Origin of the sequence: Paratractidigestivibacter faecalis (assembly GCF_003416765.1) — a bacterium.
Classification (GTDB): Bacteria; Actinomycetota; Coriobacteriia; order Coriobacteriales; family Atopobiaceae; genus Paratractidigestivibacter; species Paratractidigestivibacter faecalis.
Map to the genome: position 1 here is coordinate 1,489,598 of NZ_QSNG01000001.1, position 114,092 is coordinate 1,603,689.

The following is a 114,092-nucleotide window of genomic DNA, read 5'->3' on the forward strand; positions in this document are numbered from 1 at the left end:
TCGTCTATTTGTTTTTGTTTGTCTTCCAGTTGCTTATTGGCTGAAGAGATTTTCTCTTGAGTTCTTTGGAGCTTATCTAGAAGATCATCGATATTCTTCTGAGCTTCGACAGAATCGGAACCCAGGGTAAATACACCTGGGAAGTTCTGTTGATCTCGAAAGTTTTCCTCTCGCCACTCCTTGTTGTAGACAATGATTTCTGAAGAATCCCCATCCCATTCAATTGAGGATGGCTCTGAGTCAAGATCATCTTGATTTCTTAGAAGATTGCTGATGGTTGATTTGCCGCTTCCATTTGGGCCGTAAATAAAGTTTGCAATAGCGCAGCCCTCAAAAGAGGAGTGTTGCTCCTGAAAAACACCGTGTCCACTCATGTGGATTGCTTTTATAGCGCCCATTCAAAACCTACTTTCCAGTCCAAGGGCTCTTGCCATCGGGGGGTGTTCATCCAGTAGCCGGGGTCGTAGGTCTTCTTCCAGTCCTCGTACTCCTTGCGGGTGATCTCCTTGGCATCGAGCCTCTGCTTCATCTCTTTCCAATCCCTGAGGAAGCCGTCGAAGGTCAAGCCAACGGTATAGAGGCCACCGGTGGTGACGGGCCGACCATCAAGCTCGGTGATGGTGTAAACCATGAGTTCGTCGTTCTCCAGGAGGGCGTAGAAGAACTCCATCTTAGGGCCAAACTCCGGTGCGGAAAAGATGTGTTCTTGCGTCCCTTGGCTGTATTCCGATTGCTGACGATATGGAGGAAGTCGAGCCGCTCCAAATTCAAGGTTAGCTTAACCTGAGTATTGTATGAGTAGCAGAGGCTGTTGTTCTAGAACGACAATCTCTGCTTGAGTATATTATTTTGAATGGTTGCTGTTGGAGCTTGCCATAAGCACAAAATCGTAACGTTGTGGGTGTTTCCAATCGAATAATTAGTAATCATGAAGGTGAATATGCAGCTCAGATGCATGAAAATGGTCCTCTGGGTTAATCACAGAGGACCACTTAGCTTTCATGGTGCCGAGTGGTTACCTGATGATTTCAGTGCATATCGAGCAACTGAATTGCACTCGAAACTACTCGAATCAAACATTACAATAATGTGCGGATTTACTCCCACTCGGTGGCACCGTTTCTGCTGTCCCGTCATTCCAGTTGCGCCCAGTTTTTGGTGTCGCCTCGAGCCGAGTGCCGTCAGGTAACGCTATGTCGTGTTTCATCGGCTTCGGGGACAAAAGTTGGGACAACTTCAAAAACTATTTTCAAACTCAGGGCCTTGAGTTTTTGTCCCAAGGGGCACGGCGAACAGCCTTAGAGGCTCGATATCGACGAAAACGCCCGCTTTGAAACTCAAGTGCCTTTTCGCGTGCAAGCCGCCAGCTGCAATGGGAAGTGAATCAACGCAGGTGGCTTTCAAGCAGTTTGCAAAACTGCAGGTCGCAGGCCTTCATTGCTAGTAGGGGAAATGAGTAGTCTCAGGTGGCTTGCCCATGAGCTGGCGAGCAGGTCGGAGCTTCGTTGTTGGCGCGATCGCTTCGTGCGCGCTCGATAGGCCTGTTTAACAAAAGGCCTATCGGATGCGACTGGTCGCCCATACGGCGACGGCGTTTCCCGTGCGGGCGCGAACGGCCCCGTGTGCCCTATCGAGCGATATCCCCGTATGACGCTCAGAACTCCTGCTCGCCGAGCAGCCACCTCGCAAGATCCAGCACGAACACGCCCTCTCGGGTATAGGGCTCATGCCTCGTGCGGGCGATGAGGACCTTCGGGAACGCATCCCTGACGGACAGGAGCGGCGCGAGCTCCCTCTCGAGCGTCGATTCGGAGCTGATGTCGTCACTTACCTGAATGTAGACGAGCTCCGACCCCCTCTTCGCGACGAAGTCGACCTCCTTTTGGTACAGCTTCCCGACGTAGGTCTCGTAGCCTCGCCTCATCAGCTCCAGGAAGACCGCGTTCTCGTACATGCGGCCCCAGTCCATGTCGCGCGTCCCCAGGACCGCATAGCGCATTCCCGAGTCGCATACGTTATGCTTCGCCTGCGTGCTCAGATATTACTTCCCCTTGATGTCGTAGCGCTTCGCCTCATAGAAGACAAAAGCGTCGCGGAGGTAGGAGATGTAGCGCCCGATGGTGACGTGGTTGGTGGGAACCCTGTTGGCGTCGAGGACGTTGGCGATGTTGTTGGGCGAGTTGAGGTTGCCGGAATTGTCCATCATGTACTCGGCCAGCCTCTCCAACACGGTGGAGTCGGGCAGCGAGAACTTCTGGACGAGGTCGCGCGTGAGGATGGTCTTATAGACATCGCGGATGTAGCCGTACGACTCCGAGATGTCATCGTAATCGTAGGACCCGGCGAGCCCGCCGCGCCTGATGAGCCCGTCGAAGTCGTCGTCGACGGCCCCTTGCTCGCCGAAGTAGGAGCGGTATTCACCGAAGCTGAAGGGGGGATGTGTACCTCCCTGTGGCGCCCCGTGAACAGGGTCGCCAGGTCCGAACTCAGGAGGAACGCGTTCGATCCCGTGAGGTAGACATCCCATCCGCCGCGCGCATGAATGCTGTTAATTGCCTTCTCGAAACCCTCGCACAGCTGCACCTCGTCGATGAAGAGACGGTTGCGGGCGCCCCCCTTGTGCCGCTCTATGATTTCGCGATGCAGCGCGTGGTACTCGAGCAGCGGCTCGTTGTCGAGGTCCAGCAGATCGATATAGACGTTGTTGGAGGATGGGTCCCTCCGAGCAACGGAGGCGGAGAACACCTTCATGAGCTCGGACTTGCCGGAGCGGCGCATTCCCGTGACCACCTTGTGTCCCGGGCGCCCTCGAACGCCCAAAGCCGCTCCATGTACGTATTGCGGTCTACCTAAGCCATCATCCACTCCTTCTCGGTTTCGAAACTTAAATTTTTTTAAAGTTTCGAAACCGAGAAAGGTTAGTGAGCAGGTTCGAGAACATGAGCGATGTGGAGGACGTGACCCAGCTGTTCACCTCGTGCAGCGAGCTTCGCACCGTGAGCGCGACCTCGTTCGACAACTCCAGGATCAAGAAGTACGCGAGCGTTCCCTACGGGTGCAGCAAGCTCGTGGGCGGCACCGACGGCTTTGTGCCATCACCCTCCTACGGCTTTGTGCCGTCACCCTCCTCGGGGGCCTCCGTGCTCAAGCTGGGTACGGGCGGCGTGCTGACCGACCCCGAGAGCGACATCCGCACCTGGCTCGATGCCACGCTGTTCGCCAACGGCGGGTTGAAGATCGGCTTCGCCAAGGCCGACGCGGCCGGACGCGAGGTGCTGGCCGCGGGCAAGCTGTACGCCAGCGCCAAGTACAACGCGATCCAGGCAACCCCCTGGGCGTCCTTCGGCAAGAGCGTCAAGGCCGTGGCGATCGCCGCCGATGCGTCGAGGCTCGCCAACGTGAACCTGAACTACTGGTTCTACGGGTGCAACGCGCTCGCGTCGGTTTCCGGCATGGCGAACCTGCGGGGCGTGGCCCGCATGGACCACACGTTCAACTCGTGCTCCGCGCTCGCCGAGCTCGACCTGCGGGGCATGAGCCCGGCGTCGCTTTCGAGTCTGCCCTACACGTTCGGGGCCTGCACGAGCCTGGCCAAGATCATGGTCGATGCCGACTGAGAGCTGCCCAAGGGGTGCACGGGCTCGTCCACGTTCCACAACTGCAATGCCATCGTGGGCGGCAACGGCACGGCCTACGACTCCAAGCAGACGACGTGCGCGATGTGTCGAATCGACCGCGAGGGGCAGGCGGGCTACCTCACTGCCGGGTAGCGGTATGGGACCGCACAAAATGGCACCCCTGTCGGCTGCGCAGGTGTCCTTCCTGCGCTGCTGCCAGGGGTGGGCGCGCCACCCCCGTGGTGCGGGTTAGGCAATGTGACGTGGCGGCGTGTAGCGAGGACTTGCTTACTCCTCGATTTCGGAAGATAGTCGAACCTTCCCCTTTATTTGAGGCTTCTGTTTTTCGATCTGGCGATACAGCTTGCTGTACTCGATAGCCCACGGCCTTTCGATTTTTCGCAGAGCCAGAAGGTTCATGTGGCTAGTCGTATATGCCCTTGCCTTTTCTTCAGAAAAGCCTTCGTACATCGTCAGGTATCTTGCGAAATCACGCTGGAAGAATCCTTCGTAGCGTTCCTGCGACAACAACTGTTCCGCTTCTCCTCGAGGCAAATCCCAGTGTTTTTGCAACAGGCCCAGAATCGCTTCCGTGGATGCAGGAGTCTCGTTAAGAGCCGCTACAGCTCTCAAGAGGCTTTCGTTGTACCCCTCCTCGTAAAGCCGGCTCCCCATTTCTACCTCCCGTTAGCAATTCTTTCGAGCAATCGTTACTGTTCTTTTTCTAATTTTACCTCGCATTTTGCTCTAATGATTCAGCTACCAGCTTTTGTGACCGCAGCGGATGATGGGGCCGATGTAATTGACCCATGTCCTGCTGGGAGGTCCTTGTGGAGTCTATTGCGGTGGCGCTCATCGGCGGCATCGTGACGCTGGTCGGGGCGATTGTCTCGAACTCGCGCAGCCGCGCGGTGATGGAGCTCAAGATCGATGAGCTCACCTGGCGCGTCGAGAAGCACAACTGCCTCATCGAGCGCACCTACAAGCTCGAGCAGGACATGGCCGTGGTCAGGCGCGACGTTGACGCGCTTGAGGAGAGGAGCGGCACATGAACCTTTTTTGACGAGCAACGAGTGGCAGTGGCGCCTGTTGCGCACCGTCGTCCAGGGCGTCATGGTGGCGAACGTCGGCTTGCTCATGGGCGAGGCGGTGCTCGACCCCACATGGCGTGCGCCGTGCATGGCCATGGTGATGGCCGTGCTCTCGCCCGCGATGGCGGAGCTTGGCAAGGCGGATGACTCCGATGAGTGAGTACGCGAGCGAGGAGGAGCCCTGGGAGGACCTGCGCGAGCCGGGCTACAAGCCCGCCGCGCCCAGCGACTTCAGGCCCGAGGAGGGCGAGGGCGCAGGCTTCGAGGAGGTCGGCGCCAATGGGGCATAGCATCCTGTTCAAGCAGTGTGGAAGCGACCACATGACGCGCGGGCGCTCCCACGCCATCGACCGCATCGTGATCCTCTACACGGCGACCCTGGCGTCGGCCCACAACAACGCGATCTACTTCTCGCGCAATGAGCGGCAGGGCTCGTCCGCGCACTACTTCGTGGACGACATCACTGACGAGATCTATCAGAGCGTGGCCGAGGGCGACACCGCCTAGCGCGCCGGCAACTGGCTCATGAACTGTCGCAGCGTCGGCATCGAGGTCCTGAGCGCCGGCGAGGACTACAGCGAGGTCGAGGTGGGCAAGCTCGCCTGGCTCGTACAGACCCTCATGAAGCGCTACAGCATCTCCGAGGGCGGCGTCATCCGCCACTACGATGTGACGGGCAAGGTCTGCCCCGCGCCTTACATCGCGGCCGGGTGCTGGGTGGCGCTACGCTCGCGCATCTGCCGCGGCATCGCGTCCTCGGGCACGACGGCTGTGGAGTCTTCTGGTAGCTCCTCCGCTCCCTCGGGCGACGTGGCGAGCCTGGCGCGGCGCGTCATCAACGGCGACTACGGCAACGGCGAGGAGCGCAAGCGACGGCTGAGCTCCAACTACGCCGCCGTGCAGCGCCGCGTGAACCAGATGCTCTCGTGAGTCGGCTGAGAGAGGAAGCGATGTGGGCGCTGGCGGGCGCAACGGCATTGCTGCTTTGCGTGGCGCTGGCGCACTTCGTCTTGATGGCCCTAGTTTATGAGAGGGCACGGGACGCATGCCGCCGATGAGATTCGTACCAGGCAAGAGGGTAAGGAGAGCAAAATGTCCCGTTCTGTTTCAAAACGTAGCATTCCACCTGCTGATACTCTGAGCTGGGGTGGTACGAATACCGTCGGGAAAAATGAGTATCCGGTACGAAATATCCTGAAGAAAGCGTTCTGGAGTGTTCTTGACTGTAAAAACAAGAAACCCCAGATAGATACTCCTACCTGGGGTTTCGTTGGTTTTCGTTACCTAGCGTAGCGAACCGTTATGAGGGGATCTTTACTCCCACTCTTTCACGCCCATTTGCTGTGGTGTCATTCCAGTCAACTCCAGCTGGGCTGTTGGGCTTGACTGTCTTGCCGCCGAATCCCGCCGCGTGACTTCGCGTAGGCGTTTGGGACAAATTCTGGGACAAAACCGCAAACTATTTCGAAACCACGAGCCCGCAGTTTCATTTTTGTCCCGGGGACAAAAAACGGGTTGGTCTTGAGGCCCTAAAACGTCCGATATGAACGCCAAAACAGCCGACTATCCTTTTCGACACCCGTTTGGCAAAGTGAATCGTAGCCAGTGGCTTTAACGTCTTGCATTCCCGCAGGTCAGACGAGATATGCAAGAGCGATGACTGAAAGAATCGTCGCGGGTGGCTTTGTTTTCGCCCTTATGAGCCGGCTCTAAGCGCCTTAGGAACCGAGCGGGAAATCCGAGTTAGTGGATCCCGATCGTCGCCTTATTTCGGGCTGATCGCAAATCAGTTGGCAACCGAAAGCCAAGGTATAGAGACGGGCCGCACCTATGCGCACATATTTCGGTACGTTTCGTGCGGCATCGGCCATAACAAAACAAACCGCCGAACGATTCAGATTGCAGACGGCCAACTCGACGCGATAAATCCGCCCTATCATCTTCCCAACACCCGCCTCCGCGCCATCAGCGCCCCGCGAAATGGTGAGTTTTTCAGCGCTTTTTCGGGTGCCATTGCCCCGATTCGGCAGGCTCAGCCTCCGCTCGATCTTACGCATGTTTTTTGGGAGGGCACGAATCGTCGCCCGCCACGGCGGCTTATACAGCCTCTCGGCATAGAGGGAAACGCCATGGTCACGCTCAACGTCTACGTCGACATCGAGCCGATGTCCAAGATACAGAACATGCTGCTCGTGTCGCCGAGCCTGTGGCGCGGCTACCTCAGCCTGAGGGTTGACCCTGGCCCCATGTTCCAGCAGAAGATCCGCGAGGCGATCGAGACGCTCGAAGCGTTCGGCTACGGCATCTCCGAGCCGGACGACCGCAACGTCCTCATCCGAGACGTGCAGACGATCAGCAGCCTCTATCCCACCGAGTACGCCGCTGTTCTGGGGGCCATCCCGACCGAGGCGACCGTGGTCGAGTAGAGGCTGAGGCTGGCGCTTTCCCAAATCCATAGTGCAAGTACGGGAATGTGGAATCGCGTTTAGATAGATTCTACTCGGCCTTCTCGGTGACGCAAATGCGGCACGGGTTTCCGCGAACGCAGATGCCCGTGCCCTTCCTTTTATGATTATGCAAAGAGTCTACGCGAATGTAGATGAGGCCTCGCGGTTCAGGCCGGCAATTTTCCGCCGCGCCGCCCATATGGCCCTCGAAGAGTTCGCAACCGTAACAAACGTTGGGAGGCCTTTAGCGGCAGCCCTGGTTCCTTCGGACTATTCGGTTCCGATCGCTTGCGCGGGAAGTCGAGCAGGCGGTCGCAGTAGTACCCGTACTGCGCCCGGCGTGCCTCGGTCTCGGCAGGGATACCGTCGGTGAGCGGTTTCGTTAGGGTGTCGAAGCGGTCGAGGATGTCGACGACCTTCTGCTGTGTTTCGAGGGATGGGACGGGAATCTCGACTCTCGCTAAGTCCACAGGCGCGACTTCGATTACCTTTGTCCCTTTCGCCACCTTTCGTTTTGATATCTGAGAGTCCTAAGCAGTAGCTAAATATGCTAGATATCTCGGGATAATGCTTTCAGTCGCATACGCGCAAGAGTGCCCGCTGATTGCAAGCGGCTGTTCGCCTTCCCACACCAATGGCGTGCAGACATCTTCGATATTCTCGCTCGTTATGGCAAAAATCACGTCTCCAGGGTTTGCCTTTTTCGATTTAACGTATTGCTCTTCAGATCATCGTTGTGTGCTCGTAGCCGCACTCCACGAAGAGCCGCTCGGCAACGTCGAGAATCTTCTCGACCGTCTCCTCCGGGCACTTATTGCGTGCCACGGGCACCTCCGTCCTTATTGTCGCGATAAACACACCATGAGTGGCGTGCGGGTCGAGAAGGGCTGGCGCCAAAAGAGCCCAACGGCCGTTACGGCTTCGTTAGAAACGCGCCCCACCATGGATGGTGAACCCGAAAGGTAAGGCGCGTGGGCACGGCGACTCGGCCCGCGCGCCCGGAAGAGAAAGGATAAACCCATGGGTTACATGCTCGAGACGCGCGGGCTCACCAAGCGCTTCGGCCGCGGCGACCAGGCGCAGGACGCCGTGGGCGACGTGAGCCTTCATATCCGCGAGGGCGAGGTGTACGGGCTGCTCGGCCCCAACGGCGCCGGCAAGTCAACAACGCTCAAGATGATCTGCGGGATGCTGCGGCCGACGGCCGGGGAGATCCTCTTTGCCGGGCACGCCTGGCGCCGCGAGGACCTCTACGCAATCGGCAGCCTCATCGAGGAGGCGCCGCTCTACCCCAACCTCACCGCGCGCGAGAACCTGCGCGTGCGCACCACGCTGCTGGGCCTTCCCGAGAGCCGCGTAGATGAGGTGCTCGCCGCCGTGGACCTCGCGGACACCGGGAAGAAGCGCGCCGGGCGCTTCTCGATGGGCATGCGGCAGCGCCTGGGGCTCGCGCTGGCGCTAATCGCCCGGCCACGCCTGCTCGTGCTCGACGAGCCCACCAACGGACTCGACCCCATCGGCATCGAGGAGCTGCGCGACCAGATCCGCGGCTTCGCGGCGGCGGGCACGACGGTGATCGTCTCGAGCCACATCCTCTCCGAGGTGCAGCAGATGGCGGACACCATCGGCATCATCTACGGGGGGCGCCTCGCCTACGAGGATGCGCTTCGACCCGGGCAGGACCTCGAGGAACTCTTCATGAGCGTCTGCCGAGAGGGGCGACGAGCGCGCGGGGAGGTGGCGGCATGACGGGCGAGAAAGGCGGCCTGCTCGCGGGCCTGCGCGCTGAGGCCCTGAAGTCGCGCCACGCGGCACCGGTTCGCCTGGCCGTGCTCATGGCGCTGCCGATGCCGCTGCTCGGCGCGATGCCCTACCGAGGCGTGCAGATCTTCAGCGCGTGGAACTACTGGTACGCGCTCTTCCTGCCCGTGGCTCTCTCGCTCGTGGTGGCTTGCGTCGCGCGCGCGGACGCGCGCACGCGGATGCGGGGGCTTCTGGGCCTGGGCTTCCCGCTCGGGCGCACCTGGTGGGCCAAGGCGCTCTGGTGCCTCGCGCTCTGCGCGCTCTCGAACCTCGTGGTCTTCGGCATCTACCTCGCGGGCTCGGCGTTCTCCTCGCAGGGCCTCACGGCCGCGGGCACGCTCACGATGCTCCTCTGCGCGCTCGCCAACACGGTGACCGCGGCGTGGATGATCCCCGCGGGGCTCTTCCTCACGGCGCGGCTCGGCATGCTCGCGGGCATCTTCTGCCCGCTCGCCGCGCAGCTCGTGGGTGGGTTCGCCTGGTCGCTGGTGCCGCTGCCGCAGCTCTTTCCGCCGTCGGCGAGCATGGTCATCCCCACGAGCTTCATTCCCGTGCTGCCGAGCGGCGAGCCACTCGCGGCGGACATGGCGCTCGGCGGGGCGCTCGCGGCGGACGGCATGCTCACGCTGGCGGGCCTTGCGGTCTGTGCGCTCGCGTTCGCCGCGCTCACGGCGGCGGGCGCGGCCTGGTTCGCGCGCTCCGAGGAGAGGTGATGGCCGTGACACGACTCTCCGACCCGACGCCGCGCATGACTCTCCCGCGGGCCCTGCTCTCCGAGGCCCTGCGCCTGGCGCGCTCCCCGCTCGCGGCGGCGCACCTCGTCTGCGGCCTGGCAGCCGGTCTTGCCTGCGGCGAGTACTTCTCCGTAACCCGATGGGACCCGGCGCTGGGCGCGGACGCCTACGCCCAGTTCCTCGGCGCCCTCATGCCGCTCATGTCCGCCATCGTCTGCGGGCTCGCCGTGGACGAGGAGCGCGCTGCCGGGCGCCTCGCCAACCTCACGGCGGTCCCCTCGCGCGGGCGCGCCGTCGCGGCGAAGCTGCTCGCCCTTGCGGCGCTCGGCGCGGGCGCGCTGGCCGTGGCGCTCGGCGTGTTCGGGGCCGTGCTCGCCGTCGCCGGGCGCCTGCCGCTCGGGCCCGCTCCGCTTGCGGCCGCCTGGGCGGGCATCGTGCTGGGCAGCCTGCCCCTCTACGCGCTGGGGCTCGGCGTGGCCCTGCGCCTCGGCCGCAACGCCGCCATCGGCGCCGGCGCGGCGGGGATGCTCCTCGCGTTCTTCTCAGTGGGCGGGCTTGCGCACGGCCTCATGACCGGCGAGCTCACCGGTGCCCTGGCGACGCCCCTGAGCTGGGTGCCGCTCGCCTGGCCCGCGCGCCTGGGGTCGCTCGGGGTAGAGGCCTTCATCGACGCCGCACGCGCGGCGGGCCCTCTCCTCACGACGGCGCTCGCTGGCCTCGTGCTCACCCTGGCAACCGCCGCCGTCCTTATCGCCTGGTTCTGCCGCTTCGAGGACGGGAGGGCAGATGCGTAGGAAGCCACTCGCCGCCGTGCTCGCCCTCCTCTCCGCAGCGCTCGTCCTGGGCGGGAATGCCCTGCTCGACGCTGGCTGGGGGTCGGCGCTGCGCTCGATCGCCGATCGCGTGCTGCCCAACCCTGAGATCGCCATGTGGGCGCCCGCGCCCGAGCCCGGCAGCCACGCGAGCTCCTACGCCGACGCCACCGGGGCGGGGGCGAACTACGTCTACCTGGTGGACGCGGCGGACGACAGGGGCAATATCCGAGAGCTCCAGCTCATCTTCTTTGGGCGGGAGTCGGACGGCGAGGGCTGGCTCGAGATCGAGGCGCGCGGCGGCTCGGGCGTGCGCTACCGCGCGTGCAACGCGGCCGAGGCACCCGCGGCTGCGCGCGGGGCGCTGGACCGCTGAGCGCGGCGCAAGTACAATGCCGACGGGAGTTTCAGGAGGTCGAACATGGCGAGGATACTGGCAGTGGATGATGAGCGGGCGATTCTCGACGCGCTCGCGCGCGTCCTCGGCCGCGACGGCCATGAGGTCGTCAAGGTAGCGGACCCGACGGCGGTCCCGGGGACGGACCTCTCGCGCTTCGACCTCGTGCTCTGCGACGTCATGATGCCGGGGCTCGACGGCTTCGAGCTCGTGCGGCAGATCCGCCCGGACTTCGACGGGCCCATCATCTTCCTGACCGCGCGCGTGGCCGAGGAGGACGCCGTGGCCGGCTACGGCCTGGGCGCCGACGACTACGTCCGCAAGCCCTTCGGGGCCGCGGAGCTGCGCGCCAAGGTCGCGGCCCATCTACGCCGTGAGCGCCGGCCGCGCTCGCACGCCCTCTCCTTCGGGGAGGTGCGGATCGACCTCGGGGCGCGCGAGGTCGCCGTGGGTGGCGAGGCCGTGCCGCTCACGCCCACCGAGTACGCCATCTGCGAGTACCTCGCCCGCCACCCCGGGCAGGTCATGAGCCGCGCGCAGATCCGCGAGGCGGTGCTCGGCTGGGAGAGCGACGCCGACGACGCGGCTATATCCATGCAGGTCAGCCGCGCCCGGAGGAAACTCTCCGAGGCCGGCGCCGATCCGATCGCGACCGTCTGGGGGATGGGGTACAAGTGGCAGCTCTGAGGACCGGGGCGCGAGGTCGCGGGGGCATGCCGCTCTCCTTCGTCATCGCGCGCTACTTCGCCTACGCGTTCGCGGCGGTCGCTACGGCGTGGCTCGCCTCGTTCATGGCGCTCTCCGCGGCAATCAACGCGGGCTTCGTCTACGAGGCAAGCTGGGGGCCGGCCAATGCGCGCGAGGTCGCGGAGGGCCTGGCACGCGACGGCGTCTGCGGGCAGCAGGACGTGCCGACGGCGTACCGCTACCTCATCCTGAACAAGGACGGATACGTGCTGATGACAGACCTCGAGGGCACGCGGCTCGAGGGCGCGGCGGAAATGGCCCGTGCGGCACTCGCCGCGGATCCGGGCACAGTGGAGATCGAGGGCGGGGGCTCGGGCCTCACCTACGCCGCGTTCCCGCTCAAGGGCGGCGGGGCCTGCGCACTCGTCAGCGAATACCTGCCGCAGTGGGTCTCGCGCGACCTCGCCGGCCTGCTTCCCAACCCGCAGAACCTCATGCTCGTCGGCGCCGCGGCGGGAAGCGCGCTCGCGCTCGCGCTCGTGGCGCGCCGCGCGAGCCGCGTGATCTCGCGCAAGATGGCGCCGCTCGCGGAGGCGGCGGGGCGCGTCGGCGCGGGGGAGCTCGACTTCGCGGTCGGCAGCACCAACGTGCGCGAGGTGAACGACGTCCTCGCCGCGATGGACGCCATGCGGGCCTCCCTCGCCGAGTCGCTCGAGGCCCGCTGGGCCGCGGAGCGGGGGCAACGCGAGCAGGTGGCGTCGCTCGCCCACGACCTCAAGACGCCGCTCACCGTGCTGCGCGCCAACGCTGACTTCGTGGCGGAGGAGCTGGAAGACGAGAAAGACGCCGACCTCGCGGCCGCCGCGCGCGACATAGCCGGCAGTGTCGAAAGGCTCGACGGCTACGTGCGCCTGCTCATCGAGGCCTCGCGCGGGTCCGGCGGGGCGGAGAGGGCCCCCATGCGGCCGGCCGAGCTCTGCGAACAGGTCCTCGCCGAGGCCGCCCAGATCGCCCGGGCGCGAGGCGTGACGCTCGATGCGGCCACGGGCCCCGCTGTCGCGGGCGCGCCCGAGGCCCCGCTCGACCGAACCGCCCTGGCGCGAGCCGCCGCAAACCTTGTGGCCAACGCCGCCGAGCACGCGCGCTCGCGCGTGGCGGTCTCCTGCGACGTCACGGGTGGGCACCTCGTCATCGAGGTGGCCGACGACGGACCGGGCTTCTCTCCCGCCGCCCTCGAACGCGGCTGCGAGCGCCTCTTCACAGACGACTCCTCCCGCTCCTCGCGCGACGGAGGCCGCCACTACGGGCTCGGCCTCCACGCCGCCTCCGAGGCCGCGAGCGCCCACGGGGGCTCCGTCTCGCTCGCCAACAGCCCCTCGGGCGGCGCGGTGGCCACCATCGCGGTCCCCCTGTGAGGGCCTGACGACTCAGGCCCTCACACCGGCGTGCCTCGCAATCAAACGCTTCCCGGATAATAATGCCCGTTGCGGGGATCGCCCTGTCTAGTCGCCGCCCACGTGCATGAGCATGTCGGCGATGCGAGTCGCCATCTCGTCCGCCGCTGCACGGATGTTGGCGACCCAGGACGCAAGGCCGGCCTGATCGGATGCCTCCGCCTCAAGCACGTTGCAGTTCGCGGTCACCGCCGTGAGCGGGGTGACGAGGCCGTGCGAGGCGGTGCAAACAAACGCGCGCTCCCGCGCCTCGGCCTCCGCCACCGGTCGCAGGACGCGTCCCGTTGCCGACCACGCCACGGTGAGCCCCCAAAAAGCCGAAGCGATCGGCGTCACTCGCTTCGCTAAATCAATTTTATGGGATGGCGAATCACGGTCTTGAGCTTCTCCGGCGCGCACTTGCGTGGGTCGGAGAGGTAGATCTCGTGATGGAGGCGGGATTCGGAGAAGTCGGGGGCGTAGCCCTGCTCCGCCGCGAATGCGCGCATGGCGTCTATGGTTGCCGGTTCGCCGTCGTAGGGCCCGGTGTGCATGCATTGAACGCAAAGGCCCTCGTCAACCCTCAGCAGCTCGACCGCCGAGAAGTCCAGCTTCTTCTTGGCGGCGGCTTCCGAAACTGCCCAGTCGAAATCCTCGCGAGTGACGAAATCGGGCAGGCGGATGCATGAGATGAAGCTGAAGTCGTCCTTCCGCGCATAATCGATTTCGCCATCGGCGCGGTCTTGCCACCAGAAGCCCTCGAGCGGCGGCACGACGAAGTCGAAATAGCCTTCAATTTCCCGCGGGCCCTTCTTCGACATCTTGATGGTATAGGCGACGCCGTAGAGCAGCGGCAACGCGTTCTGGTACTCGCCGCCCTCGGCATTGGGATCGCCCTTGCCCCGCACGGCGACGTAGCTCATGGGCGGAACGGTTACGACATTCGGCTTGCCCGACGGCCTGTAGAGCTCTCTGAACTCCTTCTTGAAATCGTATGCCATCGCAACAGCCCTCCCTGAGCTTGGGTTTCCGCCGATATCGGCTCAAATATAGCAATGGGCGCGGCTTCGGAGGAAACCGCGCCCATTGGTAGGCATTATAACATGTAATCGAACGCTTGTTCTATTCCCACTCAGTAATCAAATCGTGCACTTCCATAGCCTCTCGTCTACGTGGTGTACCGTCGTCTCCCCTCTTATTAGAGTTGGGCGATTTTCAGGCACCCGAGCTGAACTCAAATTGAAATCAACGACGCCTTATCGGTCGGGGGCTTCCTAGCGAGAATATACAGAGGCGCACATTTCGCAGGGAACCTCCCATTCGTTATTTTATCGGGATGCTGTCAAGGCGGCGTCAATGCGTTCGACCTACACCTTCTCGCTTTTCGAGGCTTCGTCTGTAGGACCATCGGAATCGATACGGAATCGATCGACATACCATTCATCCGAAGCAATTACCTTATGGAGCATCTGGAGATGCAGGTCGACATAGTGGCAGAACGCCTTGCCGCATTCCACGAGAGACGCATTGTTGCTCTCGTTGGGCTCGGCTCCAAAATTAAACTCGACCTCATAGCCCTCCCCAGGCACACCCATGCTCGGCAGAATATCAGTGGAGAAGTGGACGAATCCAGACGTCACCTTGTATACATCTTTTACCTTTGGATCGGACTTCTCGAGTAAGTCTTGAAGTCTTCCATCGGACATCTTCTCACCCGAGAAATCTTTCAGCTTGTTCACAGGCACACCTTGAAACACCTGCTTGAGAAAGTCATCCTGGTCTTCCGCGGCGAATAACGCGAATGTCCGCAGGCAGACTCCAACCTGCGCGCGGAGAAGCTGGGCGACGCAAACAAGATTCCTCGACTCGAGCAAGGAGATGAATCCGTCTATCAATCTCATCGCATACTCAGAGGAGGATGCCAGATATAGATCCCATTGGGTAAAGTCGCCGTTCATGAAGGGAATCATTGCATTGCGCTCGGCGACTCTCAAGGCACTCAGGCTTTGTTCTATTTCTCAGCTTCTTGTTTGAACCGCTCGCCGTCCAAAATGCCCCCAAATGCTGGCTTCCCAACAAATCAGAAAAAGCAAGAGAGACAGAGATTAGGTTCATGCTCCACTGAACCCGCGCTTCCAGTCGAGGTACTCCTCATCGGAGATCTCCCCGGAGTCCCGTCTCTCGCGCCCCTCACGAAACTGTCCATATCAGTGTAGCCAATCCACCGCAAGGCCTCGAAGCGCGCGGCGCCGCTCAGGCGCTGCGCGCCGCCGGCGCCCAAGACCTTCGGCGGCCACGACACGGCCGACCGGTCGTGGGGCGGTGCGGACTCCTAGTCGGACCTATTCGGTCCACCCATTTGTCCGCACTCCCCCATCGGAAAAGCCACCGCTATGGTCGTCACTTACGATTCAACGACCATCTCCTGTCATCTTTATGGCGATATAAAGTCTTATGTCATCATATACTTACGAAAACAGTGGACTACCTAGAACGCCCTTACTATCATCACTCGCGTCATCGGAGACGTCATGGCATCTAATAACGACGCACGGCCCGACCTGCTCTACTCACAGGTAGAAAACAATCTCCGTCAGCAGATCATCTCCGGAGAGCTCGGCGTGGGAGAGAAGATTCCGACCGAGCTCGAGCTCTGCGAACGCTATTCGGTGAGCCGCATTACAGTCCGAAGAGCCGTCCAGAATCTCGTGGATGAGGGTCTTATATACCGGCTGCGCGGAAAGGGCTCCTTTGTCTCCGTCCCCAAGCGAGTCATCCGAAAAGGATCGCCTAACAATTTTGGCTACCACGCCTTTTCTGATATCGGTGGCAAGAGTCACAGGCGGGTCCTGGAGCGGTCCTCCCTCGAAGCCACCCCTGCCCTCGCAAACGCACTGGACATAAAGGTCGGCGATACCGTTCTGATGGCAAAGAGGCTCGTGTTCGAAGACTCCATCCCTATCGCGCTCGACTCCGTCTATGTCTCGGAGAGGTCTTTCCCGAGCTTTCTTGACGACCTGAGCGAGGATATGAGCCTCTATGGCCTCTTGTCGGAAAACTACGGCATACAGCTGGGGGTCGAGGAGCTCGTCATAGACGTTTCAACCGCGCGCGAGGATGAGGCCAAGCTCCTCTCCTGCATCATCGGTTCGCCAATCTACGTGCTATCCAAGATAACCAAGGACAGCGAGGGCAATCCCCTTCACTATTCAAAATCCCTGCTCAGGGGAGACAGAGCGTCATTCCGCTTCGTGATTTCGCCGGAGGGAAAAATCCTTACCGAAGCATAAGCACGTAAAAGAGGCCGCAAGCGGAGTTCGAGCTCCGCTTGCAGCCCTCAGCTTTTTGTTTCTCGAGGAGGGACGTTGCTCACTCTTGCGCGATCCTCCGCCCAAGGGCGTCAGTTGCTTTGAGAATGTCCACGACCTCCGCGTCGCAGAGCCTCACGGGGCTCGCGCCCCAAGACTCGGCCTGCATTGCCGCCTGCGCAACCTTGCGAAGATCGTCATCGCTGGGCGCAAGCGAGAGCTCCGAGAAGGTTGTCGGAACGCCACAGTCCCTGCAGAAGCGCGCCACTCGCTCGACTTCCTCACTCGGGTAGTCCTCGGCAATCATGAGGCTCAGCGTCGAGAAACCCACCCTCTCGCCATGCATGGATTTCTCGCCATCGGGAAGCACCGTCATCGCGTTGCCCAGACCGTGGGCAAGAGAGCACCCGACATTCTCGAAACCAATGCCGCTCATGAGGATGTTTGCCTCAATCACGTTCTCAAGCGCCGGCGTAACAGTGCTCTGCTCGCATGCCTTGACGGCAGCGCGACCATCCCTCTCGAGCGTTTCCATGCACGCGCGAGCAATCGCGCGACCTGCCGCAGTGCCAACCGCCTGCTCGCTTTGGCACCAAACGTAGTTGGCATGACCAGTCTTCCAGTTGGACTCGCCCTCATAGTAGGTCGAGAGGGCGTCCCCTATCCCCGCCGAGAGAAATCTCGTTGGGGCGCCTGCGATGACCTTGGAGTCCACCAGAACGAGATCGGGATTCTTCACATGGAGGACAATCTCGTTCATCTCCCCTTCATCGCTATAGAGGATGGACATGGCACTCGTGGGAGCGTCCGTCGCCGCAATCGTCGGGCACACGACGAGCGCCGCGCCACTTTGAGCGGCAACCATTTTGGCCACGTCGATGACTTTCCCGCCACCCACGGCAACGATGACGTCAAACTCACCCCCAGCTTCATTGCTAAGCCTCGATATGCTCTTGCGGCTTATCTCGCCCTCAAATGTCAGGGTCCGATACGTGCATCCATCCAAAGAGGGGTAGGCACCATAGAGTCCCTCCCCCAGCATCTGGCACACGAAGCTGTCCACAAGGAACAGGTGGTTTTTGCCAAACATCGACGCATACCGGCCTACTCGCCCAATAACGTCAACGCCCTGCAGATAGTGGCCAACAGAACACCAAGCTCTCATTTCGCGCCCCTTTCTTCTGGCCCGGTTATCAGGCCTGCGGCTTGCTCCCAGCCGAACGGCCCCACCGTCTCCGGCGGGGCCGTTCATATCCCTTGTTTGACGGCGGAAATCTTACGCAACCATGTCGACGATGCGGACGCCCTCGCCGAACAGGCCTTCCCAATCAGACTTGAAGGTCTTAAGCGTGCCCTCGGTCATGGGGTGGACCGCCAGGGCCTCAAGCATCTCAAGGTCGACGGTGACGTTATCGGCACCGGCCTCGATGGCCTCTTGGAGCGAGAGCGGAGTCTTGAGGGAGGCCGCGCTGACCACGCAGTCGATGTTGTGGGCAACGAAGGCCTGCTTGATGCGGCGCACGACTTCGATGCCATCCCCGCCGTTCTTGTCGAGCCTGCTCACGTAGACGGCAACGTATGAGGCGCCCGCCATGGCCGCGAGCATCGCCTGGTTGAAGGTGTAGACGGCAGTGCAAGAGGTGGCAATGCCGGCATTCTTGAGCTCGCGAATTGCCTTGAAGCCCTCCGGACATGCCGGAATCTTCACGAAGGTGTTGCCCGGAACAGCCTTGACCATTGCCTTGGCGTCCTCCACGAGCTCCTCTGCAGTGTCTCCCATGGCCTCAAGGAAGAAAGGAGTTTCCTCACCGATGACGCCACGGATGTCCAGCGCATTCTGCACGAAGGACTTGCCGGTACCCTTGAGGCAGTTGACGGCAATGGAGGGGTTCATGCTGAAGCAGTTAACGGGATAGATGCTACTGGCGGTCTTCACCATTTCAAAGTCGCCGGTATCGAGACAAAATTCAAGCACTAGATTCTCCTAACCGAGGATTCCGACGGCCCCAAGCGCGACGCCAAGGACCATGATTGCGATGATTTGTGCGAGGACGTTCACGCCCTTCTTGTTGAGGACGTACAGGATGCCGAACGCCGCCACCGGAAGAAGCTTCGGGAAGATGGAGTCGAGCGTGTCCTGAAGCGAGAACGCGGTGCCGCTGATATCAAAGGCGATGGGAGTCGTGATGGCGACGTTTGTCGCAATCATGCCGCCTATGACCATGAGACCGACGATGGAGAGCGCGCAGGTAAGCTTCTGCATGGTGCTGGGATCGGAAACCTTGGAGATGATATTCTCGCCCAGGCCGTAGCCATACTTCACGCCAAGGCAGCGCAGAGCAATGTTGACCGCGTTGAAGATAAGCAGAAACAGAAGCGGGCCGAAGGGAGAACCCGCCATGCACAGACCGCCCGCGATGCCGGTGGCGATGATGCGCAGGGTACCGCCGATGAGGGAGTCGCCGATGCCCGCAAGGGGTCCCATGAGGGCGACCTTCATTGAGCTGATCGAGGAGGTGTCGAACTCCTCGTTGTTGGCGTTCTCCTCCTCCATGGCGCAGACGATACCGCCGATGAGGGGTTGCATGGTCGTGTGGCAGTTGTAGAACTCGAGGTGACGCTGATAGGCGGCAATCCTGTCCTCGGGCCGGTCATAGAGCTTCTTGATCGCAGGGATCATCGACCAGCAGAAGGCCATGTGCTGCTGGCGCTCGAAGTGCCATGCGTGAGACGTCGAGAAGGACCTGAGGAAGAGGCTCCTGAGTTCCTTCTTGCCAAGCTTCTTCGTTGCATCGCTAGAACTCATTGTCGTCCTCGCCTTCCGTCATCAAAGCCGAGCCCTGGCTGGGCATAAAGATGTGTGCCATAAAGAGAATCCCGACTATCACAACCGCGAAACAAACAATGCCCAGGACCGGAACGCCAAGGTACGCCGCGAGGACAAAGCCCAGCAGGAGGAAGACCGCGGTCTCCTTAGAGGCAATCATGGTCACAAGCTGGGCAAAGCCGAGCGCAGGGAGAATGCCGGTCGCGATGGTGATGCCAGCGGTGAGCCACGCCGGAATCGAAGCGACAAAGGCGGATACCGCGTCGCCGCCGAACATGAACGCCACAAAACCAATGACACCAAAAGTCACGTCAAAGAGAAAACCGTTGGCAAGAAACACCGCGGAGATGCCCTTATCATTGTCCTCGGCGGCAAACTTGTCTGCCGTTCGAGCCATAAGCGGGGTAATCACGCCATAGAAGAGGTTCACCACAAAGGCAGAGAGAATCGCCGCAGGCATCGCGATGGTGACCGCCGTGTCGATGCCGTTGCCCGTGCTGATGGCAAAGGCGGTGCCCAGCACCGAGCCGACGATCATGTCAGGCGGAATGGATGCGCCGATAGCCTGCATGCCCATAAAGACGAGCTCCAGCTGGAAGCCGATGATCACTCCCTGAGACACGTCGCCCAGCGCAATGCCGACAAGCATGCCAAGGACCAAGGGTCTGCCTAACATTGCCGTGCCGACGAAGTAGTCGGCCTTTCCCACAAAGATAATCAGAGCGATAAGAAACGCTTGAAAAGCCATTGCCCCTCCTTCAACTTACTGTCCGCCACAATCAGAGGTCCTTCTCGGAAAGAACGACCTTCTTGTCCTTTGCTACCTGCCTCACCTCGACTTCCACGCCATCGCGGACGAGGCCGCGGACGACCTCTACCTCTTCATCGGTTAGATGGACCGCACTGCCGAAGCTGCGGGTCGTCTCGGAGCTCTTTACGGTGCCGCCCAGATTCAGCGAGGAAATGCCACACTCGCGGACCAGCCTCTCGGCATCCGCAATGCTGCCGGTAACGATGAGCAGACGATATTTGTCGGTTACGCCGCTTTTGATTGCCTTGATGGAGTCGTCGACGCCCTTGATAACCAGCTTTATGCCCACCGGCTTTGCCAGTCGCATCGTCTTCATGCGGACCTCGTTGGATACCACTTCGTCAGAGACGATAAGAATGGCATCGGCTCCCAGGGCATGGCTCCAGGAGAATGCGACCTGGCCGTGGAGCAACCTGTGGTCCACCCTGCATAGCTTGATCATCTTTTTTCCTTTCCTTGGTTGATGCACGCCTGACTAAATCGTTTGAAGGCACTTCTCGAACAGGGCTTTTGTCTCGGCTAGATACCCTGCCGGATCTTGGAAGCTCATTGGGTGCACGTACTCAAGCGAGAAGCCCCCTTTGTAACCGGCTTTCTTGAATGAAGCGAGAATGCCTCGCATGTCCAGGTTGCCGTGGCCCCAAGGCATATGTCCCGTAGGAGTACCGTCCACGAAATGGCAGTGCGCGATGTCGCTGCCGAACGCGTTGAACCAATCGTCGACAGTCTCGCCCGCATCGCTCATGGCGCCAAGGTCAAGCGTGAGCTTCAGGCTGTCGCTATTCACTGCATCCTTGATGTTGGCAATCTGCGCTATCGTTGGCGCGATCTGGGAGGATTTACTCCAGATGCTCTCAAGCACGAGAGCAATCCCCCGAGCATGCGCGTAGACCGAGAGCTCTCTCAGCATGTCGATGCTTCGTACGCGCGCTTCATCGACCTTCTCGTCAAAGTAATTCCAGCCGGGGGTCACAAGAACCTTCGGGCAGCCAATGGCCTCAGCAAGATCAATCACCCTGTGGAAGTAGGAGCGCGTATTGCCAACGAGAAGTTCGCCGCGAGCCGCCATGTTATTGGGTTTTGGATTGTTCTGCTCGCCACAGAGGCACTTGATCTGAACTCCGTACTCACGCATGAGAGCCTTGAGCTTTGAAGGGTCCTCCGAGAACTGCCCGTTGATCAGAAAGTGCTGGGGACAAAGCCAGATCTCTGCATTATGCAGACCTGTTTTGGCGCAGGACTCAAAGAACTTCTCGAGGCCGAAGTACCTGAACGAGATGTTCATCGGGTAAAGGGACTGGACATCCATGTCAGAAATCCTCGCCACAGTCCTGGCCGACATCGAGCAGGTCGTTGCAGACCATGATGGAGTCCCTGCAAGAGTCGACTGCCGCCCTTACGGCCGCGAGGTCGGGATTTGCGTCAGAGAGAATCTCGACGAGCAGGGGCATGTTCATGCCGCAGACGAGCGTAAAGTCATTCTCGGCAAGGGCAGCCATGAACTCGTTGTTCACGCTGCCGCCAAAGAGATCGGTAACGACGAGCATCTCCTCGCCGGGAACCTTACGCGCCAGCACGTCTTTGACCTGCTGGGCTAAGGTGATGTCCGGGTCAACGTATGCGCAGAGCGTTGTCAGGTCCGGCAATTCCCCCAAAATGATGCCAAGGGGGGGGTGCGGACAATTTCTTAGACACTACGGAGAGAGTACCCCAGGTCCCTGCGGTACTGCTCCGGGCTCCTCCACCCCAGGCTCCGCTTGATCCTGCCCGAGTTGTAGTAGGCGAGGTAGCCCGCCAGGCGCCGCCGGAACTCCTCGAAGCCCACCCCGGACCAGTCCCTGCCGTGGTAGAACTCCTGCTTGAGCCGGCCGAAGAAGCCCTCGGCCGCGGCGTTGTCGGGGCTGCGGCCCTTCCTCGACATGCTGCGCACCAGGCCGTGGCGCTCGCATATCGCCGCCCAGCCCGGCCACCTGTAGTGGCAGCCGCGGTCGGTGTGGACCACGGGCCGCTCGCCGGCCGCGAGCGTCGAGGCCGCCGCCTCCAGCATCGAGTCGGCCATGCGGGCGTCGGGGGACTCCGACAGGGTCCACGCCACGACCGCCCCGTCGAAGCAGTCGACCACCGGCGACAGCCAGCAGCGCCCCGACCCTATCGTGAACATGGTGACGTCGGTGACCCACAGCTCGTTGGGGCGCGAGGCGGAGAAGTCGTGGGTGCCGTCGGGGCGCAGCGGCAGGTTGGGAGGGGCCTCGGAGACCTCGCCGGCATAGCTGCTCCAGCGCCTGCGGCGCCTCAGGTAGCGCACCTCGAGCCCCTCCTCGCGCATGACGCGCCTCACGACCTTCTCGGAGACCGCCAGGGGCTCGTCGGGGTCCAGGCGCAGCCTCGCCCATATCGTGCGGTAGCCCCAGGCCCCGCCCCCGGCCTCGAACAGGGCGCGCACCCGCGCCCTCAGGGCGGCCAGGCGGTCGGGGGCGCCCCTGCGGGCGCGGTGGTAGTAGTAGGTGCTGCGCGCCACGCCGGCCGCGCGCAGGGCGTCCTCCAGGCCGAACCCGGGCCTAAGGGCGTCGGCGACCAGCGCCCTCTCCGCCGCCGTCAGCGAGTCCGGGCCCCGCCCCGGGCCGCCTCCTTTTAGGACGTCCAACACCGCCTCGGCCCTGGCGAGCTCCAGCCTCAGGGCCCGGTTCTCGGCCCTGAGGGCCTCCAGGTCCCCGGGGTCGGCCGGCGGCGGCACGCGCGGGGCGCCCCGTCCGTTCGCGAGCGACACCTCGCCCTCCCTCCCCGCGGCGCGGGCCCAGCCGCGCACGGTCTCCGGGTGGCAGCCGATCGACGCGGCGACCTCGGCGGGGTCCTCCCCGGCGAGCGCCCTGCGCGCGGCGTCGGCCCTCTGGGCAAGAGTATAGGGGGCGTGCCAGCCGACGCCCAGGTCGCCGGACGCCCAGCGCCTGATCGACTCGGCGGAGGCGAGCCCCGACTCCCTGGCGAACCTGTGGGCCGGCCGGCCGGACTCGCGCCAGAGCCCCAGGATGGCGTCCCTCTCGTCGCTCGAGTACATTGCGGGCTCCAATCCGGACGCCTGTCGGCGTCCAACTTTTCGTCCGCACCCCCGGGTATCTTTCATTCCCTCAGCAAGACGACCGTGCGATGCCAGAACTACCTGCATATCGGGACTCCAAACTTTGTTATCCGCTGTAATATTGTCATTGCCAATTATATGACGTGATATAACAAATGCAAGACAAAGAGAACATTTCTGCTTGCAGCCCCGCGAACGGTCGCGAATGACCGGTGGATGGGTTTAAGCCCGACGCAGCACCTGAAGTAGCTGCCGCCTGAAACCTGGAGGCTGTCCGCGAAATCCGAGTTGCACGGAGAAGCAGAGACGCAAGGCGACCGAGGCGGTCGGGCACTCGGCGGCCTTCATTGACCGAATATCATCTCACCGTGTCCAGGGACACGACCCTCGTGGTCGAACTGCTCAATTATCGTGACCACGAGGGCCAATTCTTGGTAAACATCGACGCGCGATCTGCCCAGCGTGTTCCAAGACCGGCTTGTTCGCGGGTGTGTCAAGCTCGCGACAATCGCCGAGGGCGACCACTCGTATCTTAGAAAGAGTAGATGCAGCTGGTTTAATGCGATGCCGACGGCATGTGCCAGCTCTCCCCCTCGGGAAGCAATTGCGCGATATCGTTGATAAGGACTTGTACAAAGACGCCGATGCGGCGCATTTCCGGAAGCTTCACGGCTCCGGCATACACGAATCCTTACTCCCGTTCCCCCGAATACCGCCCCGTGCCTTGCTGTCACGAAACACGGGGAGTAAATAGAGAAATCGCAGGTGAAAGGGAGTAAAAAGGTAAAGAAAAAGCCTCCGCCCCAACATGGAAACGGAGGCTCGATAATCGGTTTTACTCACCAACGTCGCTGGCGGCTTTGCCGTGACTCTCGTACGAAACGAAACTCAGCGGCACAATGCGGCACTCAAAAGTGCAGGTCAGAACCCTGTCAGCCTACTCCCACTCGATGGCTTCGGTTCTGTCGTCCCGTCATTCCAGTTGCACCCAGTTTTCGGCATCGACACGGAACGCGTGCCGCCGAATGACGCGATGTCGCGTTTCGTCGGCTTCGTGGACAAAAGTTGGGACAACCTCAAAAACTTTTTTTCAAACTCAGGGCATTGAGTTTTTGTTTTTGTCCCAAAGGGCACGGAGAGCCGCCTTTGGAGGCTCGATATCGCCGAAAACGCCCGTTTTGAAACTCAACCGCCTTTGAGCCTGCAAGCCACCAGCTTCAACAGTAAGTGAGTCGACGCGGGTGGCTTACGAGCCGTTCACAAAACCGCAGGCCACAGGTCTTTGTCAACGATAAGCAAAGTGAATAGTCTCAGGTGGCTTGCCCATGAGTTGGCGTAAGCCTGTTTAGCAAAAGGCTAATCGGACACGACAGGCCGCCCGCATGGCGACGGCGTTTCCCGTGCGGGCACAAACAGCCCTGCGTGCCCTGTCGCGCGATATCCCAATGCGACGTTCAGAACCCTACCCGCCAAGCAGCCACCTCGCGAAATTCAGCACGAGCACGCCCTCCCGGGTATGGGGCTCATGCCTCGTGCGAGTGATGAGAATCTTCGGGAATGCATCCCCGATGGATAGAATCGGCGCAATCTCCCTCTCGAGCGTCGAATCGGCGCCGATATCGTCGCTCACATACACTCTCCTTCCCGGTTTCGAAACCTGGAAGGCAGTATGCGCAAGGATGCGTCGAGGTGCGATCCCAGTCGTACCATGCCAGCAGAGATGTCGAGGCACATTCGTTCATGCTGCAATGCGGGCATCGGAGATGAAAAAAAGCCCGTCGGGTAGTCATGGGCGTGCGGGAGCCCGCATCAGTAACCTGCCTCCTCGGTTGTCCCTTCTTTGCATGGTCGTCTACATAAAGGAGGAACCAGCCATGCAGATCAGCATGCTTGCCCTTCTTGGGTCACGGACCGGGGAGGCGAGGGCCTCCGTCGGGACCGCCCCGAGCAACCGGCATATCCAAGGAATGACAAGGCTCGATCGCTGTGCTGGTCAGGATGCCGAAGCGGGCCGTCCGCCAATCGGAATGCGGGTCAGGATGCTGCAACGTGATTCCAGCTGCAGGATACGGCTCCTTTGCGGTTGCCGCAAAACCTGCTGGCAACATTCTTACTATCCGAATGATGTACGCATCCCTTGGGATCGTTTCGCCTGACCAGGGCCATCTTCAGCGCCTCATCGGCCAGCTCGGCAGGCGCCTCTTCCACGCGTAATAGCCCTGGCGGGTCACCTACGCAACCAAAGATACAAAAGGGATCGAATGGCCAGAAAGGATTGTCCTTGCCGACAGGCAATCCTTGACAAACGAGCTTCAGCCTCCTTAAAATTGCGTGGTTTGCCGAACTGAGTCAGCGAAGGAGGGGTGTCGTGGTTGGTCTTTTCCGCACGTGGATGAGCGCCTAAAAAGCGGCGCTGTTATGGCGTCGCGCTGTTTTGCACGCCATTCCACGATTGGACATAACCATGATGTTTGAAACCTCTCGGCGCAGGTCTGTTTCGCTGTGCCATTCATGGCAATTTAAGATTTGTTTCGTATGGGGCGGGGAGCTCGTGTCGACATTGACGAGCTCGATTCTCCAAATGGGTCTCATTTGGCATATCGCCCTCACGACAGGATCATCTTCCCTCCTCTCCCTGGCATCGCTGGCAGGCTTTCTGCCGATTGCTTTGTTCGGAGTCCTTGCGGGCGCCGTTGTCGACAGACTGCCTTTGAAGCGTGTCCTCATCGGCGCCGACCTCTTCGTTGCCGCGGTGGGCGCCGCCTTGGCGATTGCCTCGTTGGCCGGCAGCTTACCTGCGTGGTCAATACTCATCGCCCTGTTTCTCCGCGCAGCTGGCACTTCGTTCTACACGCCGGCCTCCCAATCCCTCACGCCCCATCTCGCCCCGCCAGAGCATCTCGTTCGCCTATCGGGAGTGATGCAAGCGATTCAGTCCGCCGGATACATTTTTGGCGCCGCGCTCGCGGCAGTGATTTATCCTGTGGCGGGCATTACCGCTATGATTGTCCTCGACGTGCTGGGAGCGCTTTTCGCTTCTTTAGCCGTCCTCGCCGCACAGATAGACGCAGGGGGACTCGACGAAGCCGACCGCAGCTTGCCCTTTTCCAATAAGGTTCGAGAGCTCTTCTCTGAGATTTCGGACGGCTACAAGCTGACTAGGGGGTACAGGGGGCTGCTCGCCCTTCTTTGGTGCGGGTTCGTCTTCGCTTTCGCGTTCTCTCCGCTCGCGGCATTGTTCCCAATAATGACCTTGGGGCATTTTGGCGGTAGCACGGGGGATGCCGCTTTGGCGGAAATCCTTTTTTCTGCAGGCATGCTGGCTGGGTCCGGCATCTTGGCGGTTACGGGAGGGTTCCGCAATAGGTCGTTCACCATGGTCGCCGCGATTGCCGGCTTCGGCATTGCCGCAATCGTATCCGGATCGCTCGGCCCGTCATTGTTCGCTGCTTTCCTGCCGGTGAGCTTTCTTATGGGCGCATGCTCCCCGTTGTACGCGGGAACCCAGACTGCCCTTATGCAGGAGCAGATACCTCCTGAGTACCTAGGCCGCGTTTTCGGCCTCTACGGAACCATCATGGCGTGGGCCATGCCCATGGGCCTCGCGGCCCCCTCCGTTTTTGCGGATCTGCTTGGAGCTCCGTTATGGTTTGTCGGCTCTGGAGCGACCATGGTACTGCTTGCGATGGCTATGCTGCTTGCTCCGAGCGTCCGAAACGTGGGGAAAAGAGATACCGGGCGGATTCAATAGCCCAAGTATTCGAAAAAAAGAGGCAGCAGCCATCGGTTCACGCGTCAGCCTTCAAGCCCTTGCGACGACGAGGTATTGCACCGACATCCCACATCGCGCTCCTTATTCGTCGCCAACTATCATTTTCGGATTTGCCGGCTTGCGCAAGGTCAAAACGCTCGCGCCGGCAATTGGGCAAAGGCGAAAAATCGACGTGAGCAATCTTTTTTGGCATGGCTGCGCTTCCAGTAAAAGGCTAATACACAAAAGGCGGTTCAACCTATGGAACTCATAGTCAAAGCTAAAGACATCTTTTTGGAATATGCCGGCCGCGATATCCTGGATATCGAAGAGTTGGAAATCTACTCCTACGATCGCATCGGCTTGGTGGGAGACAATGGCGCAGGCAAAACCAGCCTGCTTAAAATTCTGAGCGGCAATCTTACCATTGCGGACGCCGACGTCAGGCGCTTCGGCAGCATTGCCCTCATCGGCCAACTCGATGAACTCGACCTTGATGCGGCTCAGGACAGTGGTGAGATGCTCTCCCGTCTCAACGTCGCCGGAGTGGCGCAAGAGACGATGAGCGGCGGAGAGGAAACACGCGCCAAGATTGCCTCTGCGCTCTCCCAGCATGCAAGCGCGATCTTTGCTGATGAGCCTACGAGCCACCTCGACCAAGACGGCATCAGCCTTCTCGTCGGACAACTCAAGGCATTTGATGGAGCCCTTCTCATTGTGAGCCATGACCGTTATTTTCTCGATCAGGTAGTGGACAAGATCTGGGAGCTCAAAGACGGCGGTATTTCCGAATTCTGGGGTGACTACACCGACTATCTGCGACAGAAAGAAGAAGAGCGCAAAGTTCAGGCGGCTCGATACGAAGAGGCGATGCGCGAGCGCGAGCGCCTTGAAGCCGCCATCGAAAAACAACGGAAAAAAGCACGGCAGGTCGACGCCAAGCAGAAGGGCGCAAAGAAAAGCAACGAGTATGCAGGTCGATTGGGGCATCAGAAAGCAACCGGCACCAAACAGAAGAGGATGTACCAGGCGGCTAAGGACATGGAGAAGCGCCTCGAAGCGCTCGAAGGGATTGAGGCCCCCGACAGCATTCGCACCGTGCGGTTCCGCCAGAGCAAGGCCCTGGAACTGCATAGTAAATTTCCCATCTCGGCAGACGATTTCAGCTTGAGCTTCGGCAACTGCATGCTCTATGACCACGCGAAATTCGAGATACCGCTCGGTGCCAAAGTGGCCATCACCGGTGGCAACGGTACAGGAAAGACCAGCTTGCTGAAGGCAATCGCTCGACGCGCCGACGGTATCAACATCTCTCCCAAGGCAGAGATCGGTTACTTCGAGCAAACAGGCTACAAGTTCGACGCCCGTCAGTCTGCGATCTCGTTCATGCAGGATGGTTGCGAGTACAGCATGACCGAAATCCGAAGCGTCCTCGCCTCTATGGGAATCGGACCGCGTGACCTGGCAAAGGACGTTGGCGTTCTCTCGGGAGGCGAAGTCATCAAGCTGCTGCTCGCGAAGATGCTGCTGGGCAGATACAACATCTTGCTCATGGACGAGCCTGGAAATTACCTGGACATCAAGAGCGCCGAAGCCCTCGAGCAGATGATGAGCGCCTATGCCGGAACGATAGTGTTCGTCTCCCACGATAAGAGGCTGGTCGAGAACGTCGCAGACATTATTTACGAAATAAAGGACACCAAGCTAGTCAAAATCTTTCAGCGCGAATAACCCTAAATGAGCAGGATATATTCCCAGAATGGAGACAAAAGGCCTCGAAGGGGGGGTGCCTCCAGGCCCTGTCGGCGCTCGCCATGACGCGCATGTACTACGACGGCAGCATGGACGACCGCAGCGCCCTCATCGAAGAACAGCGGATCCTGGACAAATCTCAGGGCTTTCTGAAAAAGAGGCAGGTCCTCGCAGCGCTCATGGAGATGAAGATCGGGGGCATGAAAGGGACGCCCATCGCGCTTCCTCGCGGAGCCCAGGGAAACGCCCTCAAGAGGCTGGTCTCTCAGACCCCCAGAGCCGCTGCAAAAGAGCAACTCCTCGAAGCTAAGGTTGAGATGCGCGCGAGCCTACGCTCCGGAGAGTCGAAGCTGAGGTCCGAGGCCGAAGATCGAAAAGGCAAAATCCAACGCATCGCGGCGGTATCCCGGTCAGCCAGGACGCTGCTCACTGATGGGACCGACTGCTGGCTCATCGACGATCAGACAGATTAGGAAAGACAAAGAGGCGGGCAATTGCCCGCCTCTTACTACATCACCCACTTGAACACGGCGCGGAACAGCCAGACGAAAAAGCCCAGCGTGACCTTAAGCGCCGCCTTGAGGAACCTACCAAGCCTCTTCATCGACGTCACCCCAATCTTCCTTGACCTTGCGGGCACCATCCTCGGCGCCCTCTTCCTTCTCTTGCGCGAGCAGCCTCGCCAGCTCGTCGGGCACGCCCGGGACCTCCGCCCTCCCCAGCGCGCGCTGCAGCTCCTTTATCTGCGACTTCAGCGGTTTTGAGGGAGGACCCACGTGCTCGCGGTAGCAGGCGCCGATCGCGGCCGCGTCGCACAGGTATCCCCGCACCCGGGCGAACGCCTCGTCGCCGTCGAGCAGGACGCGCCGGGCTCGCCCGAGCTCGGCCTCCGAGGCAAGCATGAAGCGCCATCCGCGGGACCTGCGTGCGGCCGGGATGCCGTCCGCGGGCGCGTCGGCGCGCCAGTCGTCGCGCACCTGGTGCCAGTTCGCCGTGAGCCAAAGCCCCTTCTCGGGCACCTCACGCATCTCGAGCTCGAACTCCGTGAGCATGTTCGCGCCGGAGAACGGCGACCCCTCCGTGAACGAGAGCGTGTCGAACAGCGTCGTCCTGCCGCCCTCGTACTCTATCCTCACCATCATCTCCGGCCCCTCTCCCTGCGCTGGTCCTGCTGGGCCCGCTGCCGCTCGGCGGCGAGGATGCGCTGCTGCTCGTCCTCATGCCGGCTGCCGCGCTGGTTGTCGCCGGCTTCGCCGCGCTTGTCGCCGTTCCCGTAGCGGGTCTTGAGGGGCATGAGGCCGTTCTCCGCTATGTAGGCTCGCGCAGCCTCGAGGCGGCGGTACCCCTCGCCGCCCGCCTGGCCGCGGCGCTCGAGCGTCGCCATCCTGAGACCGAACTCCTCGATCGACTCGACGTCGAACTTCGCGCAGGTCTCGAGCGCCGAGGAGAGCCTGCTCAGCTCCGAGAGGTCGTTGAGCTCGAGGGCCCGCTCGGCGGCCTCGCGGATGCGCGCGGTGCTCGCGTCCGTGGGGCGGTAGGCGCCTTCGCGCTCGAACCGCCGGCGGAGCATCTCCTTGCCGTAGACGAACCCCAGGCGCTCGCCGCTGACCTTCTTGGACGGCTCCTCTGCCAGGCTGAACACCCAGTCGTCCCGCCTCGCCTTGGCCGAGTTGTCGGCGACGTGCACGCCCAGGGCGTCGAGGATGCCGAGGAACTCCGCCTCGTCGCGCGCCGTGGTCTTGGCGAGCGCGACGCGGGCGCGGATGTCGCCGACCCACGAGTAGCCGCCAGAGCGCATGATCTCCTTCTCGGCACGGCCCAGGTAGACGCTCCTGCGACTCCTGGGCCCGCCCGCGCCGGCGCGCCCTCGCGCCTTCGACGGCGATTCTGGCGCCCGGTCGTTGGAGAGGCCCGACAGCCCGCGCTCGCGGGCCATGTCCTGAAGGTCTCGGTTGAGGTCCTCGGGGTGCTGGGTCTGCATGCGGTAGCCCGTGCGGAGGTTCGCGTTGTTCACTACGATGTGCGCGTGGGGTATGCCGCGGGCGTTGTCGTCGTGGTAGACGATGGCGATCTCGTGGTCGCCGAAGTGCTTGAGCGCCCACGAGCACGCGAGCTCGCGCAGCGCAGCCAGGTCGATGTCGTCGCCGGGGTCCGGCGAGAGCACGAAGTGCTTGAACGTGCGCGCGGGCTTTCCCCTCCAGGGTGCGTCCGTGCCGAAGGCGGCGCGAGTGGCGTCCATCTCGGCGTCCCAGGCGCAGGCCTCCTTGGCCTCGTCTCCCAGCGCGCCGGCGTCGCGCTCGTCGTAGCTCAGGTTGAACAGGTCGCGCGCGAGGGCGCGGCCTCCCTTCTCGAGGTAGCGGCGGATGCCTCCGGTCGCGCCGTGGCCGCTTATCGGCTTCAGGATCGGCATGGCGACCCCTCCACGAGCGAGTCGGCTCCGATGCGCCCGAGCTCGGCCGCCATCTCGCGGGCCGCGGCGTTCACGTCGGCGAGCTCGCGCTCGATCGTAGGGACGCTCTCCGCCACGAGGTCGCGGTCGACGCGCCCATGGCGGGCGTGGAAGTTGATGAGGTTCATCGCGTGCACGGCCTGGTTGTAGTGGTAGCCCCACTTCGTGAGCTCGCGCGACATCGCCCACAGGGCCCTGCGGTCCACGAGTATGCGGTGCTCGTCTCCCGCGTTGGCCTCCGTCGACAACGGTATGCGCACGAGGTAACGCAGGTACTCCGACTTGCTGAGGCCGGCGCGCTCGCACCGCTCGCAGAGCGCGTCGTAGTCGCCTCCCTCCATGCGGAACGTGACGCGGCGCTCCTTGCCTTTGGCGACGCCGGCTTCCTCTTCCATGGCGGATTCCTTTCCTCGGGCCCGCCGCGCGGCGGGCGCGTCTCTCTAGGGGCGCGGGGGATCCCCCGCAGGCGGCGGCCCGGCTCGGGCGCCGCCTCTGGGACCGGGCCTCGCGTAAGCGGGCTCCCCAACGGCCCGCGGCATGACGGGTCCGAGGCCGCCCGGTCCCCAAGTGCTATGGACGCCCGACGCGATGTCGGACGCCATAGGCTACTTGCTGGATTTCGGGCCTGGGGCCCTTCTGCGGCGCTTTCGGGCATCGGTGCCCGCATCCGCGTACGGCGCGGTCATGATCGCCATCTCGCGCAGCAGCGAGAGGTCGGCCGCGCTCGGGCTCTCGGGCGGGCTCTCGAGGAAGTCGGCGACGAGCCTCGCGGCCTTCGCGATGCGCCCGTCGGGGCCTGGCTGTGCCTTCCCCTCGCTCCTCACGTAGTCGGAGAGCTCGCGCTTGGTGCGCCGCCAGGGCTCCATGGCGGCGTGCATCTCCGCCTGGCGCTCCTTCGGCATGCCCGCGAGCGAGCGCACCGCCTCGGCGCTGAGGTTGCCGCGGTCTGCCTCGGCGGCCCACTCGGGCGAGAGGTCCTCGGCGATGCGGCGGGCAAGCCTCTCCTCGCGCGCGATGGTCTTGCCGGAGACCTTGCGGCCCGTCTGCCGCTCGATGATGGCGGCCTTCACGTCGTCGACGCGCATGCCGGAAAGCGACGGGTCCTCGGAGCGCAGGCGCACGGCGTCGCCCCTGAGCGCCTCGGTCGCGGCGGCGCGCTCGGTCACGGTGAGCGCGCGGGTGAAGTAGTTCGCGGCGTGGAGCAGCGTCACCGCCCTCTCGTCGTCGATGCCCTCTATCACGCGGCAGGGCATCCTCTCGTAGGCGGGGTCGTCCTTGGCGAGCAGGGCGTAGGCGGCCTTGCGGCGGTGCCCGGAGACCATCTGCCACGAGCCGTCTCCGACCTTGCGCACCAGCGGCAGGTCGGTGAGTCCGTCGGCGCGTATGGACTCGGCGAGCTCGGCTATGCCGGCCGGGTCCATGGAGTACGCGGCGTTCGCCGGGTGGTCGGCGATGTCTGCCACCGCGATCTCGGACACCGGGTAGCGCCCGCGGGTGCGCGACGCGCCGTCGAGCAGCCCCGTGATGGTGAAGCCCGCGGCCACCTGGCTAGGCGAGCTCACGGGACACCTCGTCGGCGAGAGCCTCGTAGTCGCGCGCGGGGCGGCTCCCCGGCTCGAAGGCGGCCACCGGCTTCCACTGCCAGCTGCCCTCGCAGACCTTGCTGCTCGCGTGGATTACCGTCTCGAACTGCTCGCCCGGGAAGAACCCGTCGAGCACGGCCGCGCCCGTGGCCTCGGCGTTGGTCATGCGGCCGGGAACGCAGGTGCGCAGTATCTTCCATCTGGGCGTGGGCATGCGCAGGGCGTCGGCGATGGAGCGCGTCGCCTCGACGGTGAGCGCCGTGCCGCGCATCACGGTGGAGTCGAGCTTCACGGGGATGACGACCATGCCGCCCTCCGCCGCGGCGAGGTAGGCGTTGAAGGCGAGCCTGCGCATCACGGGGCTGCAGTCGATGAGGCAGGCATCGTAGGAGCCCGAGGCGTCGTCGAGGGCGAACTTGAGTCGCTGCTCGCGCAGGAGCATCTCGTTCTGGTCGACGAGGTCGATGGTCGAGGCCACCACGTCGAGGCCCTCCCCGGCGGCGTAGGCGACCTCCTCCACGGGCGCGCCGCCGTAGAGCAGCTCGACCGAGGTGCGCCGCTCGGATGCGGCCCGGTCGTAGAGGCCGAAGAAGTCGGTGGCAGACGCCTGCGGGTCGAGGTCGACGAGCAGGGTCCGAAGGCCCCGGGCGGCGAAGATCGCCGCCAGGTTCACGGCGGTCGTCGTCTTGCCGACGCCTCCCTTGTAGTTGGAAATGGCTATCGTGCGCATGGGTCGCGTCCTCTCTAGCGTGGGGCGCGCCTCGCCGCATCCGGTCCGGCGCGCCCCGAGTCTCGGAGCGTCGGGACAAAACCGTACGGATTTGTCCGACAAGCGGAGTGTACCACGAAAACGTACGAATATGTACGCTTTCGTGGTACAGGGGCCGGATTCGGGGAAACCCGGCCCCGGGGGCCCGGGGCCGGGCGCGCCGCCTAGGAGAGCGGCTCCATCTCGCCGAAGCAGTTGACGTGGTGGCGCAGGAGCGCTCGGTTCTCCTTGACGACCATCATCGCCACCTCGTCGAAGCGGACCGGGGTGTCGGCGTAGTCGTCGCCGTTGCCGGCGAGCCACGTCGCCGCCAGCGCCTCGCGCATCCCGCGCGCCCTGTGGGCCTCGGGGAATCCGTCCGTCCCGATGCGGACCGTGGCGTCGACGAACACCAGGGTCCCGTCCTCGTCCACCGCCACGAGGTCGATCCCGCCGATGCCCTCGGGCCCCTGCCAGGCCTCGTCGACGATCTCGTAGCCCTTGCGCTCGAGGAAGGCCTTGACCGCGCCCATCGCCTTTTCCTTCATGTCGTTCATGTCTTGCTCCTTAGACTCTGAGGCCCGCCCCTGTGGCGTGCCTTGCGCCGCGTGAGTCGCATGCAGCGCGGGCGCGCCGGCAAGGGAGGAAGCGAAGTCGGGCATAGAAATAGAAGTCTCCCGACGGCAGTTTTTCGCGTTGTTCGCGCGCGGAGCGCATGGGGCGAAGAACTCGAAAAAGTGTCGCGGCCCTTGCTGGCCGCCTGCCGGCGTGCGACCCTGCGCGTCCAAGGAGCGCCGGGGCGGGTTTCGGATCGGAGGGGCGGAGGCGTGCGGCATGGAATCGGACATGGGCGCCGGGGCTTCCGGACATGGGATGCGATCTGTCGGCGATTGCTGGGGCGCTCGCGAGGGTTACGTCGGGACGTCGCGTGGAGGACGGAGGCGCGTTTCCGAGTCGCGGCGCCGCTACCCTAATCGGGACGGCCTCTCCCGTGCCGCTCACGGTCGATATGCTCACGGGGCCGCTGGCGGCGAGGCGGCTCTCCATGCGGAACGGCTACGGTGCTGCGCAGCACGTCCGTCGGAAGAAGGAGGACGGCTGTTGACGGGCATCAACGAGAAGGACGAGCGTCGCGAGCTGCTCGACGCGGTGGCAGATGCGGGAAGGCTGGCGAGGGGGCTGGACCAGCTGCTCGAGTCCATGGCGCACGCCGACCAGCTGGACCCTCTCGACGTCGAGGGCATACTGGCCCTGAGGTCGATAAGCGAGAGATGCGCCGAGCGCATCGAGGACGCCGCGCGCATCCTGGAGGCTGCAGAACGAGGTCTTTTATGCCGAACTCTCAACGCCGCCCGTCGAAAAGGAACGCTCCGCTCTCGGCGGGGAAGCCGCCGCGTTGCCCGCCCCGCCTCTTCGATTCTGGCAGGCGCCCGGAATTGGGGCGCCCTTGGTCAGCTTAGCCCGTTGATGGTCTCCTCGAGCTCCACCATGTAGGTGACTATCTCATCGATGCTCGGGTAGCTGCCGAACAGCATCGGCCTCATCGAGGCGTAATCGGCCGCCAGCTCGTCGAGCCTGCCCTTTGGAGGGGCGAGCCTGAGCGTGCCGGGCCTCGCATCGGCCAGCTTGGCCCACGGCGTGCGGTAGAACTTCTCTTTGAACCTGACGACCTGTTCGAGGAGGCCAGGCTGCGCCACGGCGCGGCCGAGCACGAACGAGTGGCCGAGGCGGTACATGTCGTAGTAATGGCGGGAGTAGCGCCTGGGCATAGCCTTGCCCTCGGGCCTGTTGGCCTCCTGGTGCAGTATGGTGGCCTTCTCCCAGAACGTGCGCTCGGGACTCGCGGTGCGCACCGTGGTCGACAGCTCGGGCCCGAACGGAACCACGTCCGCCGCGTACGGGGCTATCGCCGCCTCCTCGGAGGGCGACCATGCCGCCATGGGTCCTATCTCCAGCTTGATGGTGTCGAGCGTGCCCGCCGACTCATAGGAGCGCGGATAGTCGAAGTACACGGTCTCCTCCTCGGCCCCGCACCTGACGGACGCTTCGGTGCCGAGGGACTCGGAGAGCGTGGCCCTGAGCTTCGGGACGAAGGCGTCGGCCAGGAAGGCGTTCGCGCGCTCGATGCTGTCGGCCCTGAACCGCTCCTGCGCCGAGTTGCTGCGCGGCTCCCACGGTTCGTCCTCGCCGTAGCCCAGGAGTCGCCAATCGAGTATGAGGTCGATGTCCTCCGAGAAGCGCTCGATGAGCCCGAAAGCCTTCGACAGGCTCGTGCCGCCCTTGAACACCATGGACTCGGCGAAGCCGCTTCTGTGGAAAAGGTGGTCCAAGGTGTAGCACACCCAGAAGTCCTTCTCGACGACGGCCGGTGCAAGCGCCATCCTCTGCGCGGCGGCCTCGAAGACCAGCCTGCGCTCGCCGGTCGAGGCCCTAGCGATCCTGTCCATGTTTCGCCTCCCATATCTTCTTCGCGGCGTCGGCAACCCAGGAGGTGAGCCCCGCCGACTCTTCCAGGAACGCGCCGACCTGCCCTTCCGTGAGGTTGCGCGCGAGCGTTCTGATTTCCTCGTCGCCCACGTTCTCGCGTCCGAGCGCCTTGAGGGCCTGCACGATGGTACAGGTGATCTGCGAGCAGTCGAGCAGGTCGCGGTTGGCGCGGTGCCGGAGCTCGATATCGTACGGCCCGTACTCGTAGCGCTTGTACGGGCCGCTGCTGACGTAGACGAGCTTTGCGGGCACCTGCGTGTCGAGGCCCAGCGCATTGAGCGCCGCGTCGCCGGACGGTGCGACGACCCACTTGTTGGCACGGGCGACGGCGCGCACGACCTCGTCGGCGCTGGCCGGCACCTCGGTGCCCATGAGCGCGCTGCGCTCCGGCGCGTAGTAGACGCCGCGGATGGCGCGGGCGATCCCTCCCTTTGCATGCAAGCGCCCGAGCGCGTTGGCGGCATTGCGTCGGCCTGCGACGTCGGAGAAGTCGGCGGCTGTGAAGGCCCTGCCGGCGCCGAAGCTCTCTATGCGCTTAGCGATGGCCTCTGCTTCTGTCATAGCGTTCCTCCTTTTTGATGAAAATAGTATATACCTTTTTCATCAAATTGCCTCTGATTGCCTTGGTCGCCCACGCATTGCGCCTGCGGCCCCTCGCCGCGCCGGCACGCGCGCGTGCGCCCGGAAGCGGTTGCGCCTCCCGATCGCGGCCCGGGATTAGCATCGAGACATCCCGAAGAAATCGTCGCCGGGCCCCTTCTCGCGCTTTGCGCGCCTTCCGGGCGGCGGTGCCTCGCCGAACCCGTTGAAGATCTCCATGACCAGGGCGAGCTGCCTTTGGAGGTCCGCATCAAGCTCATCGGCGTCGCACACGGCGAGGAGCCGCTCCGCCAGGCTCTTCATGGAGTCGCGCAGCGCCCGTTGCGTCCGCGACGACGGTCTTACCGTTATCTCGGTCCCGGTCAGCCTCGCCATGATGTAGTCCTGCCTGCTCATGCCGCTCCAGGCGGCCATGTTGGCGATCAGCTCGTACTCCTCCGGGGTGCAGCGGAACGCCATCGTCTTGCTGCGCCTTGGTGCTCATCGCCGGCTGCTTGAGGGCTTTCGCCGCCTCGCGGGCGCTGTTCTCGCACGGCATCCTATTCGCCCCTCAGCTCGGAGAGCGCGTCGGCGATCTGCGCGCGCTTGGCGGGGAAAAGGTGCGCGTAGCGGTATGTGATGTCGATGGCCTCGTGCCCCACGCGCTCGGCGATGTCGAGGGCGGAGAAGCCCATGTCGATGAGCAGGCTCACGTGGCTGTGGCGAAGGTCGTGGATGCGTATCCGCTTGACGCCCGACGCCTTGCAGCCGCGGTCCATCTCGTGCACGAGGAAGTGCTTCGTGAAGCCGAAGAGCCGCTCGTCGGGCGCCACGTCATCGCGCATCTCGATGAACTCCGCCATCTCGTCGCGGAGGAACGCGGGCATCTTGATCGTGCGCACCGATTTGCGCGTCTTCGGCTTCGTGACCACGTCCTCGCCGCGCAGGCGCTGGTAGGACTTGTTTATGCGCAGCTCCGACGTCTCCATCAGGAAGTCCGAGGGCGTGAGCGCCATGAGCTCGCCGCAGCGTATGCCCATCCAGTAGAGCACCTCGAAAGCGTAGAAGGCGAGCGGTTTGTCGGAGATGGCCTCCGAGAAGCGGAGGTACTCGTCCTTGGTCCAGAACTGCATCTCGCCGGCCTCCTTGCTGCCCATCTTGTCCACCTTGTGGACGGGGTTCTTCTCCAGGCTGTAGTAGCGCTCGGCGTGGTTGAAGATGGCGTTTAGCTGGTTGTTGATGATCCTCAGGTAAGTGGGCTTGAAGCCGTCGCCGTCCGCCCTTGTTGATCCAGTGAGGGAGTTCTGCCACCTGACGATGTCGACGGGCCGTATGTCGCACATGCGCATGTCGCCGAAGAACGGCAGGAGCTTGCTCTGGATGATGTTCTCCTTGGTGAGCCAGGTGTGCTCGCGGACCCTCGGCCTCGCCTCCGCCTCGTAGACCTTGCAGAAGTCGGCGAAGGTCATGTCCATGGCGTCATCCTTGAGGGCCTTGAAGTTCTTCTCCCACAGAAGCGCCTCGAGCTCGGTCTGGAACCCCTTCTTCGTCTTGTGCCGCTTGGCCCCGCGCGCGTCGCGGTAGTAGAACTGCACGTAGAAGAGCCCCGTCTTCTTGTCCTTATAGGCTGGCATCGTCCACCTCCGGGAAGTAGCGGGCCTCGAACAGGTCGCTGCGGACGCGTCCGCGGATCACCACGCGCCCAAGGGCCTCCTGCTCCTTGTTCATCTGGCGGATGACCTCGTAGGCGCTGCCTTTCTTGATCTTCAGGCGCTCCGCCACCTCGTTGGCGGTGAGCATGCTCGGCCTCGGTGTCTTTGCCACCGGCTGTTCCATCTTGGACCTCCTATCTATCCGTACGTATGCGTACGCTCGTATTCCCGAGAATAATCGTACGTATCTGTACTGTCAATAGAATTGCGTACAAACTCGTACGCTGATAGAATGGTCGCCGACGAAATCTATAGGAGGGCACATGGCGACAGGCGACAACATTCGGCGGCATCGCAAGGCGAAGGGCTTTACGCAGGCCCAGCTCGCCGATGCCGTAGGGCTCACCGAGGGTGCGATCAGGCACTACGAGAGCGGCATCCGCGCGGTTAAGCCCGAGCTGCTCGAGAAGATCGCGAAGGCGCTCGAGGTCTCCGAGGGCGCGCTCAAGGACTACGGCGTCGAGACGTCTCGAGACCTCATGGCCCTGCTGCTGCAGCTTGAGGAGGGCTACGGTTTCGTCCCCAGCGAGGACGGCATGGGCCTGGCGGTCGACCCCAGGGCGCCGCATGCCCCCAAGCTCGCGCAGTCGATCAAAACCTGGGCCGAAAAGCGTGCCGAGCTCGAGCGCGGCGAACTCGACGAGGACGCTTACGCCGGCTGGAAGGCCTCTTTCTGACATCTTCCCAGGTGAATTGACGTTTTCTTGCGAACAGCCTCCGGTTCTCCGGAGGCTGTTCCATTATTCCCGTATGAAATCGGCACCCCTGAAGCCCCGTTCGAGGAATAATTGCGCGCTAAAATACAGCAAGATACACGGCGTTATTCGGCGGCATTCGGGGTTGTCGAAACTGCGGAAACCGATTTCCGCGTTTCTTTATTCCCGTTTGTTGACCTGGGCAAATACAATTGAAAAGGGTTTGAATCCGCCTCGCAGTTTCAACTCAGTTTCGACCGTTCGAAACCGGCCTTCGGGGGACCCGAATTGTGAATTATTCCCGCAGGGCCTAATTATTCCCGTACCGCCGAGTACTCCGCTGTACCGCCCAGTAGGGATAGACGGGAATAATTGGGTCGTTTTCCCAGGTAGAGATACAAAAAGAAAGCCCTCGAACCAGAGGGTTCGAGGGCTGTTATTCCCACTATTTCGCTGGTGGCTTCGTCCTGCGGCGATGCCGAAACAGTATCAGGCGGTACTCGGCAGCACCAAAACGCGAGTTCAGAAGCCAGTTCCCGTTATTCCCACTCGCAAAATGAAACTTAATTCTAAACGCTTTTGTTTGGGGGATTTGATACCATTTGATTTTTCCTGATACCTATTATCCTTATCCTATGGGCTTGCCGAACTTTTGCTATCACTTGGCTATCAAGAAAATGGCTATCAACGGTAAAATTAGATTGGTTTCTCTGGTGGTTTACAACTACATTTTACCACGAAAGACAGGGAAATACAATAACCTTCCTCGCTGTGGTGTATCAAGTGATCTTACTAAACATATGGCGCACCTTGTCCAGGCGGCTGTTTGGACGGCGGGGCTGGATGACTGGCTTGCCGACAGCGGCCTGATACCCTTTCAGTTCTGTAAGGCATACGCTCTGCCCGTTGGTGTAAAAGGCCAGATCAGTACGGTATGCCTGTATACAGCGGGCGGGAATCTCGCCAGTAAAGACAACTTCATCCTTTTTTACCTGGACCGTTTCGATGGTGGCACAGTATTTCGGTGCATCATGATAAGCCCTGGAAAGATATTCCCGGGGCGCATAGAGGGTGAAGGAGAGATAAGGTTCCAGCAGTTGCGTCCCTGATTCCTTCAATGCCTGTTCCAATACAATCGGGGCCAATGAGCGGAAGTCCGCCGGCGTGCTGACCGGACTGTAATAAAGCCCGTATTCAAAGCAAATCTTACAGTCCGTTACGTTCCAGCCGAACAAGCCCTGCTCCAGCCCGTAACGGATACCATCCCTGACAGCGTTTTGAAAACTCTGGTTCAAGTATCCCAGCGAAACCCGGCTCTCGTATTGTACACCGGAGCCAAGCGGGAGTGGTGTAACAGACAGTCCGATGGATGCCCAAAACGGGTTGGGCGGCACCTCGATATGGATGGTGTGGCTGGCTGCTTTGAGCGGCCGCTCCATATAAATGACGGTGGGTTCCTTTACCACTGTTTCAAGCTTGTATTTTTCCGACAGCAAAGCGGAAACAACCTCCAACTGCACCCGGCCCAAAAAAGAAAGAATGATCTCATGGGTGATGGAATCCACCTCGCAGCGCAAAAGCGGGTCAGTATCCGCAAGTTGCGTAAGAGCGTCCAGCAGCCGTTCTCTTTGCGCTGCCGTTTTCGGCGCAATCGACGTCCGCAGCATGGGGAGGGGGTCCTCACGCCACCTTTTACGAGGGAGCCGGGTTGGGTCCCCTAATACATCGTTTAACCTCACGCTGTCGCTGGGAAGGATAACAATTTCACCCGGATAAGCGGTGTCTGTCCGAACAATTTCCCCTTTGGATGGAATACGCATCTCTGTGATTTTCAGCTTTTCTCTCCCGGCCAGAGCCACCGTATCCCGCAGGCGCAGCGTTCCGCTGTATAGCCGCAAATAGATGAGCCGCTGGCCACAATCTGTATACTCCACCTTGAAAACGCTGCCGCATAGGGCGTCGCTCCCCTGTTCCCCAATCGGTTGGAACAGCCCTGTCACCGCATCCATCAACGGTTGAATGCCAAGGCCCTTTTTGGCGCTGCCATGATAGACCGGGAACAGGGAGGCGTCTTGAACCCGCCGCTGTTCCTCCTGCGCAAGTTCTTCCCGGCTGATTGGTTCTCCTGCGATATACTTTTCCAATAATTCATCGTTATTTTCGATGACCGCATCCCATGCTTCTATGTCGGTATTTTCCTCCAGGACTATTTCCGGGGACAGCGACACCGTCTGCTTGATGATAATATCGGCGGAGAGCTTATCCCGAACAGACTGATACACGCCCTGCAAATCAACGCCAGCCTGGTCGATCTTATTGATAAAGATAACGGTGGGAATGTCCATTTTCCGCAGGGCATGGAACAGAATACGGGTCTGGGCCTGCACACCATCTTTAGCGGAGATCACCAAGATGGCCCCATCTAAAACAGCCAAAGAGCGGTACACCTCCGCCAAAAAATCCATGTGGCCGGGCGTATCCACAATGTTGACTTTACATCTGTGCCACTGGAAGGAAGTGACTGCCGCTTGAATGGTAATCCCACGCTGCCGCTCCAAAAGCATGGTGTCCGTCCTCGTTGTCCCTTTTTCGACGCTCCCCGGTTCTGAAATGGCTCCGCTGGCATATAGCAGGCTCTCCGTCAAGGTTGTCTTTCCAGCGTCTACATGGGCAAGAATCCCGATATTGATAATGTTCATGTCTATCCTCCATACAAGGCCCAAATGGGCGCAAAAATCCCCAGCGGCTAATACTTTTACCGCTGGGGATCATGACTTCGGACAAACAGAAGTATGACGGCTTACATGAGCCGCTGTCCGTCACGATATTTACTAAAAAGGCAAAAGTATTCTTAAATTGGGTACAAAAACTAAGCCCCTGCAAGGGGCAATCATTTTTGCGCCCATTATCAAATTTTATTTAAGAATACCTTGCCGCATATTTTTTACTCCTTTTTTGGATTAAATCATTGTATCACATCAGTTTTAGGAAAGCAAGTACCTAAAAGAAATTTTTCTTCCCCTTATATGTAACAATCATACCGGCTTCCTAGCGTTCAGAATGTTTTCTGCTGTCTGCTGTGGTGTTTGGTTGGAATTGTCCAACCAAAAGCCGATCCGTGGTGTTGTCTGCATTTTACTAAATACAAATTCAATGTATACAGAAAGATATAAGGAGTGGGAGGGATTCCGCCGTAGTTGGCATTGTAGGAAAATCCAAAAGTTTAGATTTTCCCACAATGCTTATCTTTTGGTCTTTGGTTCGGAATAGTGTAGTGCTGGCGGTCTATCTCTTGTTTTCGGTTGCTTGCTTCCTTACCGTACATGAGCATTGAGAGAAGGAGACAAGCAGATGTTGGGTTACGAAGAAAAGATATAGCGCCTCGAACTGCTCGACGCGGTGGCAGATGCCGGGAGGCTGGCGAGGGGCCTGGACCAGCTGCTCGAGTCCCTGGCTCACGCCGACCAGCTGGACCCGCTCGACGTCGAGGGGGTCCTGGCCCTGAGGTCTATAAGCGAGAGGTGTGCCGAGCGCATCGGCGACGCGGCGCGCATCCTGGAGGCTCAGAACGAGGTCCTCTATGCGGAGGAGCGGGCCAAAGTCAAACCGCGCGATAACTGAGGAACGAAACCCGGTCCGGAAACTGTTCCTTGATTCCGGCCGGATGATCTTCTCCGCCGCCCGGTGTCGCATTGTGTCCGAGCGGCTGATGTCCCCCTATTCCCAGTGCCGCGGCGTACCGCTGCGTTATAATTCAGAAAACGCATTTGTATTGCATTTCGAGGGATAGAGGCGCGAATGTCTAACGGCTATAAGGAGCTCATCAAGGGTAACCCCGGCGAGACCGAGATCAGGAGCTTCCTGGTAAACGGCGACCAGGTATCTGTGACCCTGCGCATCCCCGACACCCTGCGCGACGCGGCGAAGGAGGAGGCTGCCCTTCGCGGCATGAGCTTCTCCGCCTTTGTGCGCACTTGCATGATCGAAGAGCTCGCGAAGAAGGGACAATAGCCCGTGACGGAGCCAATGCACGACATCTCGGTCGAAGGCTTCATAGAGTCCTTCGACCGCCGATACCCGACTTTCATTCTCAAGACGTTGCTGTGCGACCGCACTACGGGGCGCAACATCATATGGGCCGACAACGAATACGAGGCCCTAGGCGACGGCTACATGGGCGATGACGAGATGACCGTCGAGAAGATCACGGGCATGAACTCCGGCGTCATCAAGCCGCGCATCGCCAAAGAGCAGGAGAAGCAATCCCAGCGCACCAAGAGCCGCGCCGAGGTGTTCACCCCGTCATGGCTGTGCAATCAGATGAACAACGACTTGGACGAGGCTTGGTTCGGCCGGCGCGATGTCTTCAACACCGAGATCGTTGCGGATGATGGCGCCAATACATGGACGCCGACTAGTGATCCAATCGAATTTCCAAAGTCAAAGGGACACGGCTGGCGCGCATACGTGGAGGCTACGCGGCTCGAGATCACGTGTGGCGAGGCGCCGTTTGTGTGCTCGCGCTACGACACCGTGACGGGAGACGAGCTACCCGTAAGCGAGCGCGTAGGCTTCCTTGACCGCAAGCTTCGCGTTGTGACCGAGAAGACCAAGACTCGCAAGGAATGGGTGCGCCGGGCCCTCGACGCGCTGCGCGCGACGTACGGCTTCGAGTACCAGGGCGACAACCTGCTTATTGCTCGCGTCAATGTGCTCGAGACGTTCGTCGAGCATCTCCGCAATCGCTGGGGGTCGGGCCCCCAACAGGACGAGCTCGAGCAGGCGGCATGGATCGTTTCCTGGAACTTCTGGCAGATGAACGGCTTCACAGACGCCGTGCCCACCAACAAGATGGGCGCCGAGGTGGAGTCGACCCTGGGGACGTTCGAGGAGCCCGAGCCGGAGCCGATGCAACCGTCGCTTTTCGACCTGTTCGATGACGTATTCCCCGACGAGACAACCGAAGAGACCAAAGAAGAGGAGCCAAGGGAAACGGTTCCCCTCTGCGTGATATACGACTGGCAGAACGGCGAGCCCTTCGAGTTCGCCGCATTGAAAGGTGAGGCAGCAATTATGGGAAAGAAGTTCTATGCGGTAATCGGTAATCCCCATATCAGCTTTCAGTGGCGGAACAAGATTCTGGCAATAAGACCTATGCACCGCCCATCTATCACGAGTTTATGGACTCGGCGTTCAAGGTTTCCGACAAGGTGGAGCTTGTCACTCCCGCTAGATTCCTATTTGACGCCGGCTCAACCCCAAAGGCCTGGAACAGGAAGATGCTTAACGACCCCCATTTCAAAGTGATGAGCTATAAAGCGGATGCGTCCAGCGCCTTTCCGAATACCGACATCAAGGGCGGTGTTGCCGTTACCTATCGAGATGCTGATCGGGATTTCGGTGCGATAGAAGTGTTCACACATTTCGATGAGCTTCGTACCATCAAAGAGAAGGTTGTAAAACATGGCATCCAACCCCTCGGCGATATCATCTTCGCGGCCGATAGCTACCACTTCACTGAAGCCATGCACGAAGACCATCCCGAGATTCGTTATGTTGACGACGACCATGGTCTGTTGAGCAAGAACCACGACTATGACCTTAAGACAAACGTTCTCGACAACCTTAACAATGTAGTTTTCTTTGACGAGATGCCTGGCGACGGAGATAGTTGCATCAGAATCTTTGGCAGAGGTCGCGCCGGAAGAGCTTACAAGTTCATTTCCGCCAGATATATCGCTCCGCATCCGAACCTCGACAAATGGAAAGTACTTGTTCCTGCCGCCAACGGATCGGGCGCGCTTGGAGAAGTGCTTTCTACGCCCTTAATAGGGCGGCCCTTAATAGGGCATACGCAGTCCTTCATAAGCATTGGCAGTTTCAATTCCGAAGCGGAAGCTACGGCTCTCCTCAAATACATAAAATCGAAGTTCGCTCGGACCATGCTCGGAATTCTGAAGATTACGCAGCACAATCCCGCACCAAAATGGAAGTATGTCCCCCTACAGGACTTTACTTCTGACTCCGACATCGATTGGTCGCAGTCTGTTGCTGACATCGACCGTCAGCTCTATGCGAAGTACGGCCTCGACGACGAGGAGATTCAGTTCATCGAATCCCATGTGAAGGAGATGGACTAGCAATGGCGAGCATCGACATCTCCCAGATCATCGAGACCACCGCTCCCGCGGTGCCGCAGATCTATGCCTACACCACGCCCGAGATCGTCCGCCACAACGGCTGGACCAAGATCGGCTACACCGAGCAGGACGTGCGCGAGCGAATCAAACAGCAAACGCACACCGCCGACGTGCAGTGGCATCTGGAGTGGAGCGGCAACGCCACGTGGGAGCACCGTGCGGGCACGTTCCATGACACCGACTTCCACGCCTACCTCGAGAAGCAGGGCGTCGAGCGCGAACCCAAGAAGGAATGGTTCAAGATTAGCGGCGAGGAGTCTCACCAGCAGTTCTACCGGTTCCGCGACACCGACGGCGTGCTGGACGCACCCGGCGCTGCCTCCTACACCCTGCGCGCCGAGCAGCAGCGCGCAGTGGAGCAGACGGGAGCCTTCGCCCGCGCCCATTGGGACGAGGGCGGCGCGCACGGCGGCGAGTTCCTGTGGAACGCCAAGCCGCGCTTCGGCAAGACGCTCACCGCATACGACCTGTGCCGCAGTATCGGCGCGCAGAAGGTGCTCATCGTCACCAACCGCCCTGCCATCGCCAACTCCTGGTACGACGACTACGTGAAGTTCGTGGGCTTGGAGGGCGGCTACCGCTTCATCAGCGGCGTGGACGCTCTGACCGGCAAGCCCTACTGCCTCAGCCGCGAGGAGTACCTGCGCGCCATCCGCAACGACCCGGAAGGCCCCAAGGGGTTCATCGAGTTCGTGAGCCTTCAGGACCTCAAGGGCTCCATCCGCTTCGGCGGCGTGTACCAGAAGCTCGACGAGGTGGCCGACCTCACCTGGGACGTGCTCATCATCGACGAGGCACACGAGGGCGTGGACACCTTCAAGACCGACGTGGCATTCGACCACATCAAGCGCCGCTTCACGCTGCACCTCTCTGGCACGCCCTTCAAGGCCATCGCAAACGAGAAGTTCGCCGACGACGCCATCTACAACTGGACCTATGCCGACGAGCAGCAGGCCAAGCGTGACTGGCCTGCCGACTCTGAGCAGCCGAACCCCTACGCCAACCTCCCCAAGCTCAACCTGCTCACCTACCAGATGAGCGACATCGTCGAGCAGGAGGCCCGCGGCGGCATGGAGATTGATGGCGAGCAGACCGAGTTCGCCTTCGACCTCAACGAGTTCTTCTCGACCAAGCACAACGGCGGCTTCGTGCACGACGCCGACGTGGATAAGTTCCTCGACGCGCTCACCACGCAGGAGAAGTTCCCGTTCTCGACACCCGGGCTGCGCGACGAGCTGCGTCACACGTTCTGGATGCTCAACCGCGTCGACTCCGCCCGCGCCCTCGCCAAGAAGCTGCAGGCGCACCCCGTCTTCAAGGATTACGAGGTGGTACTCGCTGCTGGCGACGGCAAGATCGACGCCGATGACGAGAACGAGAAATCGCTCGACAAGGTACGCCGCGCGATCAAGGACCACGACAGGACCATCACCCTTTCGGTCGGCCAGCTGACCACGGGCGTGACCGTGCCGGAGTGGACCGCCGTGCTCATGCTCTCGAACATGGCGAGCCCCGCACTGTACATGCAGGCGGCCTTCCGCAGCCAGAACCCGTGCCTGTTCGACCTGGGCGGCGGCAACTACGCGCGCAAGGAGAACGCCTACGTCTTCGACTTCGACCCGGCGCGCACGCTTACTATCTTTGAGCAGTTCGCCAACGACCTGTACGGCGAGACCGCGCGCGGCGGCGGCGATGTCGAAACGCGCGAGCGCCATATCCGTCAGTTGCTGAACTTCTTCCCCGTCTACGGCGAGGACGAAGAGGGGCAGATGGTCGAGCTCGACGCCGAGCAGGTGCTCAGCGTGCCGAGGCGCATCCATGCCCGCGAGGTGGTCAGGCGCGGCTTTATGAGCAACTTCCTGTTCCAGAACATCGCGAGCGTCTTCCGCGCGCCGGCAGAGGTCGTGGAGATCATCCAGCGCTTCGATCCCTACGAGCAGGGCAAGGCACAGAACGCCGAGAAGAACAAGGTCGAGATCGATGAGGGCACGGCCGACGAGCTCTCCATCAACGACGAGGGCGAGGTGGAGATTCCCGACGAGCAGGTCGTAGGCAAGGCTGCGGACATCTTCGGGCCGAAGGTCTACGGCGACATCGCCGTCGAATTCTCAGGCCACATGGACGACATCGCGAAAGCCCACGAGGCCGATGACGACGATCGGGTGATGCTCGACAACCTCAAGGAGGCCTTCAAGCAGAGCGTGACCGCGCCTCTGGTACAGGCCGCCAAGGAGAGCTACGGCAGCGAGCTCAAGCCGCGCCAGCAGCAGCAGATCGAGCGCAAGGTCCAGGCGGACGCCGACATCCAACTCAACCGCCAGGTCGGCGACTACCAGATTCAGGCGCGCCGCATCGAGCAGTCGCGCAAGGACGAGCTCAAGGCGGCGACAAGCGAGACCGAGCGCGCCGAGGTGAACAAGCGCCATGACGAGCAGAAAGCGGAGGCGTTCCAGACGCTCGCCCAGAAGCTCGAGGACTCCCGCGAGGAGCTCGTGCAACGCGCCGGCGAGACCGTGGTGCGCGAGGTGGAGACGGCGAAGAAAGAGGACGAGAAGCAGGGCATCGAGGACAAGGTGCGCGCTCATCTGCGCGGCTTCTCGCGTACCATCCCGTCGTTCCTCATGGCCTACGGCGAAGAGGGCACGACGCTCGCGAACTTCGACACCGTGATCCCCGCTGACGTCTTCCAGGACGTCACGAGCATCACCGTTGATGAGTTCCGCTTTTTGCGTGATGGCGGCGACTACACCGATGGCGAGACCGGCGAGGTAAAGCGCTTCGTTGGGCACCTCTTCGACGAGGTCGTATTCAACGACTCCGTGAGCGAGTTCATCAAGCTGCGCGAACGCCTGGCCAATTACTTCGACGAGTTCCAGACAGAGGACATCTTCGACTACGTGCCGCCCCAGAAGACCAATCAGATCTTCACGCCGCGCAACGTCGTGGTTCAGATGGTGGACCTCTTCGAGAAGGAGAACCCGGGCTGCTTCGATGACCCGAGCCACACCTTCGCCGACCTGTATATGAAGTCTGGCCTCTACATCACCGAGATCATCAAGCGCCTGTACCGAAGCGAGGGCATGAAGGCCGCCTTCCCGGACGACCGCGAGCGTTTGGACCACATCCTGGAGCATCAGGTGTTCGGCATCGCGCCCACCAAGATTATCTACGAGATTGCCACCCACTTCATCCTGGGTTTCCACGACGAGGTCGGCCAAGGATGTGACTCTAACTTCGAGCTCGCGGACGCCGCGGAGCTCGCCAAGGAGGGCACGCTGGAGGCATACGTCGAGCGCGTCTTCGGGCCCAAGCTGGGCGAGGCGTAGCGCGTGGCGGAAGTAGTCGACAGCAAACAGGATGGGCGTGCAGAGGCTGCGCGAGCGGCGGTGAGTGCGGCACGGCGTGAGGATACCGAACTTTGCGCCCGTCTAGTCTTTCGCGTCTCGCGCAATGAGCTAAGGCGCGTGGGGATCACCACGCCCATCGCTCTCTACGATGAGCTGAAGCAGGTCTTCTGGAACGCAGACGAGGGCGTCACCCTGGGCGACCACCTCTCTGTCGGGTTCGGCAAGGTCGACCGCCGCCGTCAGGTGCGCGCCTTCGCCGAGCGCCATGCGGACGAGCCCAGAAACGTCGCCGCGAAAGCCTACGAGCGCGAATACGGCTTCAGCGCAGGCATCGCCGCGATATGGCTCGACCTGTTCGCCGAGCCCGCGGACGTGAGCTTCTCGGAGTGGCTTGGCGTCGAGGTCGCTGAATGCCCGACGGGCGCCCCGGCCTCCCGTGCGGATGTGCCCGTAGCGCACGACACCGAGCGCGAGGCACCCACCCTCGAGGGCTTCCTTGCCCGGGAGCTTGCCGGCCGCATCTGCGACGAAGGCCTCGTGCGTCGGCGCTTCGCCTTCGAGTTTCCCGACGATCCGCCCGAAGCGCTCGACCGCGGCATCGAGGATGCGGGCTACTACGAGGACCGCGGCTTGCTCTTCCGAGAAGGGAGCACCCCGAACGACCACTTCACGCGGCTGCTGGCCGAGCATCCGTCTTTCGCGAAGGGCGACGCCGGCTTCGAGAACGCCGTGTGGCAGCACCCCGCCTTCCGCCAGGTGCTGCGCCAGGCGCTTTCGGACCACCGCTTACTTCTCTACGAGGGCGACAGCTACATCTCGTTCTCGCGGCTGCACGACGTGCTAGGCGCGCGCATGGCGGACATCGAGTCGTACGCGCCCGCGGTGAGCGTGGATGCGCCCGAAGGCGAGCCCTTCACCGTGGCGAGCCTGCGCGCGGGCGGCGCCACTCCGCATCCGCTGTACGGGCTGGACATGCCCGACGACTTCTACGAGGGACTGCTCGACGCGGGAGGGCTCCTGCGCAGCTGCACGCTCGCCGGAACCAAGGTGTTCGTCGCCGGAGGCGAGGGGCGGCTTTCCGCAGCCGACCTCATCGAGTGGATCGTCGCCCACCATGAGGGAATCGAGCGCGATGACCTGCCGAGACTGCTCGCGAACGATCTGGGCATCACGTGCCCGGCACCGCTTCTGACGACGACCATTTACAACTCCGACGTCTACTACGACGACATCGGGGACGCATATTACTCATCCATGGAGGCATGGAAGAAGGAGGCACGAAATGAGCTTGCTTGAGGAAGGGATCGCGACTGGCAACGTCCTGCCGACGGGTCGCAAGGAGAAGCACTCCATCGACAACGTGACGCGCGACTTCGACATCTACCGCATCAAGTGCGATCTGCTGTTCTACAACGACCAGAACGACCGCATCGCCACTTGGGTAAGCGAGTACAACTCCGCGCAGGGCGCGGATCTGCTCGCCCTTGGCCGCGACGAGTACAACGGCGTCATCGAGGACTTCATCGTCGAGAGCAACCCCGGCGCGCTCAGGAAGACCGAGAAGAGCATCGCCCTTCGCGGCCAGCTTAGGCCGGGCATCGTGCTCAACGACGGACGCGTCATCGACGGCAACCGACGCCTGACCTGCGTCCGCCGCCTCGCGCGGGCGAACAACGAGGCGGGCTGGTTCGAGGCCGCCATCCTCGACGACGCCACAGGCAGCGACCCCAAGCGCATCAAGCTGCTCGAGCTCGCCATCCAAATCGGCGAAGAGGAGAAGGTGGCGTACGATCCCGTCGACCGCCTCGTCGGCGTATACCGCGACGTGGTTAAGAACCACCTCATAACCCCTGCGGAGTACGGCAACGCGACGGGCATGACCGAGGCGGAGGTGAAAAAACTCGTCGACCGCGCCCAGTACATGGAGGAGTTCCTCGAATTCTGCCAGGCCCCCGAGCAGTACCACCTCGCCCGCGCCCTCAAGGTCGATGGCCCCTTGGGCGAGTTCAGCCGCGTGCTGAAGAAGTACGACAACAGGCGCGACAAACAGCTTGTCAAACGACTCATGTTCGCCAACATGGTGGTGCAGCCCGAGGGCGACATCACCCGATACGTGAGAGACTTCGGCAGCGTGGCAGGCACGGATGCGGAGGCCGACTTCAAGGCCGCCGAGCTGCAGGCCATGTCCGAGCTCCTCGAGAAGATGGGTCCCGACGCCCTCACGCGCGAGAAGGTGAGCGAGCTGCGCTCGGACGGCAACCTCGTCGACGGCTTCAAGCGCGCAGGCGACCGCGCAAGAGAGACCGTGCGCCGCGTCAAGCTCATGGACACGCCCGCCAAGAAATCCGCCGACTGCCTCTCCGAGCTCGAGAAGATCCTTCCCGAGATGCTCGACGTGCTGGGACCCGACGAGCTCGAGAAGGTGCGCCGCAACCTCGTTGCCGTCGCCGACAAGGTGGAAGAGCTGATCGGTGAGATCGATGAGCGCGCCTAGGGCCGTCGTCTGCTACGACGAGGCGCGCCCCGGCATGTACCTGCGCATCGAGGGGCAAGACATCGCCTCGTTCATGGCCTCGGCCGCATGGCGCGCCTGGCTGTACTACCCGGCGAGCGCCGTCGACGGCACCGATCGCGACCGCATCCTACTCGACGGCGGCATGGGCCTTCGCGAGTGCCAGGACATGCTCGAGGCGATCATGGAGGCCGACGGCCACGGCGTCGAGGTCGCGGTTGACCCGAGCTTCGGCGCCTTCGTGAACGCCGGCGAGACCTACATCCGCGAGCGCTCCGAGGTGGGGTTGGCCATCAAGGCGCAGACCGCCGAGGGCATCGCCGACGACCCCCAGCTGGGGCCGCGCTTCCGGGAGTTCCGCGACGTAGTGAACGCCTCGATGGTGCGTCCCCTGCGCGACCGGCAGATGCTCGACGCCTTCTTCATGGCGACGGTTGGGCGCGCGGCCGACTTCTCGGTGCCCGGCGCCGGCAAGACCGCGACGGTGCTCGGCGTGTTCGCCTACCTTCGCCATTTGGGGCTCGCGCGCCGCATCGTGGTGGTTTGCCCCAAGAACGGCTTCGAGTCGTGGGAGAAGGAGTGGGTCGCCACCTTCGGGGATAAGCTGCCTTTGAGCTGCTTCTCGCTGGGAGACCCCGCCATAGCGGCGATGTCGACCGAGCGCAGGCGCAACGCGCTGTCGCTCGACAGCGGCGCGTGCAACCTGTTCACGTTCAACTACGAGTCGCTCTCGGGCTACGTGCGGGAGCTGCATGCCATCATCCCCGACCAGACCCTGCTCGTCTTCGACGAGGTGCACCGGGTGAAGGCCATCGGCGGCAGGCGCGCGGAAGCCGCGCTCGAGGCGGCCGACGGCGCGAAGTTCGTGATCGCCCTTACGGGAACGCCCATCCCGAACACCTACCAGGACATCTACAACCTGCTGCACATCCTGTACCCCGAGGACTACGACACGTTCTTCGGCTACGAGCCGGGCGAGCTCCGCGCGCCCGATGCGGACCTCCAGGCAAGCCTCAACGACAGCCTGGCGCCCTTCTTCTGCCGAACGAACAAGGACGAGCTCGGCGTGCCGCGCCCGGAGCCCGACGAGATCGTGGAGGTCGAGGCGACGCCCGATGAGGACACATTGCTGCGAGTCCTGTACGCGTCTTGCCCCAACGCGCTCGCGAGGATCATACGCACCCTGCAGCTCGAGAGCGACCCCGAGATGCTCTGCTCTGCAGTGGACCCAGGCGACCTCGAGTACGTGCTCGACCAGGTCGGCGATGACTACTCGGATATCGACTACGTCGACTTCTCGCAGACGTTCTACGAGGCCATCGAGCGAAGCCGCCCGAGCTCGAAGCTCGTGGCGTGCGAGCGGCTCGTGGAGCGCATCGTCGCCGAAGGCCGCCCCGTCATAGTATGGTGCATCTTCGTACGCAGCATCAGCAACCTCCGCCGCGACCTCGCCGCCATGGGGATTCCGGCAGAGGCGATCTACGGCGCCACGCCACAGGAAGAGAGACGCGAGATTCTGGACGACTTCCGCGCGGGGCGCTTCAGGGTGCTCGTGACCAACCCGCAGACGCTTGCCGAGTCGGTCTCTCTGCACAGCGTCTGCCACGACGCGGTGTATTTCGAGTACAGCTACAACTTGGTGCACCTGCTGCAGTCAAAGGACCGCATACACCGTCTGGGCCTGCCCGACGACCAGAAGACGCGCTACTACTTCATGCGCGAGAAGTTCATGCGCGACGGCAGGGAGCTATCCCTCGACGCCGTGATCTACGACCGCTTGAAGGAGAAGGAGCAGACGATGCTCGACGCCATCGACCGCGGCTGCCTTGAGGGCGGCTACCTCGATGACGAGGACCTGCGTATCGTCTTCGAGCGCCTGCTGGGAGAAGATGCCAAGAGCCTGGAATACTAAGAGGCCGAACGGCGCACTGACGATATTGGCTCATAAGTAACAACTGCGAAGGAAAGATAGGGCTTTAAGGATGGATGCAGGAAAATCTACGATAAGCGGCGTGTTCAACGGATCGCGCCTGCTCGAAATACCTTTCTACCAAAGGGCGTACGTCTGGGGAGAAGAGCAATGGGAGCGCTTCCTCGGCGACATGGAGTTCGTCACGGCTTCGAAGCGACCTTATTTCCTGGGCTCGATCATCCTGAAGCAAGCCTCCTCCGGCAACACTTGGTCCGAGGTGTCCGAGGTTCGCACAGTCATCGACGGCCAGCAGCGCCTCACGACCATGGTCATCTTCTTCAAGGCACTCTGCGCGAGAATCGACGCCGATAGGCTGTTCGAGCGAGATTTCGTCCTGGAGACCGGCGAAGTCGCCTTGAGACATGGCAAGTACGACCGGCAGGATTTCGAGAAGGTCGTCAGCGCCACGGGCTGCGAGCCTGTCGAGGGCTCCTCGTCCATCGTCCTTGCCTACAACTATTTCCTCAAGAACATCGACCCAGAGAAGGTCGACAGGAACACGATCAAGTCGAACGTCCAGTTCGTCTGCATCGATCTCACCGAGGGCGAGGACGAGCAGCAGATATTCGACACCATCAACTCGCTCGGGGTGCGCCTGACGACGGCGGAGCTCCTCAAGAACTACTTCTTCAACCGCGAGAACGAGCAGGCGTTCAAGGAGTGCTGGGAGGACGTCTTCGAACCCACGGCGGAGAAGAGGGAGTATTGGGAGCAGGAGGTCGTTACCGGGCGCATCAAGCGCACGCTCGTCGACCTGTTCTTCGACGCGTTCCTCCAGATCCTGGTTCAGGACAAGAAGCGCGGCGTCACGACCGAGGACAAGCTCTTCTATTCGCGCACGTCCAACCTCTTCCAGTCCTACAAGGACTTCATCGGCAGGTACTGCAACGGAGACAAGGACGAGATCCTCGACAGCATGAAGGCGTATGCCGAGGTGTTCGAGTCCACGTTCGACCCCGGCTACTGCGACGCGGACATCCCCTCCGCTCCCGGCGTCGAGCGCCTGAACGTGCTGATATTCGGCCTCAAGAACTCGACGCTCATCCCGTACGTGCTCTACGTTCGCAAGAACGCGGAGTCTTCGGGCGAGGAATCCGAGGTCTTCGCCCTGCTTGAGAGCTACATCGTCCGCCGAACGCTGGTTCAGGCGACCACGAAGAACTACAACAGGCTGTTCACCTCGCTGATCCTGAACGAGGTGAAGGACGCGGAGGCCCTGAGGAAGGCTCTCGAAGCCAACGAAGAGGCGACGACGTACATGCCCGGCGACGCCGAGGTTCGAGCGGCGTTCGAGGAATCGTGTCTGTACAACCTCCAGTCCAAGGGCGTTCTCTATCTGTTGGAAAGCGCCATTCGTCCGGGCATGAGCAGCACGGCCCTGCTCGGGTTCAACCAGTACACCCTCGAGCACATGATGCCCAAGAAGTGGCGCAACAAATGGGGAGCCCTCGACGATGAGGCTGCCACGCGAAGGGACAGGAAGCTCCTCACGCTCGGCAACCTCGCCATCATCACGCATTCGCTCAACGCCTCCATCCGCGATGCCGATTGGCCCACCAAGAAGCAGGGAAAGGGATACAAGGACGGTCTTGCCCTCTGCGCCGCCGGCCTTGCGACCATGGCCGGCGCCCTGGAGAAGGAGTCTTGGGGCGAGGGCGATATCGCAGAGCGCGCCGAATGGCTTGCGGACAAGGCGTTGGAGGTCTGGCGTTAAACCTTACATGCGCCCCATCTCGAAGATGCTTGCGGTGTCGGAGCCCGCATCCATGACGGATGTTGTCGGCTCTTCCAAATGCGAGGTTTGCGGTGGCGCTTCCGTCACTGGTGCCTCAACCACCTCGCCGAGCGCCAGGAAGAACCTCATCACGAGCTCGATCCTCTGCTGCAGGGACTCGCTCAGCTCGCCGTAGGAGGCCGCCAGCCGGACCTCCTTGGACAACTCCGCCATCGAGTCCTTCAACGCCTTCTGCACGCTTACAGAGGGCCTCACTTCGACCTGGGTATCGGTGAGCTTGGCGATGATGTAGTCCTGCCTGCTCATGCCGCTCCAGGCTGCCATCTCGCATATGAGCTTGTGCTCCTCGGGCGTGCAGCGAAACGCCATCGTCTTGCTGCGCTTGCGGGCGCTGTTCTCGCACGGCATCTTGCTTACCCCCTCGCTCCATCGAGCGCGGCGGCCATCTCGTCCTGCTTCGTGGGGAACAGGTGCGCGTAGCGGTAGGTGATGTCCACCGCCTCGTGGCCCATGCGCTCGGCGATGGCCAGCGCGGAGAAGCCCATCTCGATCAGCAGGCTCACGTGGCTGTGGCGTATGTCGTGTATGCGGATGCGCTTCACGCCCGACGCTTTGCACCCGCGCTCCATCTCGTGGGCCAGGAAGTGCTTGGTCACGGCGAACAGGCGCTCGTCGGGGGCGACATCGTCGCGCATCTCGATGAAGTCCGCCATCTCGTCGCGAAGGAAGGCGGGCATGACGATCGTGCGCACGGACTTGGGCGTCTTGGGGTCGGTCACGGTGTCCACGCCGTGGAGGCTCTGGTACGACTTGTTGATGCGCAGCCGCGAGCTATCCAGCATGAAGTCGGACGGCGTGAGCGCCAGGAGCTCGCCGCAGCGTATGCCCGTCCAGTACAGCAGCTCGAAGGCGTGGAACGACAGCGGCTTGTCCATGACCGCCTCGCTGAACCTCAGGTACTCGTCCTTGGTCCAGAACTGCATCTCGCCGCCCTTCTTCGAGCCTATCTTGTCGACCCTGCGCACCGGGTTGTCGGCAAGGCCGTAGTAGCGCTCAGCGTGGTTGAAGATGGCGTTGAGCTGGTTGTTCACCGTGCGCAGGTACGTCGGCGCCCAGGGCTTCCCGTCGGCGTCCCGGTGCTCGGTGAGCTCGTTCTGCCACCTGATGACGTCGATCGGTCTCACGTCGCACATGCGCATGTCCCCGAAGAACGGCACGAGCTTGTCGTTGATGATGTACTCCTTGGTGATCCACGTGTGCTCGCGTATGCGCGGCTTCACCTCGGAGGCGTACACCTCGACGAACTCGGAGAACGTCATGTCCATGGCCCCGCCGTTAAGGCTCTTGAACTGGCCCTCCCACACTGCGGCCTCCACCTCGGAGGAGAAGCCGCGCTTCGTCTTGTGGCGCTTCGAGCCGCGGGCGTCGCGGTAGTAGCACTGCACGTAGAACGTGCCGTTGTTGTCGTCCTTGTACACGGGCATGTCAGTCCACCTCCGGGAAGTACAGGGCGTCGAAGACGTCGCTTCGAACGCGTCCGCGGATAACCACGCGCCCGCGCGCCTCCTGCTCGGCGTTTATCTTCCTGATCACCTCGTAGGCGCTGCCTTTCTTGATCCTCAGCAGCTCCGCGACCTCGTCGGCGTCCAGCATGTGCGGCCTCGGCGTCTTTGCCACCTTCTCGTCCATGGCTCCTCCTATCAATAGCGTACATATACGTACGGTTTACAGATTCAGAGTAAACGTACGTATCTGTACTGTCAATAGAATTGCGTACATTTGCGTACGCTGGTAAGATGTGCTGGTACGTGATTCCAGGAGGAGGACGCATGTCCGTAGGCGAGAACATAAGGCGGTACCGCAAGTTGCGCGGCATGACGCAGGCGCAGCTCGCCGAGTCCGTCGGGCTGACCGAGGGGGCCGTGCGCCACTACGAGAGCGGCATCCGCGCCGTGAGGCCCGAGCTGCTCGAGTCCATCGCCGCAACGCTCGGCGTGTCCGTCAGCGCCCTCAAGGATTACGGCGTCGAGACCGCGGGCGACCTCATGTCACTGCTCGTTCGGCTCGAGGACTCCTTCGGCATCGTGCCCGCAGGCGACGGGCTGGGCCTCTCCCTGAACGCCAAGGCTCCGCACGCGGCCAAAGCGGCGACGGCGATCAAGCTATGGGCCGAGAAGCGCGCGCAGCTCGAGAACGGCGAGATCGACGCCGACGAGTACGAGGACTGGAAAGCCTCGCTGTAGCGGCTCTCCGCATTTCTCAATCAACGCAACCGAATCAGGACGCCAAGCTAGGCGGTGAGCGCCGCTCGCACCTGCGTATGCTGAGTTTTTACTCCCCATTGCATGCAAAGGCATTCTCGGCGCACCTGGGGAGTAAATGATGCGGTGGCTTACATGGCGGCACACGGCGGTACCCCGTGGCATTTCCCCTGATTACTCCCGCTTTCCTTGACGCGGTGAGATTCTTTACTCCCCATTAACCACCTGGGGAAACGCCGTGCGGAGACTGCCGAAAGGCCGATTGAGTTCGATTTGAGTTTCACGGAGCCCGAAACAGCCCCGTTTGGCCCTCGGGGACAAAAATCGAGCGCCTACTCACTTGGGATAAATCCTTACTCCCATTCCTCCGAATGCCGCACCGTACCTTGCTGTCTTGAAACACGGGGAGTAAATGGCGAAATCGCAGGTGAAAGGGAGTAAAACGGCAAAGAAAAAGCCTCCGTCCCAGCACGGGAACGGAGGCCAGATTATCGTATTTACTCACCAATGTCGCTGGTGGCTTTGCCGTGACTATCGTACGAAACGAAACTCAGCAGCACAGTGCGGCACTCAAAAGTGCAGGTCAGAACCCTGTCAACCTACTCCCACTCAATCGTCGCGGGCGGCTTGCTCGTGATGTCGTAGCACACGCGGTTGGCGCCAGGGACCTCGGCAACAATGCGGCCGGAAATGCGGGCCAGCACGTCGTAGGGCAGCTTGGCCCAGTCGGCCGTCATGGCGTCGCTGGACTCCACGGCGCGCAGGATGATCGGGCGCTGGTAGGTGCGTTCGTCTCCCATGACGCCGACGGACTTGATGTCGGGAAGTACCGCAAAGTACTGCCAGCAGGAGTGCTCGGAGTTGCGCTCGCCGGTCTTCTCAAAGAGGCGCTGGTTGTAGGCGTCAAGCTCCTCGCGCACGATGGCGTCGGCGCCCTTCAGGATCTCCAGCTTCTCCTTGTCCACCGCACCGATGATGCGGATGGCCAGGCCGGGGCCGGGGAACGGCTGGCGGAAGACGATGTGCTCGGGCAGGCCAAGGGCCAGACCCAGCGCGCGGACCTCGTCCTTGAAGAAGTGGTCAAGCGGCTCGATGAGGTCAAAGCTCACGCCCTCGGGGAAGGGGATGAGGTTGTGATGGCTCTTGATGGTGGACGCCTTGCCGCCCGTCTTGCGCGCGCCGGACTCGATGATGTCCGGGTAGATGGTGCCCTGGGCCAGGAACTTCACCGGCTTGCCATCGGTCTCCAGCTGCTGGGCAACGGCGAAGAACTCCTTCCAGAACTGCGTGCCGATGATGCGGCGCTTCTCCTCGGGCTCGGTCACACCGGCGAGAAGCTCGGCGTAGCGGTCCTCGGCGTGGACATGGATGAAGTCGACGTCAAACTGCTTGGTGAAGACCTCCTCGACCTGCTCGGGCTCGTTCTTGCGCAGCAGGCCGTGGTTGATGAAGACGCAGGTCATCTGCTTGCCGATGGCGCGGGCGCCGAGGGCGGCCACCACGGAGGAGTCCACACCGCCGGAGAGGGCCAGAATGACGCGGTCGTCGCCGACCTTCTCGCGGAACTCGTTGGTCATGGTCTCAACGAGGTTGTCCATGCTCCAGTTCTTCTCCAGCCCGCAGATGGAGAAGAGGAAGTTGGAGAGGATCTGCTGGCCGTGCTCGGTGTGCTTGACCTCGGGGTGGAACTGGGTGGTGTAGATCCTGCGCTCGGCGTTCTCCATGGCGGCCACGGGGCAGACGTCGGTGGAGGCGGTGACGGTGAAGCCCTCCGGGACCTCGCAGACGGAGTCGCGGTGGCTCATCCACACGGTCTGCTTGAGCGGCGTGGAGTTGAAGAGGACGGAGTCATGGTCGCGCTCGATGGTGGCCGGGCCGTACTCGCCGATCTCGGAGTGGGCGACCTTGCCGCCCAGCGTCACGGCCGTAATCTGGTGACCGTAGCAGAAGCCGAGCACGGGAACGCCCAGCTCGAAGATGGCCGGGTCGACGCGCGGCGCGTCCTCGGCGTAGACGGAGGCGGGACCGCCGGAGAGGATGAGCGCAGACGGGGCCATCTCGCGCAGCTCATCGGCAGAGATGTCGCACGGGACGATCTCAGAGTAGACGTTGAGGTCGCGCACGCGACGCGCGATCAGCTGGCCGTACTGGGCGCCAAAGTCCAGGACGGCCACGAACTGCTTGGTGCTTGCTTGGCTCATGTATCCTCCGCTTTCGAAGACCAAATGCTCCAATCGGGCTTTTTCCTTAGTCATCATACGTTACTCCAGTTAGGCATTTTTTGGGCGATAGCTGCTTTTTTGTCCACCTTCACGCCCTGCACACTCCCCTCCCCTATTCTTGTTGGGTTTACTGAACAGCAGCGACCCCGAGCCGCACTGACAGGAAGGGCCTCTTTTGGCTGGCAGAAGACCCCACAAGCGCATGACCGGCGCCGAGCAGGCGCGTCTTTCTCGCAGTAGGTTCGAGCAACCCCAGGGAGGCGTCGGCCGCCACGCGGCCGCGGGCGTCCCGCCCACCACGCGCGCGTCTCAGGGAGCCGCCGGCTACCAGGAGGTTGGCACGGCAAGAAGCGCTCGCCAGCAGCGTAGCCAGCGCGATTCTCGCCGAGCGGGCGTCGCACAACACGCGACCTCTCGCGCCGAGGGCGTGGCGGCCTACAGCGCTCGCCGCAAGAAGGGCGGAGCCGGCAAGGTCGTGCGCACCGTGCTCATTGCGCTGGGCATCATTCTGGCGACGGCTGGCGGCGCGTTTGCCTGGTACGTCAACAACATCAACAGCCGCCTGGGCGAGGGCATCACCGCAGAGCTCCGTCAGCAGCTCGTCGAGGTCAAGCCGCAGGACCCGTTCTACATGCTGCTTCTTGGCGTGGACAAAGACGAGGCACGCGCCGAGGACTGGGGCAGCTCCACGGCCAACTTCCGCTCCGACACCATCATCCTGGCGCGCGTGGACCCGCCCGCGCAGAAGGTGACCCTGGTCTCCATTCCGCGCGACACCCTCGTTGACATGGGCGAGCACGGCGAGCAGAAGATCAACGCGGCCTACTCGTATGGCGGCGCGGCATACATGACCGAGGTCGTCTCCAATTTTGCCGGCGTCAAGATTTCCCACTACGCCGAGCTGGACTTTGAGCAGTTCACGTCCATCGTGGATACCATCGGTGGAGTCGAGGTCGACCTGCCCGTCGCCATCTCTGACCCCGACTACGCGGAGATCGAGCTGCCCGCCGGCGTGCAGACGCTCGATGGCACGCAGGCCCTGGGGCTGTGCCGCAGCCGCCACGCCTACGACGAGTACGGTGGCGGGGACTTCTATCGTGCCGCCAACCAGCGCATGGTCATTGGCGCCATCGTCAAGAAGGTGCTGAAGCTCGATGCGCTCAGCATGTCCAACACCGTCTCCGAGCTGGCCAACAGTGTGACCACGGACTTCACGGCGACGGACATCCTGGGCCTTGCCATGCAGTTCAAGGACTTTGACGTTGACACCGGGTTCTACTCGGGCCAGACGCCCACCATCTCCAGCTACATCAACAAGGGCTGGTACGAACTGCCCGACACCGATGCCTGGAAGACCATGATGGAGCGTGTCAACCAGGGCCTTCCCCCGTATGAGAGCTCCGACCAGGACATCACCGCAGGCGTCGCGGGCTCCATTGGCGTGAGCTCCGGCGACGGTGCCAGCAGCAGCAAGGGCAGCGCGGTCATGAGCGGCAGCGTCCTCGTGCTCAACGGTACCAGCACCAGCGGGTTTGCCGCCAACAAGGCAAACACCCTTAACAGCAAGGGCTTCACCGCCACCGCCGACAACGCCGGCGCCTCCGATACCAAGACGACCAAGATCGTCTACAACAGCGGCTCCGAGGCCAAGGCCGTTGGCGTGGCCGAGACCCTGGGCGTCGACGCCGCCAGCATCAGCGAGAACGATGGCAGCTACTCCACAAAGTACGACGTTGTCGTCCTGTTGGGATCCGACCTCACATAGCAAGCTCTGACAGAGAGCGTGCCAAGACCCGCCCCGCAGCCCGAAAACCAGGCTCCGGGGCGGGTCTTTTTGTTAACGTGCGAGGACCTGCCGTGACTCAACGTCCGCTTGGGCCCCAAAACCCGTGCAGAACCGACCTTGGTGTGAGCCGTCCGGGAATGGCTGTGCAAAAGCGACCTTCGTGTGAGTGCCTCTGGAAGGCTCCCGCCAGAGGCCAGACAGTTTTATCCAGGGCGCACACCGCAATCCTGCGGTTTTGCCACCGGAATATTCACTGCAATTTTGATATTCTCCTCAACCTAAGAAATAGGACTCACACCAAGCCCACTTCTGCACAACGACCAGCGAATCACTCACACCAAGGCCAGTTCTGCGCAACCACTTCTCGGCACCAGCCTCAGCGAACCACAAATCGGTGCGACATTAAGAACAGGGCGCTTATAACCAGGCAGCTTGAATGACCCAAGAGCTCGACCATGTACCTGCCCAACAAGACTCCTGTGCCAAACGCCATCACAATGGCCAGGTATCTAAGGGCGCGGTGCCGCTCATGCTCATTCCCGCAGGCAAAGCCCTCGTACAGGCTATTTCCGAGCGACCTAAGATTTCCGGTGATGAACACCCCCGCATACGCCGACTTGGTTCCAAACTGCCTGAACGTTTGAAACGTCATCGCCGCAAGGAAGGAGACGACGCTGTTTGCAAACAGGTCAGTCAGGCCGCCGGAGAGGAGCGACAACAGGGCAAATCCCAATGCCTCAAAATCCGCAGCCCAGTGCTGCGCACGAAAACGATCTCCTCCGCACAGTGCAGCCGTCACGTGTCGTGCCATGACAATGCCCGCAAGGAAGGCGCCTATGGGAACGAGGTAGCGAACGGCACCGCGGATATCTCCAGCCGCAAGCGAGAGCACCAAGAGAACGTAGTTTCCCGTCTGCCCGTTTGCAAACACGCCGCCATGCAGCAAATAGGAAAACGCATCCATATTCCCGCCAGCAAGGGAGACGACCAGTCCAAGCGCCACTCTCTCAGAGACCGGCACCAGCGGCGTCTCCCCGCCGGCAGGCTTACTCGTCGTCTTCTCCGACCTCGGTTGCATAGGTATTCACAAGAACCATGGCGCTTCTGGCCTGCTCGATCGCAGCATCGATGGCTGCCACGGAGAGCGGCTCCGCCGAGAGCGCGAGCTCGAGGCACAAGGCGACGTTCACGCCAGCAACCAGAAAGACGTGGTCTCCCACATAGGGGGCAAACGCCTGGTTGACGCTCCCTTGCAGGATGTCCGTAAGCACAAGGACCTCGTCATCGGGAGCAACCGAGGCAAACGCGGCAGCCACCTGCTCCTCCAGCGGCGTCTCGTCAACGTACGCGCACACCGCCCTCATGTTCTCGACGCCCCCGATGAACTCAAGCGTGTCTGCAAGACCCTCGGCAAACCGATGGTGCGATGCAATGATGACGTGCCTCATAACTGCTCCTCAAATGCGTCAAGAACCTTCTCGATGCCGCCCGGGGGCAGCTTGGTGACAAAGGATTCGTAGCCAAGTCCAAAATCGCCCTCGGGAACGAAATAACCCTGAGAATCGTTTGCATAGCCTATGACTATGCAGGTCTTTCCGGGGAACATCCCCTTAATCCGCATCCCCAAGGTACTGCCAAGCTCGCCTGGGAAGGTCACGAAGACGATATCCCCCAGCTCGATGATTCTCATGGCGATGGGAAACGTCACGCGCTCGACATCGAGCTTCGCCGAGAGCTTGGAGACCTCGGTCGCAGCAAGCTTGCGCGCGTCGGTCGAGGACCCCTCGTCCGAAAGCACCGCCTTCGCCTCAGCGAGCTGTGCTCTGTAGCTGGGAAAATACTGCGTGTTATCGTAGTCCACCCGATAGACGAACTCCCTCGCAGAGGGCGCATCCAGATGCAGGGGCTCAAAGCTGCCCTTCATGAGCTCGGCGGCAATGCCGCAAGAGACCCTCTTGAGCTCGGCAAAGTCGTTGCCCTGTCGGAACTGCCGGTTTCCAAGGTCTCCCGAGGCTCCCGTGAAGGCATACGGCACCACGCCCAACCACTCTGCCAGCTCGGCACGCACGGCACCCTGCAGGTCCGAAGTGATGAGCATGTTGGTGGGGCCCACCACGGTCGAGTGGCAGTTGAAGTTCTGCATTGCCGCAACAACCTTGCCTCCCGCATCAACAAACCGGATGACGAAGGCCTCGTCGTCAAATGGCTTCTCGATGCTGTTGCGGTTTGAATACCATCCGCGCACGTGCGTGGCAAGAATCTGCGGCGTCACCTCAACCAGCCCGTCAGGCAGCTTCGAGGCCGCCTGGACCACAAGACCCGTCACCAGGTCGGCATAGCCGGGCGTGTCATGGTCGATGAGGCTGTCATCTCGAAGTCCGTTGGGACACGAATGGGAGTGGATCGTACTGGTGACTAGCAGCTCGTCCTCGAGCCCGAGCAGCTCGCACAGCTGGCGGCGCATGCCCCCTATGCGAGAAAGGCTCATGAGACACACGTCCACACCCACAAAGAGGGCTCGCCTTCCTGCCTCCTCGATGAGGAGAAGGACGGCAAGAGGCTCGTCGTGCACGCCCTGGCCCGGCTGTTGCCGCAGGTCGTTTAGATAGCCGTCCAGGTAGAAGACGCCGGGCGGCGTTATGGAAACGGTTGTGGTTGAGACCTTCATGCTTCCCCCAAACAGGGCCGCCGGGATGCCCCCGCACCCCGGCGGCTAAAGCCTATCCCAGGATGCCAAAGGCGGCGCAAACCCAGGAGACGACGATGATTCCAATGATGAGGACGTTCGTGGAGACCTTCTTCTTGAGGAGCTGATAGACCAGCACGGTCGCCATCACGGGAAGGAAACCGGTCAGAATCTTGTCGAAGAGCTGCTCCTGGAGGCCGAAGCTCGCATCACCGATAGCAATGGCAAGCGGCGTGGAGATCTTGATGACCGACGGGATGAGGGCGCCGACCACCGTGAGACCCAGGACGGACATGGCCTCGGAGAGCGCAGCAACCTTGTCCGCCAGCGTGGTGATGATCGCGGAGCCAAACTTGTAGCCCCAGCTCCAGCTCTTGACCTTGAGGCCAAGGCTGCACACAAGCATGACCAAGGCAAAGATGATGGCACCGAGCGGGTTACCCTCCTGGCCCATGTAGGCGGCCATGGAGCCAAAAATCGTGGGAATCATGACCCACAGCAGGGCGTCACCGATGCCAGAGATGGAGCCCATAAGGCCAACCTTGAGGTCCTGGACGGCGTCGAGGGCATCCGTCTTGCCCTCCTCCTCGATGGCCAGGCCGGCGCCCAGCAGGAAGCCAGAGACGGGCGGCGTGGCATTGAAGTACTTGCCGGCGTTTGCCAGAGACTTGCGGTAGGCCTCGTCGTCATCGCCGTAGATCTTCTTCAGGGCGTCCGCCTCGGCAAAGACGACGGACGGGGCAAGCTGGGTCTCGTAGTTGAAGCCGTTCACGGACATGCACCAGCGACGTCCGCACTTGTTGAGGTCCTTCTCTGTCAGGACCTTGCCCTCGGTCTTCTCGGGCGCGACGGTGGCGTTACTCATCTTCAAGAACCTCCTCATTGGTGGTCGTGGCAACAGAGGCGCTGGTCAGCTTCTTGTAGACCTCGTAGGCGGCAGCTCCGCCCAGAATGGCGATGGGAAGGATGGCAAGGCCCAGGTAGGCGGAGAGCACGAAGCCCACGGCAAGGAAGCTGAAGTACTGCTTGACGGGCATGTAGGAGAGAAGCGCAGCCATGCCGATGACGGGAAGGATGCCGCCGGCAATGGAGAGGCCGGTGGTGAACCAGGCGGGCATGGCAGAGATGACGCCGTTGACTACGGCCTCGCCAAAGAGGAGAACCAGGAACATGGGGATGGCGTCGGTCAGGCCAAAGAACAGGGGGCCAAGGAAGGTGACGTGCTTCATCTTGGAGTACTCACCGGCCTGGGCGTAGGCAGCCTGCTTGCGGGCCATGAAGCCGTTCAGGACCTTGGCAACCACGTCAAGCTGAACGCCCAGGGTGCCGACGGCGATGCCGGCCGCAAGGCCAACGCCCATGTCCTGGCCCGTGGTGATGGTGATGACGGTTCCGACCATAGCGCCGAGGGGCCAGTCGGGAACGGAAGAGCCGGCAATAGCGGCAACGCCTAGGGACATCAGCTGGACGGAGGCGCCAATGGTGAGGCCGGTCAGGCCGTCACCCAGAATGAGGCCGACGATCCAGGCATACAGGACGGCGTCGTAGTTGAGGACCTGCGTTCCATAGCGCTCGATGCGATAGAGAAACGCCAGGACGGTGATGATGACGATCTGCCAGACGGCAATCTGCATGGAAGCTCACTCCTCTCAGAGGGAGACGTACTTGGAAAGGGGCTCGCACTTGTCGGCGCACACGTACTGGACGGTGATGTCGCAGCCGTTGCCGGCGATGGCGGAGTAGGTGGGAACCTGGGAGTCCAGGACGTAGGCGCGGCGGCTCACCTGCGTTGCGCCAACGCCCTCGGCCGGATCGACGGTGCCGCCCACGGTCAGGCGCGGAACCTTCTGCCCCGCCTCCTGGAGGTCAAGGACAACCTGCGGGTCCCTGACCACGACGAAGACGGTGTGGTCGTCGTACTTGCCCGCCGCAAAGTTGGCATAGGCGGTCTCGCGGCTGATGATGGAGAGCGCCACGCCCGCGGGCTTGGCCATCCTCATGCCGGCCTTCTTGGTGGGGTCGTTTGCGTACTCGTCATCGATGATCATGAGGCGCTGCGGATGGAACTCCGGGACCCACTGGGTCGCAACGATGCCGTGAAGCAGGCGATTGTCGATGCGTGCTGCGATGATGCTCATCGCGCCCCCTCCTTTCGGGATGCGTGTTCTTCTCGCCGCCTGCGTCTGCGGACGGCGCGGCTCCTACTCGTCTTGCTGGGAGGAGCCTTCTACCTGGCCCGACGCGTGCTCGCGCGTTGCACTCTTCGAGCTGATGTAGTCGTATACGTAGGCGATCTCGGTCGCGGGGACCTCGACGCGGTAGTGGTCGGTGATGCTGGAGAAGCTCGTGCGGAAGGCGTCGATAAACGCGGCGTGCGCCGTGCGGAACTCCCGCTCGTTGGCATAGGCCTCGATGGGCGTCTTGGTGACCAGACGCTCGACCAAGCAGCAGAGGTGCACGTAGAGGCCAATGGTCGCCGCGGGGGCGATGGGCTGGCCCATGAGGTCGGCCAGCCGGCTTACGGCCTGGGAGACCTCGGCATAGAGCTTCTCGGGGTTGAGAATGGTGATGGACTCAATGACGTTCTGGAGCGTGAGGTGCTTGAGGAGGCTGGCATGGAAGCTGGCGAGAGCCGCCGCGTCCATGCAGCGCGAGAAGGCCTTGTCAAGGCGACGGGTCGGGCCCTCGTAGAGAATGTCCTCCAGTGCAAGGAACGGAATGCTCTCGACGCCCGGGTCCATGGTGCCGACGATGGCGCGAACGCTGCCGCGCTGGAACGTGGGGTCGGCGAGGCCGTGCTCGGCGAGCTCACGGTAGTCGGCAACCACGAGTTCGACGGGAGTGTCGGTGGGAAGGCTCTCGGAGAAGAGCCGACGGATCTTGTCAGCTGCCTCGATTCCGCTCTCGGAGCAGAAGACGACGGTGTCAACATGGTTGCTCGCATGGGTGACGCTGAATGCCGGGGCGCAGAGCTGCGCCATCTCGGCGAGTCGCGCCTCGGGAGACTCGTTGGCCCGGAGGGCGGAGCCGACCTCAAGGGCAAGGCCCGTCGAGACGTTGCTCACCACGATGAGCTCCATGTCGGTTGCCTGGGAGATGGCGGATGCGATGTCGGTCAGCGAGCCCATATCGACCAGGAGCACGGCACCCTTGCAGTATGAGTAGCGCTCCAGCAGGCGGCGCAGCGGGAGAAGGACGTCCGTAACCTGCTGGTCGTACGTCATGTTGACGGCGTCAAAGACGTGGGCGTGAAGGATTCTGTTAGCTGCATCGGCGATGCTCGTTGCGGTGGAATAGCCGTGGCAGCAGATGATGCCCATGTACTCGCGGTTGCGCTTTGCCACGACCGAGGAGTTGATGTCGAGCATCATGACGGTGCGGCACAGCAGGTCGGGCTCGGCGCCCAGGGCCGTCCTGGTCTCTGCAGAGAGCTGGTCGACGATGGCCGCCGTAGCCCTGAGGTGACGCGAGAGGGTGGCATGGAGCCGTCCGAGCTTCTCGACCTGGTCGGGACGAAGCTGCTCGACGCCATTGCCACGAAGCTGGACCGTGAGGCACTGGGCGAGCAGGCGCGAGCTTTTGCGGGTCAGCTCGACGTCATGGGCGGAGCCAACCTCCTCCAGAACGGGGTTGAGGACTCGCTCGCAGGAAAGGGCGCGCGGATTGGCCGCAGCCCCTCCGAAGTTGAGGTGGTCCTGGTACTCGCGGACATGGCCAACCGCCTCCGAGGTGAACTCGCCAAAGGAGGTGACGCTGCTCTCCAGACGGTCGAAGGCCTGGAGCAGGCCCTCTATCATGCTCGCCCGGTGGGAGGAGTCCGCCTGGCCGGAGGAGCCCTTCTCGCAGCTCAGCAGAACGTCGTCGTTCTTCTGGGCGGCGGAGGCACCGAGCACGGAGGCTGGGAGGTCATAGGTCCTGACGACGAGCTCGTCCTTGCTTCCGGGAACGTAGGCATGAGAGCAGCAGTTGATGACGCAGCTCTTGAGGCCGTCGACGTTCTCGGCGAAGTTTGCCTCGACGAGAGAGCGCAGGGCGCCGCGGCTGATGCGCACGTTGGCAGAGACGCGGCGACCCTCGGCGCGCAGGAAGTGCATCGCAAGGTCAATCCGCTCGCTCACGCTGCGCTCGGAAAGCGACGGAACGCTGACCACGATGGGAACGATGCGTCCAAAGGGGCTGGCCTTCGAGGCGCTTGCCGAAGTCGAGCAGCCCAGAATCAGACGGGCCCGCTCGCCGGCTTGTGCGCCGGCAACGGAGCGACCGTACTCCCCAAGCAAGGAGATCACCAAATCGCGCTGGCGCGCGCCCAGAGAGTCAACGCCGTCAAGGAAGACGCACCCTCCCCCGACCCGTTTCAGGACGCCGGGTGCGGAGGCGTCGCCAAAGAGGCAGGCCTTCAGGCCCGCAAGGTCGGAGGCATACGCGGCACAGTCAACGCGCGCGTAGGAAGCCTCGGGCGGAACGATTCCCCGGTTGTGGCAATACTCAAAGGCCAGACGAGAGAGGCGGGCCTTTCCGCACCCGCGCTCGCCGCAAAGCAGAACGGGCAGACCGTAGGGAGGATAGCTCATCGCCGCCTTGAGCTGATCAATGCAAGGGGCCAACGAGAGGTCGTAGCCGATGGCCTTCTGAAAGTCCTTGGCCTCTCCCACGCCAACGCTCTTGAGCAGGGCCGTCATGGACGGATACTCGCTTGCAGGAAGACTGTGCTGGAGGAAGTGCTCGAAGGCAGCCTTGTGAAGGTAGATGACCGGACGGGAGTTCACCTTGACGATGAGGCCGTCGCGGACCAGCTCATTGAGATACTGGCTGGCGAGACTGCGAGATACGTTGATGTCCGCCGCAACCCGCATGGTCGTGAAGGAACCGACCGTTTCCGGAGTCGCCGCACGAGTGAGCCTATCGAGGTGCTCAAGAAGCTCTTGCTTTGTGCCTGACGTGGACATTTGACGTACCTCCTTTCCAAGACGAAGGTTACGTGCGCGCCGGAGTCCATGTGGCCCACGGAGTTCAAATCAACAGTTTAGGCGGCGTTTCGACACTCAAAAATAGGATGCGGCGGCCAATTCCACGCCGCCTCGACACCTGTCGAAAGCCGTAAGGCTAACGTGCAGGGGCTTGCTGGGCGACATTGGCCGCCCGGGACCAAATCCTGCGCAGAAGTGGCCTTCGGGGACTGCGGCAGCATTTTTGTACCAATCCTAGCCGACCTCGAGGGTGGGGACGGGCACGCCCAGCCTCCTCCTGTGGTCGGCGAGCGTCTCGTAGAAGCTCCGGCCGCCCTCCCGGAACAGCCTGGGCCTGCCGCGCACGTACCACCCGACGTAGGCCAGCAGCTCCGCCTCGAACGCCCCCGGCGACACCCCGGCCCACTCCCGGCCGTAGAAGAACTCCTGCTTGAGGGTGCCGAAGAAGCCCTCGGCCCTGGCGTTGTCCGGGCAGGTCCCCTTGCGCGACATGGACCTGGTCGCGCCGGCGCGCTCGCACTGGGCCCTCCACCTCCCGCCCCTGTAGCAGGCGCCGCCGTCGGTGTGCACCACGGGCGCCGAGCCCGCCGGCAGGCAGGACAGCGCCATGTCAAGCGACGAGGAGCACAGCTCCTGGTCCGGGCGCAGCGAGACCGCGACGCCGACCGGGCAGCCGTCCCAGCAGTCGATGACGGGGCTCAGGTAGGCCCTGAAGCCGTTGAGGGAGAACTCGGTCACGTCGGTGACCAGCAGCTCGCCGGGGGCGGAGGCCGAGAAGTCGTGGGCGAGCCTGAAGGGCTCGCCGGCCTCCCTGCGCGCCAGCGCCCGCTCCCTGGGCACGTTGGCCGGCCTGGCGCCGCCGACCTCGCCGGCGTAGGAGCTGTGGCGCGCGGGGCGCCGGCCGCGCCGGGCCCGCATCCCGCCCTCGCGCATGGCGGCCCGCACCCTGCGCTCCGGGGCGGCCGCGGGCGGCTCCCCGTCGGCGCCCGAGCGTATGCACGCGCAGACCTTGCGGTAGCCGCAGCGGCCGCCCAGGAACGCGAACGCCCTGGCCACGCGCCCGGCCAGCCCGTCAGCCGGCGCCGCCCGCGCCCTCGCCAGAGCGCGCCTCGCGTACTCGTAGGAGCTCTTCGATATCCCCAAGCAGGTCAGCACGCGGGCGAGGGGGAACCCGTAGTCCCCGCGCAACCTCTCGCCCAACTCGGCCTTCCGCCTGTTCGAGAGTCTCGCCGGGTCTCCTGCTTTTGGGTCGCTGAGCATCTCCCTGAGCACCGCGACCTCGACCCTCAGCCTCTCGAGCTCGTCCCCCTCGCCGCCCGTCGCCTTCTCCACGTCGACCGCCTCCGCCCCCATCGTAGCGCCCCCGGCGCGCAGGCGCTCCTTCCGGGCCCACTCGGAGACGACCCCGCCGTCCCTCAGGCCGAGCATCCTGGCTATCTGGCGCGTCGGCTTGCCGAGGCCCAGGAGCCTGAGCGCCTCCCCGCGCGTCTCCTCCGGGTAGCGCGCGTGCCTGCGGTGCCCGCAGGCGTGCGGCGGCCTGCGGGCCCTGACCTCGAGCCTGCCCTCGAGCGCGTCGCGCTGCCACTGGGCCAGCGAGCGGCGCGAGGGGAGCCCCCACAGCCTCTCGGCCTCGGTGGGGGTCAGCCCCTCCTCCCACATCCTCTCGACGTAGTGGGCCCTGTCCTCGTCGCTGTACACCGCGGCCTCCCTCCGGACCGGCGGACCGGTCCAAGTTCTTGCCGCAGTCCCTTCGTGCGAGCGTTCCGAAGGTGCCTGCGCAGAAGTGACCTTCGTGTGAGTGCCTCTGGAAGGCTCCCGCCGGAGACCAGGCAGTTTTATGCAGGGCGCACACCGCAATCCTGCGGATTCACGGCCAAAGTATTCACTAGATTTTTGATATCGCTGCCAAACCACGAAAACCCACTCGCACGAAGCGGACTTCTGCACAACGACCAGCAAATCACTCACACCAAGGTCAGTTCCGCACAACCGCAACCTCAAATTTGAGGCTTTCTGAAGTCTGAGACACGTAGATTCCGCCGACATGGCAACGCCCCGGCGGGACCACTTCATAAGCAAGTTCTTTGCGAAGCGTAACTTGCGTTGAAGTGGTCCCGCCGGGGCGAACCAGGTTGCGAAGCCTATCTACACGTTGAAGCGGAAGTGCATGATGTCGCCGTCCTGGACGACGTACTCCTTGCCCTCCATGCGCAGCTTGCCGGCGTTCTTGCAACCAGCCTCGCCGCCCAGCTCGACGTAGTCCTCATAGCTTGCGACCTCGGCCTTGATGAAACCACGCTCGAAGTCGGAGTGGATGACGCCGGCCGCCTCGGGGGCCTTGGCGCCAATGCGGACGGTCCAGGCCTTGACCTCCATCTCACCCGCGGTGAAGTAGCTCTGCAGGCCAAGCAGGCGATAGGCGGCCTGAGCAAGCGTCTCAAGTCCGCTCTTCTCCAGGCCCAGGTCAGACAGGTACTCGGCGGCCTCATCAGCGTCGAGCTCGGAGAGCTCGGCCTCCACCTTGGCGCAGATGGGAATGGGCTTCACGCCGTCGATGGGGGCAAGCTCGTCGCCAAGCATGTCCTCGTCGACGTTGGCCACATAGAGGATGGGCTTCATCGTGAGCAGGAAGAGCCCCTTGGCCGCCAGGCGCTCGTCATCGGACATCTCCATGGTGGCAGCGCGCTTGCCGTCGTTCAGCCAGTCGACAAGGCGCTTGGCAACGCCTAGCTTGACCTGCAGCTCCTTGTCGCGCTTGGCATCCTTCTCAAGCTTGGGAAGCTGCTTCTCGAGCGTGCCCAGGTCGGCCAGGATGAGCTCGGTCATGATGGTGTCGGCGTCGCCAGCGGGGTCAACGAAGTCGCCCGTGCGACCGACCTCGCGCATGACGTTGGGGTCCTTGAAGTAGCGCACGACCTCGCAGATGGCGTCAGTCTCGCGGATGTTGGCCAGGAACTGGTTGCCCAGACCCTCGCCCTCGTTGGCACCCTTGACCAGGCCAGCGATGTCGACAAACTCAACCGTTGCAGGCACGATGCGGCCGGGGTTCACGATGTCGGCAAGCTTCTGCAGGCGCTCGTCCGGCACGTCCACGATGCCCACGTTGGGATCGATGGTCGCAAACGGGTAGTTGGCCGCAAGGCCGCCCTTCTTGGTCAGGGCCGTGAACAGGGTCGACTTGCCAACGTTGGGCAGGCCAACGATGCCGATGGAAAGAGACACGATCTTCTCCTCTACTTGTCAGTCTGGTCAGTGGCGGCCTCGATGGCGTCCGCCACGCGACCGAGCTGCTTCTTGCCTTGCTCGATGTACTTCTGCGCCTCCGCCTTGGCCTTGGCCTTCTGGGCGCGGATCCTCTCGGTGACCTCGTCCGGGACGATAAGCTCCTCGGTATCCATGCGCTCCATGGTGAGGGCACCCTCCTCGCAGACCTTGGCGCACGCGCCGCAGCTCACGCAGAAGGCGTTCTGGATGGTGACCATGCCGTTGGTGTCCAGGTCAAGGGCTCGCGTGGTGCAGACGCGGGCGCACTCGCCACAGGCCGTGCAGCGAGCGGAATCAAACACGGGAGCCTGCAGGTCAACGTACTTGGCCAGGCCGGGATCGTGCTGCAGCGCGCCCATGACCAGCTTGCGGCTCTGCGTGAGCATGCGCTGGCGGTTGTTGGAGGTCTTGGCGCCGACGGCGGCCTCCAGCTGGCGCTGCATCTCGTCGATGCGCTTGGTGTGGTCGGAGATCTTCTTTGCAACCGCCTGGGCACCAGCGAGGGCCGGCGTGGTACGGCTGACCAGGCGCTCCGCGGAGTGGATGGCGCTGGAGACAAACTGGCTGCGCTTGTAGTCTCGCGTGAGCTCGTGCGTCATCTGGCGCTGATCAACCTCAAGGCCCACGGACGCCTTGGCCCACTCCTCGGCGGTACCGATGGCGTCCACGTACGTGGCCTCGCCCGTAGTGGTCTTGCAGCGGTCGCAGATGCCCACGGGCAGGTAGACGCTGATGTTGTCGTAGTCGGTGAGCAGCGAGAACCACAGGTCGCGGGAGAGGTCTCCCACGCAAGCGAGAACCACCTCGTTGCCCTTGGGGATGCGCTTGAGGGCGCGGGTGCAGGTGACGTAGCACTGCTCGTAGGCGCTGGCCACGCGGGCGATCTGGTCGTAGACCTGGCGCGGCATGTGCCTACGCGTGGAAAGGGTCTCCGTCGGGCAGACGGCCGAGCACAGGCCGCACTTGCGGCAGTCGTCGCCAATCAGGACGGACTGCTTGTGCACCGTGATTGCCGCGGTGGGGCAGACGTCGACGCAGCGGGTACAGACCTCGGTGTTGTTGGAGGCGGTGCACAGGCAGCGGTTGGAGTTGGCGAAGGGCTTCTCCTTGTAGTCAGCAGGGTTGAAGACCTTACGCTGCTCGGGGTCAAGGGACTCGACCATGCCCTCGAAGGGGTTGGAAAGCGCCTGCCAGTCGCTCTGTATGTCAATGAGATCGTCGAGAAGATCGCGCTTCTGGGCCACGGGCATTCCCTCTCTCTAAGCCAGTAGTCAGAACCTCTATTGTACGACCGCGTGGGTGGGGCGGGCCGTTTGTTTGTGCTCGGAGTTACGCTTCGCAAAGAACTCCCAGCACAAACAAACGGCCCGCCCACGCGGCCGGAGCAATTTACCACCCAAAAATCCTAGGCACCCATAGCGACCTTCCAAGGTTGACGTAGCAGAGGGGCGGCCCGGGTTTCTTAAGCAAGTTCTTTGCGCCGCAGGCGCGTAACTTGCGTAGAAACCCGGGCCGCCCCGGTCATTCAGCTATGCCAGCCTTGGGCCTAGTACATTCCGCCACCCTGGCCGCCCTGAGCAGCAGCAGCGGCGATGGCGTCCTCGATGTTGGTGTTCTTGGGCTCATCGGAGACAGTGGCCTCGGTGATGAGGATGAGGCCGGCGATGGAGGCGGCGTTCTGGAGCGTGACGCGGGCGACCTTCACCGGGTCGAGCACGCCCATCTCAATCATGTCGCCATAGGTGCCAGTGGCAGAGTCGAGGCCCTGGCCAGCGGGCATGGCCTTGATCTTCTCGGCCACGACGGAGCCCTCGAAGCCGGCGTTGTCGGCGATCTTCTTCACAGGGGCGGCAAGGGCCTTGCGGATGATCTCCACGCCGATCTTCTCGTCAGCGTCGACGGCCTCGACGCCGTCAAGGGCAGAGGAGGCAGCCAGGAACGCCACGCCGCCGCCGGCGACGATGCCCTCCTCGACGGCCGCGCGGGTGGCCTGCAGGGCGTCCTCGATGCGGTGCTTGATCTCCTTGAGCTCGGACTCGGTGGCAGCACCGGCCTTGATGACGGCCACGCCGCCGGAGAGCTTGGCAAGGCGCTCCTGGAGCTTCTCGCGGTCGAAGTCGGAGGTGGTGTTCTCGATCTCGTTCTTAATCTGATTGACGCGCTCGTCGATGGCGTCCCTGGAGCCGGCGCCGCCCACGATGGTGGTGTTGTCCTTGGTGATCTTGACGGACTTGGCGCGACCGAGCATCTCGGCGGTGACGTCGGTGAGGTTGACACCGAGCTCCTTCATGGCAACCTGGCCGCCGGTCAGGATGGCGATGTCCTCGAGCATGCGCTTGCGGCGGTCACCGTAGCCGGGGGCCTTGACGGCGCAGACGTTGAGGGCGCCGCGAAGCTTGTTGAGGATGAGGGAGGCCAGGGCCTCGCCGTCCACGTCCTCGGCGATGATGAGCAGCGGGCTGCCCTGCTTGGCAACGGCCTCGAGGATGGGGAGCACGTCCTGGATGTTGGAGACCTTCTGGTCGGTCATCAGGATGTAGGGGTCAGACAGCTCGGCCGTCATGGTGTCGTTGTTGGTGGAGAAGTACGGGGAGATGTAGCCCTTGTCAAACTGCATGCCCTCGACGGTGTCGATGTCAATGCCGAAGGTCTGGGACTCCTCGACGGTGATGACGCCGTCCTTGCCCACGACCTCCATGGCGTCGGAGATCTTCTTGCCGATCTCGGGGTCGGAGGCGGAGATGGTGCCGACGGAGGCAATCTGCTCCTTGGTGGAGACCTGCTGAGCGGACTTCTTCATCTCGGCCACGACGGCGTCGACGGCCTTGTCGATGCCGCGACGGATGGCGATGGGGTTGGCGCCAGCGGCGACGTTGCGCAGGCCCTCGTTGACGATGACCTGGGCCAGCAGCGTGGCGGTGGTGGTGCCGTCACCCACGGTGTCGTTGGTCTTGGTGGCGACCTCCTTCACCAGCTGGGCACCCATGTTCTCCACGGGGTCCTTGAGCTCGATCTCCTTGGCGACGGAGACGCCGTCGTTGGTGATGGTGGGGGCGCCGTAGGAGCGCTGAAGGGCCACGTAGCGGCCCTTGGGGCCCATGGTGGTGGTGACGGCGTCAGCCAGGGTGTTGACGCCCTTGGCGAGCTTGGCGCGAGCGTCGGTGCCGAAGTAAATGTCCTTAGCCATTGTGAATCCCTTTCAGGTGTGCCCCGCCGCGGGCGGGGCGTCTTTGGTCAGCTGGTGCTAGTCCTCGATGATGGCGTAGATGTCATCGGCACGGAGGAGCAGGAAGTCCTCGCCGTCGACCTTGACCTCGTTGCCGCCGAACTTGCCGTAGTAGACCTCGTCGCCCACGTGCACGTCCATGGCAACGCGCTCGCCCTTCTCGTTGAGCTTGCCGGCGCCGACGGCGATGACCTCGCCGCGCTGGGGCTTCTCCTGCGCGCCGCTGGAGATGTAGAGGCCAGAAGAGGTCTTCTCCTCCTTGGGGGCGGGCTTGACGAGAACGCGATCGCCGAGAGGCTTGAGAGTCATGATTTCCTCCTTCTTGGGTGCGCCCCCACCGGGGCGCTCTGTCCAACGGTCTGAATAATACCCAGACGGCCGGACTTATACCACTGCGATAGAAAAAATCTCACAGGTGGCACTTAGGTTTTGTGAGGCGCAGGTGCTGAGGGGCTGGTGAGAAGCGCTTCTCGACAGTGTCGCGATGGCTCCCAGCACGATTTGGGTTCCAGGATTTGGGGCTGGAGGCATCAGCTGGCGACAAAAGCCCAGTTGGCAGCGATTTCCCATCGCGCCGCCACCGGAGCACGAACCCAAATCGGAAACGGATTTGGGTTCGACCTTTGGAGCGGCCGGTCGCCAGCTCAGCAAAAGGCCAGGTCATGAAAGGTCGTGACCTGGCCTCGTCGAGAAGCGCGAACCCAAAACGTGTTTTGGCCCGAATGCGGCCCCCCGCAGGGGCCAGAAAACCCCTAGAGCTGGTCCAGCTCGGCCTGCCAGACGGTGGCGCAGGCGTCGGAGGGCATGCGCAGGTCCCCGCGCGGGCTCACCGCGGCAGAGCCCACCTTGGGGCCGTCGGGTAGGCAGCTGCGCTTGAACTGCTGGGCGAAGAAGCGCCGGTAGAACACCTTGAGCCAGGAGAGGATGGTCGTCTCGTCATACGTCTTGCCAAGGGCGCGGCAGGCCAGGCGGAAGACCTTGCGGGGAGAGGCGCCGTGGCGCAGGACCTCGTAGAGGAAGAAGTCGTGCAGCTCGTAGGGGCCGACGAGGTCCTCGGTCCTCTGGGAGATCTTACCGTCGCCGGTCGCGGGCAGAAGCTCCGGCGAGACGGGCGTGTCCAGCACGTCCAGCAGGACCTCGGTCTCCTCGGGGTTGTCGCAGGTGTCGGCCACGTAGCGCACCAGGTGGCGCACGAGGGTCTTGGGCACGGAGGCGTTGACGGCGTACATGCTCATGTGGTCGCCGTTGTAGGTGGCCCAGCCCAGCGCCAGCTCGGAGAGGTCGCCGGTGCCGATGACCATGCCGCCCTCCTGGTTGGCCACGTCCATGAGGATCTGCGTGCGCTCGCGCGCCTGGCAGTTCTCGTAGGTGACGTCGTGGACGGACTCGTCGTGCCCGATGTCGCTGAAGTGCTGGCGCACGGCGTCTCCGATGTTGACCTCGCGCAGATCGACGCCCAGGGCGTCGGAGAGCTTGGTGGCGTTGTCGTGCGTGCGGTCGGTGGTGCCAAAGCCCGGCATGGTCACGGCGATGATGCCGGTGCGGTCCAGGTCGAGCAGGTCAAAGGCGCGTACGGTCACCAGCAGCGCCAGCGTGGAGTCAAGGCCGCCGGAGATGCCGATGACGGCGTGGCTGGAGTGGGTGTGCGCCAGGCGCTTGGCCAGGCCGTGGGCCTGGATGTTGAAGACGTCCTCGCAGCGCTCCGCGCGGCGGGCCGGGTCTGCCGGCACAAACGGGTGCGCGTCTACGTAGCGCGTAAGGCGCGTCTCGCACTCGCCAAGCGAGAAGTGCGTGACGTGGTAGCCACGCTGGACGCCACTTGCGGCAACATCAAACGTTGACATGCGGCGGCGCTCGGCGGCCAGCTGGCGCACGTCCACCTCAGAGACGGCCAGTCCGTCGCCAAAGGGCTTGCCCTCCGCGAGCAGGCGGCCGTTCTCGCAGACGAGGTCGTGACCGGAGAAGACCACGTCCTGCGTGGACTCGCCCGTGCCGGCGCTGGCGTAGACGTAGCCGCACAGCAGTCGTGCGCTCTGGCCGCGCACCAGGTCACGACGGTAGTCGGCCTTGCCGACCAGGGCGTTTGAGGCAGAGAGGTTGCAGACGAGGGTGGCGCCGGCCATGGCGTGGGCGACGGAAGGCGGGTTGGGAACCCAGAGGTCCTCGCAGAGCTCGGCGGCCACCACGAGCTCGGGCAGCTCGTCGCAGGCAAAGAGCTGGCTCGTGCCAAAGGGCACGTCAAGCTGGCCGGCCACGTCAATGGCGACGACGTCTGTGGTGCCCGGCACAAAGTGACGGCCCTCATAGAACTCGTTGTAGGTGGGCAGGTGCCGCTTGGGCACGATGCCCAGGATGGTGCCACCGCAGACCACGGCGCAGCAGTTGTAGAGCTTGGCGTTCACGCGGACGGGCAGGCCCACCAAAAGAAGCGCGTTGAGGTCCGCGGTGCGACGGGCAAAGTCCGCCAGACCCTTGTCCGCGGCGGAAAGAAGCGCGTCCTGCCAGAAGAGGTCCTCGCAGGTGTAGGCGGTGAGGCAGAGCTCGGGCAGCGTCACCACCATGGCGCCGTGCACCGTGCAGGCCGTCTGCGCCGCCCGAACGCACGCGTCCACGTTGAAGGCAACGTCAGCCACCCTGACCTCGGGCGTCACGGCCGCGACCTTCACAAACCCGTCCTGCATGCTTCCTCCTCGGTAGTGGCGCCCGAAAAAGTTGACAAAGGGACAGTCCCTTTGTCAACTTTGCGATGCCTTGGCAATGGTGCCTCGGCCGATGCCGGTCAGTCGTTCGATTTGCCTGACAGACAAGCCGGCCTCCTTCAAGTCAAAGAGTAGCGCATTGCGGCGCTCTCGCCCCAGCGCCTTGAGGTCAATTGGGTCAAGTCCGCCCAGAACGGCACGCGCGATCTCTTGGGCCTCGGCATCCGACACACGCGTTCGCTGAGAAAAGCGATAGCTGCCGTCCTGCGCGCCCGCGCTGAAGGCGACAAACCCCTCTCGCCCACCGCACATGTCCAGCAAAAGGGACGTCTTGGCCACCTCGGGGCGCCCGACGTACTCGCGGTAGCTGCTCCACCGGTACTCCCAGGCAGCGCAGATGCCCGCCCTTGCGGGATTGTTGTGGATGTAGCGGGCCGCCTGGAGCAGGTAGGCATCGTCCTCGACTGGCTGGCTTTTAAAGCGCTGCTGGAAGACGTGGCCGATGTGTCCGCCCGTCGAGTTGAACCTCTGGGCATAGGATGTCATCAAAGACTGCATCATTTGGCTAAGGTTGCCATCGGGGTCCTCCACAAGGAGGTGCACGTGGTTGGTCATGAGGCAGAAGGCTATGACAGCAACGCCGTGCTTCTCGCATGCCTGGGACAGAAAGCCAAGAAACGCCTGGTAGTCGGCTGGCCCCTCGAACAGGTTCTGCCCGCCGCTCCCCTTTGCCACCACATGGTAGAAACCGGACTCGGCCTTGACGCGCGCACTTCTCGGCATAGCAACGCCCCCTCACCCTAGACTGAACTGCCTCCCATTTCTTGGACACGAGAAATGGGAGGCTTTTTATGCGTGTCGACTTGAGGGTGAAGCACGACATCGAGGCCAGGAAGGCGGCGATCGGGCTCTTCGAGCGAGGCAACGGCTACAAGTCTGCGGCGAAGGCGCTGTCGGTCCCGCGCGGAACCGTGAGACAATGGCTCTGCGTATACCGGTCGTTCGGAAGCGGGGTGCTGCTATCCATGGACGGCAAGCAGGCCAGGTACACATACGAGCAGAAGGTCGCCGCAGCCTCCGCCGTGGTCGACGGCGGCATGACGAAGGCCGAGGCGATGGCGGCGTTCGGCATAATGTCGATGTCGCCGCTCAAGAAGTGGTGCGCGCTATACCGCCGGGGCGGCGCGGAGGCCCTGCGCCCGAGGCCCAAGGGCCGGCCGAGCGGTTCCAAGGCGAGGCCGCGGACCCGCGAGGAGGAGCTCGAGGAGCGCTGCCGAAGGCTCGAGACCGAGGTGGCCTACCTAAAAAAATTGCGTGCCCTGGTCGAGAGGGACGGGCTCTGACCAGGGCGAAGGTCGAGGCCGTGAGGGTCCTGCGCGAAGAGGGGCACGGGCTGGGGCGCCTGCTGGAGTGCGCCGGCATGGCCCGGTCCAGCTACTACTACGCGCTGTCGCACCCGAAGGCTCCCACCAGGCCCGAGCTCTGGGAGGCCGCCGCCGAGATATTCTCGCGCACCGCCAACGGGTGCGGCCACAGGCAGATCGCCATGTGCCTGCGCGCCGAGCAGGGCGTGCGCATAGCCTACAAGACGACGCTGAAGATGATGCGCGAGATGGGCATCAGCTGCGGGATCCGCCGCGAGACCGACTACCACAGGTACAACTCGTACAGGGGCAAGGTCGGAAAGACCTTCGAGAACGTCATCGGCAGGGACTTCGCCGCCGACGGGCCGTGGGAAAAGATGGGCACCGACGTCACCGAGTTCAAGCAGCCCTGGGGCAAGGCCTACTTCGCGCCGGTCTACGACTTCGGCAGCAAGGAGATCGTCGCCTGGTCCACGTCGCTGCACCCCAACATGGCTCAGCAGCACGAGCTGCTCGACCAGCTCGTGTCCAAGAAGCCCAAGGGCTCCAGGCCGATCCTGCACTCGGACATGGGCTGGCAGTACCAGCAGGCCGGTTGGTGCAGGCGGTTGGAGGAGGCCGGCGTGGTGCAGAGCATGTCCCGGAAGGGCAACTGCATCGACAACGGCGCGACGGAGCAGGTGTTCGGCCACATCAAGGACGAGTTCTTCCGTGGAAGGACGTGGCCGGACTTCGAGTCCTTCAAGGCGGACCTCGACGACTTCGTGGTCCATTGGAACACGAGGAGGCGCCAGGTTAAACTGAAGGGACTGACCCCGGAGGAGTTCCGGAGACAGTCCCTTGCGGCGTAGTTCTTATTTAAGCCGTCCAAGTTTTGGGGTGCAGTTCAGACATCGGTGAGGGGGCTTATACCCAAAAGCACGCTCCGCAAAAAGTTGACAAAGGGACTGTCCCTTTGTCAACTCACGGCCTCGTAAGACGAGGGGACTGTCCCCTTGTCTTACTCGAGGTAGCGGGAGAGGAACTCGCGGGTGCGGGGCAGCTCGGGGTTGGTGAAGAGCTTATCGGGCGAGCCTTTCTCGGCGATGACGCCCTGGTCCATGAAGACGACCTCGTCGGAGACGTTGCGCGCGAAGGCCATCTCGTGGGTGACGACGACCATGGTCATGCCGTCGGCGGCGAGGTCGCGCATGACGTTCAGGACCTCGCCCGAGATCTCGGGGTCGAGCGCGGAGGTCGGCTCGTCGAACAGCATGAGGTCGGGCTGCATGCACAGCGAGCGCGCGATGGCGACACGCTGTTTCTGGCCGCCCGACAGGCGCGTGACGTTGGCATGGGCGAAGTCGGCCAGGCCCACGGCGTCGAGGTGGCGCAGCGCGACCTTCTCGGCCTCGGCCTTGGTCATCTTTTTGAGCGTGACGGGCGCGAGGGTGCAGTTGTCGAGCACATCCATGTTGTTGAAAAGGTTGAAGCCCTGGAACACCATGCCGATCTTCTCGCGCAGGCGGTTGACGTCCACGTGGTCGGCAGCGAGGTCCTTGCCGCGGAACCACACGTGGCCCGCGTCGGGGGTCTCGAGCAGGTTGAGGCAGCGCAGCAGCGTGGACTTGCCAGAGCCGGAGGCGCCGATGATGGTCACGACCTGGCCGGGGTTGACGGAGAGGTCGATGTCGCGCAGGACGACGTGGTCGCCGAAGGACTTGCGCAGCCCCTCGACGCAGATGACCGGCTCACCGGCGGCATCGGCCATATACGGCCGGTCCGACACGGCGGCGGCGATCTTCACGTACTTCTCGTTAGCCATGCTATGCCTCCGCCTTCTTTGCGGTCATCTTCGCGTCGGACGTGCTGCCCAAGGTCGTCGCCGCCACGTTCATGCGCTTGGCAAAGAGCCCAAGCAGCCACGAGGCAACGGCCGTCATGATCAGGTAGAACACCGCGGCGACGAGATAGGCGTTGAGCTGCTTGTAGTAGATGCCCGCGACGGTGCTCGCGGCGAACGCGAGGTCGAACACGCCGATGACGGAGAGGACCGACGAGTCCTTGATGTTGATGACGAGCTCGTTAGACAGACCGGGGATCGCGTACTTTATGCCCTGGGGGAAGACGACCTTGAGCATAGCCTGCCACTGGGACATGCCAAGAGAGCGTGCGGCCTCCATCTGGCCGGGGTCGACAGACTCGATGCCGCCACGCAGGACCTCCATCATGTAGGCGGTGGAGTTGAGCGACACGACCACGAGGCCGGCGATAAAGCGCGACCAGATGGCGTTGACCTCGGTGATGCTCATGCCGAAGCTGCTGACGACGCCAAAGCCCAGGTAATAGACGATGACGCCCTGGACAAGCATCGGCGTGCCGCGGACGACGGTGGAGTAGAACTTCGCGAAGCCGACGCCGACCTTCTTTGCGAAGCGCACGGCGTCGTTGTCGGAGCGGTCGATCTCCATGATGCGGACGGCAACGAGCAGGATGGCGAGGAAGAAGGCGATCACGGTGCCGAACACGGCCAGCTCGATGGTGGTAGCGATGCCCGTGAGGTAGGTCTGCTTGCCCTGCTGGAACATATAGAGCACCTGCGTGAGCATGTCGTCGGGCATGGTGGAGGAGGCGGAGGCGGCCGACCAGGCCGATGCGAAGCCCATGACGGCTCGGTCGACGAAGAGCACGGCCGTCATGACGCACACGAGGTAGGAGCCAAAGCGAAGCGCGCGGGCGGCGCCGGGCTTGGTGAAGGGCGACGTCTGGGCGTAGGTGTTCCAGTGGGTGAGCTTAAAGAGAAGCCCGGCCGCGGCCACGACGAGCCAGCCCGCGAGCAGGTAGTACATGACCAGCTCGACGACGAAGGCATTGGCCAGGAAGCTCATAGCGGGACGCGCCTGCGACGAAAGGCACATGCCGGCGAAGGCGATCGCCGAGGTGCCCAGCAGCACGTAGCGGTGGTCACGCGCGGCAAACGACGCGATGCGCGAGGGAACGGATTCCATAGATTTCCTTTGTTCTTATTGCCGAAGGGGCAGGGACCTGGTCCCTGCCCCGAAAAACAACGTTGTAAAGAGAAGGACTTAGGCCGGCTGACGGTCCATGCAGTCCTGCCAGATGTTCAGGCGGTCCTCCTGCGAGATGCCGCCGATAATCTCGTTGAGCTTGGCGAGGACGTCGTCTTGGCCCTTGGCGATGGCGGCGTTGTCGGGGTTGCTCGGGTCGGAGAAGCCCGCGCCGTCCTCGAGCTCGACCTTCATGAGGTCGGAGTAGCTCTTCAGGAGCTTGGGCAGCGACATGGACGAGAAGGTGATGGCATCGCAGGTGCCGTTCTCGATGCCGTCGACGACGAGCGGGACGGTCGCGACCGGGGTGAGGTGGTTGACATCGGGAATCTCGTCGATGAGCTCGTCGTAGAAGGTGTCCTTCTGGCCGAGGACCGTGGCTCCGGAGAAGTCGGAGAGCTTTGTGGCGGAGGCGTACTTGGAGTCCTTCTTGACGACCATGATGACCTCGTCGTCAATGTAGGAGTCGGTGAAGTCGGCAGACTGGGCGCGCTCGGGCGTGACGGACATGCCGGCGCAGACGATGTCGATGGTCCCGTTGTTGAGCGAGTCAACGAGGGCACTGAACTCCATCTTTACCGCGACGGGCTCCATGCCGAGGGCCTCGGCGATCTTCTTTGCGATCTGGACGTCGTAGCCGTCGGCATAGGCGCCCGTGACGTTCTCGATGGGGATGGTGGTGTCGGACTCCTTCGACTCCTGCCAGTTATACGGGGCGTAGGCGGCCTCCATGCCAATGCGCAGGGTCTTGCCGTCGCCGAGCTGGCCGGCGGCCTTGGAGTCGTCGGCGCCGTCGGTCTTGGCGCCCGAGTTGGAGTCTTGGGCGGCGGGTCCGCAGCCGGTAAGGAACGTGGCACCCGCGACGGTCAGCGTCGTGAGGCCGGAGAGCTTTAAGAACGTGCGGCGAGAAAGGTCAGTCATTTTGGTTCCTTCCGGTTTGGTTTAAGACCCCTTCCGTGCCACGCAACCGGAGGGGACCCATTCCCCTCCCCCTTGCAACCTAATGCGAGAAAGTTACGCGCACGTGCGAGAGCATACACCCCGCAGCCTTAAAGCAAGCTGCGGGGTGCGGCGAGAAACAACTATGTAACTGCGCTGACAGACGAGAAACACAACGCACGTCCTTCTCGCCCGGCACTCGAAGTTGACAAAGGGACTGTCCCTTTGTCAACCCCTTTGTCAACCCCGCCTGCGGCGACGGAGCTCCAGGGCCACGTTGACGCCCAGGATGACGCCCACGCCCACGACGCCCACGCCGGTGAGGCCCCAGCGGAGCATGTCGGCCTTCTGCATGCCGGCGGCACCCGTGCTGTAGACGCTGCCGTGGACGGCGCCGTTCATGACGTGGCTGTTGGCCATCACGTAGAGCAGGTGGTGCATGGCCTCGCGGGCGTAACCGTACTGGGTGGCGTCGCCGGAGTCAAAGCTCCACAGCGCCGTGGGGTCGCTCACGGTGAGCTTGGCGTCGGCGCCGGCCTGGATCATCTGCAGGCCGTTCATGAAGACGCCCGTGTCGGCGTTGTCCGTCAGAATCCAACCGTCAAAGCCCCACTCGTTGCGGACGATGCCCGTGATGAGGTCGTAGGAGCCGCCGGCCCACGTTGCGCCGATGCGGTTGAACGAGGTCATGACGCCCTGGCAGGCGCGGATCTTGGTGATGGCGTTCTCCTGCGTGCCGTCGGCGTTCTGGCGCACGTAGGCAAGGTCAACGTCGCCGACCTTCATGCACATCTCAAACGGCTTGAGGTACAGCTCGCGGGCGGACTGCTCGTTCATCCAGGTGGCCATGGAGTACTGGCCGCTGCGGTCGCCGCGGTGGTTCTCCTGCTCGTTGAAGGCAAAGTGCTTCATGATCGTGTAGACGCCCTTCTCGGCTGCGCCCTTGACCTCTTGGGAGGCCATTGCGCCAGAGAGGAAGCTGTCCTCGGAGAAGTACTCGCCGTTGCGGCCGGAGTACGGCGTGCGGTGGATGTTCATGGCCGGCGCGTACCAGCCGGTGCCGCCGCCGAGCAGGGACTCGTTGCCGATCATGTTGCCCAGGCGGTAGGCGATCTCCTGGTTCCAGGTCTGGGCCACGGTCATGGGGTTGCAGAAGGTCATGCCCGTGCCGCCCCAGCTCCAGCCGGAGGTGGAGTCAGCGTCGGTGCCGGCGGGCTTGTTGACGGAGTCAAGGGCCTTGGTGCCGTAGCCGGCGTGGCTAATCACGGTGTCGTAGTCCCCGGGGGTGAGCTCGTCCAGGAGCTGGTCCCACTTGGGGTCGTCATACTCAAGGCCGCGCAGGTCAATGAGGTCAAGGCCGTTCTTGGCCCCAAAGGTGAGCTCGCCCTCCCACGCCTTGACGTCGGGGTTTCCGGAGTCGGTGGAGTCGAGCTTGGACAGAAGGTCCGCGGAGGCCACCTTGCCGTAGGTGTAGCTCACACCGTCCTCGCCGTTGATCTCGTTGCCCCAGGTAGAGACCTGGGAGGTGACGTCGCCGTCGTGCGTGGGGAAGGTGTTCTCCCAGTCCGCACGGGTGAGGTAGGTCACGTCGCCGCGGGCGTCGGAGAGGCGGTTTGCCACGGCCTCGCCGGTCAGGGTGTCGGTGGAGTAGGTGGTCACGTCAACGTCGGCGTTGGCGGGAACGTAGGTGTCTACCAGGGACGCGTTGCCACGGGCATCGGTCTTGGCACCGGCAGCCTTGGCGGCCAGCACGTTGTTGGCGGCGGCGTGGGCGTCGGTGGCGGCGGTCACGTAGTAGGTGCCGGCGTCAAGCACCCAGGTGCCGGCGCCCTCGGAGTCGTAGGCGGCAAGCTGGGACTCGTCGAAGGTCACGGTGAGCTCCTGGCTCTCGCCGGGCTCCAGCAGCTTGGTCTTGGCGTAGCCCACCAGCTCCACCGCGGGCCTCTCGACGCCGTTGGCGCGGTCGTAGTCCGTGTAGGGGCTCTGCGCGTAGAGCTCGACCACGTCCTTGCCGGCCACGTCACCGGTGTTGGTGACGGTCACCTTGGCCGTGCAGGTCTTGCCAGACCAGCTCGTGGAGAAGTTCGTCCAGTCAAAGGTGGTATAGCTGAGGCCAAAGCCAAACGGATAGCAGACCTCGTCGGCATAGGTGAAGTCGCCGGCGTTGCCCTGGCCCAGGACCGCGTCCTCGTAGCGGGTCTCGTAGTAGCGGTACCCAACGTAGATGCCCTCTTCGTAGCTCACGTAGTTGTACTTGGTGAGGTTGCCGGACTCGTCAAGGTACTGGTAGTCGCCAAAGTTCTGGGCGGCCGGGCTCTTGCTGGCGTCGGCCACGTAGGTGTCCACGGTGCGGCCGGAGGGGTTGATGTCGCCAGAGAGGATGCGGCCCAGGGACTCCACGCCATAGGTGCCCGTGGTGGGCACGACGAGCACGGACTTGATGTTGGGGAAGTCCGCCAGCCAGTCCAGCTCAACGGCCGCATTGGAGTTGACCACCAGCACGGTGTTTGTGAAGTTGTCGTTCAAGTACTGCAGAATCTCCAGCTCGGTGGAGTCCGGCTCAAGGTAGCTCTTGGCGCGGTCCTCGGCGCTCGAGGCGTGGTTGTACATGGAGCGCGGCATGTCCCTGCCCTCGCCGGCAACGCGCTTGAGCACGTAGACGGGGGTGGTGCCCTCCATGGAGTCAAGCACTCCGCCGTCGCGCATGACGGACAGCGGGCACTCGTTGATGGAGAAGTCCTCGTCGTCGCCGTAGCTCACCGAGCCGGGGCCCATGACGTAGTCCTTGCCCTTGCCGGTGGCGTAGAAGTCCGTGAGGGTCTTGTTGACGTTGAAGCCCGCCTGCTCCATGGCCGGCGTGAGGGCGTCGGTGCTGCCGCCCTCGAGGCCCAGGGTGGTCTCGAGCATGCTCTTGGCCTTGACGCCCAGGTCTCGGGAGTTGCCGCTCACAAAGGAGAGCGTGGTGCCCTTCTCAAGCGGCAGGGACTCGTCGTTCTTGAGAAGCACGTACCCCTCGCCGGAGATGTCCTGGTCCAGGGTCTTCTCGGCCTCGGCGATGGAGCCGCGGTCGTAGTCGGCCTTGTTGTAGGTGAGGTCAAGGCCGGAGGTGTCAACGCCGGAGTTGTCCCAGCTCTGCTCGACGCCAAAGTAGGAGTTGATGATCTGGTTGAACTTGGGCAGGACGGTGTTTGCCGCCACGATGACGGCCACGAGCGCCGCCGCCAGCACCGCTGAGACGACGATGCCCACGACGCGCTTGACGCTGCGCTTGCCCTTCTTTGTGTTGGTGCTGGATGTCATGCAGGTTACTCCGTTTCCGGATGGTTCTTTGGAAAGGGGCGCGGGCCGGCCGGCGAGAAGGGCGGCCGGCCGGCGGGGAAGATACTTAGGACTAGGCAGACTCTGGGCAGACTTCTTCTCTGCCTGGACTTCGAAGGACGCGCTTCCTCCAGCAACTGAGACGGAGTCATAGCTCGTTCCGAAGATCTTGTTGTAGGACTGGATGAACTCGTCCAAATCAAGCTCGTGAACGAACGTCGACTTGAAAACGCCGCTGCCGAAGCCCTGGTCGGGCTGGTGCCAGTCGTATCCATATGCTTGCTGGACGCAGGACGCAACGGTGCCTTCGAGCGTAAGGGCGACGGCATCGCCGGCCTCGTTGAGGATGCTGAGCGTTGCCGCCCCAGAACGGGAGCCGTTGACCTCCCACGTGCCCTTGCAGAAGAACTTCTTGTACTTGTTCAGAGAAACGGTGCCATCCGCATAGAGCACCATCGGGATACCCTTCGCCTGGGCATAGGAGAGCCAGTAGTCGTCCATGGTCTTTGCGGTGACAACAACCGTCTTCTTCCAGGTTGCCGTAGCGGTAAGGTCCCCATATGTGTCAGCCGTGTACTCGGCGCCCGCCTTCACGGTCGAGCTTCCGATAGACCATCCGGCAAACTCGAGGTTCTCTCCCCCGAAGGGACAGTCGGGCATGGTGACCTTATCACCTCTGGTAAACGCGATTGACGACGGGGCGTCTCCGCTCACGGCATCGTTTCCCGCCTCGAACGTGATAGAGGCAGAGGGCTTCTCGCCAGCCGCAAACTTGCCACCAAGATTCTCGTTGTATGCCGTGATGACCTCGTATGCAGAAATCGAGTTCTTGCACTCCTTGGAGCCCGAGACGACCGTCCAGGTATAGATTCCGTTTTCCTCGGCAATCTCGACAGCCTCCCCGCTCACGTCGGTCAGGGTAAGGCCCCCGTCATCCGTGTAGTCCCAGCTTCCCCTCAGCGGGAAGCGCTTGCCCGTGCTCCTGCCCACCTTGGCGTAGAACTGCCTGTCGGCATAGAACATAATCGCCGCGTTGCCGTCAGTCGCCGCCGTGAACAGCGGCTGGGGCATATCGAGCGAGGTGCCGTGCTCAAGCCCGTTGACCGCAAGAGAGTTGGCGAACACATACAGCGAACGGTGCACCGCTTCAAAGAGCGCATTCTGGATGACGGGATCATTCCTGTAGTCATCCTGGAGAAGGACTGCATTGCAGGCGTCGATCTTCTCGTAGTTACCGGCAAAGAGCCAGAGGTGGTTGCCATTGATCAGACCGTCGACAGCGTCCATAAAGGAACACTCGAAGTTGTCCGTGATAGTGGCTCCCTTATAGCCGAGCTCGCCCTCGAGGAAGTCGACGAGAAGGGCATGGCACTCGCCGGCCCACTCCATGCCAAGTCGGTTGAAGCCCGTCATGAGACCGTTTGCGCCGCCCTCATCAATGGCCTTCTCAAACTGACGCAGGTAGATTTCTCTCATTGTCTGCTCGTTTGCCCACGAAGATACACCGTGTCGGTACTCTTCCTGGTCATTGCCCACCACATGCTTGGTGAAGACGATTCCGCCCTTCTGACGAATGCCCCGGGTCTCCTCCGCGCACGCACGTCCACCCAGATAGGGATCCTCGGAGAAGTACTCCATGTTGCGTCCAGAGTAGGGTGCGCGATGCGTGCCGCAGCTCCAGCCAAGGAGACTCGTCGACTTACTCGTGACATTTGAGGAGTGGAGCATGCTCTCGCCGTTCATCCGACCGATAGCCTCGTTAATCTCAGTGCTGAAGGTAGCGGCGAGGACGTCCTTGGAGGGGTACTGGGTTATAAAGCCCCCAGAGACCTCGTAGCAGTCGCCTGACGACCCGCCCCAGCCCGCAGAGCCGTCGCGCTCGACGGTAACGGGCTTGCCAACCTGCGGGAAGGCATGCTCCGTATTGATAATGAAGTCGACCATCTCCTCGTAGGTGAGCTTGGAGACGAGCTTCTCCCAGTCGGGGTCGTCGTAATCCTTCCCCGTCATGTCTGCCAGGACCACGTTGCTCTTCGTCTGCCCGAACTCGTGCCTAGCAACGGAGCCGGAGTCGCCCGACCCCGCCTTATACGTGAAGGGCCTGGCCAGATCCGCCATTTCGTCGGTATACCTGATATGAGTGGCGGCCTTAGGCAGCGTTGTCTCCCAATCGGAGCGAGAGAGCCAGACAACGGAGTTGTTTGCCTTGGTCATGGGGTTCTTGTTCGGATCGACCGAGTCAAAGTGGTTCGTCACAGCGGAACCCGTCACGGACGTCGAGAAGGTCTGGGCGTCAAAGTCGGGATTCGACCAGACCCACAGGCAGTCCTGAGTGCCATCGGCAGTCATGCCGTCGGCGACCGTCTTGCCCTTGGCGGAAAGGATGTTGTTCACGGCATCGTGCGAGGAGCCGGCAACAGTGAAGTAGTAGTCACCGTCATCGAGAATGTAGGTCTTGGCGTTGTTGGCGTCGTAGGAGGCGAGCTCGCGCTTGAAGACCTTGATGGAGAGCTGCTCAGAAGCCCCAGGCGCAAGCTCGGAGGTCTTCTCGTAGCCCTTGAGCTCGACAGCGGCCTTCTCCACACCGTTTTGGCGGTCATAGTCGGTGTAGGGGCTCTGAACGTAAACGCAGACGGAGTGCGCACCCGCAACGGAACCCGTATTGCTGACGGTCACATTGACGGTGAAGGAGTCAGCATCCTCGACGACCTGGAAGTCCGAATATCCGAAAGTGGCGTAGGAAAGTCCAAATCCAAACGGATAGGCAACATAGGACGAGTAGTCGAAATCGCCCGCTTTTCCCTGGCCAAGGATGAAGTCTTCGTATCGGGTCTCGTAGTAGCGGTAACCCACATAGATGCTCTCTGCGTAGACGTAGTTGTGGCGCCAGTGATTGCCCATGCTGTTGCCGGGCGCCCATTTGTCGGATTCCGCCTGGACGTCTTCGGCCTTACCGTCGGAAAGCAGGGAGAGGTCCGCGTCGATACGGCCAAAGTTTGCCATAACGGGATTGAGACGGTTGTTCTTGTACAGGGAGTCCGGCATACGGCCAGAGGGATTGGCCTTGCCGTCAAGGATATCGACGAAGGAAGAGGAGCCGAGGGGTAGCTTAAGCTTGTAGTTAGTGAAGCTGATGTTACCCATCCAGAGGAGGGAGTCCACGGCATCAGACCATGCCCCATCCTCCCAGCTCACGTTGTTTGACATGCACAGGACGACGATCATCTTCGTGAACGTCCCCGCACGGCGCATCTCCGCAACGCCAGAGAGCATGTCCTTCTCCTCCTGGGAGAGCGCCAAATAGTCGTGCTCCTCATACCACTGGGCATCGCAGCCTTCGTTGCAGGTGCGGCCAAGGAAGACGACGGCGACGCCGGACGCTTCGGCCAAAAAGCCGGCGCCCTGGACATCGGCCCAGGGATTCTCGTTTACCTGCCAGCTTGTCGAGTTCTGAGGGCCAGCGGCGTAAAACTGCCATGCGGCGTCATCGAAAGCAAACCCCGCGTCCTTCATGGCTTCATCAAAACCGGGCATGAAGAGAGGGCCGGCATTGCCGAAAGCCGTCACCTTGCCGTCTTGGGAAGAGAGAGGCAGGGCCTGGCCCTCGTTGCGAAGAAGCACGACGCCCTCGTGAACGACGCGCCTAAACAGCTCGTTCTGAGCTTCCGCAAGCTGCTTCTCACCATCAAGGGTGTAGGCGTAGTCGCTCTTGTAGACCTCATTCTTGATGGATGAGAAGTCCTGGGGAACGACCGACTCCTTCTTGGCATCCGTCGCGCCCGGTATGCTGCAGCCGGCAAGGCCGGCCAGGACGGCGGCCGACGCGCTTCCCAGAACAAACCCTCTACGAGTCATGCTGAGCTTCATGTTCTTCCCTTCTTCCCACGCCCCAGTGTGGGACGTTTCCGGTCCGCCCGCAGGCAGAAAAGCTTGATGCCGCACCGCCCGCCGACGGGGCCGCGGAGCCGGCCAGAAGAGGGACCGGCTCCGCGGAAGGGAGGGCAAGAGGCGAGGCATCGACCTCTTGGCTTAAAAGATAGGGAGCCGGTTTGGGTTGTTTTAAGCCACCGTACGAACTGCGCGCGGCGACACCAAACGTGTCCGCCCGCGCACGAATGGCAGGTTTTGCGTCACGAGATGCATTTTTTTGCCGACCGGCGAGCGGTTGCGTTCCGCCGGCGAGCGGCTGGGCGCTTTGGCGAGCTTTCGGGTTTGGCTGCGGTTCCGCTTTCGGGTTTGGCGATTATCTCGCCCGAAAGCGGCTTGGCGGAGCGGCGCGTGAACGCCTGGGGCGGCAAAACAGCCGTTCAGTGAACGCCTGGATTGAAGACACGCGTTCACTGAACGGCTGAATTGAAGCCCCAGGCGTTCACGAGAGGCGTTCACGGCAGACGGACAGCCGAGAAGGGCGCGGCATGGCGGCAACGTCCCCTGCGCCACGCGCTTCTCGCCCGCCGCGGCGCTACATCATGACGGCGTTCTTCTTGCTGAGGAAGTCCATGTAGGCCAGCTTGACCTCGGCGGTCTTGGAGCGGCTGATGGGGATGAGCTCGCCGGCGACGGTCAGGCCCTTGGAGCTCAGCTGGCTCACGTGGGCAAAGTTGACCAAAAAGCCCTTGTGCACGCGGTAGAACCCCAGCGAAGTCAGGCGCTCGGCCAGCTCGTCCAGAGTGACCAGCACGGTCTCCACGTGGCCGTTTGTCATGTGCATCATCTTGTCGCGGCCGCGGGCCTCCACGTAGAGGATCTCGTCGGCAGAGAACGTGCCCATGGCGTGGGCCATCTTGAGCGTCACCACGCGCTCAGTGCGCGAGCTCTTCCACGCGCGTACGAAGGCGGCCATGGCCTGCGCCATGTCCTCGGTGAAGTGGCTCTTGCGCACAAAGGAGAGCGGCCGCAGCGGCAGCGACTCAAAGACGCGGTCCTCGCTGTTGGAGACAAAGACGATCTCGGTCTTGGAGCCGCCCTCGCGCAGGGCACGCCCAAAGGTGATGCCGTCCACGCTGGGCATCTCTATGTCAAGGAGCACCAGGTCAAAGGTCACGTCGTCAAGCCGGCGAGCCAGGGGCTCCACGCCGTTGAAGACCTCGATGTCCGCCTGCGCGCCCTGGCGCGCGAGCTCGCGCTCCGCCGCGCCCGAGATGGACGAGGCCGCAAAGGGCTCGTCGTCGCAGACGGCTATGTGAAACTGAAGCATGTACCCTCCCCTTGGTGCTCGCCGGGCTCGCGCCCGGCAGGCGGCCCTCCCCGACCGCCGCGCCAGCCGCCTAGGCCAGCGCGAGCATCACCTTAGCCGTAAAGACGCCGTCCGCAAACGAGAAATCGGCGACGCCGTCGTACTTCTCGGCTATCTTGCGAACTATGCCGGTGCCATATCCGTGCAGGTCAGCATCGGTTTTTGTGGTGCGCAGCCGGCCGTCTTCCACAACGGTGGGCGCGGCGGCGGCCGGGTTTGAGACGTTGACTATGAGCGAGCCCTGGTCGGCGATAAGCGCCAACCGCACGCACTTCCGCCCTGCCGGGACGTCCGCGCAGGCCTCGATGGCATTGTCCATGAGGTTCATGACAACGCTTGCAAGATCTATCTCCTCGAAGGGGAGTTCGGGCGGCACGGCAATGCGCGAGTCAACGTCCACGCCCGCCGCCGTCGCGCGCGAGAGCTCGAGGTTGACGATGTCATCCACCAGACGGTTGCCACTGTTGACGTGCAGAAACGTTGGGTTTGCGCGCATGGACATCTCACCAAAGAACTCCTCGGCCTGTTTGTAGTCCTGGCGCTCAAGCAAAAGCTTGATGTAGGCGTACTGGTTCTTGACCTCATGGCGCAGGACGCGGAGGTTCTCGCCGCTCTCTCGGTAGGCGTCCAGCGCGGCAAGGCGGGCGTCCATGAGGTGGCGCTCGGCCTGGAGGCGCCGGCGCTCCTCGAAGCCACGGACCAGGCGCAGCACGGCGTAGTAGACCACGAGCTCGGCCACCTGGCCGCTGAGGCACGTGAGCACGCTCTCCAGGGTGCTCACCGAGTAGGGTGCCACGCCAATGTCGCTGCGCAGGTAGAGGATGGCGCGAGCCACCAGGCCGGACGCGCAGACCACAATGACCGGCACCACGGAGGTAAGCGAGACGTCCGGGCCCTCCAGCGAGCCCTGCCGCTCCAGCAGCTGGATTGCGGCGAGGACCGCCAGCATGTAGGCGAGCGACACGGCCGCCGCGGCGTAGATGCCGCCATGGACCTGGGCGTTCACGACCTCGGCTGCGGTGAGCGAGTACATCCAGGCGCACATGAGCAGGCAGGTGCGGGTAAGACGCGCCGGGGCGCGGAAGTCCCTGACGAGAAGCGCGCAGGCGCAGGCCGGAAGCACCGTCCACGTGATTGAGTTGGGAAACACCAGGTCACTGATAGTGCCGAGGAGCCAGGTGGCCAGAAGCGCCACTGCAAGGCGACGCAGGAGTGTGAGCCACAGGCGCGGCCGGCCGTCCAGGCGCGTGAGCATGAGCGCGATGGAGACGGCATACGCGGCGTTGTACGGCGAGACCACGCTCGCCCTCAGCGTGGCGAGAAATGCTTCCATGCCCGGCCTCCGTCCCTGACTCGCGTTGCCTCCTTGGCCAATTGTGCCTGAACGCGAGCCTGGCGGGGGCCGAGCCGAGGATGCGTCACAAACAGCCGCGTTTTTGTCACCACCGGAGCACCTGCCAAAGGGGACTGTCCCCGTTGGCAGGTGGCGTGGCGGGCCGACGAGAAAAAGGGACTGTCCCTTGCGGGGTGGCTACAGCAGGCCAAGTCCGTCGAAGTCGGCAAGCTCGACGCCGGCGGCGAGGGCCCTCGCGCAGGCGCGGCCCGCGCTGTCGCCCATGTCGACGGCCGTCTGCTGGATGCGGACGCTCGCCTGCACCAGGAAGCTCGTGGAGATGCAGCGGCCCACGGTCAGCATGTTGCGCACCGCCCCGTTGGTCAGGCACCGGTAGGGAATCTCATAGTACTCCCCGGGCTTGTACTTCTCCATGTGCACCAGGCCCTTTGTGGCGGAGTGCACGTCAATGTACCAGGTCCCCCTGGCAACCGCGTCGTTAAAGCGTGCGCGGCGGACGTAGTCGTCCACGTCCAGGACGTAGCTTCCCTGGATGCGCCAGCTCTCGCGCACGCCGAGCATCCCTGCCTCGCGAATCAAGAACGCGCCCTCAAAGCCGGGCATGTGCCGCGTGAGGAACGTGACAAGCCTGCGCACCCTGCGGCGCCCCTCACTCAGCGCCTCGGAGCGCGCCAGCGCCGACGTGTTGCTCTTGAGCGCAGGCAGGTGCGGGCAGTTGAACGCCATGCAGCCCGGCTCCCCGGGAAGCGAGAAGCACTGGTAGTAGACGAGGTCGTCCTCCTTGAGCGCGCCCTCCTCCACACCCTTGCGAAAGAGCGGCTCCAGCTTGAACCCCTTGCCCGCGACCATGGCGGACTCCCAGAAGTAGCCCTCCTTGAGGGGGCTGAACTCGTCTCCCAGGGACAGGCAGTACTGCCGGTACTTCTCGACGTCGATGCCACCCATCTCAAAGCGCAGCGAGCACATCTGGTTGTTGCCGTCATCATCGCCCGCCACGCAGGGCACCCCCGCCACGCGCGAGAGCACGGCGTCTCCCGTCGCGTCCACAAACTGGGTGGCGAGAAGTGCGCGCGGTCCCTCGACCGTCATGACCTCGATGGCCTGGATGCGCTCCTCGCAAACGTCGGCCGCAACGAGGGTCGCGTCGTAGAGAACCTGGCCGCCGGCCTCGAGGAGCATGTCCTCGCAGACCTCGGCGAACGTCTCCGGCGTGAACCAGATGTAGCCCATGAGATCACCGTCCTCCCTGATGGTGACGCCAAGGTCGTTGAGGCGGCGCTCGATTTCCCGCAGATTGTGGCCGTGCGGCACGCGCGAGTCCATCATGGGCGTCACGAGCGCGTGCGTCGGGGTGCCACCCAGGGACGAGGCCTTCTCGACCACCAGCACGCGGTTCTTCTCGCGGGCGGCGCTTATCGCCGCCGAGGCGCCGGCGGTGCCGCCGCCCACCACGACGGTGTCCCACTCCCCAAGGACAGGGACCTCGACAGAACCAAACCTGTGGACGCTCATCATCTCTCCAATCAAAGGTGTTCCATGAGAAAAAAGGCCCGTCTGAACAGGCAAGATCCAATCAGTCCGCGCTAGGTGCCCAGAATCTTGCGGGCAAGCGCAAGCTCGTCGAGAAGGGCCTGGCGCTCCAGGGACCCCTCGGCCAGAAGGAACGTGGCGTCAATCCAGCTGGGTAGCAGCGCACTTGACGTCACGCGCCGCGCAAAGGCGTGGGCGGCAAGCTCGCTTGAGCGCGCGACCGCTCTGGGACGGGCGCCCAGAAGGCCGCGGACCCTGACCTTGGGGACGGCGTCCACGGTCAGAGGACCGTCGGAGAACTCGAGGGCGTGATAGAGCTCGTGGGCCAGGTGAAGCCGCTCGAGCTCCTCCTCCCCCACCTCAACGCCGGAGGCCAGGAGTGCCGCCCGCTTTCTGGCAACCTCGCCAACGTAGAGTTCGACGGTCCCGCCCTTCTCGCCGCCCGGGAGCGCTCGGGTCATGGCGCACAGGCAGAAGCCCGGGCGGGAGCCGGGCGCTGGGCCGGACGTTCGACGCACCTCGTAGTCCAGGGAGGCAAGCGCCCCGATGGGCTCCCGCCCGACCCATCCGCCGGCGAGAACCTGGCCACGCGCAAGGCATGCGTCCACAAGCGTAGGTAGGTCCCGCTCCTCCATACGCGAGAAGGCCGGATCTCCCATGAGCTGAAGGAGGGCTCCCTCCCGCTCGCAGAAGTCAGGGGCCGCAGCCACGGCCTAGCTCCTTGCGGCCACGACGACAACGGGCTGGTCGGGCTCGGCAAACTCAAGCTCCATCTCCGCCAGGCCCATGAGCTGCTCCTTGTTGAGCACGCCGGAGAGATCCGACATCTTCTGCCCAAAGAAGAGGTAGGTCTTGGGCAGGGTGGCACCCGCGTCCGTATAGCGGGTCATGGAGTCCACGAAGTCCGAGAAAAGTCCGGAGAGCTCCCCCTTGGTGAAGGTCGCCACCTTTGCGTCGTCCTTCTGGAGACGGATGACGCCCTCCTCGTCCACCACGCGCACAACGGTCTTCCTACTCTTCATCAGGCCAAAGAGCGCTTTCTTCACCGTCGTGGCCTCATAGGCGTGCCAGCGGCCCTCGGAGGCCACCTCATCCACCGCATCCTGATCAACGCCGCAAGCCTCGGCGACAATGGCGCGAAGCTCGGAGTCGCTCTTTGCCTCGGACTTGCGGTCCTTGGTGCGCAGCTCAGTGGCACCGGTGGCCGTCGCGCGCAGGATGTTCTTCTGCGAGTCGATCTCGATGGCGATGTCAACCGTGGCGGCATCGGCGCCCGCCCTCGTGATGACCTCCATCACGTCGTGGCGAATCTTGCGGATGTCCTCGTCGGTGGGGTTGGAGACGTTGCGCTCGATCTGCTCACGCACCAGCGCCAGGGAGACACCGATGGTGGAGATGTACGGGGCATTCTTGGCAATGCGATGCCTGATGCCCATCCTCTTACCCAGCGCAGGGGCCACCACGGAGGCGGAGCCGCCACCTCCGACCAGGTAAATGAGGTTGGGATTGAGGTCGTAGTCGGAAATTAGGCCCTGGACCACCTGGGCGACCTTCTCCATGGCAATGTCCATCGCCTGCTGGCAGAGGGACTCCACGGTACCACCGATCATGTCGGCCAGGGCCTGCCAGGCCTTGCGGGCGGCCTCCACGTTGCCCGCAGCGTAGTCGCCCTCGGGCACGTAGCCCAGGATGTTGGCCGCGCCGCAGAGCGTGAGGGCGTAGGACTCACCGTTGCTGCACGCCACCACAGCGTAGTTTGCCTGGTCGTCCTCGCGCGGGGCGATGAGTTCGACCTTGGGGTCGCAGATCTTCTCGACGGGGGTGAAGACCTCGTAGTCCTTGTCGGCGATGTGGGCAGAACGCGGGCCGACGTCAGAGATCTTGCCGCCCTCCACCACGATCATGGAGCCGCCCGCAATGCCCAGGGTGCGCACGTCAAGCGAGGTGAGATAGAGCTTGTGACCGCCCACCTGGGCGTTCTTGATCATGACCTTGCCATCCTTGATGGCAGAGATGTCGGTGGAGGTGCCACCCGCCTCGAGGAAGATGCCATCGGTGATCTTCTCGTACATGAGGGCGCCCGCCACGCCCGCCGCAAGGCCCGAGAGCATGGTGAGAATGGGGCGCTTGCGCACCTCGTCGATTGACATGACGCCGCCGTCGCAGCGCATGATCATCAGGGGCTTCTTGATGCCGGAGTCCTTGACGGCCCCTTCGGTCATATTGGCTGTTTCCATCATCTTTGGAATCAGCGCGGCATTGACGGCAGCCGTGCGCGTACGGGCAGAGAGGCCATAGAGCTGGGAGATCTCATAACCGCCCGTGGCCACCACGCCCATCTCGTTTGCCTTTGCAATGACACGCTGCTCGTTTGTGGGGTCATCGACGGAGTAGCTCTCGGACGCGACGATGACCTCGCAGCCGCGCGACCTCAGGGCCTCGACCGCCGTGGCTATGCCCTCGTCGCTCAGAGAGCCGCTCTCCAGCAGCTCGTGCTCCGTCTCCAGGTACTTGCCCGGCGCAAGCTCGATGTTGCCCACGGTAGTCTCGGAGCCGGCGCGGCCGGAGCCCGCGCCCTTGCCCATGCCGATAACGCCCACCTTGGCGACGTCTCCCTCGAGCAGGGCGTTTGTCGCCTGCGTAGTTCCGTGGGCTATGAACACCACGTCATCCGGGGAGATTTGGTTCTTGGTGAGGACGTTCTCGATGGCCTGGACGATGCCGGCGGCAACCCCTTGCTCGGCGTGATGAGTCGTGGGGACCTTCTCCTTGGCTATGACCTCGTAGGTGTCGTTGTCCACCACGACGGCGTCGGTGAAGGTACCGCCGACGTCAATGCCGATTCTTACGGTTCTCTTGCCCATCTCGTGCCTTTCTGTGCGTTCGCTGTCTTGAGTGTCGGGGCGCGGGTCCGAGCTTTCGGCGGATGCTCCGAGAGCGCAGGCGCGCACCCCGACGTCCGGACACATGCAAGCCCGGGCGCCGGGGGGACGATTAGAACAGGGTGACGGCGGTGAAGACCAGGATGCCAAGCGCCATGACCATGGTATAGGGCAGCGTGGACTTCAGGATGTCGTTGACGTCAACGTTGGCGTAGTCGGCCACGATGACGTTCTGGGTGTTGGTCGGGTCGGAGACGCACTGGACGACGCTGGTGGAGCGCAGCGCCATGCCCACCGCAGCGGGGGAGAGCGTTCCGGCGGCAACGAAGATGTTGGCGAGACCGGAGCCCAGGCCGTACATGTTCAGCGGGCCGCGGTACAGGGCAAGCGGCGAGAGGATCGTGAAGACCACCACGTAGACGATGGGGTTGCTCGGCAGAATCATGGAAATGATGGGCTGCATGAGAGCAGAGGTCTCGGGCGCGGAGACGCCGTTGAGCAGGATGCCGATGCCCACCATGAGGCCAATGACGCCGGCGACGTCCTTGATGCCCTCGACCACGGAGCTGGAGAGGACCTGCATCGCCTGCTTGGGCTTGGTGATGAGCGCGGTCACAACGAGGGTGACGATAAGCGCGGTCTCGGCGTTCCACTTGAGGAAGAAGACCAGGACGATCGGTACGATGGGCATGAGAAGGGCAACGGGGTTGACGTCCTTCTTGTCGGAGCCCGCCTGGGCTGCCCAGGCGGCGCTCTTGGCGGCGCCACGCGTGTTGATGACGATGTAGGCAAGGGTCACGACGGCGCACACGACGCCCATGACGACGGAGGTGGACTTGATGACCTCCATGTCCATGCCGATGGTGTCAACGTAGAGCTGGTACTGGGAAACGTTGAACAGAAGGCCGATGTTCAGGCCAAATAGGATGAGGCTTGCCGCCACGACGGGGGCAACGCCCGCGGAGAGCAGGAGCGGGACCGCAATCTGGGAGACCATGATGACGGGGCCGGCACCGCTCATGGCGGTGAAGATGACAGCGATAGCGGCCGTCAGAGCGATGGCGATGACCATGGGCTTGTCGCCGGCAAGCTCTGCCGCCTTGCGGATGATAGCGTCGGAGATGCCCTCCTTCTGGATCACCTTGGCGAAGATGGCGCCAAAGATCGTCACCGTGATGGTTGAGGCGAGCTTGGCGGCACCAGAGCCGATTACAAAGGAGGTGATGGTCTTGACCTCCTTGTCGCCCGAGATGAACGGCACGCCGGCGACCGCGGCGATGAGGATGCCCATGAGCGGCAGCGCCAGAATGGCGGGCATCTTCTTCGTCATCATCAGGGCAACGCCCCCGATGAAGACGGCCAGAATCAGAATGACCTGAACTGTTGCCATTGCTGTTTCCTTCCTTTCCTCGTGGCCGGGTTCGCCGGCCCCCAATCGATGGTTGGGAAGGTAGCACCCGCGCGGTGGCCGCCGACCCCAGAGTGCCGCGTACGGTTTGTTTCGAAATTGCATCGCCGGAGAGGCCGCAGTGGGCGATACGCGTCTGGTTTCCCCATTGGGGAGCGTCCCTCAGCTGCAAAGTATCTCTGTGGAGATACTTGCGATTATGAGATATTATTTCTGCGAATGACCTGCTTGTTTTCAGCTAAGTGACTTGTGGATTCCGGTGAGCGGTTTATGAAATCCACGTGGCTACATCTTTTCTACATATTTCTTAAAGAAGAGGAACACTCGTGCATCCCTACCCCGAAGAGCTTCTCCCCGCCACGATGAGCACCCTTGGCAAGGCCTTCGACTTTGCCGACAAGCACCTCCCGGAGGGCCTCGCCTCCTTCTACGAGCTCTTTGCGTGCTCGGACGTGGCGCGCACCTTCGACGGCCCCGATGCGCACCCGGACCTCAACGGCTCGGGAATCCAGCTCGTGCTCTCGGTCTGCGAGGGGGTCTCGTCGGAGGGCCTGGACCTCATGCTGATGAGCGAGCGCCGGCCTGACAAGGGGCACCGGGAGCGCGCCAAGTGGTGCGGCGCGCTTCTGGCCTACCACCAGTGGGACACCGGGGCGACATTCAGGGCCATCTCGACCTACCTGGGAATCGACGAGCTCTTTTCTCTCTTTGAGGAGCGTGGAAAAGAGCCTCTGCCCCAGATCTCGGCCCACATAGCGCAGACGCTGGCGATAAGGACAGCCCCCACCCGACTGCGCCACTTCCGCGCGGAGGCCGGGCTCACGCAGCACGGCCTTGCCGCGGCCTCGGGCGTCTCCCTGCGCTCCATACAACAGTACGAGCAGCGCAAGAAGGACATCAACCGCGCCCAGGCAAGGTCGGTCTTGCTCCTCTCGCAGGCGCTGGGATGCTCGATGGAGGACCTGCTGGAGCCGTGACGTCTGATGGGACAGGGATGTCGGCCGGATGAGAAAAAGGGACTGTCCCTTTTTCTCATCACGCCTAGCGCTCCCAGGTGGGAGGCACCGGGGCGTCCGGCGTGGACCAGGTGCCCAGGGGCGCGTTGGGGGCGGCGTCCAGCGTGAGCTCGGCAAAGTTGCCCGCCAGGTAGCTGCGCAGCGCGGGGATGCCGATCATGGCGGCGTTGTCTCCGCAGGCGCGCATGGGCGGCACCGTCACGCGGACGCCCATCTTGGCAAAGGTCTTCTGGTAGGCCGCGCGCAGCTCGGGGTTGGCCGCCACGCCGCCGCCGATGCAGATGTCGGAGACGCCGGTCTCCTCCACGGCCGTCTTGGCCTTGGCAACCTGCACGTCCACCACGGCCGCCTCGAAGCTCGCCGCAAGGTCGGGGAGGTTGATCGGACGACCCGCGCGGTTCTCGCCCTCAATGTAGGTGATGACGGCGGTCTTGAGGCCAGAGAGGCTGAAGCTGTAGTCGCCGCTGTGCATCATGGCGCGCGGGAAGTGGATGGCGCGCGGGTTGCCCTTGGCCGCGAGCTTGCTGATCACGGGGCCGCCGGGGTATCCCAGGCCCAGGGCCTTGGCCACCTTGTCGAAGGCCTCGCCCACCGCGTCGTCGATGGTGGCGCCCAGGACCTCGTAGTCTCCCCAGGCCCGCACGTGAACGAGCATGGTGTTGCCGCCGGAGACCAGGCTCGCCACAAAGGGGGGCTTGAGGTCCGGGGTCTCAAAGAGGTTGGCCATGAGGTGGCCCTCAAGGTGGTGGACCGCAATGAGCGGCAGGTCGGCGGCCACGGCAAGGCCCTTGGCAAAGGCCACGCCCACCACGAGGGCACCCACCAGGCCGGGGCCGGAGGTCACGCCGACGGCGGCCAGGTCAGACGGGGCGAGGGTGTCGCAGCCAAAGTGAGCGCCCGCCTGTGCCAGGGTCTCCTCCAGCACGCCGACGATGGCCTCGGTGTGCTTGCGGCTGGCAATCTCGGGCACCACGCCGCCAAAGCGCGCGTGGAAGTCAATCTGAGTGGCCACAACGCTCGCGCAGACCACGCCGTGGGAGTCCGTCACGGCCATGGCGGTCTCGTCGCAGGAGGACTCGATGGAGAGCACCAGCGGACCAGCGACGGCGAGCGCCTCGCGGCAGGCCTCGCTGCGCTCGCCCGGCACGATGGGCCAGGGGCGGATGGACGCGCGCGGCTCAGGACGCTCCCCCACCAGCTCGACGTCAACGGCAAGCGGCAGCCCCACGCGCAGGATGAGCGCGTCGTGGCCGGCGCCGTAGTAGCCCGGGCGGCGGCCCTCCTCCGCAAAGCCCAGGCGGTCGTAGAGGCCGCGGGCCGGCGCGTTCTTCTCGTCAACCTCAAGCGAGCAGGTGGAGGCGCCCAGCATCTGGGCGTCATAGGCCACGCGAGAAACCAGTCTGCTCGCAATGCCCTCGCGGCGGCGGGAGGCGTCGCAGACGACCTCCTCAACCTCAAAGTCCGCGCCGGCCAGGTAGCCACCGGCAAAGCCAATGACGCGACCCTGGTCGTGGGCCACCCACCAGCTGCGGCCTGGCTGTGAGAGCTCCTCGTAGAAGAGCTTCTGCCCCCAGGCGTTGTGGGCGCTGCCCTCGTAGGTCGCGGCCTCTAGCTCCGCCACGGCGGTGAGGTCGTTCATGGTCATGGGGCGCAGCTGGCAGTGAATGCCGGCCAGCGCGTCGTCCACGCCGGTGAGGTCAACGGAGGCCGGGGTCGCAAGGCCCAGGCGCGTGCGCTCGTTCTCCTCGGCGTCGGAGAGGCGCGTGTAGATGGGCAGGACCAGCGCCGGGTCTCCGGAGGCGTCAAAGGCGCCGGACTCAACGGCGGCGCGCACCAGGCCCTCGCCGGTGGGGTACCACGCCTCCTCCGGCGCCACCTGCGCGGGCCGGAAGCCGGCGTCCTCGAAGCGCGCACGGTACTTGACCAGGCCGTTTCCGGTGATGGTAAGCTCGGGGGCGTCGTCGCGAGCAGCCCAGACCTCGACGCAGGCGTCCGCCTTCACGACGGTCTCCGCGGGGAAAGTGCGGTGGGCGCCGGCGTCGTCCAGCTGGTAGATGCCGGGGTAGACCTCGCCGCGCATGGCGTCTCCGGCCACGGCGAGCTTGCCGCGGATGCCGGCCTTGTGGGCGGACCAGGCCATGGCATCGAGCGCCGAGGTTCCGTAGAGCGGACATCCCAGGCCGCAGGCCAGGCCCTTTGCCGTGGCAATGCCAATGCGCACGCCCGTGAAGGAGCCGGGGCCGCGTCCCACCAGGACCGCGTCCACGTCTGCCATGCCAAGGCCGGCGTCTGCCAGCGCGCGCTCGCAGGTGCCCACGAGCTCCACGTTTGCCTTGCGGCGGCAGAGGTGGTCGGCGGAGGCCAGGACCTCCACGTCGGTGCCCGCCACGCGCGCGACGGCGCAGGCCAGCATGTCCGTTGAGGTGTCTACGGCAAGGACGATCTTCTCGGCGTTGTTGCTCATGCGCAACCCTTCCCAAGCGGCGTGTAACCCATCCAGTTTAGCCACAAATTGGGGACGTGTTCGCTTTTGCGCAAGGTGGGGACAGGTTGGCAAGAAGCACACGAGGAGCGCCCGGTCAAAGGCCCGTGCGGCCCGGCCCGTGCGGCCCGGCAAGTCTGTCCCAAATTTGCGCAAATTCGAACGGGGGTGCGGACGAAAAGTTGGACGCCGACAGGCGTCCGGATTGGAGCCCGCAATGTACTCGAGCGACGAGAGGGACGCCATCCTGGGGCTCTGGCGCGAGTCCGGCCGGCCGGCCCACAGGTTCGCCAGGGAGTCGGGGCTCGCCTCCGCCGAGTCGATCAGGCGCTGGGCGTCCGGCGACCTGGGCGTCGGCTGGCACGCCCCCTATACTCTTGCCCAGAGGGCCGACGCCGCGCGCAGGGCGCTCGCCGGGGAGGACCCCGCCGAGGTCGCCGCGTCGATCGGCTGCCACCCGGAGACCGTGCGCGGCTGGGCCCGCGCCGCGGGGAGGGAGGGCGAGGTGTCGCTCGCGAACGGACGGGGCGCCCCGCGCGTGCCGCCGCCGGCCGACCCCGGGGACCTGGAGGCCCTCAGGGCCGAGAACCGGGCCCTGAGGCTGGAGCTCGCCAGGGCCGAGGCGGTGTTGGACGTCCTAAAAGGAGGCGGCCCGGGGCGGGGCCCGGACTCGCTGACGGCGGCGGAGAGGGCGCTGGTCGCCGACGCCCTTAGGCCCGGGTTCGGCCTGGAGGACGCCCTGCGCGCGGCCGGCGTGGCGCGCAGCACCTACTACTACCACCGCGCCCGCAGGGGCGCCCCCGACCGCCTGGCCGCCCTGAGGGCGCGGGTGCGCGCCCTGTTCGAGGCCGGGGGCGGGGCCTGGGGCTACCGCACGATATGGGCGAGGCTGCGCCTGGACCCCGACGAGCCCCTGGCGGTCTCCGAGAAGGTCGTGAGGCGCGTCATGCGCGAGGAGGGGCTCGAGGTGCGCTACCTGAGGCGCCGCAGGCGCTGGAGCAGCTATGCCGGCGAGGTCTCCGAGGCCCCTCCCAACCTGCCGCTGCGCCCCGACGGCACCCACGACTTCTCCGCCTCGCGCCCCAACGAGCTGTGGGTCACCGACGTCACCATGTTCACGATAGGGTCGGGGCGCTGCTGGCTGTCGCCGGTGGTCGACTGCTTCGACGGGGCGGTCGTGGCGTGGACCCTGTCGGAGTCCCCCGACGCCCGCATGGCCGACTCGATGCTGGAGGCGGCGGCCTCGACGCTCGCGGCCGGCGAGCGGCCCGTGGTCCACACCGACCGCGGCTGCCACTACAGGTGGCCGGGCTGGGCGGCGATATGCGAGCGCCACGGCCTGGTGCGCAGCATGTCGAGGAAGGGCCGCAGCCCCGACAACGCCGCGGCCGAGGGCTTCTTCGGCCGGCTCAAGCAGGAGTTCTACCACGGCAGGGACTGGTCCGGGGTGGGCTTCGAGGAGTTCCGGCGGCGCCTGGCGGGCTACCTCGCCTACTACAACTCGGGCAGGATCAAGCGGAGCCTGGGGTGGAGGAGCCCGGAGCAGTACCGCAGGGACCTGGGGTACTCTCTCCGTAGTGTCTAAGAAATTGTCCGCACCCCCAACACGTCCCCAATTTGCGGGGCGGGCGGTCAGTCGGTCAGCTGGTGGTGCTCGGCGTTGACGGCCTGGATGAGGCGAGCCATGGGCCAGGAGCGGTTGGCCGAGGTCAGCAGGGCCTTGGGACCAACCGTGCAGCCGGCCTCGCGCGAGCGGGCAATGAACTCGCTGACCTGCGGGTTGTTGAAGCCGCAGAGAAGCACGAACTCGCAGTCCGGGGTCGGCCCGTCGTAGGGAGCAAGCGCCGGGCGCGCGCCAACCAAGCCGGCTGCCGCGGCGGCCGAGTCTCCCAGGCGCTCGTAGGCAAGCGTCCGCGCCGGCACGCCCATCTGGCGCAGCACCTGGCGGACGGCCGCGCCCTTCTGGGCCGCCTCCTCGCCAAAGGAGGGGTCAAGCCCCCAGAGCACCGCGCAGCGCGCGGGCCCCGAGGGCCTGACCTTCTTCTTGGCAGCCTTCTTCTTTGAGGGCTTGCCTGCCATTAGCCGAAGTAGCGCTCGAGCAGGCCCTTGAGGGCCTTGCCGTGACGGGCCTCGTCGCGAGCCATCTCGTGGACGGTGTCGTGGATGGCGTCCAGGCCGTTCTTCTTGGCGCAGGTGGCCAGCTCGACCTTGCCGGCGGTGGCGCCAAACTCGCAGTCGACGCGCCAGGCCAGGTTGTCCTTGGTGGTGGCCTTCATGTTGGGCTCAAGCTCGGTGCCCAGCAGCTCGGCGAACTTGGCGGCGTGCTCGGCCTCCTCGTAGGCGGCCTTCTCCCAGTACAGGCCGACCTCGGGGTAGCCCTCGCGGTGGGCGATGCGGGCCATGCAGAGGTACATGCCGACCTCGGAGCACTCACCGGTGAAGTTGGCCTTCAGCTGCTCGAGGATGTAGGCCTTGTCCTCGTCGGAGATGTTGGGGTTGTCCTTGACGGTCTTGTCGTAGATGCCGTACTCGTGCTCGGCGGCCAGGGTGAGCTCGCCCTTGACCTCCTCGAACTGGCTGGCGGGAGCGTGGCAGACGGGGCACTCCGCGGGAGGCTCGGAACCCTCGTAGATGTAACCGCAGACCTTGCAGACCCACTTCATAGCTGACTCCTTTCTTGATGGCGAGGCTTCCCAGAGCCTCGCCTTCCTCTCCTTGCACGGCGGCCTTGGGCCGTAGATGCTAAGACTTCTGGCACTCGGGGCAGATGCCGTCGAACTGCAGCGTGTGGCCGCAGATCTGGTAGCCGGAGGTGCGCGCTGCCTCTTCCTCCAGGCCCGCCAGGTTGGGGACCTCCACGTCGTCGACCCTGCCGCAGCGCACGCAGCGCACGTGGTAGTGGTCAAAGACCTGATGGTCAAAGTGGTCCGCGCCGTTGTTGATCTTGACGCGCAGGGCCACGCCCTCCTCAGCGAGCTTGTTGAGGATGCGGTAGACCGTCGCCTTGCTGATGCTTGGGTGCTTGGCGTGGACGGCCTCGTACACCTCGTCTGCCGTGGGGTGGTTGGCCAGGCCGCGCAGCTCCTCCAGGACGATCTCTCTCTGGACGGTGTTCCTGCCTGCCATGGCGCCTCCTCTCGGCCGCTCCCTTCGTGCTGTCTAGAACTATACCTTATTGAGAATGAATTTCAATAGATAATTTCTCTGCGCTGGAAAAATCTTTTCCCCTTGCCTCTTCAATACCCAAAAGGGGGCGGTCGCAGAGGACCACCCCCCAGAAAGCCCTTCTCGGCGCGGCGTTGCCTACAGCATGGCGCCGAAGTCGCTCACCATGATCTGGCCCGTGAGGGCGCGGGATTCGTCGCTGGCCAGGAAGAGGGCGATGTTGGCCACGTCCTCGGGCATGCAGGGCTGCGTGCGCAGGTTGGAGTGGGTGGCCATGGCGCCCATCATGTCGGCGTCCATGTCAGCCGCGGTGGTGCCGGCGACCATCGGGGTCACGATGGTGCCCGGGCAGATGGCGTTGCAGCGGATGCCCTCGGCCTGGAAGCGCAGGGCGGTGTGCTTGGTCACGCCGATGACGGCCGCCTTGGTGGAGACGTAGACCGCGCCGCCGCAGCCCTTCTCGCCTGCGACGGAGGCGATGTTGACGATGGACGCGCCGGCCTTCATGCGCTTGGTGGCCGCGCGCATGCAGCGCATGGTGCCCTTCTGGTTGGTCTCGATGATGCGATCCAGGTCCTCATCGGTGAAGCGGTCGACCGGCTTGAGGCCGCTCTCCAGGATGCCGGCGTTGTTGACGAGCACGTCGATCTTGCCGTACTTCTCCTCGACGGCGGCCATCAGGCGCTCGGGGTCATCGGGCTTGGAGATGTCAGTAGCCATAACGAAGGTCTTGCCGCCGGCCTCCTCGATCTGGGCAGAGACCTCCTCGAGCGCGGCCTCGCGGCGGGCGGTCATGACGACGGTAGCGCCCTCGACGGCAAACAGCTTTGCGATGGCGGCGCCGACGCCGGAGTTTGCGCCGGTGACGACGGCGACCTTGCCCTCAAGACGGTTCATTGGTGCTCCCTTCAACGGGTCCAGACGTTGCCTGCAGCGTACCCGGAGCGGACCGCCCCACGCGTCACGTGTCGGCGTGTGGGCGCCACGCCCTCGGGTAGCGGCGTGGCGAGAAGTGCCCGCAGCCACTGGCCGACGCTTCTCGCCTTCCGAAAAGCCGCCCGCCGAGCCATACGCCCGCTCGGCCACATGCGGGGTGGGAACGTTCTCGGTCGGGGCATACTCGCGGGCAGATCACTTTTGCACACCGTTGCCAAGGAGGCACATCATGAGTGAGAACGCGCAGGTCAAGAAGCTCATTCAAGCGTACGAGTCCCTTGAGGGCGCCCTTGACGGCTTTGACTGGGGCACCCCGCAGCGCTGCGTGCTGGGCAGCTTCACCGTCGACGGCGTCGACGGCCAGGACGTGACCTCCCACCTCGTCGGCAACGTGAGCATTGAGCTTCCCGAGAAGAGCCTCGGCCCCTCCCCCGTCATCGCCGAGGTCTGCGCCATCACCGTTCCCGGCACCGGACACCGCGGCTTTGTGGCGCTGGCGCCGATGGACTTTGACGACGGCGAGGGCACCTGGGCCTGGGTGCGCATGGAGTAGCGGAGGGAGGCACTTCTCGCCTGATTCCGCCCTGTTCGCATAGCGGAACACCTTAGTTCGTATAACCGAACAGCTTAGAGCGTGCCAAAGGCGCGGACTGACCGTCTACCCGCGCTTTTGGTACGTTTATCCGTTCTTTGCGGCTTTCTGCAAGTTTAAGAGGTTATATCGTCGCCCGTTGGGTACACTCCGCAACTGACGCCCAGTTGGGCTCAGACCAACAACGGAAGGAATTGGCATGGCAGTCAACCGCTTCGTTCTCAACACCATCAGCTATCACGGCAAGGGTGCCATCAAGGAGATCCCGGGCGAGATTACCCGCCGCGGCTACAAGAAGGCCTTCGTGTGCTCCGACCCCGACCTCGTCAAGTTTGGCGTGACCGCCAAGGTCACCGACGAGCTCGATGCCGCCGGCATCCCCTGGACCCTCTACTCTGAGATCAAGCCCAACCCCACCATCCAGAACGTCAAGGACGGCGTCGAGGCGTACAAGGCCTCCGGCGCTGACATGATGGTCGCCATCGGCGGCGGCTCCTCCATGGACACCTGCAAGGGCATCGGCGTCATCATCGAGAACCCCGAGTTTGCCGACGTTACCAGCCTCGAGGGCGTCGCCCCCACCAAGAACCACGCCACCTTCACCATTGCCGTGCCCACCACCGCCGGCACCGCGGCCGAGGTCACCATCAACTACGTGATCACCGACCCGGACAAGGTCCGCAAGTTCGTCTGCGTTGACACCAACGACATCCCCGAGGTCGCCGTCGTCGACCCCGACATGATGGCCTCCATGCCCGCCGGCCTCACCGCCGCCACCGGCATGGACGCTCTCACCCACGCCATCGAGGGCTACACCACCAAGGGCGCCTGGGAGCTCTCCGACATGTTCCACTACAAGGCCATCGAGCTCATCTCCAAGAACCTGCGCGACTCCGTGGCCGAGGCCAAGAGCGGCGAGCCTGGCAGCGGCCGCGAGGGCATGGCCCTAGGCCAGTACATTGCCGGCATGGGCTTCTCCAACGTGGGCCTGGGTATCGACCACTCCATGGCGCACACGCTGTCCGCCCACTACGACACCCCGCACGGCGTCGCCTGCGCCATGCTGCTCCCCATTGCCATGGAGTTCAACAAGCCCGTTGTTACCGAGCGTCTGGCCGAGGTCGCCAAGGCCATGGGCGTTGACACCACCGGCATGACCACCGACGAGGCTGCCGACGCCGCCATCGCCGCCGTCAAGCAGCTCTCCGCCGACGTCAACATCCCGACGGTCTGCCAGGCCATGAAGGCCGAGGAGATCGACCAGCTGACCACCGACGCCATGAACGACGCCTGCTTCCCCGGCAACCCGCGCGAGGCCACGCACGAGGACGTCGTCGAGCTGTTCAAGAAGATCTGCCCGGAGGCCTAGCGGCTCCACGCGTGAGGTTGGGGCTCCCCAGCTTTGCACGCAAGCTACGTCGCGCTGCGCGCGCCAAAGAGCTTGCTTAGCAAAGCTGGGGAGCCCTCACTTGTTGAACGGGCTATGCTGATGCCCAATTAAGACCTAATGCGATGGCTTGGGGGCTTGCATGGCACTGTCCACTGTGGTTGTTATGAGGCATGGGGAGAGCACGTGGACGGACGCCTCGGTCAACAGGTTTGCCGGATGGGTGGACGTGCCGCTGACCGAGCGAGGACGCGCGCAGGCTGCGCACGCCGGGGCGCTGCTCAAGAGCGCGGGACTCCGCCCGGACGTCTGCTTCACTTCTCTTCTGCGACGCTCCATCGTGAGCGCGCAGATCGCGCTGGATGCCGTAGACCGGCTCTGGGTTCCGACGGAGCGCACCTGGAGGCTCAACGAGCGCCACTACGGCGCCTTCCAGGGACAGACCCGCCCGGCCATGCGAGAGCGCTACGGCGAGAAGCTCTTCTCTGCGTATAGGCGCAGCTTTGACGTGAGGCCGCCCGAGATCGACGCGGCGTCGCCGTACTTCCAGGGGCACGACGAGCGGTATTGCCCGGACGGGCTGGATGGCGCCGACCCGTCACAGATTCGCGCGGAGTCGCTGGCGGACGTGGTGGTAAGGCTGCGCCCCTGGTGGCAGGCGCGCGTGGAACCGCTGGTTGCCGCGGGAAGGACTGTGCTCATCGTCACCCACGGGTCCGTGGTGCGCGCCATCAAGAAGGAGCTCGAGGGACTCAGCGCCAATGAGATTTCCCAGGTCAACATACCCACCGGAGTGCCCCTGACCTATGAGTTCGAGTGCTCCGGGAGGCAGGGCGAGCGTCCCCGCGTCATAGGAGCCGGTAGCTACCTTGACCCCGACGCTGCCCGCGCCGGCATCGATGCCGTCAACCGGCTGGGCAGCGCCCAATAGGACGTGAAGGCCCAGCGCCTCGCCGCCGCAGGCCGTTGCAAGCCAGAAAGCCTCCACGACGGAGAGCCTCGCCTCGCCAAAGCCGCGCAGGCGTCGCGATAGTACTCCGGGTTGGCCTCGGGGTCGTCCATGACGGTCTTGCCCACCAGCGCGCGCCTGGACACCATCCGCCGCTACGCAAAGAGCCTGGGCGCCAAGCTCGTCATCTCATTCGAGTGGCCCGACAAGACCATCGAGATTGGATAGTGGGCCGGAACCGGGGGCGTCACTCCCCCAGCGACTTCACGAGCGCCTTGCCGATCTCGTGCGGAATGCCCGTGACCAGCGCGTTTCCCATGCAGAACGCGCGGTGGCCATCACTCATGCCCGTGTTTGTCCACCCCCGCGGAAAGCACTGCAGCTGGTCAAGCTCGTCGGGAACAAGACGACGTATAGTCAAACGCAAGGTTAGCCATTTTGAAGCAAGCTGATGCGAGGTTGTAGCCATGTATTTCGAGACAATCGAGAGCTCAATTTACTGCCCCTCGTTGCGCAGAGCCGAAAAGCTCGTTCCCCCGGAATTCCTCATCGGGTACAAGTGGTTCAAAGATCATGAGGGTGAGCATCTCGAAAGGCTGCCCTTTGCGGACACCCTGTCAGAACCTCTCCCCATTACGCTTGTAAGGCAATCGGGTATTCACAGCCCCAGCGAGAATATGGCTACATACAAGGACCCAAGGCACCACTATGCCCTTTCTGTCCATACTTCCAAGCAGAGCCGTTATGCCGATCAGCCTATTTTCAAGTTGGATGACAATACTTGGATCCTTGATTACGAAGGCCACTCAGGGGCAGACTTGTCTCAAAACTACAACAAGCTTCTAGACAACTGCCTAAGAGATGGGGTTCCCGTCGGCGTCATAACCGCAGAAGCAGGGGAAGGCTATTGCGTTCGCGGCCTCGCTTTTGTCGAAAGCCACGACATACTTACTAACCATTTTATCTTGCATGGTTCCGTCAATGCCAGCACTGAAGCGGCACACCGCTTTGATTATCCCGACGTCTCTGGAATAGATCAAAGTGATCTCGCATCACTTCGCAATGCAGCCGATCCGGCCGAGGAACCCGACCAAAGAATCCGAGAAACAATCGAACACATTCGTCGAGAAGGCCAGCAGAAATTCCGCAGTTCTTTAATCGACGCCTACGAAGGGGAATGTGCCGCAACGGGGACCAATGTACAAGAAGTTCTTCAGGCGGCCCACATTGTGCCCTATCGCGGGTCATGCTCTCAAATTGAAAGCAACGGTATCCTTTTCCGAGCTGATATTCATCTGCTATACGACTCTCACCTCCTGTCGGTCGAGCCGGACACTCACCGAATTCGCTTGTCGAAAAAAATCGTCAACTCCAGTTATTCAGCTTTAAGAAACCGCAAAATTCGCATTCCGAAGGACAATGCGCTAAGGCCAGACGATCATAGGCTGGCCCTCCATTTTCAGCGCTTCTCTTTTGAGAACAGGGAGATCGGATTCGCCTAGCGTCACCAATGCATCCCGTTCGGCATCGTGACGCTTCATGGCCTCAGCGCGTGGCCTTTGTCATACCGAACTTGATGAGCCAGTCGATAAGGTCATCCATCTCGCAGCGAACAAACTCGCGGCACCACTCGGGGCATTCTTGCTCTTCGCAACCCTTGCAGTCCTTGATCATCCTCCAGATCTCTCTTCGGGCCTTAATGTGAATCGGCGACATAAATGCCATGCTCGGCTCTCCTTTCTTGGGAAACCGAGCATGGCATGATCAACGCCTCGCAACACACGCTACTCGGCGATCCGATCAAAACGCATGATCATCCTTGATGCTCCATGAACTACAGAACCCCGCATCATGGGCAGTCCAAAAGCGTGCGTCCAGGAAAACCGAGCTGGGCATGCGGAGGCGAACACCCAGCTCGGAAACAGCAGTCAAATGGACGAGAAAACCGACCTGGGCATTCACGTGGGAACGCCCAGGTCGGTTTTCTTGGCAGCTCTTGGCGGGGAGACTCCGACGGTCCCAACGCCCCGCCCTTCTCGCCTACAGCAGAGCCAGCGTTCTTGCGCAGTTCTTCTCGACGCGAGGAAGAAGTCGGTCGCTTAGTTCAAGGGCACCGGGGATCCTTGTGGCGCACGCCTCCTCAAAGACCTCCTCCATAGCCTGAGGAATTGATTCCGCAAGTCGCCCCATCTCTTGAAGACACGCATCTTCAGTCATACCCACCTCCGCAAGGCGCTCTCCAAGCTCGGAATCATTGGCACCAGCGTAACGGCGTATGGCGCCTTCGCCCACGCGTCCAACGCGATTCTCGCCACCTATGGACATCGCAAGCCTTCCGAAATCCTTGGTCCGGTCATAGGCAAGGCCAGATGCCACGTCGTACAACGGCGCCAGCACCGAGCCGTTTGCCGTCAGGAGAAGCGAGTAGTTCTTTGCGTGAGCGTCTGGAGCGCCAATCAGGCAGTTGAAAAACAGCATACGAGTAAACAAGAGGAGACTGACGGAGGACGAGTCGACGTCCAACAGCAGCTCAAGAATGTCCCTTGCCGTCGGACCGCCGTCCGAGGTGTACTTCTGGTCTGGCATTACCCCCAAGGCCTGGCAAAGATCCTCTTGGTGAAGCCTTTTCACGCTTTGCCCCTGAGTCAGCCGGTCATAGCGAGCCACTATCAGAGCAGGCTCTCCACCAAAGAACCGATATTCGACTTTTGCAGTTGGAATCCCCACCTTTGAGGCGGTCCTCATGCAAATGTATTCGTTCAGCGCCTCTAGCTTGAAGCCTTCCACGCCGTTCTTGAAGATATGCGTCGTAGGTGCGGACCCCAGGCACTCGCACCAGCGGCCATTCCTAAAGGCCAAGGCAAACTTTCCCTGGTTTCCTCCCAGAGACCAGCTCTCATCACGGCCCATCCACGTGGCGTCATAGTCAGTCCTTATTGATTTCAGCTTTGATGCGACTTCAACATCGCTGACCTCACGGTAGTCCCCAGGCCTACCAACAACTGCATCTACAGCATCAAGAGCGCAAAACTGGACTGCGCCCGGGCAGTCCCGTCCAATGACCGATAGAAGCGCAACGGGGTTATTCGCGCTAACACCACTCTCTTTAGCAATTGCGCGCCGCTGTCTCTCGGAGTCCGGTAACAGGCCAAAGAGGAACGGACGGACGACACTCTGACCGTATGCGCGGTTGGATAGCGGCATGGCAGCGGACAAGGGCACGCCCGAGTAATCTGGACTGTATTCAAACCTCATTAGCCCATTGCGATTCTGGCTGAGGATCCCAGCCGGTTTACCGCAGATGAGGACCGCAAGCTCAGCTTTACTCATCCAAGTTCACCTCGCCACCGACAATTGGGGGGAGGATGCCATCCTCATAGCCATCGGCAGACAACAGAGCCCTTATCAAATCGTTATAGCTTTGATTTTTAGGGTCCGTTTTAGCAGGATCGGCAGCGCTAGATCTTTTCTGCTTTGATGCGGCCTTTTTACCAGAGGCCTCTCCAACGTACAGGCCCAGGCCAAGCGCGGAAAGCACAGAGAGCAACTTGTCTAGCTGGACTCCGGCCGAGTCCCCCAGCTCAAGTGATGCGAGCATTCGCTTGGAAACGCCCGCATGCTGCGCAAGTTGGTCTCTCGTGAGGCCCCGCTCCTCCCGCGCTTGGCGCACGTAAAAGCCGGCCTGTCTGGGAATGGTTATCGGGCGTTTGTCCACCATGGCTCCTTATAGTGCAGAATTTTGCATGCTACTATAAAGTGCAATATTCTGCACGTCAAGGGATAGTGCAGAATATTGCATGCGGTAGTCTTTCTCGCCTAAAGCGCGCGAAGGAGGGGCATGAGGTAGCGCGCGACGCCGGAGTCATCGCAGCTTGAGGTGGCGTGATTGGCTGCGGCAACGGCCTCGGGGAGGGCGTTTGCCATGGCGACGCCGTCGCCGGCGGCCTCGAGCATGGTGACGTCGTTGCTTGCGTCTCCAAAGGCAACGGTGTCAGCCACGTCAACGCCAAGGTGACCGCACAGCCAGCGCAGACCCGCACCCTTGTGAGCGCTCACGTCGGTGACCTCGACATTGCAGGGCAGCGAGGAGGCGCGGCGCAGGGAGGCGTCGGCGTCAACGGCGGCCCAGACCTGGGACTTTGCTTCTTCCGTCATAAAGAAGACGTTTACGCGGCAGACGGTTCCGCAGGCGGCGAGCAGCTGATCGAGCGTGCCGTCAAAGGGCACACGGATGGACTTGAGCTGGGCGCGGGAAGCCTCGTCAACGGGCATCTCGTCCAGGTAGTGCCAGCGGTCGGCCAGGGTGTAGACCTTACTGTCCGCAAAGATGTCGAAGGTTACGGGAAGGTCCTCGACCTGGCGGTAGAGGGCGCGAACGGTTTCTTTGTCTATGCCGACCTCATGCAGAACGCTGCCGGCGTGGACATCGCAGACGAGGGCGCCGTTGCAGCAGACCGCATAGTTGACGCTTGGGTGAGAGACCATCTGCTCGGGAATGCCGTTGACGTTGCGGCCGGTGCAGGGCACAAACTGGACGCCCTTCTGCGCCGCAAGGTCCATAGCCGCCAGATTCTCGGGCGTGATTTTCTTGGCAGAGTTCAGAAACGTGCCGTCCATGTCAACGAATACCAGCTTGAGCATGCAATTCTCCCCTTGCGATTGGTTGCGGGAACATCATAGCGCGGCAGCAACGCCAAACTTGCGGCCACAACCAGGCTGCAAGGAAGAGCAAGCTGCGAAACGGCTAACTTGCAGGCGCCTCGAACGACCCGGGAGGTCGAGAGTCGCCAAACCCTGCGCAGAAGTCACCT

General features: G+C 62.9%; 107 protein-coding genes and 2 pseudogenes (1 of these 109 cut by a window edge). 39 read left to right on the top strand and 70 right to left on the bottom strand.

Annotated elements, in window-relative coordinates; translation table 11 throughout:
* The 5 genes from DXV50_RS06635 to DXV50_RS10080 form a co-directional block, all read right to left on the bottom strand.
* Positions 1-374, bottom strand: partial view of an AAA family ATPase gene (locus DXV50_RS06635; RefSeq protein WP_157966980.1) — the beginning only. 1,849 nt of this gene lie to the left of the window's left edge; 374 of the gene's 2,223 nt are visible here — the first part of the coding sequence; it begins with the start codon at positions 372-374; its stop codon lies off the left edge, out of view.
* Positions 375-385: 11 nt separating this feature from the next.
* Positions 386-670, bottom strand: coding sequence for a hypothetical protein (locus tag DXV50_RS06640; RefSeq protein ID WP_117205469.1), 285 nt, complete (start codon positions 668-670; stop codon positions 386-388).
* 984 nt (positions 671-1,654) lie between these two features.
* Complete coding sequence (locus DXV50_RS09705) at positions 1,655-1,999, bottom strand: ATP-binding protein (protein ID WP_198666426.1); 345 nt, start codon at positions 1,997-1,999, stop codon at positions 1,655-1,657.
* A gap of 42 nt (positions 2,000-2,041) precedes the next feature.
* Positions 2,042-2,206, bottom strand: a complete 165-nt coding sequence (locus DXV50_RS10075) for an ATP-binding protein (protein WP_198666427.1) — start codon at positions 2,204-2,206, stop codon at positions 2,042-2,044.
* Positions 2,203-2,778 carry an ATP-binding protein gene (locus DXV50_RS10080; RefSeq protein WP_408634264.1) on the bottom strand — a complete coding sequence of 192 codons (576 nt, stop codon included), beginning with the start codon at positions 2,776-2,778 and terminating at the stop codon, positions 2,203-2,205. Before DXV50_RS10080 ends, DXV50_RS10075 begins: the two co-directional genes overlap by 4 nt.
* 143 nt (positions 2,779-2,921) lie before the next feature.
* On the opposite strand from DXV50_RS10080, the gene DXV50_RS06650 reads away from it, so the two are divergent.
* Positions 2,922-3,617, top strand: coding sequence for a hypothetical protein (locus DXV50_RS06650; protein ID WP_117205470.1), 696 nt, complete (start codon positions 2,922-2,924; stop codon positions 3,615-3,617).
* Between the two features lie 288 nt (positions 3,618-3,905).
* Here the strand turns inward: DXV50_RS06650 and DXV50_RS06655 are convergent, their stop codons facing one another.
* On the bottom strand, positions 3,906-4,292 hold the full coding sequence (locus DXV50_RS06655; RefSeq protein WP_117205471.1) for a hypothetical protein: 387 nt from the start codon (positions 4,290-4,292) through the stop codon (positions 3,906-3,908).
* A 155-nt stretch (positions 4,293-4,447) separates the two neighbouring features.
* Here DXV50_RS06655 and DXV50_RS06660 point away from each other — a divergent pair, with 155 nt between their 5' ends.
* The 6 genes and pseudogenes from DXV50_RS06660 to DXV50_RS09980 all read left to right on the top strand — a co-directional run bounded on the left by DXV50_RS06660 (position 4,448) and on the right by DXV50_RS09980 (position 5,638).
* A complete protein-coding gene (locus tag DXV50_RS06660; RefSeq protein WP_117205472.1) occupies positions 4,448-4,669 on the top strand; it encodes a hypothetical protein in 222 nt (73 codons plus the stop codon).
* A gap of 7 nt (positions 4,670-4,676) precedes the next feature.
* Positions 4,677-4,868 carry a hypothetical protein gene (locus DXV50_RS06665; protein WP_198666429.1) on the top strand — a complete coding sequence of 64 codons (192 nt, stop codon included), beginning with the start codon at positions 4,677-4,679 and terminating at the stop codon, positions 4,866-4,868.
* Positions 4,861-4,998 carry a hypothetical protein gene (locus tag DXV50_RS09600; RefSeq protein WP_157966981.1) on the top strand — a complete coding sequence of 46 codons (138 nt, stop codon included), beginning with the start codon at positions 4,861-4,863 and terminating at the stop codon, positions 4,996-4,998. Before DXV50_RS06665 ends, DXV50_RS09600 begins: the two co-directional genes overlap by 8 nt.
* On the top strand, positions 4,988-5,215 hold the full coding sequence (locus DXV50_RS06670; RefSeq protein WP_117205474.1) for an N-acetylmuramoyl-L-alanine amidase: 228 nt from the start codon (positions 4,988-4,990) through the stop codon (positions 5,213-5,215). Before DXV50_RS09600 ends, DXV50_RS06670 begins: the two co-directional genes overlap by 11 nt.
* A gap of 15 nt (positions 5,216-5,230) precedes the next feature.
* Positions 5,231-5,392 (top strand): annotated as a pseudogene (locus tag DXV50_RS09975) (N-acetylmuramoyl-L-alanine amidase); the annotation flags it as partial.
* Between the two features lie 126 nt (positions 5,393-5,518).
* The gene (locus tag DXV50_RS09980; protein WP_269801654.1) at positions 5,519-5,638 is read left to right on the top strand and encodes a hypothetical protein; all 120 of its coding nucleotides are present in this window, start codon (positions 5,519-5,521) and stop codon (positions 5,636-5,638) included.
* Positions 5,639-6,426: 788 nt separating this feature from the next.
* Here DXV50_RS09980 and DXV50_RS09605 read toward each other — a convergent pair.
* Positions 6,427-6,765, bottom strand: a complete 339-nt coding sequence (locus tag DXV50_RS09605; protein WP_147556697.1) for a hypothetical protein — start codon at positions 6,763-6,765, stop codon at positions 6,427-6,429.
* Between the two features lie 72 nt (positions 6,766-6,837).
* Here DXV50_RS09605 and DXV50_RS06680 point away from each other — a divergent pair, with 72 nt between their 5' ends.
* The gene (locus tag DXV50_RS06680) at positions 6,838-7,134 is read left to right on the top strand and encodes a hypothetical protein (RefSeq protein WP_117205476.1); all 297 of its coding nucleotides are present in this window, start codon (positions 6,838-6,840) and stop codon (positions 7,132-7,134) included.
* A gap of 188 nt (positions 7,135-7,322) precedes the next feature.
* Here DXV50_RS06680 and DXV50_RS06685 read toward each other — a convergent pair whose 3' ends face one another.
* The gene (locus tag DXV50_RS06685) at positions 7,323-7,661 is read right to left on the bottom strand and encodes a restriction endonuclease subunit S (RefSeq protein WP_269801616.1); all 339 of its coding nucleotides are present in this window, start codon (positions 7,659-7,661) and stop codon (positions 7,323-7,325) included.
* A 514-nt stretch (positions 7,662-8,175) separates the two neighbouring features.
* On the opposite strand from DXV50_RS06685, the gene DXV50_RS06690 reads away from it, so the two are divergent.
* Genes DXV50_RS06690 through DXV50_RS06715 form a run of 6 tightly spaced genes read left to right on the top strand, consistent with a single transcriptional unit; the run spans position 8,176 to position 13,003 of the window.
* Positions 8,176-8,904 (top strand): lantibiotic protection ABC transporter ATP-binding protein, encoded by a 729-nt coding sequence (locus tag DXV50_RS06690; protein ID WP_117205477.1) that lies wholly within the window; start codon positions 8,176-8,178, stop codon positions 8,902-8,904.
* Positions 8,901-9,671, top strand: coding sequence for an ABC-2 family transporter permease (locus DXV50_RS06695; protein ID WP_117205478.1), 771 nt, complete (start codon positions 8,901-8,903; stop codon positions 9,669-9,671). The genes DXV50_RS06690 and DXV50_RS06695 overlap by 4 nt, the downstream gene beginning before the upstream one ends.
* Complete coding sequence (locus DXV50_RS06700; RefSeq protein ID WP_117205479.1) at positions 9,671-10,486, top strand: ABC-2 family transporter permease; 816 nt, start codon at positions 9,671-9,673, stop codon at positions 10,484-10,486. Before DXV50_RS06695 ends, DXV50_RS06700 begins: the two co-directional genes overlap by 1 nt.
* Positions 10,479-10,880, top strand: coding sequence for a hypothetical protein (locus tag DXV50_RS06705; protein ID WP_117205480.1), 402 nt, complete (start codon positions 10,479-10,481; stop codon positions 10,878-10,880). The genes DXV50_RS06700 and DXV50_RS06705 overlap by 8 nt, the downstream gene beginning before the upstream one ends.
* 45 nt (positions 10,881-10,925) lie before the next feature.
* Complete coding sequence (locus DXV50_RS06710) at positions 10,926-11,588, top strand: response regulator transcription factor (RefSeq protein WP_117205481.1); 663 nt, start codon at positions 10,926-10,928, stop codon at positions 11,586-11,588.
* Complete coding sequence (locus DXV50_RS06715; protein ID WP_198666430.1) at positions 11,576-13,003, top strand: sensor histidine kinase; 1,428 nt, start codon at positions 11,576-11,578, stop codon at positions 13,001-13,003. The genes DXV50_RS06710 and DXV50_RS06715 overlap by 13 nt, the downstream gene beginning before the upstream one ends.
* An 87-nt stretch (positions 13,004-13,090) precedes the next feature.
* Here DXV50_RS06715 and DXV50_RS06720 read toward each other — a convergent pair whose 3' ends face one another.
* The 3 genes from DXV50_RS06720 to DXV50_RS06730 form a co-directional block, all read right to left on the bottom strand.
* A complete protein-coding gene (locus DXV50_RS06720; protein WP_147556698.1) occupies positions 13,091-13,342 on the bottom strand; it encodes a histidine kinase dimerization/phospho-acceptor domain-containing protein in 252 nt (83 codons plus the stop codon).
* A 44-nt stretch (positions 13,343-13,386) separates the two neighbouring features.
* Positions 13,387-14,022, bottom strand: a complete 636-nt coding sequence (locus DXV50_RS06725) for a GyrI-like domain-containing protein (RefSeq protein WP_117205484.1) — start codon at positions 14,020-14,022, stop codon at positions 13,387-13,389.
* A gap of 366 nt (positions 14,023-14,388) precedes the next feature.
* Positions 14,389-14,979: a hypothetical protein gene (locus DXV50_RS06730; protein WP_232817484.1), complete on the bottom strand. Its 591-nt coding sequence runs from the start codon at positions 14,977-14,979 to the stop codon at positions 14,389-14,391.
* 573 nt (positions 14,980-15,552) lie between these two features.
* On the opposite strand from DXV50_RS06730, the gene DXV50_RS06735 reads away from it, so the two are divergent.
* Positions 15,553-16,311 carry a GntR family transcriptional regulator gene (locus DXV50_RS06735; RefSeq protein WP_117205486.1) on the top strand — a complete coding sequence of 253 codons (759 nt, stop codon included), beginning with the start codon at positions 15,553-15,555 and terminating at the stop codon, positions 16,309-16,311.
* A gap of 79 nt (positions 16,312-16,390) precedes the next feature.
* On the opposite strand, the gene DXV50_RS06740 is transcribed toward DXV50_RS06735, so the two are convergent.
* From DXV50_RS06740 to DXV50_RS09610, 9 genes are all read right to left on the bottom strand, one after another.
* A complete protein-coding gene (locus DXV50_RS06740; RefSeq protein WP_332871122.1) occupies positions 16,391-17,581 on the bottom strand; it encodes a glycerol dehydrogenase in 1,191 nt (396 codons plus the stop codon).
* Between the two features lie 24 nt (positions 17,582-17,605).
* Positions 17,606-18,304 (bottom strand): transaldolase family protein, encoded by a 699-nt coding sequence (locus DXV50_RS06745; RefSeq protein ID WP_197713856.1) that lies wholly within the window; start codon positions 18,302-18,304, stop codon positions 17,606-17,608.
* 9 nt (positions 18,305-18,313) lie between these two features.
* Positions 18,314-19,135 carry a PTS system mannose/fructose/sorbose family transporter subunit IID gene (locus DXV50_RS06750; protein WP_032111269.1) on the bottom strand — a complete coding sequence of 274 codons (822 nt, stop codon included), beginning with the start codon at positions 19,133-19,135 and terminating at the stop codon, positions 18,314-18,316.
* Positions 19,125-19,904, bottom strand: a complete 780-nt coding sequence (locus DXV50_RS06755; RefSeq protein WP_032111270.1) for a PTS mannose/fructose/sorbose/N-acetylgalactosamine transporter subunit IIC — start codon at positions 19,902-19,904, stop codon at positions 19,125-19,127. The genes DXV50_RS06750 and DXV50_RS06755 overlap by 11 nt, the downstream gene beginning before the upstream one ends.
* 31 nt (positions 19,905-19,935) lie before the next feature.
* Positions 19,936-20,409 carry a PTS sugar transporter subunit IIB gene (locus tag DXV50_RS06760; RefSeq protein ID WP_117205488.1) on the bottom strand — a complete coding sequence of 158 codons (474 nt, stop codon included), beginning with the start codon at positions 20,407-20,409 and terminating at the stop codon, positions 19,936-19,938.
* Between the two features lie 33 nt (positions 20,410-20,442).
* Positions 20,443-21,276, bottom strand: coding sequence for a sugar phosphate isomerase/epimerase family protein (locus DXV50_RS06765; RefSeq protein WP_157966982.1), 834 nt, complete (start codon positions 21,274-21,276; stop codon positions 20,443-20,445).
* A 1-nt stretch (position 21,277) separates the two neighbouring features.
* Positions 21,278-21,613 (bottom strand): PTS sugar transporter subunit IIA, encoded by a 336-nt coding sequence (locus tag DXV50_RS06770; RefSeq protein ID WP_198666431.1) that lies wholly within the window; start codon positions 21,611-21,613, stop codon positions 21,278-21,280.
* Positions 21,614-21,654: 41 nt separating this feature from the next.
* A complete protein-coding gene (locus tag DXV50_RS06775; protein WP_117204237.1) occupies positions 21,655-23,022 on the bottom strand; it encodes an IS3 family transposase in 1,368 nt (455 codons plus the stop codon).
* Between the two features lie 1,483 nt (positions 23,023-24,505).
* Positions 24,506-24,673: a hypothetical protein gene (locus DXV50_RS09610; protein ID WP_157966984.1), complete on the bottom strand. Its 168-nt coding sequence runs from the start codon at positions 24,671-24,673 to the stop codon at positions 24,506-24,508.
* A gap of 834 nt (positions 24,674-25,507) precedes the next feature.
* Between DXV50_RS09610 and DXV50_RS06785 the strand changes: the two genes are divergently transcribed.
* The 3 genes from DXV50_RS06785 (at position 25,508) to DXV50_RS06795 (ending at position 29,019) form a co-directional block, all read left to right on the top strand.
* Complete coding sequence (locus DXV50_RS06785; RefSeq protein WP_117206014.1) at positions 25,508-26,794, top strand: MFS transporter; 1,287 nt, start codon at positions 25,508-25,510, stop codon at positions 26,792-26,794.
* Positions 26,795-27,055: 261 nt separating this feature from the next.
* Positions 27,056-28,525, top strand: coding sequence for a ribosomal protection-like ABC-F family protein (gene abc-f, locus DXV50_RS06790; RefSeq protein ID WP_075279303.1), 1,470 nt, complete (start codon positions 27,056-27,058; stop codon positions 28,523-28,525).
* 92 nt (positions 28,526-28,617) lie between these two features.
* Entirely contained in the window at positions 28,618-29,019 is a 402-nt protein-coding gene (locus DXV50_RS06795; RefSeq protein WP_198666432.1) for a hypothetical protein, read from the top strand.
* A gap of 114 nt (positions 29,020-29,133) precedes the next feature.
* Here the strand turns inward: DXV50_RS06795 and DXV50_RS06800 are convergent, their stop codons facing one another.
* From DXV50_RS06800 to DXV50_RS06825, 6 genes are all read right to left on the bottom strand, one after another.
* Positions 29,134-29,688, bottom strand: coding sequence for a hypothetical protein (locus DXV50_RS06800; RefSeq protein WP_075279302.1), 555 nt, complete (start codon positions 29,686-29,688; stop codon positions 29,134-29,136).
* Entirely contained in the window at positions 29,685-30,956 is a 1,272-nt protein-coding gene (locus tag DXV50_RS06805; RefSeq protein ID WP_117205493.1) for a relaxase/mobilization nuclease domain-containing protein, read from the bottom strand. Before DXV50_RS06805 ends, DXV50_RS06800 begins: the two co-directional genes overlap by 4 nt.
* The gene (locus DXV50_RS06810) at positions 30,944-31,390 is read right to left on the bottom strand and encodes a CopG family transcriptional regulator (RefSeq protein ID WP_117205494.1); all 447 of its coding nucleotides are present in this window, start codon (positions 31,388-31,390) and stop codon (positions 30,944-30,946) included. The genes DXV50_RS06805 and DXV50_RS06810 overlap by 13 nt, the downstream gene beginning before the upstream one ends.
* A 210-nt stretch (positions 31,391-31,600) precedes the next feature.
* Complete coding sequence (locus tag DXV50_RS06815) at positions 31,601-32,557, bottom strand: ParB/RepB/Spo0J family partition protein (protein WP_117205495.1); 957 nt, start codon at positions 32,555-32,557, stop codon at positions 31,601-31,603.
* Positions 32,544-33,308, bottom strand: coding sequence for a ParA family protein (locus tag DXV50_RS06820; RefSeq protein WP_117205496.1), 765 nt, complete (start codon positions 33,306-33,308; stop codon positions 32,544-32,546). Before DXV50_RS06820 ends, DXV50_RS06815 begins: the two co-directional genes overlap by 14 nt.
* Before the next feature lie 203 nt (positions 33,309-33,511).
* A complete protein-coding gene (locus tag DXV50_RS06825) occupies positions 33,512-33,883 on the bottom strand; it encodes a YraN family protein (RefSeq protein WP_117205497.1) in 372 nt (123 codons plus the stop codon).
* Between the two features lie 544 nt (positions 33,884-34,427).
* On the opposite strand from DXV50_RS06825, the gene DXV50_RS09720 reads away from it, so the two are divergent.
* Positions 34,428-34,820 (top strand): hypothetical protein, encoded by a 393-nt coding sequence (locus DXV50_RS09720; protein WP_198666433.1) that lies wholly within the window; start codon positions 34,428-34,430, stop codon positions 34,818-34,820.
* Here DXV50_RS09720 and DXV50_RS06835 read toward each other — a convergent pair.
* From DXV50_RS06835 to DXV50_RS06855, 5 genes are all read right to left on the bottom strand, one after another.
* Positions 34,778-35,773, bottom strand: coding sequence for a nucleotidyl transferase AbiEii/AbiGii toxin family protein (locus DXV50_RS06835; protein ID WP_117205498.1), 996 nt, complete (start codon positions 35,771-35,773; stop codon positions 34,778-34,780). The genes DXV50_RS09720 and DXV50_RS06835 overlap by 43 nt on opposite strands.
* Positions 35,757-36,374 (bottom strand): DUF6088 family protein, encoded by a 618-nt coding sequence (locus tag DXV50_RS06840; RefSeq protein WP_117205499.1) that lies wholly within the window; start codon positions 36,372-36,374, stop codon positions 35,757-35,759. Before DXV50_RS06840 ends, DXV50_RS06835 begins: the two co-directional genes overlap by 17 nt.
* Positions 36,375-36,530: 156 nt before the next feature.
* Positions 36,531-36,872: a plasmid mobilization protein gene (locus DXV50_RS06845; RefSeq protein WP_117205500.1), complete on the bottom strand. Its 342-nt coding sequence runs from the start codon at positions 36,870-36,872 to the stop codon at positions 36,531-36,533.
* An 80-nt stretch (positions 36,873-36,952) separates the two neighbouring features.
* A complete protein-coding gene (locus DXV50_RS06850) occupies positions 36,953-38,026 on the bottom strand; it encodes a site-specific integrase (protein ID WP_117205501.1) in 1,074 nt (357 codons plus the stop codon).
* Positions 38,013-38,228: a hypothetical protein gene (locus DXV50_RS06855; RefSeq protein ID WP_117205502.1), complete on the bottom strand. Its 216-nt coding sequence runs from the start codon at positions 38,226-38,228 to the stop codon at positions 38,013-38,015. The genes DXV50_RS06850 and DXV50_RS06855 overlap by 14 nt, the downstream gene beginning before the upstream one ends.
* A 139-nt stretch (positions 38,229-38,367) precedes the next feature.
* Here DXV50_RS06855 and DXV50_RS06860 point away from each other — a divergent pair, with 139 nt between their 5' ends.
* Positions 38,368-38,781, top strand: coding sequence for a helix-turn-helix domain-containing protein (locus DXV50_RS06860; protein ID WP_117205503.1), 414 nt, complete (start codon positions 38,368-38,370; stop codon positions 38,779-38,781).
* Positions 38,782-39,578: 797 nt separating this feature from the next.
* On the opposite strand, the gene tet(W) is transcribed toward DXV50_RS06860, so the two are convergent.
* The gene (gene tet(W), locus DXV50_RS06865; protein ID WP_117205504.1) at positions 39,579-41,498 is read right to left on the bottom strand and encodes a tetracycline resistance ribosomal protection protein Tet(W); all 1,920 of its coding nucleotides are present in this window, start codon (positions 41,496-41,498) and stop codon (positions 39,579-39,581) included.
* Between the two features lie 700 nt (positions 41,499-42,198).
* Here tet(W) and DXV50_RS06875 point away from each other — a divergent pair.
* The 9 genes and pseudogenes from DXV50_RS06875 (at position 42,199) to DXV50_RS06910 (ending at position 54,544) form a co-directional block, all read left to right on the top strand.
* Positions 42,199-42,420, top strand: coding sequence for a hypothetical protein (locus DXV50_RS06875; RefSeq protein ID WP_219350859.1), 222 nt, complete (start codon positions 42,199-42,201; stop codon positions 42,418-42,420).
* A 177-nt stretch (positions 42,421-42,597) separates the two neighbouring features.
* Entirely contained in the window at positions 42,598-42,810 is a 213-nt protein-coding gene (locus tag DXV50_RS06880; RefSeq protein ID WP_172596416.1) for a YlcI/YnfO family protein, read from the top strand.
* A 1,169-nt stretch (positions 42,811-43,979) separates the two neighbouring features.
* Positions 43,980-44,054: pseudogene (locus tag DXV50_RS10085) on the top strand (hypothetical protein); the annotation flags it as partial.
* Positions 44,055-44,078: 24 nt separating this feature from the next.
* Positions 44,079-44,939 carry a class I SAM-dependent methyltransferase gene (locus DXV50_RS09725; protein WP_371736606.1) on the top strand — a complete coding sequence of 287 codons (861 nt, stop codon included), beginning with the start codon at positions 44,079-44,081 and terminating at the stop codon, positions 44,937-44,939.
* Between the two features lie 2 nt (positions 44,940-44,941).
* On the top strand, positions 44,942-48,325 hold the full coding sequence (locus DXV50_RS06890) for a DEAD/DEAH box helicase (RefSeq protein WP_117205505.1): 3,384 nt from the start codon (positions 44,942-44,944) through the stop codon (positions 48,323-48,325).
* Positions 48,326-48,463: 138 nt separating this feature from the next.
* Complete coding sequence (locus DXV50_RS06895; protein ID WP_101677771.1) at positions 48,464-49,642, top strand: hypothetical protein; 1,179 nt, start codon at positions 48,464-48,466, stop codon at positions 49,640-49,642.
* A complete protein-coding gene (locus DXV50_RS06900) occupies positions 49,629-50,840 on the top strand; it encodes a hypothetical protein (protein ID WP_079535895.1) in 1,212 nt (403 codons plus the stop codon). The genes DXV50_RS06895 and DXV50_RS06900 overlap by 14 nt, the downstream gene beginning before the upstream one ends.
* On the top strand, positions 50,827-52,770 hold the full coding sequence (locus DXV50_RS06905; RefSeq protein WP_101677770.1) for a DEAD/DEAH box helicase: 1,944 nt from the start codon (positions 50,827-50,829) through the stop codon (positions 52,768-52,770). Before DXV50_RS06900 ends, DXV50_RS06905 begins: the two co-directional genes overlap by 14 nt.
* Positions 52,771-52,840: 70 nt before the next feature.
* Positions 52,841-54,544, top strand: coding sequence for a DUF262 domain-containing protein (locus DXV50_RS06910; protein ID WP_117205506.1), 1,704 nt, complete (start codon positions 52,841-52,843; stop codon positions 54,542-54,544).
* Positions 54,545-54,547: 3 nt separating this feature from the next.
* Here DXV50_RS06910 and DXV50_RS06915 read toward each other — a convergent pair whose 3' ends face one another.
* From DXV50_RS06915 to DXV50_RS06925, 3 genes are read right to left on the bottom strand one after another with little or no spacing between them, the layout of a single operon-like run.
* Complete coding sequence (locus DXV50_RS06915; protein ID WP_117205507.1) at positions 54,548-54,973, bottom strand: plasmid mobilization protein; 426 nt, start codon at positions 54,971-54,973, stop codon at positions 54,548-54,550.
* Between the two features lie 5 nt (positions 54,974-54,978).
* The gene (locus tag DXV50_RS06920; RefSeq protein WP_117205508.1) at positions 54,979-56,049 is read right to left on the bottom strand and encodes a site-specific integrase; all 1,071 of its coding nucleotides are present in this window, start codon (positions 56,047-56,049) and stop codon (positions 54,979-54,981) included.
* A 1-nt stretch (position 56,050) separates the two neighbouring features.
* Entirely contained in the window at positions 56,051-56,254 is a 204-nt protein-coding gene (locus tag DXV50_RS06925; protein WP_006681531.1) for a hypothetical protein, read from the bottom strand.
* Positions 56,255-56,394: 140 nt separating this feature from the next.
* Between DXV50_RS06925 and DXV50_RS06930 the strand changes: the two genes are divergently transcribed.
* Positions 56,395-56,808: a helix-turn-helix domain-containing protein gene (locus DXV50_RS06930; RefSeq protein WP_117205509.1), complete on the top strand. Its 414-nt coding sequence runs from the start codon at positions 56,395-56,397 to the stop codon at positions 56,806-56,808.
* Between the two features lie 617 nt (positions 56,809-57,425).
* Here DXV50_RS06930 and guaA read toward each other — a convergent pair.
* Positions 57,426-59,027, bottom strand: coding sequence for a glutamine-hydrolyzing GMP synthase (gene guaA / locus DXV50_RS06935; RefSeq protein WP_117205510.1), 1,602 nt, complete (start codon positions 59,025-59,027; stop codon positions 57,426-57,428).
* A gap of 196 nt (positions 59,028-59,223) precedes the next feature.
* On the opposite strand from guaA, the gene DXV50_RS06940 reads away from it, so the two are divergent.
* The gene (locus DXV50_RS06940) at positions 59,224-60,813 is read left to right on the top strand and encodes an LCP family protein (RefSeq protein WP_232817485.1); all 1,590 of its coding nucleotides are present in this window, start codon (positions 59,224-59,226) and stop codon (positions 60,811-60,813) included.
* Positions 60,814-61,210: 397 nt separating this feature from the next.
* On the opposite strand, the gene DXV50_RS06945 is transcribed toward DXV50_RS06940, so the two are convergent.
* From DXV50_RS06945 to DXV50_RS07010, 14 genes are all read right to left on the bottom strand, one after another.
* Positions 61,211-61,855, bottom strand: a complete 645-nt coding sequence (locus tag DXV50_RS06945; RefSeq protein ID WP_157966985.1) for a YoaK family protein — start codon at positions 61,853-61,855, stop codon at positions 61,211-61,213.
* 25 nt (positions 61,856-61,880) lie between these two features.
* Complete coding sequence (locus tag DXV50_RS06950; RefSeq protein ID WP_117205513.1) at positions 61,881-62,282, bottom strand: PTS sugar transporter subunit IIA; 402 nt, start codon at positions 62,280-62,282, stop codon at positions 61,881-61,883.
* Positions 62,279-63,502, bottom strand: a complete 1,224-nt coding sequence (locus tag DXV50_RS06955) for a neutral/alkaline non-lysosomal ceramidase N-terminal domain-containing protein (protein ID WP_117205514.1) — start codon at positions 63,500-63,502, stop codon at positions 62,279-62,281. Before DXV50_RS06955 ends, DXV50_RS06950 begins: the two co-directional genes overlap by 4 nt.
* Positions 63,503-63,554: 52 nt before the next feature.
* A complete protein-coding gene (locus tag DXV50_RS06960) occupies positions 63,555-64,385 on the bottom strand; it encodes a PTS system mannose/fructose/sorbose family transporter subunit IID (protein WP_157966986.1) in 831 nt (276 codons plus the stop codon).
* Complete coding sequence (locus DXV50_RS06965; protein ID WP_117205516.1) at positions 64,378-65,154, bottom strand: PTS mannose/fructose/sorbose/N-acetylgalactosamine transporter subunit IIC; 777 nt, start codon at positions 65,152-65,154, stop codon at positions 64,378-64,380. The genes DXV50_RS06960 and DXV50_RS06965 overlap by 8 nt, the downstream gene beginning before the upstream one ends.
* Positions 65,155-65,169: 15 nt before the next feature.
* A complete protein-coding gene (locus DXV50_RS06970) occupies positions 65,170-65,658 on the bottom strand; it encodes a PTS sugar transporter subunit IIB (RefSeq protein ID WP_117205517.1) in 489 nt (162 codons plus the stop codon).
* A 63-nt stretch (positions 65,659-65,721) separates the two neighbouring features.
* The gene (locus tag DXV50_RS06975) at positions 65,722-68,466 is read right to left on the bottom strand and encodes a sigma 54-interacting transcriptional regulator (RefSeq protein ID WP_117205518.1); all 2,745 of its coding nucleotides are present in this window, start codon (positions 68,464-68,466) and stop codon (positions 65,722-65,724) included.
* Between the two features lie 255 nt (positions 68,467-68,721).
* A complete protein-coding gene (locus DXV50_RS06980) occupies positions 68,722-70,185 on the bottom strand; it encodes an IS3 family transposase (RefSeq protein WP_157966987.1) in 1,464 nt (487 codons plus the stop codon).
* 447 nt (positions 70,186-70,632) lie between these two features.
* Positions 70,633-71,709, bottom strand: a complete 1,077-nt coding sequence (gene ychF / locus DXV50_RS06985) for a redox-regulated ATPase YchF (protein ID WP_117205520.1) — start codon at positions 71,707-71,709, stop codon at positions 70,633-70,635.
* An 11-nt stretch (positions 71,710-71,720) separates the two neighbouring features.
* Positions 71,721-72,995 (bottom strand): ATP-binding protein, encoded by a 1,275-nt coding sequence (locus DXV50_RS06990; protein WP_117206015.1) that lies wholly within the window; start codon positions 72,993-72,995, stop codon positions 71,721-71,723.
* Between the two features lie 302 nt (positions 72,996-73,297).
* Positions 73,298-74,938, bottom strand: coding sequence for a chaperonin GroEL (gene groL, locus DXV50_RS06995; RefSeq protein WP_117205521.1), 1,641 nt, complete (start codon positions 74,936-74,938; stop codon positions 73,298-73,300).
* A gap of 57 nt (positions 74,939-74,995) precedes the next feature.
* Positions 74,996-75,286, bottom strand: a complete 291-nt coding sequence (gene groES / locus DXV50_RS07000; protein WP_117205522.1) for a co-chaperone GroES — start codon at positions 75,284-75,286, stop codon at positions 74,996-74,998.
* A gap of 443 nt (positions 75,287-75,729) precedes the next feature.
* Positions 75,730-77,658 (bottom strand): NAD(+) synthase, encoded by a 1,929-nt coding sequence (locus DXV50_RS07005; protein ID WP_117205523.1) that lies wholly within the window; start codon positions 77,656-77,658, stop codon positions 75,730-75,732.
* A 54-nt stretch (positions 77,659-77,712) separates the two neighbouring features.
* Entirely contained in the window at positions 77,713-78,459 is a 747-nt protein-coding gene (locus DXV50_RS07010) for a transposase (protein WP_117205524.1), read from the bottom strand.
* 68 nt (positions 78,460-78,527) lie between these two features.
* Here DXV50_RS07010 and DXV50_RS07015 point away from each other — a divergent pair, with 68 nt between their 5' ends.
* Together DXV50_RS07015 and DXV50_RS07020 are read left to right on the top strand one after the other, a co-directional pair.
* Positions 78,528-79,019: a helix-turn-helix domain-containing protein gene (locus tag DXV50_RS07015; protein ID WP_117204406.1), complete on the top strand. Its 492-nt coding sequence runs from the start codon at positions 78,528-78,530 to the stop codon at positions 79,017-79,019.
* 20 nt (positions 79,020-79,039) lie between these two features.
* On the top strand, positions 79,040-79,891 hold the full coding sequence (locus DXV50_RS07020) for an IS3 family transposase (protein ID WP_198666371.1): 852 nt from the start codon (positions 79,040-79,042) through the stop codon (positions 79,889-79,891).
* 149 nt (positions 79,892-80,040) lie between these two features.
* Here DXV50_RS07020 and DXV50_RS07025 read toward each other — a convergent pair whose 3' ends face one another.
* The 10 genes from DXV50_RS07025 to DXV50_RS07070 all read right to left on the bottom strand — a co-directional run bounded on the left by DXV50_RS07025 (position 80,041) and on the right by DXV50_RS07070 (position 98,736).
* Positions 80,041-80,790, bottom strand: a complete 750-nt coding sequence (locus tag DXV50_RS07025; protein WP_117206016.1) for an amino acid ABC transporter ATP-binding protein — start codon at positions 80,788-80,790, stop codon at positions 80,041-80,043.
* 55 nt (positions 80,791-80,845) lie between these two features.
* On the bottom strand, positions 80,846-82,027 hold the full coding sequence (locus DXV50_RS07030) for an amino acid ABC transporter permease (protein WP_198666436.1): 1,182 nt from the start codon (positions 82,025-82,027) through the stop codon (positions 80,846-80,848).
* Between the two features lie 78 nt (positions 82,028-82,105).
* Complete coding sequence (locus DXV50_RS07035; RefSeq protein WP_117205525.1) at positions 82,106-83,008, bottom strand: transporter substrate-binding domain-containing protein; 903 nt, start codon at positions 83,006-83,008, stop codon at positions 82,106-82,108.
* 258 nt (positions 83,009-83,266) lie between these two features.
* Positions 83,267-90,211: a glycoside hydrolase family 3 C-terminal domain-containing protein gene (locus DXV50_RS07040; RefSeq protein ID WP_198666437.1), complete on the bottom strand. Its 6,945-nt coding sequence runs from the start codon at positions 90,209-90,211 to the stop codon at positions 83,267-83,269.
* Positions 90,212-90,806: 595 nt separating this feature from the next.
* Entirely contained in the window at positions 90,807-91,541 is a 735-nt protein-coding gene (locus tag DXV50_RS07045) for a LytR/AlgR family response regulator transcription factor (protein WP_117205527.1), read from the bottom strand.
* Between the two features lie 70 nt (positions 91,542-91,611).
* The gene (locus tag DXV50_RS07050; protein ID WP_117205528.1) at positions 91,612-92,913 is read right to left on the bottom strand and encodes a sensor histidine kinase; all 1,302 of its coding nucleotides are present in this window, start codon (positions 92,911-92,913) and stop codon (positions 91,612-91,614) included.
* A 198-nt stretch (positions 92,914-93,111) separates the two neighbouring features.
* Positions 93,112-94,446: an FAD-dependent oxidoreductase gene (locus DXV50_RS07055; protein ID WP_117205529.1), complete on the bottom strand. Its 1,335-nt coding sequence runs from the start codon at positions 94,444-94,446 to the stop codon at positions 93,112-93,114.
* Positions 94,447-94,517: 71 nt separating this feature from the next.
* Complete coding sequence (locus DXV50_RS07060) at positions 94,518-95,174, bottom strand: hypothetical protein (RefSeq protein WP_117205530.1); 657 nt, start codon at positions 95,172-95,174, stop codon at positions 94,518-94,520.
* A gap of 3 nt (positions 95,175-95,177) precedes the next feature.
* A complete protein-coding gene (locus DXV50_RS07065; protein WP_117205531.1) occupies positions 95,178-97,328 on the bottom strand; it encodes a hydantoinase/oxoprolinase family protein in 2,151 nt (716 codons plus the stop codon).
* Positions 97,329-97,458: 130 nt separating this feature from the next.
* Positions 97,459-98,736 (bottom strand): transporter, encoded by a 1,278-nt coding sequence (locus DXV50_RS07070; protein ID WP_117205532.1) that lies wholly within the window; start codon positions 98,734-98,736, stop codon positions 97,459-97,461.
* Positions 98,737-99,080: 344 nt separating this feature from the next.
* On the opposite strand from DXV50_RS07070, the gene DXV50_RS07075 reads away from it, so the two are divergent.
* Positions 99,081-99,731, top strand: coding sequence for a helix-turn-helix transcriptional regulator (locus DXV50_RS07075; protein WP_198666438.1), 651 nt, complete (start codon positions 99,081-99,083; stop codon positions 99,729-99,731).
* Between the two features lie 64 nt (positions 99,732-99,795).
* On the opposite strand, the gene tsaD is transcribed toward DXV50_RS07075, so the two are convergent.
* Positions 99,796-102,234: a tRNA (adenosine(37)-N6)-threonylcarbamoyltransferase complex transferase subunit TsaD gene (gene tsaD / locus DXV50_RS07080; protein WP_117205533.1), complete on the bottom strand. Its 2,439-nt coding sequence runs from the start codon at positions 102,232-102,234 to the stop codon at positions 99,796-99,798.
* A gap of 235 nt (positions 102,235-102,469) precedes the next feature.
* Here tsaD and DXV50_RS07085 point away from each other — a divergent pair, with 235 nt between their 5' ends.
* Positions 102,470-103,837: an IS3 family transposase gene (locus tag DXV50_RS07085; RefSeq protein WP_117204237.1), complete on the top strand. Its 1,368-nt coding sequence runs from the start codon at positions 102,470-102,472 to the stop codon at positions 103,835-103,837.
* Positions 103,838-103,884: 47 nt separating this feature from the next.
* Here the strand turns inward: DXV50_RS07085 and DXV50_RS07090 are convergent, their stop codons facing one another.
* From DXV50_RS07090 to DXV50_RS07105, 4 genes are all read right to left on the bottom strand, one after another.
* Positions 103,885-104,331 carry a DUF3783 domain-containing protein gene (locus tag DXV50_RS07090; protein WP_117205534.1) on the bottom strand — a complete coding sequence of 149 codons (447 nt, stop codon included), beginning with the start codon at positions 104,329-104,331 and terminating at the stop codon, positions 103,885-103,887.
* The gene (locus DXV50_RS07095) at positions 104,331-104,915 is read right to left on the bottom strand and encodes an NADH peroxidase (RefSeq protein ID WP_117205535.1); all 585 of its coding nucleotides are present in this window, start codon (positions 104,913-104,915) and stop codon (positions 104,331-104,333) included. The genes DXV50_RS07090 and DXV50_RS07095 overlap by 1 nt, the downstream gene beginning before the upstream one ends.
* A gap of 79 nt (positions 104,916-104,994) precedes the next feature.
* Positions 104,995-105,378 (bottom strand): Fur family transcriptional regulator, encoded by a 384-nt coding sequence (locus DXV50_RS07100; protein WP_117205536.1) that lies wholly within the window; start codon positions 105,376-105,378, stop codon positions 104,995-104,997.
* Positions 105,379-105,555: 177 nt separating this feature from the next.
* A complete protein-coding gene (locus tag DXV50_RS07105) occupies positions 105,556-106,314 on the bottom strand; it encodes an SDR family NAD(P)-dependent oxidoreductase (protein WP_117205537.1) in 759 nt (252 codons plus the stop codon).
* Positions 106,315-106,582: 268 nt separating this feature from the next.
* Here DXV50_RS07105 and DXV50_RS07110 point away from each other — a divergent pair, with 268 nt between their 5' ends.
* The 3 genes from DXV50_RS07110 to DXV50_RS07120 all read left to right on the top strand — a co-directional run bounded on the left by DXV50_RS07110 (position 106,583) and on the right by DXV50_RS07120 (position 109,263).
* Positions 106,583-106,906 carry a hypothetical protein gene (locus DXV50_RS07110; RefSeq protein ID WP_117205538.1) on the top strand — a complete coding sequence of 108 codons (324 nt, stop codon included), beginning with the start codon at positions 106,583-106,585 and terminating at the stop codon, positions 106,904-106,906.
* Positions 106,907-107,144: 238 nt separating this feature from the next.
* Entirely contained in the window at positions 107,145-108,314 is a 1,170-nt protein-coding gene (gene fucO, locus DXV50_RS07115; protein WP_117205539.1) for a lactaldehyde reductase, read from the top strand.
* A 160-nt stretch (positions 108,315-108,474) separates the two neighbouring features.
* Positions 108,475-109,263: a 2,3-bisphosphoglycerate-dependent phosphoglycerate mutase gene (locus DXV50_RS07120; RefSeq protein WP_117205540.1), complete on the top strand. Its 789-nt coding sequence runs from the start codon at positions 108,475-108,477 to the stop codon at positions 109,261-109,263.
* 265 nt (positions 109,264-109,528) lie between these two features.
* Here DXV50_RS07120 and DXV50_RS07125 read toward each other — a convergent pair whose 3' ends face one another.
* A complete protein-coding gene (locus tag DXV50_RS07125) occupies positions 109,529-109,750 on the bottom strand; it encodes a DNA cytosine methyltransferase (protein ID WP_231996087.1) in 222 nt (73 codons plus the stop codon).
* On the opposite strand from DXV50_RS07125, the gene DXV50_RS07130 reads away from it, so the two are divergent.
* Complete coding sequence (locus DXV50_RS07130) at positions 109,749-110,783, top strand: HNH endonuclease (RefSeq protein ID WP_117205541.1); 1,035 nt, start codon at positions 109,749-109,751, stop codon at positions 110,781-110,783. The two genes, DXV50_RS07125 and DXV50_RS07130, sit on opposite strands and share 2 nt — an antisense overlap.
* A 43-nt stretch (positions 110,784-110,826) precedes the next feature.
* Here the strand turns inward: DXV50_RS07130 and DXV50_RS07135 are convergent, their stop codons facing one another.
* The 4 genes from DXV50_RS07135 to DXV50_RS07150 form a co-directional block, all read right to left on the bottom strand.
* Complete coding sequence (locus DXV50_RS07135; RefSeq protein ID WP_117205542.1) at positions 110,827-111,006, bottom strand: hypothetical protein; 180 nt, start codon at positions 111,004-111,006, stop codon at positions 110,827-110,829.
* Between the two features lie 315 nt (positions 111,007-111,321).
* Positions 111,322-112,611 (bottom strand): type II toxin-antitoxin system HipA family toxin, encoded by a 1,290-nt coding sequence (locus tag DXV50_RS07140; protein ID WP_117205543.1) that lies wholly within the window; start codon positions 112,609-112,611, stop codon positions 111,322-111,324.
* Positions 112,604-112,996, bottom strand: coding sequence for a helix-turn-helix domain-containing protein (locus tag DXV50_RS07145; protein WP_157966988.1), 393 nt, complete (start codon positions 112,994-112,996; stop codon positions 112,604-112,606). Before DXV50_RS07145 ends, DXV50_RS07140 begins: the two co-directional genes overlap by 8 nt.
* A 101-nt stretch (positions 112,997-113,097) precedes the next feature.
* Complete coding sequence (locus tag DXV50_RS07150) at positions 113,098-113,922, bottom strand: Cof-type HAD-IIB family hydrolase (protein ID WP_117205545.1); 825 nt, start codon at positions 113,920-113,922, stop codon at positions 113,098-113,100.
* Between the last annotated feature and the right edge of the window lie 170 nt (positions 113,923-114,092).

Bases quoted from the DNA above. Each gene is read 5' to 3' on its own strand.
- DXV50_RS07035 (WP_117205525.1), bottom strand. From the start codon at position 83,008: ATGACTGACCTTTCTCGCCGCACGTTCTTAAAGCTCTCCGGCCTCACG.
- DXV50_RS06860 (WP_117205503.1), top strand. From the start codon at position 38,368: ATGGCGACAGGCGACAACATTCGGCGGCATCGCAAGGCGAAGGGCTTT.
- DXV50_RS06930 (WP_117205509.1), top strand. From the start codon at position 56,395: ATGTCCGTAGGCGAGAACATAAGGCGGTACCGCAAGTTGCGCGGCATG.
- DXV50_RS07130 (WP_117205541.1), top strand. From the start codon at position 109,749: ATGTATTTCGAGACAATCGAGAGCTCAATTTACTGCCCCTCGTTGCGC.
- DXV50_RS06820 (WP_117205496.1), bottom strand. From the start codon at position 33,308: ATGCGCACGATAGCCATTTCCAACTACAAGGGAGGCGTCGGCAAGACG.
- abc-f (WP_075279303.1), top strand. From the start codon at position 27,056: ATGGAACTCATAGTCAAAGCTAAAGACATCTTTTTGGAATATGCCGGC.
- DXV50_RS07065 (WP_117205531.1), bottom strand. From the start codon at position 97,328: ATGGGCAAGAGAACCGTAAGAATCGGCATTGACGTCGGCGGTACCTTC.
- DXV50_RS06840 (WP_117205499.1), bottom strand. From the start codon at position 36,374: ATGACAGAAGCAGAGGCCATCGCTAAGCGCATAGAGAGCTTCGGCGCC.
- DXV50_RS07140 (WP_117205543.1), bottom strand. From the start codon at position 112,611: ATGAGTAAAGCTGAGCTTGCGGTCCTCATCTGCGGTAAACCGGCTGGG.
- DXV50_RS06910 (WP_117205506.1), top strand. From the start codon at position 52,841: ATGGATGCAGGAAAATCTACGATAAGCGGCGTGTTCAACGGATCGCGC.
- DXV50_RS06750 (WP_032111269.1), bottom strand. From the start codon at position 19,135: ATGAGTTCTAGCGATGCAACGAAGAAGCTTGGCAAGAAGGAACTCAGG.
- DXV50_RS06970 (WP_117205517.1), bottom strand. From the start codon at position 65,658: ATGAGCATCATCGCAGCACGCATCGACAATCGCCTGCTTCACGGCATC.
- DXV50_RS06670 (WP_117205474.1), top strand. From the start codon at position 4,988: ATGGGGCATAGCATCCTGTTCAAGCAGTGTGGAAGCGACCACATGACG.
- DXV50_RS06655 (WP_117205471.1), bottom strand. From the start codon at position 4,292: ATGGGGAGCCGGCTTTACGAGGAGGGGTACAACGAAAGCCTCTTGAGA.
- DXV50_RS06845 (WP_117205500.1), bottom strand. From the start codon at position 36,872: ATGGCGTTCCGCTGCACCCCGGAGGAGTACGAGCTGATCGCCAACATG.
- tsaD (WP_117205533.1), bottom strand. From the start codon at position 102,234: ATGAGCAACAACGCCGAGAAGATCGTCCTTGCCGTAGACACCTCAACG.
- DXV50_RS06905 (WP_101677770.1), top strand. From the start codon at position 50,827: ATGAGCGCGCCTAGGGCCGTCGTCTGCTACGACGAGGCGCGCCCCGGC.
- fucO (WP_117205539.1), top strand. From the start codon at position 107,145: ATGGCAGTCAACCGCTTCGTTCTCAACACCATCAGCTATCACGGCAAG.
- groES (WP_117205522.1), bottom strand. From the start codon at position 75,286: ATGACTCTCAAGCCTCTCGGCGATCGCGTTCTCGTCAAGCCCGCCCCC.
- DXV50_RS07095 (WP_117205535.1), bottom strand. From the start codon at position 104,915: ATGAAGTGGGTCTGCAAGGTCTGCGGTTACATCTACGAGGGTTCCGAG.
- DXV50_RS06890 (WP_117205505.1), top strand. From the start codon at position 44,942: ATGGCGAGCATCGACATCTCCCAGATCATCGAGACCACCGCTCCCGCG.
- guaA (WP_117205510.1), bottom strand. From the start codon at position 59,027: ATGAGCCAAGCAAGCACCAAGCAGTTCGTGGCCGTCCTGGACTTTGGC.
- DXV50_RS06760 (WP_117205488.1), bottom strand. From the start codon at position 20,409: ATGATCAAGCTATGCAGGGTGGACCACAGGTTGCTCCACGGCCAGGTC.
- DXV50_RS07085 (WP_117204237.1), top strand. From the start codon at position 102,470: ATGTACTCGAGCGACGAGAGGGACGCCATCCTGGGGCTCTGGCGCGAG.
- DXV50_RS07045 (WP_117205527.1), bottom strand. From the start codon at position 91,541: ATGCTTCAGTTTCACATAGCCGTCTGCGACGACGAGCCCTTTGCGGCC.
- DXV50_RS06925 (WP_006681531.1), bottom strand. From the start codon at position 56,254: ATGGACGAGAAGGTGGCAAAGACGCCGAGGCCGCACATGCTGGACGCC.
- DXV50_RS06640 (WP_117205469.1), bottom strand. From the start codon at position 670: ATGGAGTTCTTCTACGCCCTCCTGGAGAACGACGAACTCATGGTTTAC.
- DXV50_RS06735 (WP_117205486.1), top strand. From the start codon at position 15,553: ATGGCATCTAATAACGACGCACGGCCCGACCTGCTCTACTCACAGGTA.
- DXV50_RS06765 (WP_157966982.1), bottom strand. From the start codon at position 21,276: ATGGATGTCCAGTCCCTTTACCCGATGAACATCTCGTTCAGGTACTTC.
- DXV50_RS10075 (WP_198666427.1), bottom strand. From the start codon at position 2,206: ATGATGGACAATTCCGGCAACCTCAACTCGCCCAACAACATCGCCAAC.
- DXV50_RS07040 (WP_198666437.1), bottom strand. From the start codon at position 90,211: ATGAAGCTCAGCATGACTCGTAGAGGGTTTGTTCTGGGAAGCGCGTCG.
- DXV50_RS07055 (WP_117205529.1), bottom strand. From the start codon at position 94,446: ATGAGCGTCCACAGGTTTGGTTCTGTCGAGGTCCCTGTCCTTGGGGAG.
- DXV50_RS07090 (WP_117205534.1), bottom strand. From the start codon at position 104,331: ATGGCAGGCAAGCCCTCAAAGAAGAAGGCTGCCAAGAAGAAGGTCAGG.
- DXV50_RS06810 (WP_117205494.1), bottom strand. From the start codon at position 31,390: ATGGAAGAGGAAGCCGGCGTCGCCAAAGGCAAGGAGCGCCGCGTCACG.
- DXV50_RS07100 (WP_117205536.1), bottom strand. From the start codon at position 105,378: ATGGCAGGCAGGAACACCGTCCAGAGAGAGATCGTCCTGGAGGAGCTG.
- DXV50_RS06960 (WP_157966986.1), bottom strand. From the start codon at position 64,385: ATGAGTAACGCCACCGTCGCGCCCGAGAAGACCGAGGGCAAGGTCCTG.
- DXV50_RS10080 (WP_408634264.1), bottom strand. From the start codon at position 2,778: ATGCGCCGCTCCGGCAAGTCCGAGCTCATGAAGGTGTTCTCCGCCTCC.
- DXV50_RS06920 (WP_117205508.1), bottom strand. From the start codon at position 56,049: ATGCCCGTGTACAAGGACGACAACAACGGCACGTTCTACGTGCAGTGC.
- DXV50_RS06785 (WP_117206014.1), top strand. From the start codon at position 25,508: ATGATGTTTGAAACCTCTCGGCGCAGGTCTGTTTCGCTGTGCCATTCA.
- DXV50_RS07135 (WP_117205542.1), bottom strand. From the start codon at position 111,006: ATGGCATTTATGTCGCCGATTCACATTAAGGCCCGAAGAGAGATCTGG.
- DXV50_RS06855 (WP_117205502.1), bottom strand. From the start codon at position 38,228: ATGGAACAGCCGGTGGCAAAGACACCGAGGCCGAGCATGCTCACCGCC.
- DXV50_RS06730 (WP_232817484.1), bottom strand. From the start codon at position 14,979: ATGAACGGCGACTTTACCCAATGGGATCTATATCTGGCATCCTCCTCT.
- DXV50_RS06710 (WP_117205481.1), top strand. From the start codon at position 10,926: ATGGCGAGGATACTGGCAGTGGATGATGAGCGGGCGATTCTCGACGCG.
- DXV50_RS07030 (WP_198666436.1), bottom strand. From the start codon at position 82,027: ATGGAATCCGTTCCCTCGCGCATCGCGTCGTTTGCCGCGCGTGACCAC.
- DXV50_RS07150 (WP_117205545.1), bottom strand. From the start codon at position 113,922: ATGCTCAAGCTGGTATTCGTTGACATGGACGGCACGTTTCTGAACTCT.
- DXV50_RS07105 (WP_117205537.1), bottom strand. From the start codon at position 106,314: ATGAACCGTCTTGAGGGCAAGGTCGCCGTCGTCACCGGCGCAAACTCC.
- DXV50_RS06950 (WP_117205513.1), bottom strand. From the start codon at position 62,282: ATGAGGCACGTCATCATTGCATCGCACCATCGGTTTGCCGAGGGTCTT.
- DXV50_RS06880 (WP_172596416.1), top strand. From the start codon at position 42,598: ATGTCTAACGGCTATAAGGAGCTCATCAAGGGTAACCCCGGCGAGACC.
- DXV50_RS06680 (WP_117205476.1), top strand. From the start codon at position 6,838: ATGGTCACGCTCAACGTCTACGTCGACATCGAGCCGATGTCCAAGATA.
- DXV50_RS09725 (WP_371736606.1), top strand. From the start codon at position 44,079: ATGCTTAACGACCCCCATTTCAAAGTGATGAGCTATAAAGCGGATGCG.
- DXV50_RS06800 (WP_075279302.1), bottom strand. From the start codon at position 29,688: ATGATGGTGAGGATAGAGTACGAGGGCGGCAGGACGACGCTGTTCGAC.
- DXV50_RS06825 (WP_117205497.1), bottom strand. From the start codon at position 33,883: ATGAACGACATGAAGGAAAAGGCGATGGGCGCGGTCAAGGCCTTCCTC.
- DXV50_RS06705 (WP_117205480.1), top strand. From the start codon at position 10,479: ATGCGTAGGAAGCCACTCGCCGCCGTGCTCGCCCTCCTCTCCGCAGCG.
- DXV50_RS07110 (WP_117205538.1), top strand. From the start codon at position 106,583: ATGAGTGAGAACGCGCAGGTCAAGAAGCTCATTCAAGCGTACGAGTCC.
- DXV50_RS06900 (WP_079535895.1), top strand. From the start codon at position 49,629: ATGAGCTTGCTTGAGGAAGGGATCGCGACTGGCAACGTCCTGCCGACG.
- DXV50_RS09605 (WP_147556697.1), bottom strand. From the start codon at position 6,765: ATGCGTAAGATCGAGCGGAGGCTGAGCCTGCCGAATCGGGGCAATGGC.
- DXV50_RS06690 (WP_117205477.1), top strand. From the start codon at position 8,176: ATGGGTTACATGCTCGAGACGCGCGGGCTCACCAAGCGCTTCGGCCGC.
- DXV50_RS07120 (WP_117205540.1), top strand. From the start codon at position 108,475: ATGGCACTGTCCACTGTGGTTGTTATGAGGCATGGGGAGAGCACGTGG.
- DXV50_RS06965 (WP_117205516.1), bottom strand. From the start codon at position 65,154: ATGCAGATTGCCGTCTGGCAGATCGTCATCATCACCGTCCTGGCGTTT.
- DXV50_RS06755 (WP_032111270.1), bottom strand. From the start codon at position 19,904: ATGGCTTTTCAAGCGTTTCTTATCGCTCTGATTATCTTTGTGGGAAAG.
- DXV50_RS06695 (WP_117205478.1), top strand. From the start codon at position 8,901: ATGACGGGCGAGAAAGGCGGCCTGCTCGCGGGCCTGCGCGCTGAGGCC.
- DXV50_RS09705 (WP_198666426.1), bottom strand. From the start codon at position 1,999: ATGCGCTATGCGGTCCTGGGGACGCGCGACATGGACTGGGGCCGCATG.
- DXV50_RS07070 (WP_117205532.1), bottom strand. From the start codon at position 98,736: ATGGCAACAGTTCAGGTCATTCTGATTCTGGCCGTCTTCATCGGGGGC.
- DXV50_RS07025 (WP_117206016.1), bottom strand. From the start codon at position 80,790: ATGGCCGATGCCGCCGGTGAGCCGGTCATCTGCGTCGAGGGGCTGCGC.
- DXV50_RS07050 (WP_117205528.1), bottom strand. From the start codon at position 92,913: ATGGAAGCATTTCTCGCCACGCTGAGGGCGAGCGTGGTCTCGCCGTAC.
- DXV50_RS07015 (WP_117204406.1), top strand. From the start codon at position 78,528: ATGCGTGTCGACTTGAGGGTGAAGCACGACATCGAGGCCAGGAAGGCG.
- DXV50_RS07125 (WP_231996087.1), bottom strand. From the start codon at position 109,750: ATGGCTACAACCTCGCATCAGCTTGCTTCAAAATGGCTAACCTTGCGT.
- DXV50_RS07005 (WP_117205523.1), bottom strand. From the start codon at position 77,658: ATGCAGGACGGGTTTGTGAAGGTCGCGGCCGTGACGCCCGAGGTCAGG.
- DXV50_RS06975 (WP_117205518.1), bottom strand. From the start codon at position 68,466: ATGTCCACGTCAGGCACAAAGCAAGAGCTTCTTGAGCACCTCGATAGG.
- DXV50_RS06915 (WP_117205507.1), bottom strand. From the start codon at position 54,973: ATGCCGTGCGAGAACAGCGCCCGCAAGCGCAGCAAGACGATGGCGTTT.
- groL (WP_117205521.1), bottom strand. From the start codon at position 74,938: ATGGCTAAGGACATTTACTTCGGCACCGACGCTCGCGCCAAGCTCGCC.
- DXV50_RS06805 (WP_117205493.1), bottom strand. From the start codon at position 30,956: ATGCCGATCCTGAAGCCGATAAGCGGCCACGGCGCGACCGGAGGCATC.
- DXV50_RS07010 (WP_117205524.1), bottom strand. From the start codon at position 78,459: ATGCCGAGAAGTGCGCGCGTCAAGGCCGAGTCCGGTTTCTACCATGTG.
- DXV50_RS06795 (WP_198666432.1), top strand. From the start codon at position 28,618: ATGTACTACGACGGCAGCATGGACGACCGCAGCGCCCTCATCGAAGAA.
- DXV50_RS06725 (WP_117205484.1), bottom strand. From the start codon at position 14,022: ATGGCATACGATTTCAAGAAGGAGTTCAGAGAGCTCTACAGGCCGTCG.
- DXV50_RS06835 (WP_117205498.1), bottom strand. From the start codon at position 35,773: ATGGACAGGATCGCTAGGGCCTCGACCGGCGAGCGCAGGCTGGTCTTC.
- DXV50_RS06700 (WP_117205479.1), top strand. From the start codon at position 9,671: ATGGCCGTGACACGACTCTCCGACCCGACGCCGCGCATGACTCTCCCG.
- DXV50_RS06775 (WP_117204237.1), bottom strand. From the start codon at position 23,022: ATGTACTCGAGCGACGAGAGGGACGCCATCCTGGGGCTCTGGCGCGAG.
- DXV50_RS06850 (WP_117205501.1), bottom strand. From the start codon at position 38,026: ATGCCAGCCTATAAGGACAAGAAGACGGGGCTCTTCTACGTGCAGTTC.
- DXV50_RS06955 (WP_117205514.1), bottom strand. From the start codon at position 63,502: ATGAAGGTCTCAACCACAACCGTTTCCATAACGCCGCCCGGCGTCTTC.
- DXV50_RS09600 (WP_157966981.1), top strand. From the start codon at position 4,861: ATGAGTGAGTACGCGAGCGAGGAGGAGCCCTGGGAGGACCTGCGCGAG.
- DXV50_RS06740 (WP_332871122.1), bottom strand. From the start codon at position 17,581: ATGAACGGCCCCGCCGGAGACGGTGGGGCCGTTCGGCTGGGAGCAAGC.